Source organism: Streptomyces sp. CNH189, from assembly GCF_000527195.1.
The window spans coordinates 1-81,127 of sequence record NZ_AZUS01000021.1; the positions used below are offsets into that span (position 1 = coordinate 1).

General features: G+C 73.3%; 68 protein-coding genes and 1 riboswitch. Of the genes, 28 read left to right on the forward strand and 40 right to left on the reverse strand.

Annotated features, from left to right (window positions below):
- The first annotated feature begins 444 nt into the window (after nt 1–444).
- Both B100_RS0125685 and ptsP read left to right on the forward strand, forming a co-directional pair.
- On the forward strand, nt 445–894 hold the full coding sequence (locus tag B100_RS0125685) for a PTS glucose transporter subunit IIA (protein ID WP_024887284.1): 450 nt from the start codon (nt 445–447) through the stop codon (nt 892–894).
- A gap of 76 nt (nt 895–970) precedes the next feature.
- Nucleotides 971–2,641: a phosphoenolpyruvate--protein phosphotransferase gene (ptsP, locus tag B100_RS0125690; RefSeq protein WP_024887285.1), complete on the forward strand. Its 1,671-nt coding sequence runs from the start codon at nt 971–973 to the stop codon at nt 2,639–2,641.
- Between the two features lie 63 nt (nt 2,642–2,704).
- On the opposite strand, the gene B100_RS0125695 is transcribed toward ptsP, so the two are convergent.
- Nucleotides 2,705–3,595, reverse strand: coding sequence for a hypothetical protein (locus tag B100_RS0125695; RefSeq protein WP_024887286.1), 891 nt, complete (start codon nt 3,593–3,595; stop codon nt 2,705–2,707).
- A 99-nt stretch (nt 3,596–3,694) separates the two neighbouring features.
- Entirely contained in the window at nt 3,695–5,671 is a 1,977-nt protein-coding gene (locus tag B100_RS0125700; RefSeq protein WP_024887287.1) for an acetoacetate--CoA ligase, read from the reverse strand.
- A 213-nt stretch (nt 5,672–5,884) separates the two neighbouring features.
- Here B100_RS0125700 and B100_RS0125710 point away from each other — a divergent pair, with 213 nt between their 5' ends.
- Nucleotides 5,885–8,185, forward strand: coding sequence for a glycoside hydrolase family 31 protein (locus B100_RS0125710; RefSeq protein WP_024887288.1), 2,301 nt, complete (start codon nt 5,885–5,887; stop codon nt 8,183–8,185).
- On the opposite strand, the gene B100_RS0125715 is transcribed toward B100_RS0125710, so the two are convergent.
- Nucleotides 8,176–8,706 carry an NUDIX domain-containing protein gene (locus B100_RS0125715; RefSeq protein ID WP_024887289.1) on the reverse strand — a complete coding sequence of 177 codons (531 nt, stop codon included), beginning with the start codon at nt 8,704–8,706 and terminating at the stop codon, nt 8,176–8,178. The genes B100_RS0125710 and B100_RS0125715 overlap by 10 nt on opposite strands.
- A gap of 61 nt (nt 8,707–8,767) precedes the next feature.
- A complete protein-coding gene (locus B100_RS0125720) occupies nt 8,768–9,577 on the reverse strand; it encodes a M15 family metallopeptidase (protein WP_024887290.1) in 810 nt (269 codons plus the stop codon).
- 329 nt (nt 9,578–9,906) lie between these two features.
- On the opposite strand from B100_RS0125720, the gene B100_RS0125725 reads away from it, so the two are divergent.
- On the forward strand, nt 9,907–10,632 hold the full coding sequence (locus tag B100_RS0125725; protein WP_024887291.1) for an MIP/aquaporin family protein: 726 nt from the start codon (nt 9,907–9,909) through the stop codon (nt 10,630–10,632).
- 27 nt (nt 10,633–10,659) lie between these two features.
- Nucleotides 10,660–12,171, forward strand: coding sequence for a glycerol kinase GlpK (gene glpK, locus B100_RS0125730; protein ID WP_024887292.1), 1,512 nt, complete (start codon nt 10,660–10,662; stop codon nt 12,169–12,171).
- Between the two features lie 114 nt (nt 12,172–12,285).
- Here the strand turns inward: glpK and B100_RS0125735 are convergent, their stop codons facing one another.
- Genes B100_RS0125735 through B100_RS0125755 form a run of 5 tightly spaced genes read right to left on the reverse strand, consistent with a single transcriptional unit; the run spans nt 12,286 to nt 20,400 of the window.
- A complete protein-coding gene (locus B100_RS0125735; RefSeq protein WP_024887293.1) occupies nt 12,286–12,891 on the reverse strand; it encodes a GTP-binding protein in 606 nt (201 codons plus the stop codon).
- The gene (locus B100_RS0125740) at nt 12,872–16,540 is read right to left on the reverse strand and encodes a hydantoinase B/oxoprolinase family protein (protein ID WP_024887294.1); all 3,669 of its coding nucleotides are present in this window, start codon (nt 16,538–16,540) and stop codon (nt 12,872–12,874) included. The genes B100_RS0125735 and B100_RS0125740 overlap by 20 nt, the downstream gene beginning before the upstream one ends.
- A 24-nt stretch (nt 16,541–16,564) precedes the next feature.
- On the reverse strand, nt 16,565–16,960 hold the full coding sequence (locus B100_RS0125745; protein WP_024887295.1) for a DUF742 domain-containing protein: 396 nt from the start codon (nt 16,958–16,960) through the stop codon (nt 16,565–16,567).
- A gap of 9 nt (nt 16,961–16,969) precedes the next feature.
- A complete protein-coding gene (locus B100_RS0125750) occupies nt 16,970–17,404 on the reverse strand; it encodes a roadblock/LC7 domain-containing protein (RefSeq protein WP_024887296.1) in 435 nt (144 codons plus the stop codon).
- Nucleotides 17,401–20,400 (reverse strand): nitrate- and nitrite sensing domain-containing protein, encoded by a 3,000-nt coding sequence (locus B100_RS0125755; protein ID WP_024887297.1) that lies wholly within the window; start codon nt 20,398–20,400, stop codon nt 17,401–17,403. The genes B100_RS0125750 and B100_RS0125755 overlap by 4 nt, the downstream gene beginning before the upstream one ends.
- 419 nt (nt 20,401–20,819) lie before the next feature.
- Here B100_RS0125755 and B100_RS0125760 point away from each other — a divergent pair, with 419 nt between their 5' ends.
- Nucleotides 20,820–21,392: a hypothetical protein gene (locus B100_RS0125760; RefSeq protein WP_024887298.1), complete on the forward strand. Its 573-nt coding sequence runs from the start codon at nt 20,820–20,822 to the stop codon at nt 21,390–21,392.
- Between the two features lie 216 nt (nt 21,393–21,608).
- Entirely contained in the window at nt 21,609–22,403 is a 795-nt protein-coding gene (locus B100_RS0125765) for an IclR family transcriptional regulator (protein WP_024887299.1), read from the forward strand.
- Between the two features lie 80 nt (nt 22,404–22,483).
- Here B100_RS0125765 and B100_RS0125770 read toward each other — a convergent pair whose 3' ends face one another.
- From B100_RS0125770 to B100_RS0125790, 5 genes are all read right to left on the reverse strand, one after another.
- Nucleotides 22,484–27,112 (reverse strand): hypothetical protein, encoded by a 4,629-nt coding sequence (locus B100_RS0125770; protein ID WP_024887300.1) that lies wholly within the window; start codon nt 27,110–27,112, stop codon nt 22,484–22,486.
- A gap of 33 nt (nt 27,113–27,145) precedes the next feature.
- Nucleotides 27,146–28,027 carry a hypothetical protein gene (locus B100_RS0125775; RefSeq protein WP_024887301.1) on the reverse strand — a complete coding sequence of 294 codons (882 nt, stop codon included), beginning with the start codon at nt 28,025–28,027 and terminating at the stop codon, nt 27,146–27,148.
- On the reverse strand, nt 28,024–28,239 hold the full coding sequence (locus B100_RS0125780) for a hypothetical protein (protein WP_024887302.1): 216 nt from the start codon (nt 28,237–28,239) through the stop codon (nt 28,024–28,026). Before B100_RS0125780 ends, B100_RS0125775 begins: the two co-directional genes overlap by 4 nt.
- Nucleotides 28,236–29,762 (reverse strand): hypothetical protein, encoded by a 1,527-nt coding sequence (locus B100_RS0125785; protein ID WP_024887303.1) that lies wholly within the window; start codon nt 29,760–29,762, stop codon nt 28,236–28,238. Before B100_RS0125785 ends, B100_RS0125780 begins: the two co-directional genes overlap by 4 nt.
- A gap of 223 nt (nt 29,763–29,985) precedes the next feature.
- On the reverse strand, nt 29,986–30,678 hold the full coding sequence (locus B100_RS0125790; protein ID WP_024887304.1) for a GntR family transcriptional regulator: 693 nt from the start codon (nt 30,676–30,678) through the stop codon (nt 29,986–29,988).
- A gap of 135 nt (nt 30,679–30,813) precedes the next feature.
- Here B100_RS0125790 and B100_RS0125795 point away from each other — a divergent pair, with 135 nt between their 5' ends.
- From B100_RS0125795 to B100_RS0125815, 5 genes are read left to right on the forward strand one after another with little or no spacing between them, the layout of a single operon-like run.
- Nucleotides 30,814–32,133, forward strand: coding sequence for an MFS transporter (locus B100_RS0125795; protein ID WP_024887305.1), 1,320 nt, complete (start codon nt 30,814–30,816; stop codon nt 32,131–32,133).
- Nucleotides 32,130–32,993, forward strand: coding sequence for a putative hydro-lyase (locus B100_RS0125800; protein WP_024887306.1), 864 nt, complete (start codon nt 32,130–32,132; stop codon nt 32,991–32,993). The genes B100_RS0125795 and B100_RS0125800 overlap by 4 nt, the downstream gene beginning before the upstream one ends.
- Nucleotides 32,994–33,033: 40 nt before the next feature.
- A complete protein-coding gene (locus tag B100_RS0125805; protein WP_024887307.1) occupies nt 33,034–33,792 on the forward strand; it encodes a 5-oxoprolinase subunit PxpA in 759 nt (252 codons plus the stop codon).
- Nucleotides 33,789–34,418 carry a 5-oxoprolinase subunit B family protein gene (locus tag B100_RS0125810; RefSeq protein ID WP_024887308.1) on the forward strand — a complete coding sequence of 210 codons (630 nt, stop codon included), beginning with the start codon at nt 33,789–33,791 and terminating at the stop codon, nt 34,416–34,418. The genes B100_RS0125805 and B100_RS0125810 overlap by 4 nt, the downstream gene beginning before the upstream one ends.
- On the forward strand, nt 34,415–35,293 hold the full coding sequence (locus B100_RS0125815; protein ID WP_024887309.1) for a 5-oxoprolinase subunit C family protein: 879 nt from the start codon (nt 34,415–34,417) through the stop codon (nt 35,291–35,293). Before B100_RS0125810 ends, B100_RS0125815 begins: the two co-directional genes overlap by 4 nt.
- 141 nt (nt 35,294–35,434) lie before the next feature.
- Here B100_RS0125815 and B100_RS0125820 read toward each other — a convergent pair whose 3' ends face one another.
- Together B100_RS0125820 and B100_RS0125825 are read right to left on the reverse strand one after the other, a co-directional pair.
- Nucleotides 35,435–36,853, reverse strand: a complete 1,419-nt coding sequence (locus B100_RS0125820) for a hypothetical protein (RefSeq protein WP_024887310.1) — start codon at nt 36,851–36,853, stop codon at nt 35,435–35,437.
- Nucleotides 36,854–37,153: 300 nt separating this feature from the next.
- A complete protein-coding gene (locus B100_RS0125825) occupies nt 37,154–37,546 on the reverse strand; it encodes an ankyrin repeat domain-containing protein (RefSeq protein WP_024887311.1) in 393 nt (130 codons plus the stop codon).
- Nucleotides 37,547–37,811: 265 nt separating this feature from the next.
- Here B100_RS0125825 and B100_RS0125830 point away from each other — a divergent pair, with 265 nt between their 5' ends.
- Entirely contained in the window at nt 37,812–38,006 is a 195-nt protein-coding gene (locus B100_RS0125830) for a hypothetical protein (protein WP_024887312.1), read from the forward strand.
- A 49-nt stretch (nt 38,007–38,055) separates the two neighbouring features.
- Complete coding sequence (locus tag B100_RS0125835) at nt 38,056–39,765, forward strand: membrane protein (RefSeq protein ID WP_024887313.1); 1,710 nt, start codon at nt 38,056–38,058, stop codon at nt 39,763–39,765.
- Nucleotides 39,766–40,098: 333 nt separating this feature from the next.
- Here the strand turns inward: B100_RS0125835 and B100_RS0125840 are convergent, their stop codons facing one another.
- Complete coding sequence (locus B100_RS0125840) at nt 40,099–41,598, reverse strand: SCO1417 family PLP biosynthesis transcription factor (RefSeq protein ID WP_024887314.1); 1,500 nt, start codon at nt 41,596–41,598, stop codon at nt 40,099–40,101.
- A gap of 99 nt (nt 41,599–41,697) precedes the next feature.
- On the opposite strand from B100_RS0125840, the gene yczE reads away from it, so the two are divergent.
- The 4 genes from yczE (at nt 41,698) to B100_RS0125860 (ending at nt 45,179) form a co-directional block, all read left to right on the forward strand.
- Nucleotides 41,698–42,363 carry a membrane protein YczE gene (gene yczE / locus B100_RS0125845; protein WP_024887315.1) on the forward strand — a complete coding sequence of 222 codons (666 nt, stop codon included), beginning with the start codon at nt 41,698–41,700 and terminating at the stop codon, nt 42,361–42,363.
- Nucleotides 42,360–43,127 carry a glycerophosphodiester phosphodiesterase family protein gene (locus B100_RS0125850; RefSeq protein ID WP_024887316.1) on the forward strand — a complete coding sequence of 256 codons (768 nt, stop codon included), beginning with the start codon at nt 42,360–42,362 and terminating at the stop codon, nt 43,125–43,127. Before yczE ends, B100_RS0125850 begins: the two co-directional genes overlap by 4 nt.
- Nucleotides 43,128–43,178: 51 nt before the next feature.
- Nucleotides 43,179–44,525 (forward strand): MFS transporter, encoded by a 1,347-nt coding sequence (locus tag B100_RS0125855; protein ID WP_024887317.1) that lies wholly within the window; start codon nt 43,179–43,181, stop codon nt 44,523–44,525.
- A gap of 279 nt (nt 44,526–44,804) precedes the next feature.
- Nucleotides 44,805–45,179, forward strand: coding sequence for an RNA polymerase-binding protein RbpA (locus B100_RS0125860; protein ID WP_003977404.1), 375 nt, complete (start codon nt 44,805–44,807; stop codon nt 45,177–45,179).
- 172 nt (nt 45,180–45,351) lie between these two features.
- On the opposite strand, the gene fxsA is transcribed toward B100_RS0125860, so the two are convergent.
- The 4 genes from fxsA to B100_RS0125880 all read right to left on the reverse strand — a co-directional run bounded on the left by fxsA (nt 45,352) and on the right by B100_RS0125880 (nt 49,917).
- On the reverse strand, nt 45,352–45,942 hold the full coding sequence (fxsA, locus tag B100_RS0125865) for an FxsA family membrane protein (protein WP_024887318.1): 591 nt from the start codon (nt 45,940–45,942) through the stop codon (nt 45,352–45,354).
- Nucleotides 45,943–46,010: 68 nt separating this feature from the next.
- Complete coding sequence (locus B100_RS0125870) at nt 46,011–46,877, reverse strand: polyprenol monophosphomannose synthase (RefSeq protein WP_024887319.1); 867 nt, start codon at nt 46,875–46,877, stop codon at nt 46,011–46,013.
- A 539-nt stretch (nt 46,878–47,416) separates the two neighbouring features.
- Nucleotides 47,417–49,021, reverse strand: a complete 1,605-nt coding sequence (locus B100_RS0125875) for an amidohydrolase (protein WP_024887320.1) — start codon at nt 49,019–49,021, stop codon at nt 47,417–47,419.
- A 455-nt stretch (nt 49,022–49,476) separates the two neighbouring features.
- A complete protein-coding gene (locus B100_RS0125880; RefSeq protein ID WP_024887321.1) occupies nt 49,477–49,917 on the reverse strand; it encodes an Lrp/AsnC family transcriptional regulator in 441 nt (146 codons plus the stop codon).
- Nucleotides 49,918–50,131: 214 nt separating this feature from the next.
- On the opposite strand from B100_RS0125880, the gene B100_RS0125885 reads away from it, so the two are divergent.
- Together B100_RS0125885 and B100_RS0125890 are read left to right on the forward strand one after the other, a co-directional pair.
- Nucleotides 50,132–50,566: a hypothetical protein gene (locus B100_RS0125885; protein WP_024887322.1), complete on the forward strand. Its 435-nt coding sequence runs from the start codon at nt 50,132–50,134 to the stop codon at nt 50,564–50,566.
- A gap of 134 nt (nt 50,567–50,700) precedes the next feature.
- Nucleotides 50,701–50,952: a hypothetical protein gene (locus tag B100_RS0125890; protein WP_024887323.1), complete on the forward strand. Its 252-nt coding sequence runs from the start codon at nt 50,701–50,703 to the stop codon at nt 50,950–50,952.
- On the opposite strand, the gene B100_RS0125895 is transcribed toward B100_RS0125890, so the two are convergent.
- Nucleotides 50,915–52,087 (reverse strand): acyl-CoA dehydrogenase family protein, encoded by a 1,173-nt coding sequence (locus B100_RS0125895; RefSeq protein ID WP_024887324.1) that lies wholly within the window; start codon nt 52,085–52,087, stop codon nt 50,915–50,917. The two genes, B100_RS0125890 and B100_RS0125895, sit on opposite strands and share 38 nt — an antisense overlap.
- 353 nt (nt 52,088–52,440) lie before the next feature.
- Here B100_RS0125895 and B100_RS0125900 point away from each other — a divergent pair, with 353 nt between their 5' ends.
- On the forward strand, nt 52,441–53,679 hold the full coding sequence (locus tag B100_RS0125900; protein WP_024887325.1) for a glycoside hydrolase family 18 protein: 1,239 nt from the start codon (nt 52,441–52,443) through the stop codon (nt 53,677–53,679).
- Between the two features lie 124 nt (nt 53,680–53,803).
- Here the strand turns inward: B100_RS0125900 and B100_RS0125905 are convergent, their stop codons facing one another.
- The 3 genes from B100_RS0125905 to B100_RS0125915 form a co-directional block, all read right to left on the reverse strand.
- A complete protein-coding gene (locus tag B100_RS0125905; RefSeq protein WP_024887326.1) occupies nt 53,804–54,460 on the reverse strand; it encodes a TetR/AcrR family transcriptional regulator in 657 nt (218 codons plus the stop codon).
- A 93-nt stretch (nt 54,461–54,553) separates the two neighbouring features.
- The gene (locus B100_RS36610; RefSeq protein ID WP_106967095.1) at nt 54,554–54,694 is read right to left on the reverse strand and encodes an SCO1431 family membrane protein; all 141 of its coding nucleotides are present in this window, start codon (nt 54,692–54,694) and stop codon (nt 54,554–54,556) included.
- A 140-nt stretch (nt 54,695–54,834) separates the two neighbouring features.
- Entirely contained in the window at nt 54,835–56,208 is a 1,374-nt protein-coding gene (locus tag B100_RS0125915; protein WP_024887327.1) for a peptidase C39 family protein, read from the reverse strand.
- Nucleotides 56,209–56,534: 326 nt separating this feature from the next.
- Between B100_RS0125915 and B100_RS34270 the strand changes: the two genes are divergently transcribed.
- Entirely contained in the window at nt 56,535–57,077 is a 543-nt protein-coding gene (locus B100_RS34270; protein ID WP_037723507.1) for a hypothetical protein, read from the forward strand.
- Nucleotides 57,078–57,534: 457 nt separating this feature from the next.
- Nucleotides 57,535–59,397, forward strand: coding sequence for an AAA family ATPase (locus B100_RS0125925; protein WP_024887328.1), 1,863 nt, complete (start codon nt 57,535–57,537; stop codon nt 59,395–59,397).
- Nucleotides 59,398–59,452: 55 nt separating this feature from the next.
- On the opposite strand, the gene B100_RS0125930 is transcribed toward B100_RS0125925, so the two are convergent.
- From B100_RS0125930 to B100_RS0125970, 9 genes are all read right to left on the reverse strand, one after another.
- The gene (locus B100_RS0125930; protein ID WP_024887329.1) at nt 59,453–60,529 is read right to left on the reverse strand and encodes a hemolysin family protein; all 1,077 of its coding nucleotides are present in this window, start codon (nt 60,527–60,529) and stop codon (nt 59,453–59,455) included.
- A complete protein-coding gene (locus B100_RS0125935; RefSeq protein WP_024887330.1) occupies nt 60,526–61,857 on the reverse strand; it encodes a hemolysin family protein in 1,332 nt (443 codons plus the stop codon). Before B100_RS0125935 ends, B100_RS0125930 begins: the two co-directional genes overlap by 4 nt.
- Nucleotides 61,858–62,116: 259 nt before the next feature.
- Nucleotides 62,117–62,578 carry a PH domain-containing protein gene (locus B100_RS0125940; protein WP_024887331.1) on the reverse strand — a complete coding sequence of 154 codons (462 nt, stop codon included), beginning with the start codon at nt 62,576–62,578 and terminating at the stop codon, nt 62,117–62,119.
- 20 nt (nt 62,579–62,598) lie between these two features.
- Nucleotides 62,599–63,483, reverse strand: a complete 885-nt coding sequence (gene hisG, locus B100_RS0125945) for an ATP phosphoribosyltransferase (RefSeq protein WP_024887332.1) — start codon at nt 63,481–63,483, stop codon at nt 62,599–62,601.
- 52 nt (nt 63,484–63,535) lie between these two features.
- Entirely contained in the window at nt 63,536–63,808 is a 273-nt protein-coding gene (locus B100_RS0125950; RefSeq protein WP_004990764.1) for a phosphoribosyl-ATP diphosphatase, read from the reverse strand.
- Nucleotides 63,809–63,842: 34 nt separating this feature from the next.
- A complete protein-coding gene (ribH, locus tag B100_RS0125955) occupies nt 63,843–64,328 on the reverse strand; it encodes a 6,7-dimethyl-8-ribityllumazine synthase (protein WP_024887333.1) in 486 nt (161 codons plus the stop codon).
- Nucleotides 64,329–64,348: 20 nt separating this feature from the next.
- Nucleotides 64,349–65,689 carry a bifunctional 3,4-dihydroxy-2-butanone-4-phosphate synthase/GTP cyclohydrolase II gene (locus B100_RS0125960; RefSeq protein WP_024887334.1) on the reverse strand — a complete coding sequence of 447 codons (1,341 nt, stop codon included), beginning with the start codon at nt 65,687–65,689 and terminating at the stop codon, nt 64,349–64,351.
- A complete protein-coding gene (locus B100_RS0125965; RefSeq protein ID WP_024887335.1) occupies nt 65,686–66,327 on the reverse strand; it encodes a nicotinamide mononucleotide transporter family protein in 642 nt (213 codons plus the stop codon). The genes B100_RS0125960 and B100_RS0125965 overlap by 4 nt, the downstream gene beginning before the upstream one ends.
- Nucleotides 66,324–66,938, reverse strand: coding sequence for a riboflavin synthase (locus tag B100_RS0125970; protein WP_024887336.1), 615 nt, complete (start codon nt 66,936–66,938; stop codon nt 66,324–66,326). Before B100_RS0125970 ends, B100_RS0125965 begins: the two co-directional genes overlap by 4 nt.
- Nucleotides 66,939–67,084: 146 nt before the next feature.
- Nucleotides 67,085–67,215: riboswitch (FMN riboswitch) on the reverse strand.
- Nucleotides 67,216–67,700: 485 nt separating this feature from the next.
- Between B100_RS0125970 and B100_RS0125975 the strand changes: the two genes are divergently transcribed.
- A complete protein-coding gene (locus tag B100_RS0125975) occupies nt 67,701–68,459 on the forward strand; it encodes an NAD(P)H-binding protein (protein WP_024887337.1) in 759 nt (252 codons plus the stop codon).
- 303 nt (nt 68,460–68,762) lie between these two features.
- On the opposite strand, the gene B100_RS0125980 is transcribed toward B100_RS0125975, so the two are convergent.
- Entirely contained in the window at nt 68,763–69,953 is a 1,191-nt protein-coding gene (locus B100_RS0125980; RefSeq protein WP_024887338.1) for an ROK family transcriptional regulator, read from the reverse strand.
- A 132-nt stretch (nt 69,954–70,085) separates the two neighbouring features.
- On the opposite strand from B100_RS0125980, the gene B100_RS0125985 reads away from it, so the two are divergent.
- Nucleotides 70,086–71,291, forward strand: coding sequence for an MFS transporter (locus B100_RS0125985; protein WP_024887339.1), 1,206 nt, complete (start codon nt 70,086–70,088; stop codon nt 71,289–71,291).
- Here the strand turns inward: B100_RS0125985 and B100_RS0125990 are convergent.
- On the reverse strand, nt 71,251–71,709 hold the full coding sequence (locus tag B100_RS0125990) for an acyl-CoA thioesterase (protein WP_024887340.1): 459 nt from the start codon (nt 71,707–71,709) through the stop codon (nt 71,251–71,253). The two genes, B100_RS0125985 and B100_RS0125990, sit on opposite strands and share 41 nt — an antisense overlap.
- A 186-nt stretch (nt 71,710–71,895) precedes the next feature.
- Between B100_RS0125990 and B100_RS0125995 the strand changes: the two genes are divergently transcribed.
- Nucleotides 71,896–73,299, forward strand: coding sequence for a uracil-xanthine permease family protein (locus B100_RS0125995; RefSeq protein ID WP_024887341.1), 1,404 nt, complete (start codon nt 71,896–71,898; stop codon nt 73,297–73,299).
- Here B100_RS0125995 and B100_RS0126000 read toward each other — a convergent pair.
- Nucleotides 73,281–74,399 carry a glycoside hydrolase family 6 protein gene (locus tag B100_RS0126000; RefSeq protein WP_024887342.1) on the reverse strand — a complete coding sequence of 373 codons (1,119 nt, stop codon included), beginning with the start codon at nt 74,397–74,399 and terminating at the stop codon, nt 73,281–73,283. The two genes, B100_RS0125995 and B100_RS0126000, sit on opposite strands and share 19 nt — an antisense overlap.
- A 172-nt stretch (nt 74,400–74,571) precedes the next feature.
- Here B100_RS0126000 and B100_RS0126005 point away from each other — a divergent pair, with 172 nt between their 5' ends.
- A complete protein-coding gene (locus tag B100_RS0126005) occupies nt 74,572–75,258 on the forward strand; it encodes a DUF5995 family protein (RefSeq protein WP_024887343.1) in 687 nt (228 codons plus the stop codon).
- Between the two features lie 2 nt (nt 75,259–75,260).
- On the opposite strand, the gene B100_RS0126010 is transcribed toward B100_RS0126005, so the two are convergent.
- Together B100_RS0126010 and B100_RS0126015 are read right to left on the reverse strand one after the other, a co-directional pair.
- A complete protein-coding gene (locus tag B100_RS0126010) occupies nt 75,261–76,958 on the reverse strand; it encodes an FAD-dependent oxidoreductase (protein WP_024887344.1) in 1,698 nt (565 codons plus the stop codon).
- Nucleotides 76,959–76,998: 40 nt separating this feature from the next.
- Nucleotides 76,999–77,787, reverse strand: a complete 789-nt coding sequence (locus tag B100_RS0126015; RefSeq protein ID WP_024887345.1) for a carbon-nitrogen hydrolase family protein — start codon at nt 77,785–77,787, stop codon at nt 76,999–77,001.
- A gap of 698 nt (nt 77,788–78,485) precedes the next feature.
- On the opposite strand from B100_RS0126015, the gene B100_RS0126020 reads away from it, so the two are divergent.
- Nucleotides 78,486–80,135: a phospho-sugar mutase gene (locus tag B100_RS0126020; protein ID WP_024887346.1), complete on the forward strand. Its 1,650-nt coding sequence runs from the start codon at nt 78,486–78,488 to the stop codon at nt 80,133–80,135.
- An 87-nt stretch (nt 80,136–80,222) separates the two neighbouring features.
- On the opposite strand, the gene B100_RS0126025 is transcribed toward B100_RS0126020, so the two are convergent.
- Nucleotides 80,223–80,969, reverse strand: coding sequence for a PH domain-containing protein (locus B100_RS0126025; protein ID WP_024887347.1), 747 nt, complete (start codon nt 80,967–80,969; stop codon nt 80,223–80,225).
- Nucleotides 80,970–81,127 lie beyond the last annotated feature (158 nt).

Genomic DNA, 81,127 nt, shown 5'->3' on the forward strand with positions numbered 1-81,127 from the left:
ATCAACATATCTGGCGTTGACTTTTGGCACGCTGTTGAGTTCTCAAGGAACGGACGCTTCCTTTGTACTCACCCTCTCGGGCTTTCCTTCGGGCGCTTCCCTTCGGTGTTTCCAAACTCTATCAGGGTTTTTCCGGCCCTCTGACCACCGTCCCGCAGGCATGCAGAAGGCGATCCAAGGAGAGGATCTGACGAGTTGGATTGCTGCCCGGCGTCCAGGAAGCGTGTGCGCATCCCTCAGCCCCAGGCAGGTTTAAAACTGTACACGGGGTCGCAGGCGCCGTGCAAATCGATTAGGGTGGGTGGTCTAGACCTCTTGTCTGGACCACAGACCTGGACCTGTCCCCCGGAACCGGTACGTCATATGACATACCCTGCTGAACAGCACGCCGGAGACAGCCAGTGACGGCGCTCGTACAGATCTCCACTTCTTCGGAGGCTTCCCATGACCACCGTGACGTCCCCGCTCGCAGGCCGGGCCATCGGCCTGGCGGCCGTGCCCGACCCGGTCTTCTCCGGCGCCATGGTCGGCCCCGGCACCGCGATCGACCCCGTGCGGGAGCCTTCCGAGGCCGTCTCCCCCGTCGACGGCGTGATCGTCTCTCTTCACCCGCACGCGTTCGTCGTCGTCGACGAGAACGGGCACGGCGTCCTCACCCACCTCGGCATCGACACCGTTCAGCTCAACGGCGAGGGTTTTGAGCTGCTCGTCAACAAGGGCGACACCGTGCGGCGCGGTCAGGGCATCGTCCGCTGGGACCCGGCCGCCGTCGAAGCCGCCGGCAAGTCCCCGGTGTGCCCGGTCGTGGCCCTGGAGGCCACCGCGGACGCCCTCTTCGAGCTCCGTGAAGACGGTGACGTGAAGACGGGCGACGCGCTCTTCTCCTGGCAGTGACGCGGGGCCGTCCCGCGACGGCACAAGGACAACGAACGCTGCGGCGGGACCCGCCGCTTTATCGGAGACGGGTGAGATGGAGACAACGCTGCGAGGCGTCGGCGTGAGCCACGGTGTGGCGATCGGCGAGGTTCGGCACATGGGCACGGCGGTGCTGGAACCGCCGGCCAAGCAGATCCCGGCGGAAGAGGCGGAGCGTGAGCAGCAGCGCGCCCGGCAGGCCGTGGAGGCGGTCGCCGCCGATCTGACGGCGCGCGGCAACCTCGCCGGGGGCGAGGCGCAGGCGGTGCTCGAGGCGCAGGCCCTGATGGCCCAGGACCCCGAGCTGATCGCCGACGTGGAGCGGCGCATCGCCGTGGGCAGTTCCGCCGAGCGTGGCGTCTACGACGCGTTCGCCTCGTACCGGGAGCTGCTGGCGAACGCGGGCGAGTACCTGGCGGGCCGGGTGGCCGATCTCGACGACGTGCGCAACCGCATCGTGGCGCGGCTGCTCGGCGTCCCCATGCCGGGTGTGCCGGACAGCGACGAGCCGTACGTCCTGGTCGCCCGTGATCTGGCGCCGGCGGACACGGCGCTGCTGGATCCGACGCTGGTGCTGGGCTTCGTCACCGAGGAGGGCGGGCCCACCAGTCACAGCGCGATCCTGGCGCGCGCGCTGGGTGTGCCGGCGGTCGTGGCCCTTCCGGGTGCCGGTGAGATCGCCGAGGGCACGCTGATAGCGGTCGACGGCAGCTCGGGCGAGATCTTCGTGAACCCCACCGACGAGCGCAGGACCTCGCTGGAGGCGGCGGCCGCCGAGCGGAAGGCGGCGCTGGCCGCGTCGACCGGGCCGGGTGCGACGGCCGACGGGCACAAGGTGCCGCTGCTGGCCAACATCGGCGGGCCCGCGGACGTGCCGGCCGCGGTGGAGGCGGGCGCCGAGGGCGTCGGTCTGTTCCGTACCGAGTTCCTGTTCCTCGACGACAGCAAGAACGCTCCGTCCGAGGAGAAGCAGGTCGAGGCCTACCGGCAGGTGCTCGAGGCCTTCCCCGAGGGCCGGGTCGTGGTGCGGGTGCTCGACGCGGGGGCGGACAAGCCGCTGGACTTCCTCACCCCGGCCGACGAACCGAACCCGGCGCTGGGCGTGCGCGGTCTGCGGACCCTGCTCGACCACCCCGAGGTGCTGCGCACCCAGCTGACGGCGCTGGCCAAGGCCGCGGAGGGGCTGCCCGTCCACCTCGACGTGATGGCCCCGATGGTGGCGGACCGGGCCGACGCCAAGGCGTTCGCGGACGCGTGCCGGGAGGCCGGGCTGCGGGCGAAGTTCGGCGCGATGGTCGAGATTCCCTCGGCGGCGCTGCGGGCCCGCTCGGTGCTGCAGGAGGTGGAGTTCCTGTCGCTGGGGACGAACGACCTGGCGCAGTACACGTTCGCCGCGGACCGTCAGGTGGGCGCGGTGTCCAGGCTGCAGGACCCGTGGCAGCCGGCGCTGCTCGACCTGGTGGCGCTGTCCGCCGAGGCGGCGCGGGCCGAGGGCAAGAGCTGCGGTGTGTGCGGTGAGGCAGCGTCGGATCCGCTGCTGGCGTGTGTGCTGACGGGGCTGGGTGTCACCTCGCTCTCGATGGGTGCGGCGTCCATTCCTTACGTGCGTGCCTCGCTGGCGAAGTTCACGCTGGCGCAGTGCGAGCGGGCCGCCGCGGCCGCCCGGGCCGCGGACAGCGCGGACGACGCGCGGAACGCGGCGCAGGCGGTGCTGTCGGGCGAGTGACGTCCGCCGGTCTCTGTGCCCTGGGGCGCTCCACTGACGTGGGGCGCCCCGTGTGCTGTGCGCTCAGTGCCGGTGGTGCGGGCCGGTGTCGTCGGCGGTGAGGTCGGGTGACGCGCAGTAGTCGACGTTGGACTCGGGCGGGATGATCTCGCCCGTCTCGGCGTCGGTGCAGTAGGCGTCGAAGACCTCTCCGGCGGTGAGGGGGACGAGGACGTGGGAGCGCAGGCGCCAGCCGTGGACGCGGTCGGGGGTGCCCGGTGTGCTGGTGCGCATCACGAGGCCGCCGGGACCGGCGGTGGCGAGGCCGACGGCGAGGACGGTGGTGAACTCCAGGGCCTCGGTCTCGTCGATGCGTACGCCGTCGTCGGTGTCGTCCGCGTGCAGTACGGCGACGAGGGATTCGGGTGGTCCGGAGACGCTGCAGACGAGGTGGCGGTCGCCCGGTGGGGCGGTGTCGAGGATACGGGACACGAGGTGGGAGGCGCGGGCGAAGGCCGCGTGTCCGAGGTCCTCGCCGCAGGAGGCGCAAGGGCCGAGGCGGGCGAGGAGGGTGGTGGCGTACTCCCAGGTGGCGCAGCGGACGGCTTCGTCGACGAGGGTGGTCATGAGGTCGGTCAGCGGCCGGCCGTCGTAGGGGACGGCGGGGCCGGTGGCGGCGCGCTCGGCGGTGAAGCGGGTGCGGCTGAGGTGGCTGTCGGGGTCGAGGCCGCGCTGGGCGCAGTACTCGGCGTACTCCTCGGGGTCGAAGAGGGCCACCGTGGTGTGGCTGCCCTGGAGGGCGCGGCTCCGCAGGACCGCTTCCACATGTTTCAGGTAGGTCGCGTGGTCGTCGAAGACGAAGGTGTCGTAGCGCCGCATGGCGCGGAAGTCGTGTTCGTCGGTCAGCAGGCCGATGGTGCCGGCGATTTCGCGGCGCAGGACGCGTCGCAGGGTCCGGTGGTCGGTGTACGCCATGTCTCCCCCTCTGCACGGTCGATCAATGCTCACTGACAGTAATCGGCGGCACTGACAACGGGCGGGGGGAGACGACGGCGGGTCCGGTCCGGGGGCGGCTCAGGGGCGGGCGCGGGCCAGCTCCTGGTAGTGGGTGAGCAGGTCGAGGTTGTCGATGGAGCCGGGGTTGACGGCCTTCTCGAGCGGGGTGCCCTGGAGGAGTCGCTTGACCGGGACCTCGATGCGCTTGCCGGTGAGGGTGTGCGGGATGCCGGGCACCTCGATGATCTCGTCGGGGACGTGCCGCGGTGAGAGCTGGGTGCGGATGGTCTGCTTGATGCGTCCGAGCAGGTCGTCGTCCAGGGTGGCGCCGGGCGCGAGGTGGACGAAGAGCGGCATCCAGTAGCCGCCGTCGGGCTGTTCGATGCCGACGACGAGGGACTCCCTGATCTCGGGGAGCCGTTCCACCGCCTCGTAGATGTCGGCTGAGCCCATGCGGACGCCTTGGCGGTTGAGGGTGGAGTCGGAGCGGCCGTGGATGACGACGGAGCCTCGCGAGGTGAGGGTGATCCAGTCGCCGTGGCGCCAGACGCCGGGGTAGGTGTCGAAGTAGCTGTCGTGGTAGCGGCTGCCGTCGGGGTCGTTCCAGAAGTGGATGGGCATGGACGGCATGGGGTTGGTGACCACGAGTTCGCCGACCTCGTCGGTGAGGGGTTTGCCGCTGGGGTCCCAAGATTGCAGGTCGGTGCCGAGGCAGGGGGCCTGGAGTTCGCCGACGTGGACGGGGAGGGTGGGGACGGCTCCGGCGAAGCAGGAGCAGACGTCGGTGCCGCCGCTGACGGAGGCGATCCACAGGTCGGCCCCGCTCTCGGCGAACTCGTCGTGCAGCCAGCGGAAGCCGTCGGGCGGCAGCGGGGAGCCGGTGGTGGCCACGCACTTCACCGCGGACAGGTCGTGGTCGCGTGCGGGGTGGACGCCGGCCTTGCGGCACGCCATGACGTACGCGGCGGAGGTGCCGTAGAGGGTGGCGCCGGTGCGTTCGGCGATGCGCCACTGGGCCCCGGTGTCGGGGTACCCGGGGCTGCCGTCGTAGAGGACGATCGTGGTGCCGGTGAGGAGGCCGGAGACGAGGAAGTTCCACATCATCCAGCCGGTCGAGGTGTACCAGAAGAAGCGGTCCTCGGGGCCGAGGTCGCAGTGCAGGCCGAGCTGCTTGAGGTGCTCGACGAGGATGCCGCCCTGGGACTGGACGATGGCCTTGGGCAGGCCGGTGGTGCCGGAGGAGTAGAGCACCCACAGCGGGTGGTCGAAGGGCACCTGTGCGAAGACCGGCTCGGTGTCCGCGGCGGTGAGGGCGGACCACTCCAGCGCGCCGTCGGGGGCCTCGGTGCCGAGCAGCGGGATGTGCACGACGGCGCGCACGGTCGGCAGTTCACGGCGGAGTTCGGCGACGATGTCGCGGCGGTCGTGCTCCTTGCCGCCGTAGCGGTAGCCGTCCACGGTGAACAGGACGACCGGTTCGACCTGCTGGAAGCGGTCGAGGACGCTGCGCGCGCCGAAGTCGGGGGCGCAGGAGGTCCACACGCCGCCGACGGCCGCGGTGGCGAGGAAGGCGACGACGGCCTGCGGGATGTTCGGGAGGTAGCCGCTGACGCGGTCGCCGGGGCGCACGCCGAGGGCGCGGAGTTCGGCGGCGAGGGAGCCGACCTGGCGGCGCAGTTCGGCCCAGGTCACGGGGCGGGGTTCGTGGGTCTCGTCCACGTGGAGGAGCGCCGGCTCGTCGGCGCGGGACTCGACCGCGCGCAGGGCGTGTTCGGCGTAGTTGAGGGTGGCTCCGGGGAACCACCGGGCGCCGGGCATGGAGCGGTCGGCGAGGACGCGCTCCCAGGGCGTGGAGAAGCGGACGTCGAACCACTCCGTGACCGCTTCCCAGAAGGTCTCCAGCTCCTCGACGGACCACTGGTGGAGCGCCGCGTACCCGCCGTCGGCGGGGGCGCCGTGGTGCTGGGCTGCCCAGGCCTGGAACCGGGTGATGCGTGCCCGGTCGATGCGTTCCGGTGTCGGCTGCCAGAGCGGCTGGGGGTTCACGGTCGTCATGGGGCGGCTCCCGGACTGTGCGCGTCGTGTGCGTCCTCCGCGCACGGGCTGGGGTGTGCGCGTGACGCGGCTGACAGGGACGATGCCATGTGATCGACTTCTGCACCAGGGTGCCCCCCACATAGTCCCTGTCGTGAGGATGTGGTCCGATCACGGGTGAACGGCAGTTGAACGCCACGCTTGCGGGGCTCGGTCGATGGCAGGGTGAGCAGCATGAACGGTCGTGACCTGGTGCGTTCGTGGTTCTCGGTCGGTGTGGCGGGCGTGGCGAGGGGGGTGCGCACGGTACGAGCAGCGTGGCGCAGGCTGCGGGCCGACGCCACCGGGCCGGCGCCTCACGGGCCGGTGCGGGCGCGGGTGCCGGGGGTCGTGCGGGAGGTGGAGCCGGGGCCGGGCGGGGGTGTGATCAGGTTCGCCCGGTCGGAGCTGCGGATCCTCGTGGCGGTGAACGGTGCGGTGTTCTGGGGCTGGGACGGGGTGGGTCCGGAGCCGTCGTACGCGCTGGCCGGTGCCTGTCCCGAGCCGGATCCGCGGGCGGCGCTGGAGCCGGACACGGACGGCGGCTGGCGTGTGGTGGCCGAGCGCGTGACGGTCGCGGTGTCGCGGCACGGCGCGGTGCAGGTGCTCACGCCCGGCGGTGTGACCCTGCGGCGGGATCTGCCGCCGCGCTGGTGGGAGCCGGCGGACGGGGGCGCGGCGCGCTGGATGCAGCGTTCCGAGGTGCCGGCGGACGCGCGTTTCTTCGGCCTCGGGGGGCGGGCGGAGGGGCCCCGGCTGCGGGACGGGAAGCATCGTCTGTGGAACGCCGTGCCAGGGGACCGGGCCGGCGCGTCGCCGGTGACGATGCCGGTGCAGCTGGTGGTGGCCGACGCGGGCACGCATCTGGTGTTCCACGACAACCCGTGGGACGGCACGGTGACGCTGCGGGAGGGTGAGGAGGGTGCCGGTTCCGGGCACGACCGTGCGGGGACGAGCGAGCTGCGCATGGAGGGCGGTCCGGCGCGCGGCTGGGTGATGGTCGGCACGCCGGCGCGGGTCCTGCTGGCGTGGGCGTCGCTGACCGGGGCGCCGGCGCTGCCTCCGGCGTGGGCGTTCGGGCATCACCAGATGCGGGAGGGCTCGGGCGGTGAGGACGAGGTGCGGCGGGCGGTCGCGGACCACCGGGAGCACGGGCTGCCGCTGGACGCCGTGCACCTGGGGGCCGGCCATCTCGACGCCCGCCGGGCGTTCACGGTCGACCAGGAGCGTTTCCCGAAGCTGCCGGTCCTCGCGGACGAGCTGCGGAGGGAGGGGATCCGGCTGGTGTCGGTCGTGGCCCCGGCCGTCGCGGTGCTGCCCGGCGGCGGTGTGTACGAGGAGGGGACGCGCCGGGACGCCTTCGTTCGGGACGGGTCCGGGGAGGTGGTGCGCGCGGTGGGCCGGCGCGGCGAGGCGGTGCTCCCGGACCTCGCGGACGCGCGCGTGCGGACCTGGTGGGGCGGCTGGTACGCGGAGCGGACGGCGCGGGGCTTCGCGGGGGTGTGGCACACGCTGGACTCCCCCGCCGCGGTCGGGCGGGAGGCGCACAACGTGTACGGGCTGTGCCTGGCCGGGGCGGCGTACGAGGGGCTGGAGGGCGACGGGGCGTCCGGGGAGCGGCCGTTCGTGTTGTCCCGGTCCGGGTGGGCGGGACAGCAGCGTTACGGCGGGATCTGGTCGGACGAGGGGGCGGCGGGATGGCCCGGGCTGCGGGCGTCGCTGGCGCTGGTGCTCGGGCTGGGGCTGTGCGGGGTGCCCTTCTCGGGGGTGGATGTCGCCCGCACCGGCAACGAGCACTCGCCGGAACTGTACGTGCGGCGGCTCCAGTTGGCTGCCCATCTGCCGTTGCTGCGCACACGGGCCGGTACGCCGGCGGAGGGCGGGCCGTGGGAGTGCGGGGCCGAGGTGCTGGAGCACGCGCGTGTGGCGCTGCTGGAACGGCGGCGTCTGCTGCCGTACTTCATGACGCTGGCGCATGTGGCGCGGCGTACGGGTACGCCTGTCGTACGGCCGGTGTGGTGGGCGGCGCCGGAGGAGCGGGCGTTGCGGGACTGCGAGGACGCCTTCCTGCTGGGTGACGCGCTGCTGGTGGCGCCGGTGGTCGAGCCGGGCGCGGTCCGGCGGGAGGTGCGGCTGCCGCGCGGACGGTGGTACGACACGGCGACGGAGCGGGTGTACGAGGGGCCGGTGAGGGTGCCGGTCGACGCCCCGTTGGGGCGGATACCGGTGTTCGCGCGTGCTGGTGCGGTGATCGCGGTGCGTGGTGAGGACGGCGGGACGGAGCTGGAGGTGTGGGCGCCCGCCCCGGGCCGGAGCGGGGGCGGGCTGGTGGTGCCGGACATCGGCGACGGCGGGGTGGAGCCGGAGATCGAGCGGTACTCCGTGACCTGGTCGGGCTCGCGGGTCGTGGTGCGGCGGGAGGCCGAGGACGGCGCTCGTGAGCCGTCCTGGCCCGTGCGGGTCCGCGGGCTCGGCCGGCCCGCGGATCAGATGTAGCGGCCCTCGAAGAAGGCGCGTACCGCGAGGGTGTGCAGCGGGAAGGCGAGTTCCTCGGGGCGGCGCAGCAGATGCGTGCCCGTGGTCTCGTCGGTGGGCGCGGAGGCGGGCAGGCCGTCCGCCGGGCGCTCGGGCAGCAGTCCGAACAGCAGCAGGTGGCCGTCGGGGGCGCTCATGGCGTCGGCCAGGCGTACGTCGCGGCTCGCCGCGTCGATGCCGGTCTCCTCCTTGAGTTCGCGGACGACGGCGTGGCGCCAGTCCTCGCCGTGGTCGATGTAGCCGCCGGGCAGGGCCGTTCCGCCGTTCGCCGGCGGGATGGCCCGGGTGACGACGACCAGGGAGGTGCCCTGGGCGTCGTACACGGGCAGCAGGGCGACGGCGACGGGGAGCGGGTTGCGGTAGGCCACGGTGCCGCAGGCGGGGCACGTGCGCGGCCAGGCGGAGACGCCCTCTCCGTAGGGCGTGCCGCAGGACGAACAGTGGGAATTCGCCGCGGAGTTGGGAACATGATTATCGGACACGCGCGGGACTGTATCCGATGGCGGAAGGGGCGTCTCCGGGAGGGCGTCCAGGGAGGGCGGTTCAGCGGTGGCCGGCGACGGACCTGCGGGACACGGGGAAGTCGAAGTAGGTGTCGGGGTACGCCTCGGGCTTGAAGGTGTAGTGCCACCACTCCTCGGCGAGGTTCACGAAGCCGAGGTCCTCCAGGGTGTTCTTGAGCAGCATCCGGTTGGCGTGCTGGACGCCCGTCACGCGCGGGTCGAGGGTGTGGCTGAGGGTGTCGAAGCAGTCGTAACCGGTGCCCATGTCCACGGAGTTGTCGGGGAACCGCTGGTTCTTGGGCGCGAAGCAGGGGGTGAGCGGCTCGCCGGGGTGGTAGGGGNGGGTGGGGCGGGCCGGGAGCTTCACGAGGGTGAGGTCGACCGTGGAGCCGCGGCTGTGGCCGGACTTCTCCGCGATGTAACCGTCGGCGAACAGCCGGGTCTTGTCGACGTCGGGGTAGAACTCGGCCTTCATGGTCTGGTCGTCGAGGTCCTCGGCCCAGCGCACGAAGTGGTCCACGGCACGCTGGGGCCGGTAGCAGTCGTACACCTTGAGGGAGTAGCCCTGCGGAAGCAGCCGTCGCTGGGCGGTGCGCAGGGCCTCGGCGGCGGGGCGGGTGAGGATGCACAGGGGCTGACGGTAGCCGTCGACGGGTTCGCCGACGAAGTTGTGCGGCGTGACGTAGCGGATCTCGTGCAGGATCGTCGGGTCGACGCTGTGGAGGGCCACGAAGTCGCGGGGCGCCTTGGGTTCGGGGGTCGCCCGGGCGGGTGCGGCCGCCGCGGTCGCGGTGAGCAGGGCGGCGAGGGCGGTGACCAGGGCGCGTACCGCGCGGGGAGAACGTGTCATGTCCCCTGCATTTATCAGACGGGGGCCACCGTACGGAAGCAGGCGCTCCGACCCGTTCTGTCACCGACCTTGACGCTTTCTGAGCACCGGTGAACACTTCCGGTGTCAGTCGACATCGCCGTACATCTCGGCGCATTTTGGCGCGCCACAGCAGGCGTCCCCAGCGGCGCCAGGACTCCCCCACGGGCGGTGCGGCTGCGACGGCACGCTCGTCACGGACGCCGGGCGGGGCGCGGATCCTCCCCGCCTTCGGCTGAAGTCGCCACGGAAACGCACCCTGCACGTGAGGTCCGGGGCCGACCGTCCTGGGCCCCGGCCCAGGAGCCGCCATGAGCAACGGAGACATATTCGTCGGCGAGGTCATCGGCACCGCCATCCTCATCCTCTTCGGCGCCGGCGTGGTCGCCGCCGTCGTCCTCAACTACTCGAAGGCGAAGGACGCCGGCTGGGTGGTCATCGCGCTGGGCTGGGGCTTCGGCGTGATGGCCGGGGCGTACACCGCGGCCCCGCTGTCCGGGGGCCACCTCAACCCGGCGGTCACCCTCGGGATCGCCGTCGACACCGGCGAGTGGGACAAGGTCCCCGTCTACGTGGCCGGGCAGATGGTCGGTGCCATGCTCGGCGCCGTGCTGTGCTGGCTGGTCTACTACGCGCAGTTCGAGGCGAACGCCGAGGAGGACATCTCCCAGCCGACGCTCGGCGTCTTCTCCACCACCCCGGCGATCCGCCGCCCGGTCGCCAACCTCGTCACCGAGATCATCGCGACCATGGGTCTGGTGCTGCCGATCCTGGCGTTCGGTCTCACCAAGGGGCTCGGCGAGTCGGGCACCTCGATCCTCATCGTGTCGTTCCTGGTCGTGGGCATCGGCCTGTCGCTCGGCGGCCCCACCGGATACGCCATCAACCCGGCCCGTGACCTCGGCCCGCGCATCGTGCACGCGCTGCTCCCGATCCCCCGCAAGGGCACCTCGGACTGGGGGTACGCGTGGGTTCCCGTCGTGGGGCCGCTCATCGGCGGGGCGCTGTCCGGGCTCGTGTTCAACGCAGCCTTCTGACTCCGCAGAACCGACGAAGGGGACGTCATGACGGACAAGTTCGTCGCCGCGATCGACCAGGGCACCACGTCCAGCCGGTGCATCGTCTTCAACCAGCACGGCGCGATCGTCGCCGTCGACCAGCGCGAGCACCGCCAGATCTTCCCGAAGCCGGGCTGGGTGGAGCACGACGCCACGGAGATCTGGTCCAAGGTGCAGGCCGTGGTGGCCGGCGCGCTCGCCAAGGCGGGCCTGCGCGCGGACCAGCTCAGCGCCCTCGGCATCACCAACCAGCGTGAGACGACGGTCCTGTGGGACCGGGCCACGGGCAAGCCCGTGCACAACGCCATCGTGTGGCAGGACACCAGGACCGCCGGGCTCTGCGCCCGACTGGGCGGCCCGGACGGGCAGGACCGGTTCCGCGAGCGGACCGGACTGCCGCTCGCCAGCTACTTCTCCGGGCCCAAGGCCGCCTGGCTGCTGGACAACGTGCCCGGGCTGCGGGCCCGCGCGGAGAACGGCGAGATCGCGTTCGGCACCATCGACTCCTGGCTGATCTGGAACCTCACCGGCGGCACCGACGGCGGACGGCACGTCACCGACGTCACCAACGCCGGGCGCACCATGCTGATGAACCTGGAGACCCTCCAGTGGGACTCCTCCATCCTGTCCGCGATGAACGTGCCGGAGGCCGTCCTCCCGGAGATCAGGTCCTCGTCCGAGGTCTACGGCACCGCCGTGGGCCAGCTGGCCGGGGTGCCCGTGGCCTCCGCGCTGGGCGACCAGCAGGCCGCGGTCTTCGGGCAGGCCTGCTACGACGTCGGCACCGCCAAGAACACCTACGGCACCGGGAGTTTCCTGCTCCTCAACACCGGCAGCCGGCCCGTGCCGTCGAAGAACGGGCTGCTCACCACGATGGGCTACAAGATCGGCGTGGAGGCGCCCGTCTACTGCCTGGAAGGGTCGATCGCCATCACCGGCGCGCTGGTGCAGTGGTTCCGCGACCAGCTTGGCATCATCCGCACCGCGGACGAGATCGAACCGCTGGCGGCGAGCGTGGAGGACAACGGCGGCGCCTACATCGTGCCCGCCTTCTCCGGCCTGTTCGCGCCGTACTGGCGCTCCGACGCGCGCGGTGTGGTCACGGGCCTGACCCGTTACGTCACCAAGGCCCATCTCGCGCGCGCGGTGCTGGAGGCGACGAGCTGGCAGACGCGTGAGGTCGTCGACGCCATGTACCAGGACTCCGGGGTACGGATCACGACTCTCAAGGTCGACGGCGGCATGACGAAGAACGACCTGTTGATGCAGCACCAGGCGGACGTACTCGGGGTGCCGGTGATCAGACCCCGGGTCTCGGAGACGACCTGCCTGGGCGCCGCCTACGCGGCCGGACTGGCGACGGGGGTGTGGAACGGCCTGGACGAACTGAAGTCGCACTGGCAGAAGGACGCGGAGTGGACACCGGCCATGGCGGCGTCCGTACGGGACCGCGAGTACGGCAACTGGCGCAAGGCGGTGGAGAAGAGCCTCGGCTGGGTCGAGGAGGGCGAGGACTGAGGTCCACGCGCGCGTGGTGCTCCGCCGCTCATCCACGCGCGCGTGGTGCTCCGCTCGCGCGCGGCGGCCCGTGTCCCGGCCGGCGGGGACACGGGCCGCGTTCCGCGCCGGTCCTCAGGTGGTGACCGCGCTGCGCCGGCGCGCGGCCTCGGTCATGGCGTGCTGGACGACGCCGACGAGGACCTCCTTGACCGACTCGCGGTCGCGCGCGTCGCACATCACCAGGGGCACGTGGTCGTCCAGGTCGAGAGCCCGCCGGACGGCGTCGTCCGGATAACGGGCGGATCCCTCGAAACAGTTGACGCCGACGACGAACGGTATGGAGCGCCGCTCGAAGTAGTCGACGGCGGCGAAGCAGTCCTCGAGTCGTCGGGTGTCGGCGAGGACGACCGCTCCTAGGGCGCCCTCGGACAATTCGTCCCACATGAACCAGAAACGTTCCTGGCCTGGGGTGCCGAAGAGGTACAGCACCAGGTCCTCGCGCAGCGTGATGCGGCCGAAGTCCATGGCCACCGTGGTGGTGCTCTTCGCCTCGACACCGCTGGTGTCGTCGACGGGCCGCCCGGCCTCGGTGAGGAGTTCCTCGGTGCGCAGCGGCCGGATCTCGCTGACCGCGCCCACGAGCGTGGTCTTGCCCACGCCGAAGCCGCCGGCCACGAGGATCTTGAGCGTGACGGGCTCGACCGGGGGCTTGCCGCGCTCAGAACGCCCGAAGATCATCGATCTCTTCTCCTGCTTGATGGGGGTCGGGCGGCGGGCCGTATCCCCCGCCGCCGGGGGTTTCGATGACGAGTACGTCGTCGGCGCCGACGTCCGCCGTGTCGCTGCCGGCGAGCCGGGTGACGCTGCCGTCGGCCCGCTCGATCCGGTTGGCGCCCGCTGCTCCGGGGGCGCCTCCGGCCATGCCGTAGGGCGGCACCCGGCGGTGCTGGGACAGGGTGGAGACCGTCATGGGTTCCAGGAAGCGGATGCGCCGCACGGCTCCGTCCCCGCCGTGCCACCGCCCGGCGCCGCCGCTGCCCCGGCGTACGGCGAACTCCTCCAGGCGGACCGGCAGCCGCCACTCCAGGATCTCCGGGTCGGTGAGCCGGGAGTTGGTCATGTGGGTCTGGACGACGGGGGCACCCGGGTAGCCGTCGCCTGCGCCGGAGCCGGACGCCACGGTCTCGTAGTACTGGTGCCGGGCGTTGCCGAAGGTGACGTTGTTCATCGTGCCGGACCCCTCGGCCTGGACGCCGAGCGCCGCGTAGAGGGCACCGGTGACGGCCTGTGAGGTTTCGACGTTGCCGGCGACGACGGCGGCCGGGGGTTCGGGCGCCAGCAGCGAACCGGGCGGGACGACGATGTCGAGCGGGCGCAGGCAGCCGTCGTTGAGCGGGATGTCGTCGGCGACGAGGGTGCGGAAGACGTACAGGACGGCCGCGTTGACGACGGAGAAGGGTGCGTTGAAGTTGGTGGGCAGCTGGGCGGAGGTGCCGGTGAAGTCGATGGTCGCGGAGCGGGCGGCGTGGTCGACGCGGATCTGTACGCGGATGACGGCGCCCGAGTCGGTCTCATACGTGTACTCGCCGTCGTCGAGGGCGTCGACGACGCGGCGCACCGCTTCCTCGGCGTTGTCCTGCACGTGCCGCATGTAGGCCTGGACGACGTCGAGGCCGTAGGTGTCGATCATGCGGCCGACCTCTTCGACGCCCTTGTGGTTGGCGGCGATCTGGGCGCGCAGGTCGGCGAGGTTGGTCGAGGTGTTGCGGGAGGGGTGGGGCGCCTCGGTGAGCAGGCGGAGGGTCTCCTCCTCGCGGAACCGGCCGTTCTCGGTGAGCAGCCAGTTGTCGAAGAGGACGCCCTCCTCGTCGATGGTGCGGCTGTGGGCGGGCATGGAGCCCGGGGCGATGCCGCCGATCTCGGCGTGATGGCCGCGTGAGGCGACGTGGAAGAGGACCTCGGGGGCGTCACGCTCCGTGTCGCCCGCGGGCCCGGTGCCGAACACCGGGGTGATCACGGTGACGTCGGGCAGGTGGGTGCCGCCGTGGTACGGGTCGTTCACGGCATAGGTGTCGCCGGGGCGCATGGCGGCGCCGCGCCGCCGGATGACCTCCTTGACGCTGGTGCCCATCGAGCCCAGGTGGACGGGGATGTGCGGGGCGTTGGCCACCAGGTTCCCGTCGGGGTCGAAGAGGGCGCACGAGAAGTCCAGGCGCTCCTTGATGTTGACGGACTGGGCGGTGGACTCCAGGCGGGCGCCCATCTGTTCGGCGATGGACATGAAGAGGTTGTTGAAGACTTCGAGCAGGACGGGGTCGGCCTGCGTGTCGACGTCGGAACTCTCCGTGACCGTCGCGCGTTCCATGACCAGATGCCCGTCGTCGTTCGCCTCGGCCCGCCAGCCGTCGTCGACGACGGTCGTCGCTCCGGACTCGGTGATGACCGCCGGGCCGGTGACGGGGTGTCCGGGTGGAAGGTCCTCCCGGCGGTGCAGGGCGACGTCGCGCCAGGCGCCCTTGGTGTGGAGGCGGACGGTGCGCGGGACGGGGGCGCCGGAGCGGGGGGTGCCGCGGTGGGGGGCGAGGGCGGACAGGTCGGGGGGTTCGGTGACGCCGGTGGCTTCGACGGAGAGTGCCTCGACGACGATCGGACGGTCGAGGGTGAAGGAGTAGGTGGCGCGGTGGCGTTCCTCGAAGGCGCGGCGCATCGCGTCGGGTTCGGTGAGCTCGACGGTGAGGGCGGTGTCGGTGCCGTCGTAGCGGAGCTGGGCCCGACGGGTGACCTCGACGCGTTCCGCGGGGACGTCCTCGGCGAGGAGTTCGGCGCGTGCGGCCGCCTCCAGGTCGTCGGCGGTCCTGAGGACGCCGGGCATCGCGGCGGGTTCCAGGGGGGCCTCGACGGAGCGTTCCCGCATGGCGGTGGTGTCGGCGAGGCCGATGCCGAGCGCGGACAGCACTCCCGCCATGGGCGGGACGAGGACGGTGCGGATGCCGAGGGAGTCGGCGACCATGCAGGCGTGCTGTCCGCCCGCCCCGCCGAAGGTGGTGAGGGCGTACCGGGTGATGTCGTGGCCCTTCTGCACGGAGATCCGCTTCACGGCGCCGGCGATGTTGGCGACCGCGACCTGCAGATAGCCCTCGGCGACCTGTTCGGGGGTGCGGTCGTCGCCGGTGCGCTCGTGGATCTCGCGGGCGAGGGCGGTGAAGCGCTTGCGTACCACGTCCCGGTCGAGCGGCTGGTCGCCGTCGGGTCCGAACACGGCGGGGAAGTGGTCGGGCTGGATGCGGCCCAGCATGACGTTGGCGTCGGTGACGGCGAGCGGACCGCCACGCCGGTAACAGGCGGGGCCGGGGTCGGCGCCCGCGGAGTCGGGTCCGACGCGGTAGCGGGAGCCGTCGAAGTGGAGGACCGAGCCGCCGCCGGCGGCCACGGTGTGGATGTCGAGCATCGGCGCGCGCAGCCGGACCCCGGAGATCCGCGTGGTGAAGACGCGCTCGTACGCGCCGGCGAAGTGGGAGACGTCGGTGGAGGTGCCGCCCATGTCGAAGCCGATGACGCGGTCGAAGCCGGCGAGCTGCGACATGCGGGCCATGCCGACGATCCCGCCGGCCGGTCCGGACAGGATCGCGTCCTTGCCGCGGAACTGCCGGGCCTCGGTGAGGCCGCCGTTGGACTGCATGAACATCAGCCGTACGCCTTCAAGCGCGTCGGCGACCTGGCGCACATAGCGGCGCAGCACCGGTGAGAGGTAGGCGTCGACGACGGCGGTGTCCCCGCGCGGCACCAGCTTCATCAGCGGGCTGACCTCGCTGGACAGGGAGATCTGCGGGAAGCCGACGCGGGCGGCGAGTTCCCCGACGGACTGCTCGTGGGCGGGGTGGCGGTCGCTGTGCAGGCAGACCACGGCAACGGCCCGGATACCGTCCTCGTACGCCTGCCTCAGAGGCTCGGTGAGGGCATGGAGGTCGGGGGCCCGCAGGACGGTGCCGTCGGCGGCGACGCGTTCGTCCACCTCGACGACGCGTTCGTGGAGCAGCTCGGGCAGGTCGATGCGGCGCGCGAAGATGTGGGGGCGGTTCTGGTAGGCGATGCGCAGGGCGTCGCGGAAGCCGCGGGTGACGACCAGCAGCGTGCGCTCCCCCTTGCGTTCGAGCAGGGCGTTGGTGGCGACGGTGGTCCCCATGCGGACGACATCGACCGGGTCGTCGGAGCCGGCCAGCAGCGCACGGACGCCGGCGACCGCCGCGTCGGTCCCGGGCGGTGCCGAGCGATCCGGGGCGGGATTGTCGGACAGCACCTTGCGGGTGAGCAGCCGGCCGTCGGGGCGCCGCGCGACGATGTCGGTGAAGGTGCCGCCCCGATCGACCCAGAACTGCCAGCCTGTCACGTCACTACCCCGCTTCCGCGCCGGTCACAGCGCCCGGAGGCCGTTGATCACGTCGCGCAGAATACTCTCGTCCGGCAGCTCGGCCGGGGGTACCGGACGGTTCACATGGACGAGTTCCGCGTCCACGAGATCACCGACGAGTACCCGGACCACGCCGACCGGCACGTCGAGTCCGGCGGCGATCTCGGCGACCGTCTGCGGGGCGTCGCGGCACAGGCCGACGATGTCGACGTGCTCCGGGGAGAGGGTGGGGTCGTCCTCCGGGTCGTCGGCGTGCGGCTCCGCGACGACCACGGCGATCAGGTCGAGGCGGTGCTGGGCCGCACTGGTGGTGCGGCCCCGCGTCATGGCGTACGGACGGACGACCGGTCCGGCCTCGTCGTCGAACCAGTGGCTTCTACCCTGACCGTGAGCGCTCATGTCGTCCCACTACCCGCCCGAGGGCAGATCGGTGCGTGGCGCGGCGCCCAGATGCGCGCCGACCCGCTTCACCAGGAGGGTCATCTCGTAGGCCACCTGGCCGACGTCGGAGTCGGCGTCGGCGAGGACCGCGAGGCAGCTGCCGTCGCCGGCCGCGGTGACGAACAGGAACGCCTCGTCGAGTTCGACGACGGTCTGGCGGACCTCGCCGGCCTCGAAGTGGCGGCCCACGCCCTTGGCGAGACTGTGGAAGCCGGAGGCGACGGCGGCCAGGTGCTCGCTGTCCTCCCGGGTGAGGTCCTTGGACGCCCCCGTGGGCAGGCCGTCGCCGGAGAGCACGATCGCCTTGCGGATGCTGGCGACGCGGTCCACCAGGTCGTCGAGGAGCCAGTTCAGCTCCCCCTTGTCGGTCGTGGTGTGGCCGGTGGCGCTCGGTTCGGTCATCGACCGTCCCCCTTGTTCCCTCGTCGTGGTGCTGTGCCGCTGCCGGCGTCGTCGCCCGCGGCGTTCTCCTCCCGGCCGCGCTGCCAGCCTCGCTGGAGCGAGGCCATGCGGCTGCGCACGTCGTCCGCGTCCCGTTCGACGGGCCGGGCCCGGTCGGTTTTGCGGGTCGCGGCGTCGCGCTTGAGCTGCGGGGCCAGGCTGGCCTGCCGCACGCGCCGGGGCAGGGCCGCCTCGTCGGGCGGCGGTGTGCCGGTGTCCGTGTCGTCGGTGACCGGAGAGGAGTCGTCGGGGCCGCCGTCCGTGGTCGCGGGGCGGCCGGTGGGGCCGGGCGGTCCGGCCGAGGGCTGCGCCGGGGCGCCGCGGGCGGGGCCGGCGGTCGCGGGGGTGCCGTCGCGTTCGCCCACCGATCCGGCGTGCCGGGCGGGGGCGGTGGTCCGCCGGCGGGCGGGCAGCGGCGGCGGTGTCTCCGCGTCCGGCTGCTCCGGGTCCGGCGTCGGCGCACCGGTGCCGCCGCGGCCGGGGAGCGCGGCGACCGGCTCCTTGCCGGTGCGGCCGATGCCCCGGCCGCCCGCCGTGGTCTCGCCGCGGCGCCGGGCCGGCAGCGGAGGAGGCTCGTCCGCGTCGGGCCGGGTGTGCGGCGGCGCTGTCGTGTCGTCGTCCGTCCGTCCGCCCCGGGCGCGCTGGTCGCGGACCGGGCGGCCGTGGGAGCTGACCAGCTTGGGGGTCGTCCTGCGGGTGAGGGGCACGGGAGCGCTCCCCCGCTCACCGGATCCCGTGTCCCGTTCGTCCGGGCCCGTCGCACGGCCGTGGTCGGGGTCCTGCCGGTCGGCGTCACGGCCGGACCGTCCGTCGTCGGTGCGGGTGCTGCGGGGACGGAACAGACCGCCGCGTTCGCCGTCCTCGTCGTCCAGGCCGCCGGGGAAGCCGCCGAGAGCGTCCAGGTCGACGGGCGCCTCCAGTTCGACCGGCCCGTCCAGCACGGAGGCGGGCAGGCCGGGCAGCGCCACGGGCACCTGGGAGAGCGCGGCGCGGCGGCTCTCCGCCGGTTCCTTCTCCGCCGAGCGGCGCGGGCGGTCGAGACGGAATCCGACGCCGTTGGTGTCGGGGACGTCGTCGGTGAGCAGCGCGTCGGGGATGAGGACGACCGCCGTGGTGCCGCCGTACGGGGACGGCTGCAGGGACACCCGGACGTTCTGGCGCTGGGCGAGCCGGCTGACCACGAACAGGCCGAGCCGGTCGGTGTCGGAGAGCTCGAACTCCGGGGTCTCGGCAAGCCGGAGGTTCGCGTCGAGCAGGGTGTCGGCGGCCATGCCGAGGCCCCGGTCGTGGATCTCCAGGGTGAAGCCGTTGGCGACGCGTTCGCCGACGACCTGCACGGCGGTGTGCGGCGGGGAGAACACCGTGGCGTTCTCCAGCAGTTCGGCGACCAGGTGGGTGAGGTCGGCGACGGCCGGTCCGGTGACGGCGACCCTGGGCAGGCGGCGGACCTCGATGCGCTCGTAGTCCTCGACCTCGGCGACGGCGGCGCGCACCACGTCCATCAGCTGCACGGGCTTGCGCCACTGCCGGGAGGGGGCGGCGCCGGAGAGGATCACCAGGCCCTCGGCGTGCCGGCGCATACGGGTGGTCAGGTGGTCCAGCCGGAACAGGTCGGCGAGTTCCTCGGTGTCGTCCGTCCTGCGCTCCATGGCGTCGAGCAGGGTGAGCTGCTTGTGCAGCAGGACCTGGCTGCGGCGGGCGAGGTTGACGAACACCTCGGAGACGCCGGCCCGCAGTTCGGCCTGCTTGACGGCGGCCTCGACGGCGGCGCGCTGGAGGGTGTTGAGGGCCTGGCCGACCTCGCCTATCTCGTTCTTGTCGTACTCCAGGCGCGGGACCTCGGTCTCGATGTCGACCTGTTCACCGGCCGAGAGCCGGCGCATCACGCTGGGCAGCCGCACGCCGGAGGCTTCGTGGGCCTCCAGGCGCAGCTGCCTGAGGTCGCGGACGAGTTTCCGGCCCACCCGCACGGAGAGGAACAGGGAGACGAGCAGGGCGGCCAGGCCGAGCACACCGGCGGCGACGGCCTTGGCGATGACACCCATGGCGACGGGCCGCACCCGCTCCTGATAGCGGTCGCCGGCCTGGTCGTTGAGGGTGCCGAGCTCGGCGAGCACCTCTCCGGCGGCGGTGTCCCAGCTGGTGGCGGTGACCCCGCGGGGCGTTCCGTCCTCGGCGAAGACGGCGGCCTGCTCGCCCACCCGCAGCGGGGCGGTGGCGGCGTTGCTCCAGAACGTCTCGTACCGGTCGCGCTCGTCCGCGGGGAGCTGGGGCAGGGCGACGTCGTACAGCAGGGTGCGCTGGGCCGTCAGGTCGGAGACGTCGCGGACCTCGGTGGGGGACAGCTTGCCGACGATCAGGGCGGAGCCGAGCAGGGCGTCCTGGCGGGAGAGCAGTTCGCGGGCGCGGGCCAGGTTCACCAGGGCGCGGTACTGCTTGTCGAGTTCGACGTCCTCGACCACGTGCAGATCGGCCAGCAGCACGTAGCAGGGGTCGATCAGGCGGTTGTAGAGGTCGAGGGCCTGACGCCGGTCGAGGGTGCCGTCGTCGACGCTGCGGCGCAGGGACTGGAGGCCCTCGAAGGAGTCGAGGGCGGCGTCGAGTTTGCCGGAGTCTCCGTGCATGGCCTCGCGTACGTCACCGCCGGAGGCGTTCCTGCGGACGGCGGCCACGGCCCTGTCGGTGGCGGTGCGGCTGTGCTTGAGGGCGGTGAGGCCGTCGGAGGCGCGAGGGTCGGCGAGATGGACGAGGGTCTGGCGGCGTTCCTGCTGCAGGACACGGACGGTGTCCTCGACGGGGTAGCCGACCTCCTCCATCACGGACGAGACGTCGAACAGGTGGCTCGCCTCGCGGCTCGTGATCACGGTGGTGAAGGCCCAGAGCGTGGTCAGGGACACCAGCGGCACGAGGAGCAGCGCCACGATCTTCCGGCGGATGGACTTCCCGCGAAAGCGCATGGCCTCCCCCAGCTCGGCCCCCCGGGTGACCGGAGGCACACATGTGCGTCAACAAACGGCGCGAGCCTACTACCGCCCCGGGGGCAACTCGAAGACCCGGCCGGAGGGTTCGATTCCGGCAGGACGTCGGAACAGGTGGAGTTGTCCGGGCATTGCGGGAGATTGCCTCCCGCATTCCGGGACGTCGCCCCTGGCTCTTTCTCCCCCATTTTCGGGGGTGGTTGGCTGAAATCTTTCCCAGCCGGGAATCTTCACGGCGGTCCGCGCGTCCTTCTCTGTGGGACATGGGGGCGGAATCGGCCACAGGAGCCGTGTCCCGCACCTGGGCGGCGTAAAACAGCGCAAGCCGGGCAGCCAAAGGGGAGCCGGGTCTTCGGACTTCAGCAGTGGGCTGGCGGCGGTGGGGAGTGACAAGGGTGATGGGCACGGCGGAGCGGCGCGAGGCGTCCGAGGACGGCAGGGCGGTGGGCGGGACGACGACGCGGCCGGACGCCGCGGTGGTGGGGCGCGCCGCGCCCGCCTCCGGGCGGCGTGAGGCCGGCGGGCGCGGCGGTGGCGCGGCCGGGCAGAAGGCCCAGGAGGCCTCCGCGGACCGGACCGCGTACCGGCCGCTGTGGGTGGAGGAGCCGGCGCGGCGGCGCAGGCTGCCCGATCCGGTGAGGACGGCCGCCGTGCGCGCGGTGCTCGTCATCGCGGTGACCTTGATTCAGGCCATGGTGGCCCTGCTGTGCACGCTTGCCGAGTCCTGGCTGGCGTTCCCGATGGTCATCAGCAGCGTCGTGAGCACGATCGCGGCCACCTGGGCGGCGCTCGACGTCTGGGTGACCCGCCAGGTGTGGAACCAGCGGCACGGCGTGGTGTCCATGCCCAGCAGCACGGCGCGGGCGCTGCGCCGTGAGCGGCGCCAGGCCCGCCGTCAGGAGCGCTCCGCCCAGCGTGCGCAGGCCCGCATACGCCGGCGGGGCGGGACCGGGCAGTTGTCGCACCCGTAGCGCGACACAGCGGCGTCCTGTCTCGCGTTCCGGCGGAGAAGGCGTGATCGTCGCCGCCCCTCCCCAGCGTGCGCGGCCGGTATGGTGGCATGTCGTATGACGCACAGATGAGTACGGTGCGCGATCAGGCCCCGGCGGCAGGGCGGTCGTCCTGGCGGGGGCCGGAGGCCGCCGGTCACGGCGTGCACCGGGCGTTCGGATGGATGGGGGCCGGCCATGACCCGCGCGCGGCAGCCCGGCGAGCAGGAGAAGACCGCGAGCGGCGCCGTGCGGTCCGTGGACCGCGCCGTGAGTGTGCTGGAGATCCTCGCCCGGCGCGGCGAGGCGGGTGTCACGGAGATCGCCGACGAACTGGGCGTGCACCGGTCCACCGCCTTCCGGCTGCTCGGTGTGCTGGAGAACCGCGGTCTGGTGGCACAGGCCGGCGACCGCGGCAAGTACCACCTGGGGGCCGGCGTACTGCGTCTCGCGGGAGCAGCGGCCGTACGGCTGGACGTCTCGCAGGAGGGCGTCCCGGTCTGCCGGGACCTCGCCGACGAGCTGGGCGAGACGGTGAACACCGCGGTACTGGACGACTTCGCCGCCGTCAACATCATGCAGGCGCGCGGTACGGCCTCGGTGACGGCGCAGGACTGGCTGGGCCGGCGCACGCCGCTGCACGCGACGTCCAGCGGCAAGGTGTTTCTGGCCCACATGACGCCCGCGCTCCGCGAGGAGTATCTGAGCCGCCCGCTGCACCGGTTCACGGACCACACGCTCACCGAGGCGTCGCTGCTGCGTGGCGAGCTGGAGCGGGCGGCCGAGCAGGGGTACGCCTCCACCCGGGAGGAGCTGGAGCTCGGCCTCGTCGCCGTCGCGGCGCCGGTCCGCGCGCACGACGGTGCGGTGATCGCCGCGATCAGTGCCTCGGGGCCGGTGTACCGCCTGACCCCGGACCGGCTTCCCCGCCTGGGCGCCCGCACGGCCGCGGCGGCGGCCGAACTGTCACGGCGGATGGGGTACGGCTTCTGAGGGGTGGCCGTGGCCCGCCCCCGGCATCACTTGACCGTGCCCGGCGCCGGCCGCAGTTCGGCCGGGCGCCGGGCCGGCGTTCAGCCCGTCGCCGGGGCCGGGCGCTTGAACATGCGGGTCGCCGTGATCTCGCTGTGCGTCTCCTCGCCCGGGTCGGGCTGGGGAAGCCCGGGCCGCAGATGCTCCTCCACGCTGATGTACTTCAGGCCCGCCCTGAGGTCGGCGTCGTTGCGCAGCCGGATGACCAGCGGGAACTCCGCCAGCGCCGTGGTGTCGAACAGCCCGGTGGTGTACAGCAGCTGCACGCCGAGCGCGTCGGCGACGGCCCGCTGGAGCTCCAGCAGGTAGGTGGCGTTGGCCCGGCCGATGGGGTTGTCGAGGAACAGCGTGCCGGCGTGCCGGTGCTTGTCCCGGCCCCGGTCGTTGGAGCGCAGCGCCGCCATCGTGCAGTACAGGGCGATGGCGGCGGTGAGCAGCTGTCCGCCGGAGAACACGTCGCCCATCTGTCCGACCGGCACCCGCTCGGCACGCAGCACCGCGTCGGGCTTGAGGATCTCGACGGCGACGCCCTTCGGGCGCAGCGCGGCGGCGACCCCGCGCAGCAGCAGGGACATGCCGTCCCGCCGCAGGTCGGAGTTCTTCTTGACGGCCGCTCGGGTCGCCTCGTCGATGACCTCGCCGAGGCGCTCGGTCAGGGTGGCCTGGTCGGGCTCCTCGAAGCGGATGCGCAGGAACTCCTGCCCCGACCACTCCCCCAGTCCCTCGGGGAGCCGGGACAGCCGCTGGGCGGAGCGCAGGGTGGCGAGGGCGGACTCGACCAGCCCCCGCAGCCGGTCCACGATCGAGTCGCGGTTGCGTTCCAGCTGCTCCAGCTCGTCGGTGAGCACCCGGAGCCGGGGGGCGAAGGCGTCGGCCCACTTCTGGGCGTGCTCCGGCAGCGCGGACGCGGGCAGTTCCCGGATCTGCTGGCGCGCCGGGGTGCGGACCTGCTCGAATCGGGTGGCGTTGGCGTGCCGGACCAGTACGTCGCTCGCCTCGCGCACGGCGGCCTCTGCGGCCGACAGGTCGGCGGCGCAGCCGCGCAGCGAGCGGCGGGCCTCGGCGGCGGAGCGCCGGGCGTCGTCCAGACCGCCCGGATAGGGCTCGGGTTGCTCCTGCTCCTCCTCGACGGTGTGTTCGCGCAGTAGGTCGCGCAGCATGGCGGCGATCTCGTCGAAGCCGCCGACCGCGTCCTCGGCGGACCGGTGGGCCGCGAGCAGTTCGGCGTGCGCGTCCCGCGCCTGACTCAACTCCTCCTCACGGGTGGCGAGTTCGGTGGTGGCGGTACGCAGGAGGACCTGAGCGTGATCGGCGTCGCGCGGGACCAGTTCTTCGGGGAGGCCGGTGTGCGCCTCGCCGTCCGCGGGGGCGAGGCGCTCCGCCTCACCGCGGAGCCGGCCGAGCTGCTCGCTCGCGCCGGACATGCGGGTCTCCAGGAGCTGGACCAGTTCCTCCGCGCGGGCGGCCGCGGCCTGCCGGCTGGGGCCGTCGGACCCGTCGGGCGACCGGAGCAGCTGCTCGGCGCGGGTGCGGACCTTGTTGCTCAGCCGGTCGAGCTCGGCGCGCGCCGCGCTCTCGTCGCTCTCGGCGCGGGCCTGTTCGGCGCGCAGGTCGGCGCCGACGCCGACCTTCTCGTACAGCTGGGACGCGGCGCGGTAGGCCTCCCGCAGGGCGGGCAGGGACGCCTGCGGGGCGCCGTCGGACTCCTCGGGCAGGTCGTCGGGGGCGCCGGCGATCTCGGAGCGCTCCGCGCGCAGGGTGCGGGCGGTGCGCCGGGCGTCGTCGGCGGCGCGCTGGGCGGCGCGCCGGTCCTCGTCGGCGGCGCGGGCCCGCTCCAGGCAGGCCTGGGCGCGGGCCTCGGCCTCGGCGGCGTCGTCGGCCAGTTCGCGCAGCTTGGCCTGCCATCCGGCGCGCTCGCGCAGCCGGAAGGCGAGCCCGGCGAGGGCGTCGGCGGCGCGCCGGGCCTTCTGGGCGGCCTCCTGGCGTTCGTCGCGGACCCGGACCGCCTCGGCCGCCGCCTCCTCGGCCTCGGCCCGTACGCCGCGTGCCTCGGCCAGTTCGGCCTCGGCCTCCTCGGCGAACGCCCGTGCCTGCCGGGCCGTGACGGCCAGCTCGGTGAGCCGGCCGGCGGGGCAGCCGGTGCGCCAGGAGGCGAGCCGCGCGGCCAGCTCGCGGTCCTTGCCGAGCCGGGCGGCGAGCGCCCGGATCTCCTCGTCCCGCTCGGCGGCGCGGGCGCGCAACGCCTGCCGTTCCTCGTCGGCGGCGTGCTCGTCGTGCATGGCCGGGTTCGGCGGGACGAGGAAGACGTCACCGGCGTCGGACGCGGGCGTCGGGGCGAGCAGGGCGGCTGCCGTGCCGACGGCGACGGCGGACCGGGGCAGCAGGGCGGCGTCGCTCAGTGCCTCGCGGGCGCGGACGTGGGAGTCCGGGTCGGTGATGACGACGCCGTCGACCAGTTCGGGGCGGGCGGCCAGGACGCGCGCGTGGTCGGCGGGGTCGACGGCCTGGGCGAGGTAGCGCCAGCCGGGAAGGGCGGGGATGCCGTGCTCGCCGAGGAACTCGACGGTCGCCAGCACGTCCGGGCCGGGCGGCAGCAGACCGCCGTCGCCGAGCGCGCCGAGGATCCGGGAGTCGTCCGCGGCGGCGGTGCGCAGGTCGAACAGCTGCCGTTCGGCGGAGGAGACGGCGTCGTCGAGCAGCTCACGCAACTCGTCGGCGAACCGGTCGAGTTCCTCCCCGGTCAGGACGCCTTCCCGGGGTCCGTCCGCGGCGGTGTCGGTGTCCGTGCGCCGGCCCGGTACCACGGTCCGGCGGACGGCGGTGGCGCCCGGCAGGCTCAGCAGCTCGGCCAGCCGCTGTTCGGCGGCGAGGGACTCGGCGGTGCGGCGCTCGCTCTCGTGGGCGCGCCCGGCCGCCGTGGCCGCGTCGGCGGCGCGGGCCGCGGTGAGTTCCGCGCGACTCTCCGCGGCGGCCGCCTCGCGGGCGTGCTCGGTGGCCCGGCGGGCGGCCTCCCGCGCGGTGTCCCAGGCCGCGACGGCGGTCTTCTCGGCGTCGCTGGCCGCGAGGGCGGCACGGGCCGGGTCGGCGTCGGGCGCGCTGTCGTCGAGCCAGCCGGCCCGGACGGCCTCCGCGGTCTCCTGCTCGACCTCCGTGAGCCGCTGGCGCAGGTGCCCGATCTCACTGCGGGCGCGCTGCGCCTCGGTGGCGGCGGCGGTGGAGTCGCGGTGGGCGGCGTCACCGGCCTCCTGGAGCGCGGCCGACCGCTCCTCCTCCTCGTTGGCGTGGTTCTCGGCGTTCCGCGCGGCCGCGTGCAGGGCGCGGACCAGGTCGACGGCGGCCTTGGCACGGGCGGCCAGGGCCGGGGCGGCGTCCCGCTCGGCCTCCTGGATCGCGGCGGACACCCGCGTCACCCGGTCGGCGGCGGCGCGGTGGCGCAGCACGGACTCGGCGGCCTGCCAGGCGGAGTACAGCGTGCGGGCATCGGCCAGTTCGCGCTTCTGGGCGGCGGCGGACTTCTCGGCGGCGGCCAGTGCCAGGGAGGCATGGCGGTAGGCGAGTTCGGCGGAGACGAGCGCGCTGTGCCCGCGGGCGGTGTCGGCGTGGGTGACCGCGTGCGCGGCCGTGGTGACGCGCTGGGCGAGGTCGGCCGCGCGCTGCCGCTCCTGGGCGCCGCGCGCGGAGAGCCGGCGGGCCAGGGTACGGGTGCGGCGTTCGGCGGCGGTGTGGATGTCCCGTGCGCGGGTGCGGGCCTCGGCGGCCTCGACGATGCGGCCCAGCAGGTCGACGGACCCGGCGGTGAAGTCGCGTTCGGCGATGAGTTCGGCGCGCCGGCCCAGTTTGTTGCCGAATCCGCTGACGAGGTCGGCGAGTCCGTCCGTGTCGCGGGTGTCGGTGACGGCGCGCAGCAGCAGGTCGGTGAAGTCGGAGTCCTTCTTCACCGCGAAGAGGCCGGCCGCCTCTCCTTCGTCGGCGTTCATCTCCCGCTGGTAGCGGAAGAGTTCCGGGTCGAGCCCGAGGTCGCCGAGGTGCTCGGTCCAGCGCTCGTGGATCTCCTCCCAGTGCACCTCCAGGTGCGGGTAGGTCTTGCCGGCCTCGGTGAGTGCGTCGCGGAAGCCCTTCATGGTGCGGCGCCGGCCGCGCGCGCCGGACTGTCCCTCGACGGGCGGACGCACGGACGTGGCCTCGGCGACGGGGAGGCCGTCCAGGCTGAGTCCGGGCCCGGGGCGGAAGGAGTACCAGGCCTCGGCGAACTTGCGGGGGTCGTTGGAGACCTGACGGCCCCGCCACTCGCTGGCCTTGCCGACGACGACGCACTCGCCGGTCTGCACGTGCTGCCATTCGAGAGCGACGTGGCCGCAGTCGTCGGCGAGCAGGAACTTGCGCAGCACGCCGGAGCTGGCACCGCCGAGGGTGTTGCGGTGACCCGGGAGCATCACGGAGAAGATCAGCTTCAGCAGGACGGACTTGCCGCCGCCGTTCTCCAGGAAGAGCACGCCGGCGGGCGCGGGACGGCGCGGGGGGCCGACGGGGTCGTCCGCGAAGAACTCCGCCTGCGTCGGCGCCGGGTTCGGCACGGTGGCGCCGACGCCGCGCAGGTCGAGCACGGTGTCGGCGTAGCGTGCGCCCGCCGGTCCGATGGAGTAGAGGCGGACCCGGGACAGCTCGTACATGGCGGACTCTCGTGAGGCTTCGTGGGGTGGGGGTCAGGCGGAGTGGAAGGGCAGGCCGGCGTCGGCGACCAGGTCCAGGGCGTCGCCGTCCTCGGGGGGCAGCAGGGTGGGGGTGCCGTCGGTGACCGGGACGACGCCGAGGTCGAGCAGTTCGGCCATGGCGGCGCCGCCCGCCATGTCGCGGACCTGGAGCTGGTAGCGGGCGGTGGTGCGGTAGGTGCCGCCGTTGTCGTCGCCGGTGCGCTGGAGGAAGCCGGAGTCGGTGAGGAAGGAGACGGCCTTGGCGACGATGCCGGTGGTGGAACCGGCCAGGCGGCGGGCGTCCTTGGTGGCGCCGGTGGAGCTGCGCCGGGCCCAGATCCGCCAGGCGGCCTCGAGTCCGGGGGCCTCGCTGACCGGGTCGGTGTTCTCGCCCTGTTCGGCGGCCCGCTCCTCCAGACGGTGGCAGGCCTGGCGGACGAAGGCGTCGACGCCGTTGACCGTGACGCGCCCGATGTAGCCGTCGTCGGCCAGGTCCTCGGGGCGGGGGAAGGCCATGGCGGCGACGGCGAGGTGGGCGAGGCCGTGCAGGAAGCGGTCGCCGCCGTCGGCGGAGGTGCGGCGCGCGTAGTCGCCCATGCGGACGGCGAAGACGGAGTCCTCGGCTGCGGTGACGGCCATGCCGGCGCGCGGGGACACCTCCAGCACGATCAGTCCGAGTCCGGTGGCCACGGCGTCGGCGAGCCGCGCGAACGGCGGGTCCTCCCGGTAGCGGCGCAGCAGGTCGGCGTACTCCTGGTCGCGGGCGGGCTGCAGCTTGGGCTGGAGGCCGAAGGCGACGAGCCGGGCCGCGTCGGCGGCGTCGGCGGGCGTGACGGCGTTGCTCGCCGGCGCCGGCGCGGGCTCCGGCTCGCTCCAGTCGGCGTGCTCGGTCACGGTCGGTGCTCCTCGGTGCGGTAAGGGTCGATGCGAGGGGTGACGGTGGGCGGGGTGGGCGTGCGGGGTGCACCGGTGCCGGTACCGCGCACCGCGGTGAGGGAGCGGGGTTCTGTCGTCCCGGCGCGGCGCACCGCCGTGAGGGTGCGGGGCGCAGTGCTGTCGGCGCGGCGCGCCGCCGTGAGGGTGCGGGGTGCCGCGGTGGCGGTCATGCCGCCTCCGTACGGTCCGCGGCCATGCCGGCCGCGTCCAGCAGGGCCGTGCCCACGATGAGGTCGGCGCCGCCGAACTCGGGGTCGTCCAGGTCAGTGCCGTCGTCCACGGCGAACAGCAGCTTCCGCTCGCCCTGGCGGTAGGCGGTGCCGACCGGCGGGCTGGCGGCGTGGACGGCCAGCAGGGCGACCAGGTAGGGCAGCTCGGGGTCCTGGCGGCGGGCGTCGGCCAGCAGTCCGGACAGCCGGCGCGGCGCGTCGGACGGCAGGTCAAGGAGCTCGGTGGCGGCCGCCAACTGCTCCTCGCTGAAGCGGCTGTCGTCGGGGGTGGCGATCAGGTCCGGCTCGGGCATCTCGGCGCCGAGGTGCTCACGTTCCACGGGCGGGGTCAGCAGGATCTCGACGAGGTCGGCGACCCGGACGGACACGGGTGTGCGCAGTCCGGTGCCGCGGGCGAAGAACGCGTCGGTGACCCGGGACGCCTGCTCGACCGGGAGCGGCAGCAGGGGCGCGAGGAGCTGGCCGTAGAGGTCGGTGCCGGCGGTCGCGGCGGGCGTGGCGAAGGCCTGCCGGTCCTGTTCGGCGCGGAACAGCGGGCCGGCCTCCAGCAGCCGGGACTGCAGCTGGGTGTGGCGCCGGATGCAGTCCTTGACGATGTCGACCAGCTCGGCGGCGCGGCGCTTGTGCTCGGGGTCCTCGGACTCGTCCCGGGCCTTGCGGATGTTGGTGAGGATCGCGTTCTCGTGGCGGTAGCGGTCGGCGACGTGGTCGAGCGCTTCGGCGATCATGTCGGGCACGGCGCTGAGCCAGTCCACCGCGCGGACGTTGCGCCGGGTGGCCTCCAGGGCGCGGCGCAGGGTCTCGGAGTACTGCACGGTGCGGTAGCGGGCCTGTTCGGCGGCGAGCTGCGCGTCGGCGAGCCGGCCCCGGCTGATCAGCACCTCGAGCTTGACCTCGGCGGCGATCTGGGCGCTGGTGACGTCGGTGTCGAGGGCGCCGACCAGGACGTTGACCGCCTCGTCGGTGGTGCGCAGGTACACCGTGCCGCCGGGGCCCGGGACCTCTTCGATCAGCTTGAAGTCGTAGTCGCGGCGCACATACGTGCCGTCCGCGCCGAAGACGCCGTAGACGGCGCGGAAGCCGCGGTCCACGCTGCCGACGTTGATCAGGTTCTCCAGGACCCAGCGGGCCACCCGCTCGTGCTCGGCGGCGGGGCGGTCCGGGGCCTGGGCGGCGACGCGCGGGACGATCCGGGCGACGATCTGGTCGTGGTCCGCGCCGGTGTCGAAGTCCATGTTGAGTGTGACCAGGTCGATGGCGGCGAGGGCGATCTCCGCCATGCCGTACACCGAGTACTCGCCCGCGAGATTGGCCTTGCGGCTGTCGAGGTCGTGCAACGGCGCGGTGCACGCGAGCGCGCGCAGCCGCCGCGCCAGGCCTTCGTCGGCGGCCGGGCCCGGCGCGGGCCGCGGCCCCGCGCTGAGCTGGGGCGGAACGCTGTCCGTCGGTGCAGGCGAAGTCACGGTGCACAGACTAGGTCCTCGGTCCGACAACGACCCAAACGAGGCAGATGCCCTCGGCGCCTCACCGGCCGCCCACCCTCGGCGCCGCCCCGGCCGGACCGTCCTCGGCGCCACGCCGACGGGACCGTCTCCGAGACGCCGCCCCGATCGGACCGCCCTGCGCCCGGCGCCCGGAACCGCCGTCGCCGGTCGGCCGGCCGGTCGTGTGCGCGGCCGGTGCCCGCTACTCCTCGCCCACGCGGCGCCGGTAGACCTCCACCACCCGTTCCAGTGAGACGTCGAGGTAGGACGCCAGCAGTCGCTCGGCCGTGTCCCGGTCGCCCGCCTGAAGAGCCTGGAGGATCTCGACATTTCGCGCGATGTACGGTTCGTGCAGCCGTTGGGGCTCGTCCACCACGTGGAAGGCGAGCCGCAGTTCGGCGAAGACGCTGCGCATCAGCTCGGCGGTGCGCTCGCCGGAGGCCAGGGCGACCAGCTCCTGGTGGAAGTGGATGTTGGCGGTACCCACCGCTTTCCAGTCGCCTTCGCGCGCCGCCCGCTGCCCCTCCGCGACCGCCTCGGCGAGCCCGTCGAGGGCGTAGGGCGGTTCGCCGAGACCGCGTACGACGGCGCACTCGACGAGCCTGCGGGTGCGGTAGATGTCCTCGACGTCCTCGACGGTCAGGACCCGGACGAACACACCCCGGTTGAGCTCGTGGACGAGCAGCCGCTCGTGTGTGAGCAGCCGGAACGCCTCGCGCAGCGTGTTGCGGGAGACCCCGAGGGCGCCGCCGATGCTGTCCTCCGACAAGCGTGTCCCGGGCGGGAAGTACCCCTCGGCGATGCGGCTCCTGAGGATGTCCGCGACGCGCTCGGCGGTGCTGGTGCGGCCCAACAGGGCGCGGTCGTCGGCCAGTCCGCTCATCTGCTCTGCCATGCCGGAATTCAAGCGCACCCGGAAGGATGAAACAACAGGGGTATTGAAGGATCGTTCAACGATCCTCTACCTTGCTTGGGCAGTGGCACGGCTCACTCTTCCCCGCACCCTCCCGTCCCCCTCTGCGAGGTGCCCATGAGCACGACCCCTCCATCGCGCGCCCTGACCGACGCACCACGCCCCGTCAAGCCCGAACCTCCCTCCGAGGACGGGGCGTTCGGCTGGCTGCGGGCGCTGGGCCCGCGCGGCCGCCGCGCCTTCGGCGGCGCGTTCGGCGGCTATGCCCTGGATTCGTACGACTACTTCACGCTGCCGTTGACGATGGTCGCGCTGTCGGCGTACTTCGGTCTGAACAGCGGCCAGACCGGCCTGCTGACGACCGTGACCCTGCTCGTCTCCGCGGTCGGCGGGGCCGTCGCGGGCGTGCTGGCGGACCGCATCGGCCGGGTCAGGGCGCTGCTGCTGACGGTGATCACCTACGCCGTGTTCACCGTGGCCTGCGGATTCGCACCCAACTACGAGACGCTGCTGGTCTTCCGGGCGCTCCAGGGCCTCGGGTTCGGCGGCGAGTGGGCCGTCGGCGCGATCCTGGTCGCCGAGTACGCCGGCGCCCGGCACCGGGGCCGCACCCTCGGCGCGGTACAGAGCGCCTGGGCCGTCGGCTGGGCCCTGGCCGTGATCGTGTACACGGCCGTCTTCTCACTGGTCGACGGCGATCTGGCCTGGCGCGTGATGTTCTGGACCGGCGCGCTGCCCGCGCTGCTCGTGGTGTGGGTGCGGCGTAGCGTGCGCGACGCCCCGGAGGCGGCCGCCGCGCGGGAGCGGAGCCCCCGGACGGGTGCGTTCACGGCGATCTTCCAGCCGGCCCGTGAGGGTTCCCCCGGCCTGCTGCGCACCACGCTGTTCGCCGTTCTGCTCTCCACCGGCGTGCAGGGCGGCTACTACACCCTCGCCACCTGGGTGCCGACCTACCTGAAGTCCGAGCGTGACCTGTCGGTCGTCGGCACCGGCGGCTACCTCACCTTCCTGATCTCCGGTGCCTTCCTCGGCTACCTGACGGGCGGATACCTCACCGACCGGCTGGGCCGCCGACGCAACATCTGGCTGTTCGCCCTGCTGTCGGCGGTGTGCATCGTGGCGTACACGAACATCCCGAGCGGGGCCGACACCCTGGTCCTGGTGCTCGGTTTCCCGCTCGGGTTCTGCATGTCGGCCATCTTCAGCGGCTTCGGCTCGTACCTGAGCGAGCTGTACCCGACGGCGGTGCGCGGCACCGGACAGGGCTTCACCTACAACACCGGGCGCGCCGTGGGCGCCGTCTTCCCCACCACCGTCGGTTTCCTGGCCGACAGCTGGGGCGTGGGCGGGGCCCTGATCTTCGGCGCGATCGGGTACGGCCTGGCGGCGGTGGCGCTGCTGGGGCTGCCGGAGACGCGCGGGAAGGAGCTGGAGTGAATACCGCCGACGACAGCGTGGCCACCGCCGTCGGCGAACGCACCGCCGTGGACGACCGCCCCGTGGTCCTCGCCGACGACGCCACGCGCGCGTGGAGCCCGCGGACGGCCCGTGCCCGGTTCCGGGAGGGCCTGGCGATCCCCACGGCCGGCGTGGCCGCCGGGTACACCCAGGCCAACCTGGTCTCCGTGCCCGCCGACTGGGCCTACGACGTGCTGCTGTTCTGCCAGCGCAACCCCCGCCCGTGCCCGGTCCTCGACGTCACCGACGCCGGTTCCACCACCACTGTGCTCGCCGCCGACGCCGACCTGCGCACCGATCTGCCGCGCTACCGGGTGTGGGAGCACGGCCGGCTGGTGGACGAGCCGACGGACGTGCGGGCGTACTGGCGCGGCGACCTGGTGTCGTTCCTCATCGGCTGCAGCTTCACGTTCGAGTGGGCGCTGGCGGCGGCCGGTGTTCCGCTGCGGCACCTGGAGCAGGGCCGGAACGTTCCGATGTACGTGACGAGTTGGCAGTGCCGGCCGGCGGGGCGGATGAGTGGTCCGATGGTGGTGTCGATGCGGCCGGTGCCGCCCGCGCACCTGTCGGCGGCGATCCGGGAGAGCAGTCTGATGCCGGCGGTGCACGGCGGCCCGGTGCACTGCGGCGACCCGTTCGGGCTGGGCATCGACGATCTGGCCCGTCCCGACTTCGGCGACCCGGTGGACCTCGCCCCGGACGACATCCCGGTGTTCTGGGCGTGCGGGGTGACCCCGCAGGCGGCGGTCGTGGCGTCCCGTCCGCCGTTCGCGATCACCCACGCCCCGGGCCGGATGTTCCTCGGCGACGCCCGGGACGAGCAGTTCCGCGTGGTCTGACCGGCCCGCGCGGCACCAGCAGGAGAGAAACGAAGGATCCATGACCTCGATCGATCTGAACGCCGACCTCGGCGAGGGCTTCGGCCACTGGCGGCTCACCGACGACGAACAGCTGTTGTCGGTGGTGACCAGCGCCAACGTGGCCTGCGGTTTCCACGCCGGGGACGCGCCCACCATGCGCCGGGTGTGCGAGCTCGCCGCCGCGCGCGGGGTACGGATCGGCGCCCAGGTCTCCTACCGGGACCTGGCGGGGTTCGGGCGGCGCCCGATGGACGTGCCGCCCGCCGAGCTGACGGCCGAGGTGGCCTATCAGATCGGCGCGCTGGAGGTGTTCGCCCGCGCGGCCGGGAGCCACGTGGCGTACGTCAAGCCGCACGGCGCGCTCTACAACCGGGCGGTACGGGACGAGGAGCAGGCCCGCGCGGTGGTCGACGGGGTGGTCCTCGCCGACCCCACGCTGCCAGTTCTTGGCCTGCCCGGCTCACGGCTGCTGGAGCTGGCCGGGAAGGCGGGGCTCCCGGCGGTCGAGGAGGCGTTCGCCGACCGCGCGTACACCGACGAGGGGACGCTGGTGCCGCGCGGCGAGGAGGGCGCTCTGGTCACCGACCCCGGCGCCGTCCTCGCGCGGTCGGTGGACCTGGCCCGGCGCGGGGAGGTCGTCGCACGGTCGGGGCGGCGGATCGGGATGCGGGCCCGCTCCCTGTGCCTGCACGGCGACACCCCGGGCGCGGTGGACCTGGCACGGCGCGTACGGGACGCCCTGGAGACGTCCGGTGTGCGTGTGGAGGCCTTCGTATGAGGACGCTGCCCGTCGGTGAGGACGCGCTGCTCGTCGAGGTCGCCTCGGGCGAGGAGGCGCAGGCCCTCCTCGCCGAGCTGCTGCGCCGCCGCGCGGAGGGGTCGCTGACGGCCCGCGAGATCGTCCCGGCGGCCCGCACGGTCCTCCTCGACGGCCTGCCCGACCCCGCCGGACTGGCCGCCGAACTCACCTCACGGCCCGTGCCGCCCGCGCCGCCGCGCCCGGCGGAGACGGTCGCGATCCCGGTGCGCTACGACGGCCCGGACCTGGCGGACGTCGCGGCGCACTGGGGCGTCTCCGTCCCCGAGGTGGCCCGCATCCACGCGGCCACCGACTTCCGCGTCGCGTTCTGTGGGTTCGCCCCCGGTTTCGGCTACCTCACCGGGCTTCCCGCCCGCTACGAGGTGCCCCGCCGGGCGGCGCCGCGCACGTCCGTCCCGGCCGGCTCGGTCGCGCTGGCGGGCCCGTACACGGGCGTCTACCCGCGCTCCTCCCCCGGCGGCTGGCAGCTGATCGGCACGACCGGCCTCGTCCTGTGGGACCACACCCGGGCGCCCGCCGCGCTGCTCTCGCCCGGCACGCGCGTGCGTTTCGTCCCCGTGGGCGCGACGGAGCCGGTGACATGACGGACCGCGCGCTCTCCGTCGTACGGGCGGGAGCCCTGACCACCGTGCAGGACCGCGGCCGGCCCGGCCACGCCCACCTCGGTGTCCCCCGCTCCGGTGCGCTGGACGGTCCCGCGGCCGCGCTCGCCAACCGGCTGGCCGGCAACGGCCCGGACGCGGCCGTCCTGGAGACCACCCTCGACGGCTGTTCCGTGCGCCCGCGTTCGACCGTCACGGTCGCGGTCACCGGGGCGCCCTGCCGGGTGACGGTGGACGGGCGTCCGGCCGCGTGGGGTGCGCCGGTGCGGGTGCGCGCGGGGGCCGTCCTCGACGTCGGACCCGCGGATCACGGCGTGCGGTCGTACGTGGCCGTGTCCGGGGGCGTCGCCGTCGATCCGGTGCTCGGCAGCCGCTCCACGGACCTGCTCTCCGGCCTCGGCCCGACGCCGCTCACGGACGGCACGGTGCTGCCGCTCGGGACGCCGACGGGCCTCCACGCGCGCGTCGACGTGGCCCCGCAGCCGGCGCCGCCCGCCGAGCTCGTCCTCCGCGTGACGCCCGGTCCGCGCGACGACTGGTTCACGGCGGGGGCGCTGCGCCGGTTCACGTCCGGCACCTTCCGCGTCTCCCCGGCGAGCAACCGCATCGGGCTGCGGACCACGGGGCCGGTGCTGGAGCGGGCCTGGCACGAGGAGCTGCCCAGTGAGGGCGTGGTGCTGGGGGCGGTGCAGGTGCCGCCGGCGGGGACGCCGGTGATCTTTCTTGCCGATCATCCGACGACCGGGGGGTATCCGGTGATCGGCGTGGTGCACGCGGTGGATCTGCCGGCGGCGGCGCAGGCTCGGCCGAGGACGCCGGTGCGGTTCGTCGTCGCGAGGGGGCGCGGGGGTTTCTGAGTTCTCCCGCCCCCGCCGCCCCTTCCCGTCCCGACCCCGGGGGCCGCGCCCTCAGACCCTTTTGACGGTCTTGGCGGGCCTCGTCCTCAAACGCCGGACGGGCTGACATGCAGCCCGTCCGGCGTTTGTGGAGTCCCGGAGTCAGACAGCGGTCTCCTCGGGGCCGATCCTGCTGCGGACCGCGGTCTGGACCTCGGCCTCCTCCGCCGGGTCGGCGGCCAGACGGCGGAGGCGGTCGACGACGCGGGTGTCGCCGGTCTCGGCGTGCCGGGCGGCGATCTCGCGGGTGGTCTCCTCGCAGTCCCAGAGGCATTCGACGGCGAAGCCGGTGGCGAAGGAGGGATCGGTGGCGGCGAGGGCCCGGGCTGCCCGGCCGCGCAGATGGGAGGAGGCGGTCTCGCGGTAGATGTGGCGCAGCACGGGGGCCGCGCAGACGATGCCGAGGCGTCCGGCGCCGTCGACGAGGGTCCACAAGGTCGTCGCGTCGGGGCCCTCGCCCCGTACGGACTCGCGCAGTGCCGCGAGGACCAGGTCGCGGTCCCGGGCGCCTCCCCGGCAGGCGAGCACCCGCCCGGCGGCCTCGCCCAGCGCGTCGGGCCGGTGGGCCCAGCCCCGGGCGCGTTCCACGGCGGCCATGCTGCGCATGCGTTCGAAGGCGTCGACGGCGGCCTCCACAACGGCCGTCGTGCCGGTGGTCACGGCGGCCTCGATCAGGTCGAGGACGTCGGGATCGTTGCTGTCGGCGAGATAGCGCAGGGCCGTGCACCGGGCCCCGTCGGTGCCGTCCTGGGCGGCCAGCACGATCTCGGGCCGGTCCTCGGGCCCGGCCACGGCGGACAGGCAGCGGGCGGCCGGCACGTGCAGCGCGGCACCGCGGTCCATGCCCTGCTGGGCCCACTCGAACACGGCCTGGACGCTCCAGCCGGGGCGAGGCCCGGTGGGACGCATCTGCCGTTGCCAACGGTCGAAGGAGCCGGCCTCCTGGGCGGCGCGTACGCGCGCGGAGACGGTGGGGCGCGGGTCGTCGGCCCACAGCCGCCAGGGCCGTGGTTCGAAGGCGTCGCGCACGGTCGCGGCCAGTTCGGCCTCGCCCTCGGGGTCGGTGGCGAACCGCGCAAGCACCGGGGCGGCGAGGGCGCGCAGGCCCGCGTCGTCGTCCCGGAGGGCCAGTTCGTCCAGCGCCCAGGCCCAGTTGGTGCCCTGGGCGGCGTACCTGCGCAACAGGTGGAGCGCGTCCTGCCGCCCGTAGGAGGCGAGGTGGCCGAGGACGGCCAGGGCCAGTCCGGTGCGTGACTCGTCGGTGTCGAGAATGTCCTCGGGGTCGAAGAGGTGGGCCTCGATGGCGTCGAGTCCGCCGTGAAGGTCGAGGTAGAGGCGGGCGTAGTAGAGGGAGCGGTTCTCCACCTGCCAGTCGTGGCGCGGGTCGCGCAGCACGCAGTGGTTCAACGCCGCCAGCGCCTCGGAGCGGGGGGCGGTGAGCGCGTGCAGCGTGCCGTCGCCGCGGCCCCGCTGGAGCAGGCCGAGCAGCGTACCGCTGGGCGCTATGACCGGATCGAACATGGGAAACAGCCTCACATCAAGCGTCGACGCAACCGGGGACCTGCATTACCTGGCCGCGTGACAGCACGTCGGGGCGCCCGCCGTTTCCTGCTCGCTGTAGACCATCTCTCTCTGCCTCTCGTCGGTGGCCCATGCGGACCGCGTCACGGCCCGCGCGGTGCGGCAACACCTGCCCAGCCATCGCGTCCGTGAATCACGTCGTCATGATGACCCGGCGGTCACATCTACCGCGACCGAAATTTCGGCGGCCCTGTACCGCCTCCCCCGTTTTCGTTGTCGTCGCTGGTCGGAGCGCGTGTCTCAGCGATCTTCGAAGAGCTCGAGAAGCTCCGTGCGGGCGAACATCCGGGCCGTGTCGGCGGCCGACGGTGTCCCGGCGGAGGGGTCGGCGCCGGCCTCCAGCAGCGCCTTGGCGACGTCGGTCTCACCCTTGAAGACCGCTCCCGCGAGTGGCGTCTGGCCGCGGTCGTTGACGCGGTCGGCGTCGGCGCCGCGCGCCAGCAGGGCACGGACCGCCTCGGCGTGACCGTGGTAGGCGGCGAGCATCACGAGCGAGTCGCCGCGGTCGTTGGTGAGGTCGGCGGGGACGCCCGCGTCGACGTAGGCGATCAGCTCGTCGGTGCGGCCGCGCCGGGCCAGATCGAAGATCTTGGTCGCCAGCTCCACGACCTCCGGGTCGGGGGCTTCTGTCATCGCCGGACCGCCTCTCACTGCACGGGTTCACGCATCGGGAACAGGGCGTACGTCTGCGCGGGGCGCAGCCGTACGGGTGAATCGCCAGGGTACTGGCTCGGGTGGCACATGACCTGATCTGCCCGAGGTAAAGATCACGGTAGGTCCCCGCGAGGACGCGGGTGATGGATTTCCACCCAGTTGCACCTTTTATCGTATAGATACATTCTGTGATCAGGGAAGTACTCATGGTGACTGCTGTCCCCCGCGAACCAGGAGAACTCACATGATCATCTCGATCTCATGCGTGGTGCTGCTCGGCATCGTCGTCTTCGTCTTCTTCCGCAAGGACGGACTGAAGCTGTCGCACGCCCTGGTGGCGATGCTCTTCGGCTTCTATCTGGCCAGCACGGCCATCGCCCCGAGCATCAAGGCGGGCGGCGAGAGCCTCGCCGGTCTGCTGGGCGGGTTCAAGTTCTGACCCGCCCCACCACGCCCAGCCCGCCCGTACGCACCCTCTGGAGACAGTTGTGGCCCGGCGCCCCCTCCCCCGCATCCTCAGCAACGGCAGCGCCCAGCTCGCCCGGAGCCGGGAGCTGGCCAGGACGGCGGCCGACAGCGCCACGGACGTCCTCCACCCGCTGATCACCATCACGCGCGGGCTGCGCCGGCTGGCCTCGGCCGGACGGCGCAGGTGGGTCGAGACGCCCAAGGAGCGGCGCGGGGCGCTGCTCCTCTCCGTGGCAGCGGTGCTGCTGGGGGTGGCGCTCGCACCGTACGGTCCGCTGCTCGCCGTCGTCACCCTGATGGCGGCGGCGGCCTGGCACGGCCGGGACCGCACATCCGCGGCACCCGCCGGGCCCGCCCCGGGGCAGTTGCAGCGCCTGAAGTCGCTGTACGAGGCCCTGGTGCCCTACTTCTCGACGGCCGACGACCCCGAGCCGCTCTACTTCCACGGGGGCGACTGGGGGAAGGTCTTCTCCGAGTACGAGTTCGACGGCACCGGCCGTCTCGCGCACCTGGTGATCTCCTACCCCGCGTACTTCACGGACGCCGAAACGGCGTCCCGCGCGCGTATCGAGCATCTGCTCGGCGCCAAGTGCGGACGCGGCCGCGAGTACCACTTCGGATGGGACGAGGAAGCCAACCAGCTCACCGTCCGCGTCCTCGCTCCGCTGCCCACGGACATCGCAGCGCAGCCCTTCGTCACGGCCCCCGGCGAGACGGTCCTCGGCTTCACCGACCCCACGCGCGTGCAGCGGACGCTGCCGCTCACCCACGGCGCCCACGGCGAGGAGCAGCGCGACGTGCCGCCCGTGGTGTGGCGCACGGGCATCCGCTCCACGGAGCCGCACCTGCTGGCGGTCGGCCAGCCGGGCAGCGGCACCTCGACGCTGCTGCGCTCCATCGCCCTGCAGGCCCTGCACCACGGCGACGTGGTGATCGTGGACGGCGGCGGGACCGGCGAGTACGCCTGCCTCACCGGCCGGGACGGCGTGCTCGCCGTCGAATGCGGTCTGACGGGGGCGCTGACCAGCCTGGAATGGGCGGCCTCCGAGACCGAGCGCCGGATGGCCGCCGCCGACCGGGCGCACCAGGCGGGCGACCCGCCGCCCGAGGACACGCGGCGTCCCCTGTGGCTGCTGCTGGACCGGCCCGGTGTGTTCACCCACCTCGCCGCGGCGGACGACCGCACGGACCCGCAGTCCCTGCTCCAGGCGCCACTGCGGCACGGCCGCGCCGCGAACGTCACCGTGGTGGTCGCGGAGCAGTTCGACGGTCTGGAGGCCCTGGCGGGCCCGGTGCGGCAGCACACCCGCGCGCGCGTCGTCCTCGGGCCCGCGACGACGGAGCAGCTGGAGACCGTGCTCGGGGCGCCCCCGCACACCACCCCGGTCGACCAGATGCCGCCGGGGCGCGGCTACGCCCGTCTGGGCACGGGACCGGTCCACCGCCTGCAGGTCCCGGCGACCCCGGACCCGTACGACGACGCGACCAGCGACGCCCACCGCCAGGCGGTCCTGGACCTGCTGCCGCCCCGGACCACGCCGGCGGACGAGGAGCCGGAGCTGCTGGAGACCGCGGCGGCGGAGCAGGGGCCGGTGCCGGAGGCCGTACGTCTGGACAAGGCGGCGACGGAGAAGGTCGCGGCTGCGGCGCTGGTGGCGGAGACGGACGCGGAGACGGTGCCCGCGCGTCCGGCACCCGAGGGTACGGCGGTGGCGGAATCCTCCTCGTGACGCCGCCGGTCGCGCAGTCCCCCGCGCCCCTGAATGGATCGCCGGCACCGCCGCCGTCTGCGGGCTTCACGGCCAACGAGGTGCCGGGCACGGGCGGGCGCCGGGTGCGGCTCGATTCGTGGCTGGTCGCGCAGTTCCCCGCGCCCCTGGAGGGGCTGTCGGCACCGTCGCCGTCTGCGGGCAGGCGTGCCGCAGGGCGGCACGGGTGGGCGCAGACGGCACCCCCTCCGGCGGGCCTCACCGACAACGAGGTGCCGGGCAACGTCGGATGCCGGGTGCGGGCCGTCCGCGGCCGGTCGCGCAGTTCCCCGCGTCCCTGAGGGCGTTGCCGCGTTACGCGACGAACGTGCGGGGGGTTTCCGTGCCCGTCGTGCCGCCCGTTTCGACGATGCGGGCCGCCGCCGCCAGGCGGGTGGCCGCCTCGTCGGCGACCGCGCCTCCCACCGTGAACGGCAGCCGCACATACCCTTCGAACGCGCCGTCCACCCCGAAGCGCGGCCCCGACGGCACGCGCACGCCGACCCGCTCCCCCGCCTCCGCCAGCCGCGAGCCGGACAGGCCCCCGGTGCGTACCCAGAGGGTGAGGCCGCCGCCGGGCACCTCGAACTCCCAGTCGGGCAGTTCCCGGCGTACGGCGGCCACCAGTTCGTCGCGGTTCTGCCGCGCCTGGGTGCGCCGCACTTCCACCGCCTGCTCCCAGCCACCGGTGCCGAACAGCCAGTTCACGGCGAGCTGCTCCAGGACGGGCGTGCCGAGGTCGGCGTAGGCGCGGGCGGCGACGAGGCTGCGGATCACGTCCGGCGCGGCGCGCACCCAGCCGATGCGCATCCCGGCCCAGAACGCCTTGCTCGCCGAGCCGACCGTGATCACGGTGGACCCCGCCGGGTCGAACGCGCACACCGGACGCGGCATCTCCACGTCCTCGTCCAGCCACAGCTCGCTCATCGTCTCGTCGGCGACCAGCACCGTGCCGGCCGAGCGGGCCGCATCCACCAGCCCGCGCCGCTGGTCCTCGCCGGCGAGCGCCCCGGTCGGGTTGTGGAAGTCGGCGACGACGTAGGCGATGCGCGGGGCCGCCTCGCGCAGCACCTGGCGCCAGCGGTCCAGGTCCCAGCCGGACAGGCCCTCGGCCATCGCGACGGGGACGAGCCGGGCGCCGGCCTCGCGCATCAGCTGGAGGATGTTCGCGTAGGAGGGCGACTCGACGGCGATCCGTTCGCCGCGTCCGCCGAAGAGGTGGCAGATGGCGTCGATGGCGCCCATCGCGCCGGTCGTGACCATGATCTGCTCGGGCATGGTGGCGATGCCCCGCGCGGTGTAGCGGTCCGCGATCATCGCGCGCAGCGCGGGCAGCCCGGCCGGATAGTCGCCGTGGGTGTGCGCGTACGGCGGGAGCTCCTCCAGCGCGCCCTGGACGGCCCGGGTGAGCCAGGGCTCGGGGGCGGGCAGCGCGGCGCAGCCGAGGTCGATCATGGAGCCCAGGGCCTCGGGCGGCAGCGGCTCCAGCCCCCGTGCCGGGACCGGGTTGCCGGCCGGGACGGCGGTCCAGCTGCCGGCGCCGCGCCGTGACTCGAGGAAGCCCTCACCGCGCAGCGCCTCGTATGCCGCGGCCACGGTGGTGCGGCTCACGGAGAGGGCGAGGGCCAGTTCCCGTTCGGCGGGCAGCCGCGCGGCGACCGGCACCCGGCCTTCGAGAACCAGCAGCCGGATGCCGTCGGCGAGGGCACGGTAGGCGGGCGGCCGCCGGGTCCCGGAGCCCGCCGGACGGTCCTGCTGGGAGTTGAGCAGCCGGGCCAGCTGGGCCGCACCCACTGCGGAAGTCCACTGCGCCATTCGAATCAGTCCACCTTCCCCGGATTGGCCATGGATGACATGACCAGTCAGGCTCCAGGGTGGCATGCATCGGTCCACTTCCACCACAGGGGGCACCTCTTGGCCAGAAACTCGCTCCGTGAGCGGCATCTCGTGCGGCGGCTGTTCCAGCTGTACGGGGGACTGGCCCTGTACGGGGCCAGCTCGGCGCTCCTCGTGCGGTCGGGGCTCGGTCTGGAACCATGGAACGTCCTGCACCAGGGCCTGTCCGAGCGCACCGGGCTGTCGATGGGCGTGGTGCTGACCGCCCTGGGCGCGGCGGTGCTGCTGCTGTGGATACCGCTGCGGCAGCGACCGGGGCTCGGCACGGTCTCCAACGTGCTGGTGATCGGCGCGGCGATGGACGCGACGCTGGCCCTGGTGCCGGACGCGCACGGCATGGCCGTACGCGTGGTGATGATGGCGGCCGGGATCGTGCTGAACGGCGCGGCGACCGGGCTGTACATCGCGGCGCGGTTCGGTCCGGGGCCGCGCGACGGGCTGATGACGGGGCTGAACCGGCGCACGGGGGTGTCGGTGCGTCTGGTCCGCACGCTCATCGAGATCACGGTCGTGGTCACCGGCTTCCTCCTCGGCGGCACGGTCGGCGTGGGCACGCTGCTGTACGCGGTGGCGATCGGCCCGCTCGCCCAGGTGTTCCTGCGGGTCTTCGAGGTCCCGGGGCGGGCCGACGGCACCACGGTCGTTGCCGGCGGGCAGCCCCAGCAGGCCATACTGCGGTCGTGACCCCGCCGATACGCCACCCCTACCTCGACCATCCCGGCCCGCTCGCCTTCGCCCACCGGGGCGGGGCGGCCGACGGGCTGGAGAACACCGTCCGGCAGTTCCGGTGCGCCGTCGAGGCGGGTTACCGGTACATCGAGACCGACGTCCACGCCACGCGCGACGGCCGGCTCGTCGCCTTTCACGACGCCACCCTGGACCGGGTGACGGACGGCGCCGGCCGGATCGCCGACCTGCCCTGGTCCGAGGTGGCGGGGGCGCGGGTGGCCGGTGCCGAGCCGGTGCCCCTGTTCGAGGAGCTGCTGGAAACCTTCCCCGAGGTCCGCTGGAACGTGGACGTGAAGGCCGAACCGGCGCTGCGGCCCCTGCTGGATTTGATCGAGCGCACCGGGTGCTGGGACCGGATCTGCGTCGGCTCGTTCTCCGAGGCGCGGGTGGTGCGCGCCCAGCGGCTGGCCGGGCCGCGGCTGGCCACCTCCTTCGGCACCCGGGGGGTGCTGAACCTGCGGCTGCGGTCCTGGGGGCTGCCGGTCCCGCCGCGCCGGTCGGCGGTCGCCGCGCAGGTGCCCGAGGAGCAGTCGGGCGTCCGGGTCGTCGACGAGCGTTTCGTGCGGGCCGCCCACGCGCGGGGCGTGCAGGTCCACGTGTGGACCGTGAACGAACCGCAACGCATGCACCGGCTTCTCGACCTCGGAGTGGATGGCATCATGACCGATCACATCGACACACTGCGCAAGGTCATGGAGGACCGCGGCACCTGGGTCTGAGACCCCCGCGCCCCGTCGCCTCGGCGCGCACACGGGGAAGCGAGGGCACGGGTGGACACCGACACCGTGCGGTCACCGGCGGCGGACGAGGGCGCCGCGCGGCGGCGCGAACAGCGCGGCTGGTACTTCTACGACTGGGCCTGCTCCGTGTACTCCACGAGCGTGGTCACCGTCTTCCTCGGCCCGTATCTGACCTCGGTCGCCGAGGCGGCGGCGGACGCCGACGGGTTCGTGCACCCCCTGGGCATACCCGTGCGCGCGGGGTCCTTCTTCGCGTACGCGGTGTCCCTCTCGGTGGTCGTGGCCGTGCTGGTGATGCCGCTGGTGGGCGCCGCCGCCGACCGCACCGGACGCAAGAAGCCGCTGCTCGCGGCGGCCGCGTACACCGGTGCCGCCGCGACCGCCGGGATGTTCTTCCTGGACGGCGACCGTTATCTGCTGGGCGGCCTGCTCCTGGTGGTGGCCAACGCCGCGCAGTCGGTCGCGATGATGCTCTACAACTCCTACCTGCCGCAGATCGCTCCGCCGGAGGAGCGCGACGCCGTCTCCTCGCGCGGCTGGGCCTTCGGCTACGCGGCCGGCGCGCTGGTGCTCGTCGCGAACCTCGTCCTCTACACCGGCCATGACAGCTTCGGTGTGTCCGAGAGCATGGCGGTGCGTATCTGCCTGGCCTCGGCGGGTCTGTGGTGGGGCGCGTTCGCCCTGATACCGCTGCGCCGGCTGCGGGACCGCCGCGCGCCCGCCCGGGAGGCGTCCCTGCCCGGCTTCCGGCAGCTCGCGGCGACGGTCCGCGACATGCGCCGGCATCCGCTGACGCTCGCCTTCCTGCTGGCCTATCTGATCTACAACGACGGCATCCAGACGGTGATCTCGCAGGCCTCGGTGTACGGCTCGAAGGAGCTGGGCCTCGGGCAGGCGACGCTGATCGTGGCCGTGCTGCTGGTGCAGGTGCTGGCGGTGGCGGGCGCCCTGATGCTGGGCAGACTGGCCCGGCGGTACGGGGCGAAGCGCACGATCCTCGGCTCGCTGGTCGCCTGGACGCTGACCCTCGCGGCCGGATATTTCCTGCCGGCCGGCGCGCCCACGTGGTTCTTCGTGCTGGCCGCCGGGATCGGTCTGGTCCTCGGCGGCAGCCAGGCCCTGTCCCGGTCCCTGTTCTCCCACCTGGTGCCGCCCGGCAAGGAGGCGGAGTACTTCTCCGCGTACGAGATCAGCGACCGGGGGCTGAGCTGGCTCGGGCCGCTGCTGTTCGGCCTGACCTACCAGCTCACCGGCAGCTACCGGGACGCGATCGTCTCCCTTGTGGGCTTCTTCGTACTGGGATTCGTCCTGCTGGCGCGGGTACCCGTTCGGCGGGCGATCGCCGACGCGGGCAATCCGGTGCCCGAGCGGATTTAGCGTTGGGCGCGAAAGGGCGGTAGTGTACGCGTTTGGCCTGCCAGGCGTACCGTTACTGCGCGTCAAAGATGCCGAACCGCTGTGTGACATCTGTGAATGGATGTGACAAACCGGGCGTCGGTGGGTACTGCACTGGTTGACAAAGGCTGCGGCCACGACGGTGACACATGACCCGGAACGGAACTCCGATCGGGAATCTTTACCGCCGACCGGACGTTGACCGGATGACGACGACAGCGACACCTGTCCTGTGGGCGACAAGCCCGGGAGGCACGATTCATGAGTGAGCGAGCTCTTCGCGGCACGCGCCTCGTGGTGACCAGCTACGAGACGGACCGCGGCATCGACCTGGCCCCGCGCCAGGCCGTGGAGTACGCATGCGAGAAGGGGCACCGCTTCGAGATGCCCTTCTCGGTCGAGGCGGAGATCCCGCCGGAGTGGGAGTGCAAGGTCTGCGGTGCCCAGGCACTCCTGGTGGACGGTGACGGTCCGGAGGAGAAGAAGGCCAAGCCGGCTCGTACGCACTGGGACATGCTGATGGAGCGGCGCACCCGCGAGGAACTCGAAGAGGTCCTCGAGGAGCGTCTCGCCGTTCTGCGGTCCGGTGCGATGAACATCGCGGTGCATCCGCGGGACAGCCGCAAGTCGGCCTGATCCCGGGGTCTGCCCCGCCCGGACGCACAGCGACACAGGACCGCGGGCGCCGTACGTGTACGGCGCCCGCGGTCCTGTGTGCGTGCATGGAATCTTTGTGCTCCACGAACGAACGAACGCCCCGGTCACCCGGGGCGTTCGTTCTTTCTCTTTCGTCGAGCGCGGGGCGCTCTCAGCGCGTCAGCGGCGGGGGCGGGCCCTGCGGGGTGTCCCCCTGGGCGCTGCCCGGCTCGTCCCTGATGACCTCGCCCTGGACGACCTTGCCGTCGGGGCGGTGCATGCGGGCCTGCTGGAAGGCGTCCCCCAGCGAGCCCTGCGACGCGGCGGCCTCACGGAGCTTGCGTTCGAAGGTGCGCTCGGCGTAGCGGCTCACGGCCTTCTGGACCGGCGGCACCAGCAGGAGCAGGCCCAGCGCGTCGGAGATCAGGCCGGGGATGATCAGCAGCAGGCCACCCAGCATCATCAGGCCGTTGCCCTCGCTGTTCGGCCGGGACCCGGCGGCCACGGTGCCGCTCTGCTGCTGTTGCAGCGTCTCGGTGAGGTTCTTGAAGGCCCGGCGGCCGGCCCGCTTGATGACGACCGAGCCCAGGACGACGCCGGCCACCAGGACCAGGAAGACCACCAGGCCGTTGGACGCCCCGGCGACCAGGGTCAGCAGCCAGATCTCCAGCACCAGCCAGACGGCGACACCCAGCGGCAGCAGCGTGCGCAGCCGGGAACGCCGGGGCCGGACGGGGTACGGGGTCTGCGCGCCAGTCGTCATACTCCCAGTGTGCCTGGGTCCGGCTCAGCGCGGGATAAGCGGCCCCGGTGGCCGCGGGACCGCGGCGGCTACGACGTGGGGCGGTCGCCGCCCGGGGTGGTCTCCTTGACCGGGGCGGCCTTGCCGGCCCGGGCCTGGCGGGGCTTGTCTTCGGCGTGGCCGAGGACCTTGCCGACCCTCTCCCCCACGCCCCACGCGGTGACCCGCCACAGCGCCTCGACGAGGATGTCCCGGCTCATCTTCGAGTCACCGAGCTCGCGCTCGACGAAGGTGATGGGCACCTCGACGACGTGGTAGCCGGCCTTCACCGCGCGCCGGGCCAGGTCGACCTGGAAGCAGTACCCCTGGGAGGCCACCTCTTCGAGGCCGAGACCCTCCAGGGTCTCGCGGCGGAACGCGCGGAAGCCGCCGGTGATGTCACGCAGCGGCAGGTCGAGCGCCAGACGCGAGTAGAGGCTGCCGCCGCGCGAGATGACCTCCCGCGACTTCGGCCAGTTGACCACCCGGCCGCCCGGCACCCAGCGCGAGCCGAGCACCAGGTCGGCGCCCTTGAGGGCGGTCAGCAGGCGGGGCAGCTCCTCGGGCTGGTGGGAGCCGTCGGCGTCCATTTCGACGAGGACGCCGTAGCCGTGCTCCAGGCCCCAGCGGAAGCCCGCGAGGTAGGCCGCGCCGAGGCCTTCCTTGCCCTTGCGGTGCAGCACCTGGACGTTTCCGTCCTCGGCCGCCAGCTCGTCGGCGAGCTTGCCGGTACCGTCGGGGCTGTTGTCGTCGGCCACGAGGACGTGCGCGTCCGGAACGGCCTTGCGCACGCGGCCGACGATCGCCTTGATGTTCTCCGCCTCGTTGTAGGTCGGGATGATCACCAGAGCCGTACCGAGCGGGCCGAAGTTCCGCCCCTGGGATCCTGCCGCGAGGGTCCCGCCGCCGTCGTTCACTGCTGCCCCTTCATGTCCTGTGCGCAGGGTCCCACCTTAGTGGGCGCGTACTGCGTCGGCGTGACAGGACGTTCATATGGTGGTGTCGTTTCCCGAAGATCGGGTAGGCACACCTGTTTCCCGCCGGTGGACGGGGACAGCGGATGGGGGCCCGGCGCCCTTCGGGCCGGCCTGGGATCCGCCGGCTGCGGATCGACCTGAAGCCGTTGTCTACTGAGCGCCCGGGCCCCACCCGGGGTCGCACCTCCCCGGCCGGCGGACACGTCCCTCGGCTCCGCGCCGCGCTGAGCCTGGCTCCCAGTGGCGGTGCCCCGGTGCGGCACACCGCCCCTGACCCAGCGGCGCTGACACGAGTGGCCGGACGTTCTCCGGTCGGGCGTCCGGTGGTGGACCCGGCCGAACCTACCGGCCCCCTGCGGCCGCCTGTCAACAGCCGTTCGACCTGCGCAGTGTGGTTCAAACGCCTGGTCAGAGGCGAGGATGCGCAGGTCGCGCGACGGGGGCACGGCGCATGATCGCCGCCGCGCCGCCCATGCAGATCACTCGCCCGGCCGTACGAAGACCGTCCGGCCGCCGACCACCGTGCGGAGGCAAACGGGCAGGTCACGGCCGGGGGTGAGGTCGGGCAGGCCGGGGGTGCCGGACCTGGGGTCGGTGGACCAGCGGGCCACGCGGTCGTCGGGTGCCTGGACGACGAGTGCGCCGGTACGCCAGACGGCGTAGTCGGCGGGGGCACCCGGCACGAGGACGCCCGCGTCGTCCCGTCCGGTCGCCCGCCAGCCGCCGCGGGTGTGGGCGGTGAAGGCGGCGCGCACGGAGACGCGGTGCTCGGGGGTGTGGTGGAAGGCCGCCGCGCGGACCGTGCCCCACGGGTCCAGCGGGGTGACGGGGCTGTCGGAGCCGAAGGCGAGCGGGACGCCGGCCCGCAGCAGCGCCGCGAACGGGTTGAGCGTGCGGGCCCGGTCGGCGCCCAGGCGCTGCGCGTACATGCCGCCCTCGCCGCCCCACAGGGCGTCGAAGGCGGGCTGCACCGAGGCGGTGAGGCCGAGTTCGGCGAACGCGGCGATCGTCTCCGGGGTGACCATCTCGGCATGCTCGACACGGTGCCGGGCGGCACGTACACGGGCGAGGCCGAGCCTCTCGGCCGCCGCGCGGACGCCGACGACCACTGTGGTCACTGCGGCGTCTCCGATGGCGTGGAAGCCCGCCTGGAGGCCCGCCTCGGTGCAGGCGATCACGTGGGCGGCCACCGCGTCGGCGTCGAGGTGCGCGGTGCCGGTGTGGGCGGCGTCGGCGTACGGCTCGTGCAGGCAGGCCGTGTGGGAGCCCAGGGCGCCGTCGGCGAACAGGTCGCCCGCCGCACCGAGCGCCCCCAGCTCACGCGCCTTGGCGACGTCCTGCTCGGCCCAGTAGCCGACGACGCGGGGGCCTGCCTCCTCGCGGGCGAGGCGCAGCAGACCGGTGAAGTCGTCCTCGGAGGAGATCTCCGGTCCGCCGCACTCGTGCACCGTGCCGATGCCGAGGGAGGCGGCGTGCGCGAGGGCGGCGCGCTGGGCGGCGGTGCGCTGGGCCGGGGTGACGGCGGCCAGCGCGGTGGCGCGTACGGCGTGGTGGTCGTCCCCGGTGAGCGGCCGGTCCTCGCGCGTCACGCCGCCCGCGACGAGGTCGAGCAGGGCGGTGGAGACGACGGCGGAGTGCACGTCGATGCGGCTGAGGTAGAGGGGGCGGGCGCCGGTGGCCTCGTCCAGTTCCGCGCGCGTCGGGGGACGGCCGCCGGGCCAGCGGGCGGCGTCCCAGCCGTGGCCGAGCAGCACCCGGTCCTGCGGACGGTCGGCGGCGAACTCCCGGACCCGGGCGAGGGCGTCCTCGAGGGAGGCGGCGGTGGACAGGTCCAGGCCGGTGAGGGCGAGGCCGGTGGCCGTGGTGTGGACGTGCGCGTCCGTGAACGCCGGGGTGACCAGCGCCCCGTCGAGGTCGATCACCTCGTCGACCCCGTCCGCGAAGGCGTCGGCGGCGCCCTCGGAGCCGACCCAGGCGACCTGGCCGCGCTCGACGACCATCGCGGTGGCGAAGGGGTCGGCGGGGCTGTGTACCTCGCCGCGGCGGAGCAGGACGGTGGGCGATGGGGCGGTGCGTTCACTCATGCCCACAGTCTCGCGCGCCCCGGCTCCCACCCCACACGCAGGTCCCCTCCCACCCGCGGGCACACGCGTGGGGGCGTGGGCGCGCCCGCACGCGTGCGGTCAGGGGTGACCGGCCCGCCTTGCGGCAGCGCCCGGCACGATCCGGTGGCGCGCCGCGCGCACGCCGACCCCACGCACGGAGCGCCCCGCGCATGCCGGCCCCGTGGCACGGCACCGGCCGTAGAGGTCGGCGCCGGACTGCCGGCAGAGGTCCCTGCGACCAACAGATGAGCGGCGCCCGTCGCCCCCGACCGGCGACGTGCGAGCGGCGTCCACCGCGCGCGCCGACGCGGGCCGGGCGCACCGGGCGGGGCCGCCCGGCGCCGCCGCCGGCGGACGCACGCGCGGCGCCGCCCGTCGGCCGGCCCGCCGCCGGCACGGAAAGCGCTGTCACCGGAGCGTGTCCGTCGGGTGGGTCAGATGCGTGGTGGGCGGGCCTCGTACGGGGTGGAGAGGACGACCGTCGTGCGGGTCGACACGCCCGCCAAGGAGCGCAGCCGGGCGAGGAGTTCCTCGAGTTCGTGCGGGGTGGAGACGCGCACCTTGAGGATGTAGTTCTCGTCGCCCGCCACGCTGTGGCACGCCTCGATCTCGGGGACGCCGGCCAGCCGGTCCGCGATGTCGTCGGGGGCGCTGGGGTCGAACGGTTTGACCGAGATGAAGGCGGTCATCGGCAGGCCGACGGCCTCCGGGTCGACCACCGCGGCGTAGCCGCGGATGACACCGCGCTGCTCCAGCCGCCGCACCCGCTGGTGCACGGCCGACGTGGACAGGCCCGTGGCCTTGCCCAGGTCCGTGTAGCTCATCCGCCCGTCCTTGACGAGCAGCTGCACGATCTGTCGATCCAGCTCCTCCATGGCGCCGAACCTACAGTGCCCTTGATCGCCCCGGATACCGGAACGGCGCCGCGGGAGCGCCGGGGACGGCACCTGCGAGCGGCATGTGACGAACGCCACAGCCTTTGCGCCGTCTCCGTGATGTTCTCGTGATTACCCCCCAGGGGTGGCGGGAAGTGCTTGCTGTGGTCGAGGCCGCAGTGCCTGAACGGCCCAGCTCGAGGGGGAGTACCCAATGCAGAGTCTTAAGCGCCCTGGCCGTACCACGTCCAAGCGGCAGCAGCCGGTCGTCGTGCCCGAGCCGGAGTACGTCGAACCCGGCACCCCAGACGACGAATCCGACGCGTACGACACGTTCGAGATGTTCCGGGTGGTGTGCCCGGACTGCTCGCAGCCCATCGCCCTCCTGGCGGACGAGGAGGTCCTGCCGGAGCACGCGCTGTGCGCCTCGCCGTGGAACCCGTTCGGGCTCACGGTCTGCGCCGGCACCGGCCGCCGCGCGTCCGAGGCCCGGCCGGCGGACGAGTCGGTCACGCCCCAGGAGCAGGACACGGCCCTGTTGCTGACGCTCCCTCAGGGGCTCGACTGGCGCACCCAGCCCTTCTCGCACGTCGGCGGACCGGGCTCCCGCCCGATCCGGTTCCCGGCGATGCGGCGCGACGCCGCCTGAGCGCGGACCGGCCCGAGGGTGGCGCGCTCCGTCACCCTCGTTCCTGACGATCGTCCTCCGCACGGGACACCCGTGAACGCACGCCCTATTCGGGGGGTCGGTGACCCACCCGCCCGCTTCCGCGTTGGCCGGGCATGACGACCCCCACGTACTCGACGACCGGGCGTCAGCGCCACGTCTTCGTGCCGCCGCCCGTCGAGGCGGCCGCCGCCCCGCCGCCACAGCTCCCGGACCCGCCCATCTACCGCGAACTGATGCGGACCTGGGCGGACCGGGGCCGCACGCTGCCGGGACGGCACGATCCGGAGTGGACCCGGCTCGCCGAGCCCTGGCGGGGCTTCGGCCGGTTCAGCGCGTCTCCGGCCCCGCGAGGTGGCGGGCGATGACCATGCGCTGGATCTGGTTGGTGCCCTCGACGATCTGCAGGACCTTCGCCTCGCGCATGTAACGCTCGGCGGGGAAGTCGGCGGTGTAGCCGTAGCCGCCGAGGATCTGCACGGCGTCGGTGGCGACCCGCATCGCGGTGTCGGTGCAGTGCAGCTTGGCCATGGCGGCCTGCCGGGCGAACGGCCGGCCCGCGTCGCGCAGCCGGGCCGCCGCCAGGTACAGCGCCCGTCCGGCCTCGATCTGCGTGGCCATGTCGGCGAGCATGAAGCGCAGCCCCTGGAAGTCCGCGATGGGCCGGCCGAACTGGCGCCGTTCGGTCGCGTAGCCGAGCGCCTCGTCGAGCGCCGCCTGTGCGACGCCGATGGCGCACGCGGCGATGCCGAGCCGGCCGCCGTCCAGGGCCGACAGGGCGATGGCGAAGCCTTGCCCCTCGTCGCCGATGCGGCGCGTGTCCGGGACCCGGACGCCGTCGAAGTGGACCTGGGCGGTGGGCGAGCCCTTCATGCCCATCTTCTTCTCGGGTGCGGCCGCGCCGACGCCCTCGGTCCCGGCGGGCACCAGGAAGGCGCTGATGCCGCGCGGGCCCTCGACGCCGGTGCGGGCCATGACGGTGTAGAAGTCGGCGACCCCGCCGTGCGTGATCCATGCCTTGGTGCCGTCGATCACCCAGTCGTCCCCGTCGCGGACCGCGCGGGTGCGCAGGGAGGCCGCGTCGGAGCCGGAGGAGGGCTCGGAGAGGCAGTAGGCGCCGAGCAGACCGCCGCCGAGCATCGCGGGCAGGTGCTCGGCCCGCTGCTCCTTGGTCCCGAACGCGGCGAGCGGGTAGGAGGCCAGGGTGTGCACGCTGACACCGAGTGCCACGGTGAGGCGGGCCCGGGCGAGCTCCTCGAGGACCTGGAGGTAGACCTCGTACGGCTGGTCGCCGCCGCCGTACTCGGAGTCGTAGGGCAGGCCGAGCAGGCCGGACTCGGACAGCAGGGTGAACAGCTCGCGCGGGAAGCGGCCCGCTTCCTCCTCCTCGGCGGCCCTGGGGGCGACCTCGCGTTGGGCGATGTCGCGGACGAGCGAGATCAAATCCCGGGCCTCGTCCGTGGGCAGTTGCCGGTCCACCGGCTGCGGGGCGCGGTCGGGCATGGCGTCGCTCTCCTCCCTGTCGGGCACCTACGGCGTGCGCCTGGGGTGGAGGCCGCATCGCCGGGTCGTGTCAGTGCCTCGCCGATGCTCGCACTCCCGGGTCTCGGAAGCTGCTGACCAGCGGCTGTGCGCTGTGAGTATGCCCGATCGGCGGCACCGCGTCACCAGTTAACGACCGCTTACTTCGCGACACCTTCGCGTCACCTTCCACGCACAGCCCGGGACCCCCTTGCCGATCACATTGGTCCGCACCATTGACCAACTGGTCTAGTCCTTCTAGGGTTTCGCCCCAAACCGAGTCACCGCGTTCATGCCAAGCAACGCGGCTCCCCTCCCCCACGAGGAGACACCGGATGCCATCCCCCCACCGCCCCCGCACCCTGCGGGCGCTCGTGTCCGCCGCCTGCGCCGCCGTGCTCGGCGCCGGACTGCTCGCCGGCGCGGGCACCTCGACCGCCACCGCGGCGACCTCGGCTCAGGAGGCCGCCGCCGGGTCCAAGGTCGTCGGCTACTTCACCGAATGGGGCACGTACGACCGGAAGTACTACGTCAAGAACATCGAGACGTCCGGTTCCGCGGACCGGCTCACCCACATCAACTACGCCTTCGGCAACGTCACCGGCGGCAAGTGCGCCATCGGCGACTCCTACGCGGCCACCGAGCGCGCCTACACCGCCGAGGAGTCCGTCGACGGGGTCGCCGACACCTGGGACCAGCCCCTGCGCGGCACCTTCAACCAGCTGCGCGAGCTGAAGGCCGAGCACCCGGACCTCAAGGTGATCTGGTCGTTCGGCGGCTGGACCTGGTCCGGCGGCTTCGGCGAGGCCGCGAAGGACCCGGCCGCGTTCGCGCGGTCCTGCCTCGACCTGGTCGAGGACCCGCGCTGGGCCGACGTCTTCGACGGCATCGACATCGACTGGGAGTACCCGAACGCCTGCGGCGCCACCTGCGACACCAGCGGCCGGGACGCCTACCGCAGGCTGATGTCGGCGCTGCGCACCACCTTCGGCCCGGACAGCCTGGTCACCGCCGCGATCCCGGCGGACGCCACCGAGGGCGGCAAGATCGACGCGGCCGACTACGCGGGCGCGGCACAGTACGTCGACTGGTACAACCCGATGACGTACGACTTCTTCGGCGCCTGGGACACCGCGGGGCCGACCGCCCCGCACTCGCCGCTGACCTCGTACGACGGCATCCCGAAGGCGGAGTACCACAGCGCCGCCACCCTCACGAAGCTGACCGGGCTGGGTGTCCCCGCGGACAAGCTGCTGCTCGGCATCGGCTTCTACGGCCGCGGCTGGACCGGCGTCACCCGGGCGGAGCCCGGCGGTACCGCGACCGGGCCCGCGCCCGGCACGTACGAGGCGGGGATCGACGACTACAAGGTCCTCAAGGACAGGTGCCCGGCGACCGGCACGGTCGGCGGCACCGCCTACGCCAAGTGCGGCGACCAGTGGTGGAGCTACGACACCCCGGCGACCGTCGCCTCCAAGACGGACTGGAAGAACCAGCAGGGTCTGGGCGGCACGTTCTTCTGGGAGCTCAGCGGCGACACCGCGGACGGCGAGCTGATCAAGGCCATCCGGTAGCGGCCTGAGCCGGGAGGCGCGCGGGGCGGGGTTCCACGGGGGGACTCCCGCCCCGCGTCTCCCCCGGCGGCCGGCCGCCGGTCCTCCGTCAGCCGCCGGTCCTGGGTCAGCCGTCGGTCCTCCGTCACCCGTCGCGGCGCGCGGCCTCCGGGGCCGGGTGGGCGGGGTCCAGTTCCTCGACGGCGCGCATGGCGCCGCCGAGCGTCTTCACCAGCAGCTCGCACATGGTCGCGCGGGGCAGTTCGGCGCGGTCGATCCAGGCCAGCACCGCGCCCTCCACGCTGCACACCCAGGCCAGCAGAGCCATGCGGGCCACCGGGGCGACGTCGGAGCGTCCGTAGGCGCCCTCGGCGATGGTGGCGACGATCGCCTCGCGCACGCCGTCCCGGATGGCGTGCACCTCGGCGTCGAAGCCGACGCCGCCGCTCACGATCGCGCGGTACGCGGCCTGGTTGTGCTCGGCGTAGCGCAGATAGCTGTCGATGGTGCGATGCACCCGCTCCACGGGCGGCAGTTCGTCACCGCTCGACGCCAGGGTCACCAGCCCGGCCACCGAGTCCTCGATGATCGCCAGGTAGTAGCCCCGCTTGGACTGGAAGTAGTAGTAGATCAGGCCCTTGGCGACCTGTGCCTGGCGCGCGATGTCGTCCATCGAGAGCGCGTCGTAGGACCGGTCGGCGAACAAGCGGCGCCCGATGGCGATGAGTTCGGCACGGCGGGCCGACGCCCGCCGGCCGGCGCGGACCGAAGGGCGCACGACGGACTGCTGACTGGTGTTCACTGTCGACCCAGGTCTCCTGCGGGGGGCGGGACGGTCCCGCAGGAGTATGGCAGGTCGGCCCGTGCCACGGCACGGTCGGACCGCGAAGCGGGACTACAGCAGTCCCAGCTGGGTGACGAGGATCGCGAGGACCACGACGAGGGTCCAGCCGAGCACATGCTCGAGGATCTTCGAGCCGTCCTCGCGGGGTCCGCCGGTACGGGCACGGGTGACGGTGGCTGCGTTCGCGGTCATGACTTCTACCTGGTCTCGGTGGTCGCCGGTTCCCCCCAGGGACGTCGTCCACCTTGCCACCGGAAACGGCCGGTGCCGCCGAGAGCTTGCTCACACGCGGCGGGCCCCGGACGCACCGGGGGCCCGCCGCGGGCGCCGGATCAGCGCACGCCCACCGCCGCGAGCGCCTTGCGCTGGCGCGGGATCGGCCGCGCCGGGAAGTACAGGTAGCAGATGCCGCCGGTGCCGGAGACGACCTTGCCGGAGGCGTTGTAACGCTTGGTCCTCAGCCAGATGTTCTCCCACTCGCGCCGCTGGTAGACCCGGCGCACGGCCTCGTTGTCGTCCGAGGCGGGGTCGTTGGCGATCACGTCGCCGTCGGCCGTGAAGCCGATCACGGTCATCAGGTGCCCGGAGGTGCCGTAGCCCGCACCCGTCAGCTCCTCCTCGAGGAACGACTGCGAGGTGATGGCCGGGATGCCCGCCGCGATCAGCGTCTCCAGGTCGGTGAGGGACCTCAGCCGGGTGACGACGCCCTGCAGGCCGGGGAAGGTCGCCGCGTACGCAGCGTTGAACGGCCAGTTGCCGCAGCCCGCGTACTGGTGGTCGTAGGTGTGGCGGGCCGCGTGGCAGACCTGCGGGTCGGCGTAGGAGGGGTCGACCCAGGAGAGCTGCTCCCCGGAGAGCCGGCCACCCCAGTACTCGATGATCATTTGCGACGAGGTGGGGCTGCACCAGGCCTCGCCGCCGTTGTCGTACTCCGGGTACTGGCCCTTGTGGATCTCCTGCGAGTAGCGCGGGACGACCAGCTCCCGCGCGAGGCCGGGCTTCGAGGCCGGGACGGTGAACCGGTCGGGGACGTCGGAGCCCATCAGGCCGGCCCGCCACACGGTCGGGGTGAGGAGGGTGCCGGGGCGGCGGTACAGGGTGAGGCGCAGCCGGGCGGAGGCGATGCGCAGCCCTGAGGCCGCGTCGTCGACGGCGAGGGTGTCCGTCCAGACGCTGCTCCTCCCGTCGCTCTGGTCGTCCACCGAGGTGCGCAGGATGTCCCCGTCGCCGGCCGCCCAGCGGCCCATCACGTACCAGGGGGTGTCCGTGCCGTCGGAGTAGGTGCCCTTCAGCTCGATCTGGAGCCAGGTGCCCTCGGGGGTGTGCGCGTTCCAGGAGGCGATCGCCTCGGTGGCCGGGACCGCGAGGCGGTGGACGGGCGAGGTCCAGGTCGCGTACTCCCAGGCGGCCGTGCGGCCGGTGTGCGGGTCGGTGTGGTCCGTGGTGCCGGCCGCCTCGGCGATCACCAGGCCTGGGCGGAGACCGGCGACGGCCCGCGTGCCGGCGCCGGTGCCGCCGCGCCAGTCGCTGTAGGTGGTCCAGGCCCGGTTGTCGACGGTGCGGGCGGCGGCGCGCCCGGATCCGGTGGGCCGGGTGGCGGCGGTGGCCGGGGCGGCAGCGGACGCCGGCCCCGCGCCTCCGGCGACGGCCGCGACGACCGCCGCGGCCAGGAGGGTTCTGCGGGACGGCAGTTCGGTACTGCTCATGGGTGGGGGACCCCCAGGTGTCGGAGTCGGGGACAAGGCCAGTGCACGGCCGCCGGACGGTGTGCGTCCGCCGGGTGGAGCGGGTGTGGGCCCCACTATGAACGCAGCCGGGCGGGTCCTGCCAGCACCCTGGCCGTACGGTGCGGACCAACATGGGACTCGACCAATGACGGAAGCACCGCAGGTGGGCGGTGGCCGCCGCCCCGGGGCCGGGCCGAGAGCGCGGGCCCTAGAGTGCTTCCGTCCGCACTCCCCCACAGCCCCGGGAACCCGCCATTCACACGCTCGCCTCCCGCATCCTGCGGCTCCCGCCCTCGTGCGGTCCGGTGCGGCTCGTCGCCGTCGACGGACACGCCGGGTCCGGGAAGTCGACCTTCGCCGGACTGCTCGCCGGCGCGCTCGGCGGTGCCCCGGTGCTGCACCTCGACGACATCGCCCGCCACGACGAACTGTTCGACTGGACCGGACGGCTGCTCGGCGAGGTGATCGGCCCGCTCGCCCGGGGCGAGTCGGCCCACTACGCCCCCTACGACTGGCGCGCCCGCCACCCCGGCCCGCCGCGCGCGCTGCCGGCCGCCCCCGTGGTCGTGGTGGAGGGCGTGGGCGCGGGGCGGCGGGCGCTGCGCCCGCATCTGGCGCTGCTGCTCTGGATGGACCTGCCCCGTGAGGAGTCCTGGGCGCGCGGACGGGCCCGGGACGGTGAGGAGCAGCGGGAGTTCTGGGACGGCTGGACGGGGGCGGAGCGCGAGCACTTCGCCGATGACCCTTCGCGCCCCTTCGCGCATCTGCTGGTGCGGCAGCGACAGGAGGGATACGAGCTGGCCGCTGGGCCTGCCGGGAGCGGTGAGACGCCCTGTCTCCTCACGTAGAGTGACGGGTCATCCGCAATGTGGTGAACCTGTGAAGAGTGGTCCCGGACAAGTTGCCGCGGTACCCCAACTCCGCTTGACCGAGGGCCCGTACAGGTCTTACGTTCTCAATGTGCGGCCCTTCGGGTGCCGCCCGCAGACACGAAGCCCCCGGTTGTTCCCCCGTGATCGGGGGCTTCGTTCTGCCCTTTTCACACTTTCCGGGCGCACAGTGGCATATGACGATCACCCTCGGTGAAGGAGTGTGTGCCGCGCCCCTCCCACGTGCCCCGTGTTCCCCCTGCACGGCACCCTACGGACGTGACGCCACCGCAGGTACGATGCCCTCGGTGCGACCGGTGGACGATGCCTCACGCACCTTGCAACTCCGGTCCGCGGCACAGCGGTTCGACCACAGGGCGCCGACGGCCGAGGGCCGGCCGGCACACCGACGGGGGCACGGTTTGTGGGGGACGTGATGGACTTCGGCACGCAGGGCCCGCAGGCCCCGGCCGACCTCGCCTGGCTGCGAGGCGTGGACGCCTACACCATGGGCGCCTATCCGCAGGCGGAGGAGGAGTTCCGGACCGCGGTGCGGATCGATCCCGGGATGGCCGACGGCTGGCTCGGACTGCACGCGCTGCGCGTGGACACGACGACCGCGCTGCTGAGGATGTACCGCCACCGCGACCGCTTCGGCGAACAGCGCACCCGGCACCGGCGCACCCTCAACTCCTGGTACTGGCTGGGCTGGTGGGTGCAGCCCGTGCTGGAGAGCCCCCGGGACCTGCTGCTCGCCCACGCCTCCCACTGGCTGGACGGCCGCCACGTCCCCGAGCTGGACCAGGCGCTGGCCGGACTGCCCCCGGTGGACACCGACCCGCAGGTCCGCTTCCTGCACGCGTGCCGCGCCTACCTGGTCAAGGACTGGGAGCAGCTGGTCCGGCACACCGACCCGCTCGTCGACGACCCGGTGCTGGGCATCGAGGCCGGCCTGTTCGGCGGCATGGCCCGGGTGCGCCTGGAGATGTACGGACAGGCGGAACCGCTGCTGTCGGCGGCTCTGATGCGCTGCCGCAGCGAGCAGCCGCAGCGCAAGGAGCTGCGCTACTGGCTGGCCCGCGCCCACGAGGGCACCGGCCGCAGCGCAGCCGCCCTGCCCCTGTACCGGGCCGTGCACCGGGTCGACCCCGCCTTCATGGACACCTCGGCCCGGCTCGCCGCGATCGCCGAGGGCGACGGCTACGACGACCCCGCCGACCTCGCCGCGATCACCCTCGCCGGCGCCGGGCAGGACATGATCGACGGCCCGGACACGCTGGACCCGCTGTTCGGCACCGAGGGGCGTGACCTGCGGCTGTCCGACCCCGAACCGCCGCCCTCGCCCCTGCCCTCGCTCGGCGGTCCGGGGGCGCGCGAGCGGGCGGGCAGCCCGGGGTCACCGCTGCCGCCCGGTCCCACCGACCCGGCGTTATTGGAGGAGGCGCTCGCGGAGCTGGAGCGCATGGTCGGACTGGAGCCGGTGAAACGCCAGGTCAAGGCGTTGTCGGCGCAGTTGAACATGGCGCGGCTGCGGGCCGGTCAGGGACTGCCGGTGCAGCCCCCCAAGCGGCACTTCGTCTTCTCCGGGCCGTCCGGCACCGGCAAGACCACGGTCGCCCGGATCCTCGGCCGGGTCTTCTACGCCCTCGGGCTGCTCGGCGGCGACCACCTGGTGGAGGCCCAGCGGGCGGACCTGGTCGGCGAGTACCTGGGGCAGACCGCGGTGAAGGCCAACGAGCTGATCGACTCGGCGCTCGGCGGGGTGCTCTTCGTCGACGAGGCGTACTCGCTCTCCAACTCCGGTTACGGCAAGGGCGACGCGTACGGCGACGAGGCGCTGCAGGTGCTGCTGAAGCGGGCGGAGGACAACCGGGACCACCTGGTGGTGATCCTCGCCGGCTACCCGGAGGGCATGGACCGGCTGCTGGCCGCCAACCCGGGGCTGTCGTCCCGGTTCACCACCCGGGTGGACTTCCCCTCGTACCGGCCGCTGGAGCTGACCGCGATCGGCGAGGTACTGGCCGCGGAGAACGGCGACGTGTGGGACGAGGAGGCCGTGGACGAGCTGCGGTCGATCGCCGGGCACGTGGTGGACCAGGGCTGGATCGACGAACTGGGCAACGGGCGGTTCCTGCGCACCCTGTACGAGAAGAGCTGCGCCTACCGGGACCTCAGGCTGTCGGGATACCCGGGCCCGCTGTCCCGGGAGGACCTGGCGACGCTGCGGCTGCCGGACCTGATGCAGGCGTACGGGGAGGTGCTGTCCGGGCGGGGCCCGTCGGACCCGTCGGGGCCGTGAGACCCCGACGGGCGTGTCACCGGCGGGGCAAGACGGACCGCGGCGTCGCCCGAGGTCAGGTGGCCATCGCCTCCTCGGGGGTCCCGCTCGCCCGCTGCGGGGTGAGCGTCACCTCGCGGTGGGCGGGGTCGCGCACCTCGCCCACCAGCAGCTCCAGGACGTCCTCCAGGGCCACCAGGCCCAGCACCTTCCCGGACGCGTCCGACACCTGGGCCAGGTGGGTGGCCGCGCGGCGCATCACCGTCAGGGCGTCGTCCAGCGGCAGTTCGGGGCGCAGGGTCGTCATGGGCCGCCACAGGTGCTGCGGAACCGCACGGTCGGTGTCCTCCAGGTCCAGTACGTCCTTGACGTGCAGGTAGCCCATGAAGGCACCGCCCTCCGCGGCCACGGGGAAGCGTGAGTACCCGGTGCGGGCGGTCAGCTCCACGATCTGCCCCGGGGTGACCGCGGGGGTGACCGTCACGAGGGACTCGCGGCGCAGCAGGACGTCCGTCACCGGGCGCGAGCCCAGCTCGAGCGCGTCCTCCAGGCGCTCGGCCTCCTCGGGGTCGAGCAGGCCCGCCTGCCCGGCGTCCTCGACCAGCCGGTTGAGCTGTTCGCTGGTGAAGACGGCCTCGACCTCGTCCTTGGGCTCCACCCTGAAGAGCCGCAGGATGCCCTGGGCCAAGGCGCCGAGGGCGACGGTGACCGGCTTGCACAGGCGGGCGAACCAGACCAGGCCGGGGCTCAGCCACAGGGCCGCCTTCTCGGGGGCCGCCATCGCCAGGTTCTTGGGCACCATCTCGCCGATGACCAGGTGGAAGAAGATCACGGCGGCGAGCGCGATGACGTAGCCGAGCGGGTGGATCACGCCGTGCGGCAGGTGCATCCATGTGAACACCGGCTCCAGCAGCCGGGCGACGGTCGGTTCCGCGACCGCGCCCAGGGTGAGCGAGCAGACGGTGATGCCGAACTGGGCCGCCGCCATCATCTGCGGCAGATGCTCCAGGCCGTACAGCACCTGGCGGGCGCGGGTGGTGCCGAGCGGTTCGATCTGGCTGCGGCGGACCGACACCAGGGCGAACTCGGCGCCGACGAAGAAGCCGTTGGCCAGCACCAGGAGGGCGGCGAACAGCAGTTGCAGGACGCTCATCGGGCCGCCTCCATCAGGGGGAGCCGCGCGGTGCGGACCAGACGGACCCGTTCCGCGCGGTAGTGGCCCACGCGGCGCACGGAAAGCCGCCAGCCGGCCAGTTCGGCGCGGTCCCCGACGGCGGGGATCCGGCCGAGCAGATCGGCGACCAGCCCGGCGACCGTCTCGTACGGGCCCTCGGGGACCTCCAGCCCTATGCGGCGCAGGATGTCGACCCGGGCACCGCCGTCGACGTCCCAGGCCGGGTTGCCGTCCTCCGGCGGGGCCGGGGCGAGTTCGGGGACGTCCTGCCCGTCGTGCTCGTCGCGCACCTCGCCGACGATCTCCTCGACGATGTCCTCGAGGGTGACCACGCCGGCGGTGCCGCCGTACTCGTCGACGACGACCGCGATGGGCTGCTCGCTGCGCAGCCGGGCGAGCAGCGGGCGCACCGGCAGCGTCTCGGGGACCAGCAGCGCCGGGCGGGCGATGCGGCCCACCGGGGTGCGCAGCCGTTCGTGCGCGGGGACCGCGAGGGCGTCCTTGAGGTGGACCATGCCGACGATCTCGTCGATCCGCTCCCGGTAGACGGGGAAGCGGGACAGGCCGGTGGCGCGGGTCAGGTTGACCACGTCCTCGGCGGTCGCGGACGCCTGGAGGGCGCTGACCCGCACGCGGGGGGTCATGACGTGCTGGGCGGTCAGCTCGCCCAGGGACAGGGTGCGGACGAAGAGGTCCGCCGTGTCCTGCTCCAGGGCGCCCGCACGGGCCGAGTGCCGGGCCAGGGACACCAGTTCGCCCGGGGTGCGGGCGGAGGCGAGCTCCTCGGCGGGCTCGATGCCCAGGGCCCGTACGAGACGGTTGGCCACGGCGTTCAGCCCGGCGATGACCGGGTGGAACAGGCGGGCGAAGGCGTGCTGCGGGCCGGCGACGAAGCGCGCGACCTGCATCGGCCGGGACACCGCCCAGTTCTTCGGCACGAGTTCGCCGATCACCATCTGCACGGCGGACGCGAGCAGCATGCCGATCACCACGGACACGCCGGGGACCGCGCCCCGGGGTGTGCCGAGGCCGGTGAGCGGGCCGTGCAGCAGTTCCGCCAGCGCCGGTTCGGCGAGCATGCCGACGACGAGGGAGGTGATGGTGATGCCGAGCTGGGTGCCGGAGAGCTGGAACGACAGCTCGCGCAGGGACGCGACGACGCGGCGGGCGCGCCGGTCGCCGCCCGCGGCGGCCTGTTCGGCGTCCGCCCGCTCGACGGTGACCAGGCCGAACTCGGCGGCCACGAAGAAGCCGTTGGCCAGGATCAGCAGGAAGGCGGCTGCGAGAAGCAGCGCAGGGGTGCTCATGATGCCGCCGCCTCCGCATGCGCGCGCACCCGGGAACCCGGATGAGCGCTATGTCGGCAGGGGGCGGCGCAGGTACTACAGGACGATCCGTCCATCGCCGGAGGGGGTCACTCCTCGGATAGCTGGGGCCCCTGGGCACCGGGCGGGGCGACAGGGGCGGAGGCGTTGTCGGCGCGCCTCCGACCAACAGATTAATCAAGACAGGGGCGACTGCGGCAGGTGCGCGTTGGCCGGACGGGCCACGGCCGGTGGCGCCGGGTCAGTCCCGGGCGGCGCCGGCCTCGGGCGCGGAGTGCGCCTCGGCGAGGGCCCGCAGGGCCCGTGCGTCGGCGACGGCCCGCTGCCGGGCCATGCCGGGCTGGATGCCGAGCACGGGCATGCTGGTGCCGTCGCTGAGGTCGAGGAAGACCCAGGGATCACCCGAGCGGAGGTTCACCTGAAGGATCTCCGGCCACGCCAGGCGGCGCCGGTTCACGATGTTGACGACCGTGACGCCCGTCTCGTCGGCGACGACCTTCGGCCGGGCCAGCAGGAACAGCACACCGGCCAGCAGCGCGGCGGTGAACACGAAGCTGATCCGCTCCCCCGGGCCGAGCCCGGACAGCAGCAGCCCGATCAGACCGACGACGACGAACAGCACGACGCCCGCGGTGAGCAGCACCGCGCGGGTGACGCCCGGCCGGAAGGTGACGGGCAGTTCGGGCAACCGTGTGTCGGACATGGCGCTCCTCCCCGGCCCGGTCAGAGCCGGCAGGCGTGGATGGCCGTGGTGAGGATGGCGCGCGCCCCGATGTCGTACAGGTCGTCCATGATCCGCTGCGCCTCCTTGGAGGGGACCATCGCCCGGACGGCGACCCAGCCCTCGTTGTGCAGGGGCGACACGGTCGGGGACTCCAGGCCGGGGGTCAGCGCGACGGCCTTCTCCAGCTGCTCGACCCGGCAGTCGTAGTCCATCATCACGTACGTGCGGGCGACCAGGACGCCCTGCAGGCGGCGCAGGAACTGCTGCACCTTGGGCTCCTCGCCGTCGGCGCCAGTGGTGGGGGTCCCCCCGGGCGAGTGTGTTCGAGCCCGGGGGAGGATGACGACGGCCTCGGACCGCATGATCGGCTCGCCGACGACCTCGAGGCCGGCGTTGCGCAGCGAGGTGCCGGTCTCGACGACGTCCGCGATGACCTGGGCGACGCCGAGCTGGATGGCGGTCTCGACCGCGCCGTCGAGGTGGACGACGGACGCGTCGATGCCGTGCTCGGCGAGGTGCGCGGCGACGATGCCCTCGTATGAGGTGGCGACGGTCGTGCCGGCCAGGTCCGCGGCGGTGGTGACGGTGCCGGGCTTGGCGGCGTAGCGGAAGGTGGAGCGGGCGAAGCCCAGCGGGAGGATCTCCTCGGCGTCGGCTCCGGAGTCGATCAGCAGGTCACGGCCGGTGATGCCGATGTCCAGCCGGCCGGAGGCAACGTAGATCGCGATGTCGCGGGGGCGGAGGTAGAAGAACTCCACCTCGTTGATCGGGTCGACGATCCGCAGTTCCTTGGATTCCCGCCGCTGCTGGTAGCCGGCCTCATGCAGCATCTCCGCCGCAGGTCCTGACAGGGAACCCTTGTTGGGGACGGCGATGCGCAGCATGAGGTCGGCTTCCTTCGCGTGAAAAAGGGGGTGGGGCTGGAACGGGGATGTCTTACAGGTGGGCGTAGACGTCGTCGAGGGAGATGCCGCGGGCGACCATCATCACCTGGACGTGGTAGAGCAGCTGCGAGATCTCCTCGGCGGCCGCCTCCTTGCCCTCGTACTCGGCGGCCATCCAGACCTCGGCGGCCTCTTCGACGACCTTCTTGCCGATGGCATGGACGCCCTTGTCCACCAGCTCGGCGGTGCGGGAGGTGGCGGGGTCCCCGTGGGCGGCCTTGTGCTGGAGCTCGGTGAAGAGCTCCTCGAACGTCTTCTTGGACATGGTGGTCCTTACCCTACGCGGTGACGGGGACTGCTCACCGCCAGGGTTCGGACACCGAGCGCAGGCAGGCGGCGGTGGCGACGGCCGCGGTGACCGCCTCGTGCCCCTTGTCCTCGCGGGAGCCGGGCAGTCCCGCCCGGTCCAGGGCCTGCTGCTCGTCGTCGCACGTGAGCAGGCCGAAGCCGACGGGGACGCCGGTCTCGACGGACACCTGGGTGAGCCCCTGGGTGACGCCCTGGCACACGTACTCGAAGTGCGGTGTGCCGCCCCGGATGACGACGCCAAGGGCGACGATCGCGTCGTAGCCCCGGCCGGCCAGCACCTTGGCGACGACGGGCAGTTCCCAGCTGCCGGGGACCCGGAGCAGGGTCGGCTCGTCGATGCCCAGGTCGTGCAGGGCGCGCAGCGCGCCGTCGACCAGTCCGTCCATCACCTTCTCGTGCCACTGTGCCGCGACGACGGCGACCCGCAGGTCACCCACATTGCGTACGGTCAGCTCCGGTGCACCCTTGCCGCTCACGTCTCTCCTCGTGGTTCTTGTTACTGGTTGCCGCAGGCGGGCACGGTCGGCGTGTCCAGCCAGGGCAGGTCGTGGCCCATCCGGTCCCGCTTGGTGCGCAGGTAGCGGAGGTTGTGCTCGCTCGCGGTGACGGGCATCGGCTCACGCCGGACGACGTCGATGCCGTGGCGGGCGAGCGCGTCGGACTTGTCGGGGTTGTTGGTCAGCAGCCGGACGCTGCGGACGCCGAGGTCGGCGAGGATCTGCGCGCCGGCGCCGTAGTCGCGGGCGTCGGCGGGCAGGCCGAGTTCCAGGTTGGCGTCGAGGGTGTCCCGGCCGCGCTCCTGGAGTTCGTAGGCGCGCAGTTTGGACATCAGGCCGATGCCGCGCCCTTCGTGGCCGCGCAGGTAGACGACCACGCCCCGGCCCTCCTCCTGGATGCGGTCCAGGGAGGCGTCGAGCTGGGGGCCGCAGTCGCAGCGCTGGGAGCCGAAGACGTCACCGGTGAGGCACTCGGAGTGCATGCGGACGAGGACGTCCTCGCCGTCGCCGATGTCGCCGTGCACCAGGGCGACGTGCTCGACGCCGTCGACGGTGGAGCGGAAGCCGAACGCGGTGAAGGTGCCGTGGGAGGTGGGCAGCCGGACCTCGGCCTCGCGGCGCACCGTCGGCTCGGCGGAGCGGCGGTAGGCGATCAAATCCTCGATGGAGATGATCGACAGGCCGTGCTTGCGGGCGAAGGGGACCAGTTCGGGCAGACGCAGCATGCGGCCGTCCTCGCCGGCGATCTCCACGATGGCGCCGGCCGGGCGCAGTCCCGCGAGGCGGGCGAGGTCGACGGCGGCCTCGGTGTGGCCGTCGCGTTCGAGCACGCCGCCGGGGCGGGCGCGCAACGGGAAGATGTGGCCGGGGCGGACGAAGTCGTCCGGTGCGGCGGTGCCGCCGGCCAGCAGCCGGAGCGTGGTGGCGCGGTCGGAGGCGGAGATGCCGGTGGTCACGCCGTGGGCGGCGGAGGCGTCGACGGTCACGGTGAACGCGGTCCGCATCGACTCGGTGTTCTGCGCCACCATCTGCGGGATCCGCAGCCGGTCGAGTTCCTCGCCGTCCATGGGTGCGCAGATCATGCCGCGGCACTCGGTCATCATGAAGGCGACGATCTCCTCCGTCACCATCTCGGCGGCGACGATCAGGTCGCCCTCGTTCTCGCGGTTCTCGTCGTCGACGACCACCACGGGCCGGCCGGCGGCGATGTCGGCGATCGCCCGCTCGACGGGGTCGAGCGCCAGGTCGAGGTCCTCGGTGCTGTACAGGATCGGTGGGACCGAGGGGGTGGCGCGCGGCCCCTCGGTCGGGGTGGTGGCGGATGACGGTTGGGCGCTCATGCCGGCGCTCCTTCCAGTGCGGGCCGCGCGTCGCGGGAGCGCAGCCACCAGTCGCGCATGCCCCACAGGACCAGCGCGCCGTAGATGACGTAGACGAAGCCGGAGAAGGCGAAGCCGTTGGCGAAGTTCAGCGGGACGCCGACGAGGTCGACCAGCAGCCAGGCGAACCAGAACTCGACCATGCCGCGGGCCTGGGCGTACATGGCGACGACGGTGCCGACGAAGATGTACGCGTCCGGCCAGGGGTCCCAGGACAGGGACGGGTAGGCGGTGAAGAGTCCGCCGACGGCGAGGGTGCCGACGGCTGCCCCGGCGAGCAGCACGCCCCGCTCCCGCCAGGTCGCGAACCGTACGGCGACGCTGCCGTCCTGCGCCTGCCGCCGGCCGCGGTTCCACTGCCAGAAGCCCCAGGCGGCGACGAGCATGACGACGACCTGTTTGCCGGCGCTGCCGGAGAGGTGGGCGGTGGCGAACGCCGTGAACAGGATGAGGCCGGAGAGGAACTGGGCGGGCCAGGTCCACAGGGAGCGGCGCCAGCCGAGGGCGAGGGCGATCAGACCGATCACGTTGCCGATCATGTCCGACCACTTGATGTGCTGGTCGAACAGGGTGAAGGCCTCGGAGTTGAGCCAGTTCACCGGGAGACCCCCTCACCGGCGACGCGGTCGCCGAGCATCCGCTCGACGTACTTGGCGATGACGTCCACCTCGAGGTTGACCGGGTCGCCGGGCTTCTTGATGCCGAGGGTGGTCAGGGCGAGGGTGGTGGGGATGAGGCTGACCGTGAAGTGGTCGCGTCCGGCGTCGACGACGGTGAGGCTGATGCCGTCGACGGTGATGGAGCCCTTCTCCACGACGTAGCGGCTGAGGTCCGCGGGAAGGGAGATCTTCACGATCTCCCAGTGCTCGGACGGGGTGCGGTCGAGGATCTCGCCGGTGCCGTCGACGTGGCCCTGCACGATGTGGCCGCCGAGGCGGTCGCCGACGGCCGTGGGCCGTTCCAGGTTGACGCGGGACCCGACGGCGAGGGCGCCGAGGCTGGAGCGCCGGAGGGTTTCCGCCATGACGTCGGCGGTGAACTCGTCGCCCTCGTGCTCCACGACCGTGAGGCAGACGCCGTTCACTGCGATGGAGTCTCCGTGCCGGGCGCCGTCGGTGACGACGGGGCCTCGCAGCCGGAAGCGACACGCCTCGTCGAGGGTCTCGACGGCGGTGACCTCGCCCAGCTCTTCGACGATTCCGGTGAACACTTCCCGGGTCCTCCTGCCTCTTCGGGCACGGACTCCGGGGCTGTCGATGACGACAGAATCACGGGCGAGGACACCGGGAGCGACGCCGGACGGAGTCCGCCCGACAAAGGCGAACCGGTACGGCGGCGCGCATGGATGCCCGCCCGCCGCGCACTGCCTCCCATCCGGACTTTAACCGTCGGTCCAGGAATTTCACCTGGTCAACCGGCCGCTGGAGGCGACCGGGTCGCGGACTGTAACCGCCGGTTCGGACTTTCACCGACCCCGGAGTGCGCTGCTACTGGTACAGGGCCAGTGTGCCACGGCCGGGAGTCGGCCACGCGGGTGAGTGGTGTGGAGTGGGTCACAGGGGGCGACAAGAGGGCGACTGAGGGTCGCGGGGGGCTCAAGTGCCGCTAGAGTGCGCCCCCTTGGCTCCCCGCGCTCTCGCGCGAGTGGTCCATACCTATTGACCGTGGTGGTCTAGTCCTCTTAGGGTCCGAGCCACCTTCCGTGGAGAGCAGGGGGACCGGGGACCCCGCCGGCGCTCCTCCCCAGAACCGGTCCGGCGGCGGTGACGACGGCCCTTGCCCGCCGCCGGGCCTCACCACCGCGGATGCGCCCGGTGGCGGACCCGGCGAAGCTGGATGCCGGTACGGCGCCGCCGCTCGGACGGCGTCGGCACCGGCCCGGGCGACGTCACATCCGGCGGCGGCCGGTACGTCCAGGCCGGCGAGAGGCGCCCTGTCGGAGGGCGCCGGACGTCCGAAGGGGCTGAACAGCATGAACTCGATCCTGGTGACCGGCGGAAGCGGAACCCTCGGCCGGCATGTCACCGAGCGGCTGCGGACGAACGGCCACGAGGTGCGGGTGCTCAGCCGGCACACGCAGCCCTACGCGGTCGACCTGCGCGAGGGCGGAAGCGGTCTGGACCGGGCCGTGGACGGGGCGGACACGGTCGTGCACTGCGCGACCTCGGCGCGCGGCGGCGACGAGAAGGCCGCGCGGAACCTGATCGCCGCGGCGCGGCGGGCCGGGGTGGGGCACCTCGTCTACATCTCGATCGTCGGCGTCGACCGGGTGCCGTATCCCTACTACCGGACCAAGCTGGCGGTGGAGCGGCTGGTCGAGGACTCCGGGACCGGCTTCACGGTGCTGCGTGCCACCCAGTTCCACGACCTGGTGTTCCGGGTGCTGCAGGGCCTCGCGAAGTCGCCGGTCGTGCCGCTGCCGGCCCGGGTGAAGGACCAGCCGGTGGAGGTCACGGAGGTCGCCGAGCGCCTGGCCGAGCTGGCCCAGGGCGCGCCGGTGGGCCGCGCGGAGGACATGGGCGGGCCCGAGGTGCGCACCTTCGACTCCCTGGCGCGCGCCTATCTCCGGGCGGCGGGGCGTCGCCGCGCGGTGGTGAAGGTCCCGTTGCGCGGCGCGGCGTACGACGCGTTCCGGGCCGGCGGCCACCTCGCCCCGGACCACGCGGTGGGCACCCGCACCTTCGACGAGTACCTCACCGCCCGCTTCGACGGAGGCGGCGCGCGCCGGTAGACGCGGTGGGGGCTGACCGTCGGTGGTCAGCCCATGGGTTTCCCGGAACTCACCACTTCGGCGTGGGCGCCACGCGCCCGGTAGCCGCACCGCCGGGCCCCGATCAGCGCACGAGGTGCCGGAACCCTCCGCATCGCCGGGAGCCACCCGCCGAGGAACACGCCCCCGAGCCCGTACCGGCGCCCGAGGTCCCGCAGCCGGCCGCTTCGGCGAGGGCACGGCCCCCGGTGGACGCGTCCCGGACCCCGGACCGGGTCAGCGCCCGGAGAGCCACATCGTCTCCCGCCGGCACCGCCGGCACCGTCAGTGCCCGGGTGTCCCGAAGAGTTCGTCCTGGGCCCGGTCGCGGGCGGTGAGCAGGGCTCCCCGGAGCACCGCTCCCCCGCCCAGGGTGCTGGGCCGTACGTCGACCGGGAGCGGGGACATCGCGGCCAGGCGGTCGTGCACCCGCGCGGCCAGCGCCTCGCCGCCGGCCTGCCCGACCTCGCCCCCCAGGACCACGCACCCGGGGTCCAGGAGCGCCACCACCGAGGCGACGCCCACCGCGGTCCGGTCGGCCAGGACGTCGAGGAAGCCCTCCTCCGCCGCGCCGGGGCGCGCCGCCGCGACGGCCGCCCGCACCGCGCCGGCCGCCTCCGACTCGGCCCCGGGCTCGGCGGTGACGCCGTGCTCGCTCGCGAGGCGCGCGACCGCCTCGGCGCCGACCAGGGAGTGGAAGCCGCCCGCGCAGTCGGTCGCGGAGGGCAGCCCCCGGGTGCCCGGGACCGGGAGGAAGCCGATCTCGCCGGTTCCGCCGGAGGCGCCCCGGCGCAGGGTGCCGTCGAGGATCACGGCCGCGCCGGTGCCGTGGCCCAGCCACAGCAGGACGAAGGTGTCCCGGTCGCGGGCGGCACCGTCGCGCTGCTCGGCGAGGGCGGCGAGGTTGGTCTCGTTCTCCACGCTGACCTGGGCCTCGGGCAGCCGTTCCTGGAGGGCGGCGACCAGGCGCCGGTGCCACTCGGGCAGGCTCGTGGAGTCGCGCAGTTCGCCGCTGGCGGGGTCGATCAGGCCGGGCGCGCCGATCCCCACGGTGTGCAGCCGGTCGGCGCCCGCCTCCTTCGCCGTCCGCTCGACCAGAGCGACCGCCTGCTCGACGGCCGGGCCGGTGCCGGCGTCGTCGGTGATGGGCAGCGAAGCCTCGGCCAGGACCCCGCCGACCAGGTCGGAGACGACTACGGCGACGCCCTCCATGCGGACGTCGAGGGCGGCCAGATGGGCGCGGCCGGCGACGATGCCGTACAGCTTGGCGTTGGGGCCGCGGCGCTGGGCGCGGGCCTCTCCTGCGACCTCGATCAGACCGGCCGCGGTGAGACGTTCGACGAGGTCGGCGACGGAGGGCCGGGACAGTCCGGTGAGCTGTTTCAGCTGCCCGGCGGTGAGCGGGCCCTCCTGCTGGAGCAGGCGCAGGGCGAGCCGGTCGTTGATGGCTCGGGCGGTGCTCGGGGATGCGGCCATGCCGGGATCCTTCCAGATCGGCGGGCCCGGCCGACGGGTGCCGGGCCCGCGGATGCCCCGTTTCTTTCAGGCAGGGTTCCTGATAGTTTACGGCGGCGCAGACGCCAGCGGAGAACCGGGAGGGGCGGGTCGATGAGTGCAGTGATCCACACACGGCATGAGGTGAGACGGGCGCGGTACGCCGTCGCGGCCGTGTTCGCGGTGCACGGCGCCGTCACCGGTTCCTTCGCCACCCGCGTCCCCTGGATCCAGGACCACGCCGGAGTCGGTGCCGGGCAGTTGGGCCTGGCGCTGGCCTTCCCCGCGCTCGGCGCGTCCCTGGCGATGCCGCTCGCGGGCGGCATCACCCACCGCTTCGGCGCCCGCAACGCCCTGCGCGGCCTGCTCGCGCTGTGGACGCTCGCGCTCGTCCTGCCGTCGGTCGCCCCGAACATGCTCACGCTGTGCCTGGCCCTGTTCGTCTACGGCGCCACGGCGGGCATGTCGGACGTGGCGATGAACGCCCTCGGCGTCGAGGTGGAGAACCGGCTCGACAAGTCGATCATGTCGGGCCTGCACGGCATGTGGAGCGTCGGCGCCGTCGTCGGCTCGGCGGCCGGCACGCTCGCCGCGCACATCGGCGCGGACGCCCGGCTGCACCACGCGCTGGCGGCCGCCGTCCTGACGGTCGCCGGCTTCGCGGCCTGCGCCTGGGTGCTGGACCTGCAGCCGGCCGAGGACGAGGACCCGCCGCCCCGGTTCGCCCTGCCGCCCCGCTCCGCGCTGCTCATCGGCGCGATCGGCTTCTGCGCGGTGTTCGCCGAGGGGGCGAGCCTGGACTGGTCCGCGGTCTACCTGCGCGACCAGCTGGAGACCTCGGCGGGTCTCGCGGCCGCCTGCACCACCGGGTTCACCCTCACCATGGCGGTCGCCCGCATCGCGGGCGACCGGGTGGTGGACCGCTACGGCGCGGTGCGCACCGTCCGCGCCGGCGGCGTGGTCGCCCTGATCGGCGGCCTGCTGATCGTGTTCGCCGGGCACCCGGCCGTGGCGATGGGCGGGTTCGCGCTGATGGGGCTCGGCATCGCGGTGGTCGTGCCGCTGTGCTTCGCCGCCGCCGGGCGCAGCGGCTCCAACCCGAGCCTGGCCATCGCGGGCGTGGCGACCATCACCTACACCTCGGGGCTGATCGCCCCGAGCGCGATCGGGATGCTGGCCCAGGCGACCAGCCTGGTGGTGTCGTTCGTGCTGGTGACGGTGCTGACGTGCGGCATCGCGGGCTTCGCCGGGGTGCTGCGCGCGGGTGACCGGGTGAAGGTCACGCGTCCGGACGCAGCAGTTCCCGAGCCGCGTTCCTGAAGCCCTCGGTCCAGGGCGCCGGGCGCAGGGTCGTGGCGTCGAGCCGCACCAGCACCCGGCTGCCCCGGGCGTAGGTCACCGAGCCGTCCGCCGAGCAGAACCGGAAGGCATAGGTGAGCCCGGTGGTGCCGAGCCGGTCCAGCCACAGGTGGACGGCGTAGGAACCGGGCCGGGTCACCGGGGCCTCGTAGGTGAGGCGCAGTTCCTTGACCGCGTTGCAGGCGTCGCCGGCGGCGGCCCAGTCACCGTCGAAGGCGACACCGACCGCCTGCATCCACTCGGCCCAGGCGCGCTCGACGAGCAGCGGGTAGCGGGCGTTGTGCAGCAGCCCCAGCGCGTCGAGGTCGTCGAAGTGGACGGTCACGGGCATCAGCCGGCCGTGGGACAGGGCGGGCGCGGACGGGGCTTCGGCGGTCACGTGGAGTGCTCCTGGGACGTACGGGATGGGTGCCGTCTACATCGAACAACGGCGTGCCCTCATCCTAAGCGGCACCCTAAGCGGACGCTCAGAGGTGCCCGGGTGCCCGTCCACCTGTGCGAACCACCCCCGTCCTGGCCTCACAATGGTCCGGACACGCTGGCCTCACGACGAAAGCGACACCCCATGGATCTCGGCGTCCGCTGGAAACTGCACGGTGACGGACGCACACCGGCGCCCGGAGCGGTGGTCCGCCCCGACGAGCGGCTCTCCTGGCCCCGCACCGCGGGCCTGGGCGCCCAGCACGTGGTCGCGATGTTCGGCGCGTCGTTCGTGGCGCCCGTACTCATGGGCCTCGACCCCAACCTGGCGATCATGATGTCGGGCGTCGCGACCGTCATCTTCCTGCTCGCCACCCGCGGCCGGGTGCCCAGCTACCTGGGCTGCTCGCTCTCCTTCGTCGGCGTCGCCGCGGTCATCCGGGCCGACGGCGGCTCCAGCGCCACGGTGACGGGCGCGGTGCTCGTGGTGGGGGCCGCGCTGTTCCTGGTGGGCCTCGCGGTGCGGTACTTCGGCGCGCGGATCATCCACGCGGCGATGCCTCCCGTGGTGACCGGCGCGGTGGTCATGCTGATCGGCTTCAACCTGGCACCGGTGACCGCCTCGACGTACTGGCCGCAGGACCAGTGGACCGCGCTGTTCGTGATGCTGTTCACCGGCCTGGCCGTGGTCTGCCTGCGGGGCTTCTGGTCCCGCATCGCGATCTTCCTCGGGCTGGTCTTCGGCTACGTACTGTCCTGGGGTCTGGACCGGGTCTTCGGGCGGATCCACTCGGCGGACGCGAGCGGCAAGGTCACCGACCACTGGCGGCTGGACCTGTCGGGCGTGGGCCGGGCGGACTGGATCGGCCTGCCGGACTTTCACGGGCCGTCCTTCGAGTGGTCGGCGATCCTGGTCGCGCTGCCCGTCGTCATCGCACTGATCGCGGAGAACGCGGGGCACGTCAAGGCGGTCGGCGAGATGACCGGCGACAACCTGGACGACAAGCTCGGTACGGCCATCTCCGCCGACGGGGTCGGCTCCATGCTGTCCACCGCGGTCGGCGGCCCGCCCAACACGACCTACTCCGAGAACATCGGCGTGATGGCCGCGACCCGCGTCTACTCCACCGCCGCCTACTGGGCCGCCGCCGGCTTCGCCCTGCTGTTCGGCCTGTGCCCCAAGTTCGGCGCGGTCGTGGCGGCCGTCCCCGGCGGTGTGCTGGGCGGCATCACCGTCATCCTGTACGGCATGATCGGTCTGCTCGGTGCCCAGATCTGGCTCAACGCCAAGGTGGACCTGCGCAATCCGCTGAACCTCGTGCCGGCCGCGGCGGGCATCATCATCGGCGTCGGCAACGTCTCGATGGAGTTCAGCGACACCTTCTCGCTGAGCGGCATCGCCCTGGGCACGCTGGTCGTCATCACCGGCTACCACGCGCTGCGCGCCTTCGCTCCCGCCCACCTCAAGACCCAGCAGCCGCTGTTCGACGAGGGCGTGTCCTCCTACGACAAGGGCGGCACGCAGGACGGTCAGCGGGCCAAGTCGTAGGCGTACGACGGGCTGAAGCTTCCCGGCTCACCCTGGCAGCCGTCCGACTCGCCGGGGAGCTTCACCCACAGGTAGGCGTCGATCCGGGCCTCGCCGGTACTGAGCGTCGGGGCCCGGCCCAGTGTGCGGCCCGCGGGGTCGCACCACTCGCCGTCGGGCGGGGCGCCGTTGCCGTTGCGGCTGGTGTCGATCACCGCGCCGAGGCCCGACGGCCCGCCCAGGGCTTCCAGCACGGCACGGTCGTAGGCGATCTCGCCGGCGGTGCCGTGGAAGTTGGAAACGTTGCTGAAGATCCCGTCCGACGAGGCGGACGAGGCGGCTCCCGCCTGCCGCAGCAGGTCCGCCTGCTTGGCGGGCGTGTGCCAGCCGGAGTGCCCCGCGTCGAAGTAGACCCGGGCCCGGGGGTTGGCCTCCTTGAGCACCCGTCCGGCGCGGGCCAGCGAGGCGAAGCGGTCCGCCCGCTGCCCTGCGGACAGACAGTCGGCCTGGGCGACGGAGTCGGGCTCCAGGATCACCACGACCTCGCCGCTGCCCAGCCCGGCGGCGAACCGGTCGATCCAGTCGTCGTAGGCGGCCAGGCTCGGGGCTCCGCCCTCGCTGTGGCCGCCGCAGTCCCGGTCGGGGATCGTGTACGCCACCACGACGGGCACCCGGCCCTGTGCCGCGCCCCCGGACGTCACCGCCTTCACCCGGGCCGTGACCGTGTCCGGCGACCAGTCCGCGAACCAGACGGCCGCGGGCCGGCCGGCTATCCGGGACTCGATCACCGGACGGCGCGGATCGCCGGGGTGCGCACGCACCCAGTCCAGGACCCGTGACGCGGGGTGCCGGTAGAGCGCCGTGGAGACGGAGGCCGTCTGCTGCTTCCTCTTCGCACGCGGGGTCGGCGAAGGGGACGGACTCGTGCGCCGGGGGCGGGCCGACGGCGAGGCGGACACCGTGGGCGAGGGGGAGGCCGAGGGCACGGCGGGCAGCGGCACCAGTCGCGGCGACGCGGACGTGTCCGGGCGGGCCTCGTCGCCACCCCGCCCCTCCCCGGACGCCGAGATCAGCCCGGAGACGGTGCCGACCGCGACGACGACGGAGGCCGCCGCGAGCATCGTGGTCCGCCGTGCGGCGCGCCTGCGCTGCGCACGGCGCTCGGACTGTCTGCGGGCACGCGAGCCTGTCACCTCTTGCTTCCCCTCCCCCACGGCGGTCGCGTTCCCCCGTTCCGGGGAAGCGCCGGGCCCGCCGCCACTGACGCCACCCTAAAGGTGCGACTCTGCGCTCATGGCGCAATGCGAACAAGTCCTCACCCCGGTCGACGGGGTCGTCGCCCGTATGCGCGCCCTCGACGCGGCCCTGCCCGCGCGGGACGGGGTCGCGGTCTTCAACCGCGTCTACCTCGCCGTGACACGGGCCGTGGACCGGCGCGTCGACGCCGGGCTGTTCCCCGACTCCCGGGCGGTGATCGCGCTGGACGTGCGGTTCGCCGAACGCTACCTGGCCGCCGTGGACGCGGCGGCGGAGGGACGCCGTCCGCCCGCCTGCTGGCGTCCGCTGTTCCAGTTCCGCCGCCACCCGGAGGTACGTCCGGTGCAGTTCGCGCTGGCGGGCATCAACGCGCACATCGGGCACGACCTCGCGCTGGCGGTCGTGGACACCTGTCGTACGCTCGGCTGCGAACCGGCCGACCTGGAGGACGAGTTCGAGGCCGTGGGCGAACTGCTCCTGTCGCTGGAGGAGCGTATCCGCGAGGAACTGGTCCCGGGCCCCGAGCTGCTGCGGATCGCCGATCCGCTGACCCATCTGCTCGGCGCCTGGAGCCTGGAGCGCGCCCGGGACGCGGCCTGGACGGCGGCGCGCGCCCTGTGGGCGCTGCGCCGGCTGCCCGACGTGGCGGCGGAGTTCACCGAGCGGCTCGACACCGCGGTGGGTTTCTCGGGCCGCATGCTGCTCACCCCGCTGCCGGACTGACCTCAGTCCTCCGGGAGTTCGACCGGCGCGATCTCGTCGTACAGGTCGCCCGGGCCCGGGTTGGTCGCGTCCGTCGCGCCCCCGAGGTGGTGCATCACGCCCCAGACCGCGTTGAGCGCGGTCTGCACGGCACCCTCGGCCCAGCCCGCCGTCCAGGAGATGTCGTCACCGGCGAGGAACAGGCCCCGCTTGCCCTCCGGCAGCCGGTCCTGCATGAAGTGGGTGAACAGCCGCCGCTGGTAGCGGTAGTGTCCCGGCAGGTTCGCCTTGAACGCGCCCATGAAGTAGGGCTCGTTCTCCCAGGAGACGGTCACCGGGTTGCCGATGACGTGCTTGCGGATGTCGACCTTGGGGTAGATCTCGCCGAGCGACTTCAGCATGACCTCCATCCGCTCGTTGGCGGACAGCGGCAGCCACTTCAGGCTGTCGTCGCACCAGGTGTACGACAGGCAGATGACCGCCGGCTTGTCCGGGCCGTTGTCCAGCAGATACGTGCCACGGGTCATCCGGTCGGTGAGCGTCATCGACATGACGTCCCGCCCGGTCTGCTCGTCCTTGTCCAGCCAGAACGGCCGGTCCACCGGCACGAAAAGCTTGGAGCTCTCCATGTAGTGGGTGCGCTCGATGGCGGTCCAGTGGTCGATGGGGAAGAGCGAGTCGTCGCAGTCGATCTTCGAGAGCAGCATCCACGACTGCGCGGTGAAGACGGCGGCCCGGTACGTACGGATGTCACCGCGCGCGTCGGTCACGGTGATCCGGTTGCCGGCGGTCCGTCCGAGCCGCGTGACGGCGGGCCGCGGCTCCCCGTCCACGTGCAGGGACTTCAGCGAGGTGCCGTACGGCCAGTGGACGATCTTCTGCGGCTCCCGCTCCCACAACCGCAGCGGCAGCTGCTGCGACCCGCCGACGATGCCCCGGTGATGGTCGTCGGCCTCCGTGTAGACGACCCGCAGGATCTCCAGGATCGAATTCGGGAAGTCGGTGTCCCACCCCCCGGTGCCGAACCCGACCTGCCCGAAGATCTCCCGGTGCCGGAAGGACTTGAAGGCCTCGGACTCACACAGGAACCCGTAGAACGTCTGGTTGTCGAGCTTCTCCACCAGCCGCGACCAGATCTCCCGGATGCGCGGCACGTCCCGCTCGCGCAGGGCCCGGTTCATGTCGGAGAAGTCGGCACCCTCCTCCAGGCACCGCGCCCAGGCGTCGGCCACGTCCCGGTAGACCTGCGGCAGGTCCGCCATGGTCTCCGCGTAGTGCGACTCCCCCTTGAGGTCCACGACCGTCGAAGGGGTGGCCTCCGACAGCGGGTTGGGGAAGGGCCGGGTCTCCAGCCCCACCAGGTCGATGTAGTGCTGCAACGCCGTGGAGGACGGCGGGAAGCGCATCGCGCCCATCTCGGCGGTCAGCGACTCGTCGCACCCCTCGAAGCCGACGGTGCGCAGCCGCCCGCCGATCCGGTCGGCCTCGTACACGACCGGCTTGAGCCCCATCTTCATCAGCTCGTACGCGGCGACGATGCCGGACAGACCGCCGCCGATCACCGCGACCTCGGTGCCGTGCTCGGTCGCCGGGACCTGCCCGATGCCCGCGGGATGGGCCAGGTAGTCGTCGTACGCGTACGGGAAGTCCGGGCCGAACATGGTGATCGGCGGCTGCTGCTCGTCGGCGTGCTCGACGGCGTTGGGCACCGTGGACGTCATGGGGTACGGACTCCTTGCGGGGGTGGAACTCGGGACGATGTCAGGCGAGGGACCCGTAGAGACCGGGACGGCGGTCCAGCAGGTACGGGTTGTCCTCACGGGACGCGGCGAGGAACAGCGGATCGACGTCGGCGAGGAGCAGTTCCTCACCGCGGCCGGCGCGGGCGCGGGCGACGCCGTCGGGGCCGGCCAGGGTGGACAGGCCGACGAACTCGAAGTCACCCTCCGGGCCGACCCGGTTGACGTACGCGATGTACATCTGGTTCTCGAAGGCCCGCACCGGCACCACGGACTCGGCGACGAACTGGAACGGGTACAGCTGGGCCGTGGGGACCAGGAGCAGGTCGGTACCGGCGAGCGCGTGGGCGCGGACGTTCTCCGGGAACTCGACGTCGTAGCAGATCATCAGGCCGACGGTGAGGCCGTCGAGCTCCGCCTGCGCGACGGGCCGGTCGCCGGGGGTGAAGTGGTCGCGCTCGAAGCAGCCGTAGAGGTGGGTCTTGCGGTAGTTCGCGAGGCGGGTGCCGTCGGGGGCGACGAGCTGGACGGAGTTGTACACCGTGTCGCCGGCGCGCTCGGGGTAGCCGTAGGCGACGGCGAGACCGTGGCGGGCGGCGGTTTCCGCGACCGCGTCCGCCGCGTCGCCGTCGGCGGGCTCGGCGAGGCGGCCGAGGTCGTCGCCGATGGCGTATCCCGTGAGGAACAGCTCGGAGGTGACGAGCAGCCGTGCGCCTGCCTCCGCGGCACGGCCGGCGGCGGCGTCGAGAGCCTTGAGGTTCTCGGCGACGGAGCCGGGGCGGCCGGAGCTTTGAAGCAGGGCGGTGCGCATGCGTGATCCTCACCGGGAGGCGGGGGTTTGGGGGTCACCCATGAAGGTACGGTCGCGTGCCCGCGCCGGACAAGAACAAGCCGTTGCGCACCGGCGCGGTGGTTGTTGCGTCCGGGACGCGGTTTCCGGCGATTTGTTGCGCGGGAGTGCGGGAGTGGGCCGGGGGGCGTTTGCGCACCTGGCGCTGACAGGTTGCCGCCGCGCCCACCCTCCCCCACTCTCGGCTCCGCTCGAGCGGGGGACCCCCATCGCCCCAGGCGGCACGACTGCCCGCAGTCAGCGGCAACTCGCGGCCGCCGCCCGGCCGCGCGCCCGCGGTCGGCGGCAGCCGCGCCGCCTACGGCGGAGGGCGATGGCTGCCACGCTGTTGGTGTGGCCGCCGACGGCGGGGAGGGGACGGGGTGGGGGTGGGCGCCCGCAGCGGCTGGCGCGTCCGCACCCTGCACCACTCGAGACGCACTCTCGCGCCAGACCGAGGACGACCGCCCCCACCGCGGCCCCGCACCACCCACCGCCCGTAGGCGCTACGCCCGCCCCCACCACACCGCAACCCTGCGCCGCAGGCATGCCACCTCAGCCTCCACCGGGCCGCAGGCACGCGACCTCTGCCCCACCGGGCAGCACCCCGTGCCGCAGGCACGCGCCCCCCGCCCCCATGCGAACCTGACACCACAACGACCGAGAGAGGCCGACCGACCGTGGAACACGACGCGCTCATCGCACAGGCCCAGGCATGGCTCGCCGAGGACCCCGACCCGGACACCCGCGAGGAACTCGCCCGCCTCATCGACTCCGGCGACCTCCCCGAACTCGCCGCCCGCTTCGCCGGCACCCTCCAGTTCGGCACCGCCGGCCTCCGCGGCGAACTCGGCGCCGGCCCCCTGCGCATGAACCGCTCCGTGGTCATCCGCGCCGCCGCCGGCCTCGCCGCGTACCTCAAGAAGCAGGGAACCCCGCACGGGGACGACACGGCCGGCCTCGTCGTCATCGGCTACGACGCCCGCCACAAGTCCGCCGCCTTCGCCGAGGACACGGCGGCCGTCATGACCGGCGCCGGCCTCCGCGCCGCCGTCCTCCCCCGCCCCCTCCCCACCCCTGTCCTCGCCTTCGCCATAAGGCACCTCGGCGCGGTCGCCGGCGTGGAGGTCACCGCCAGCCACAACCCGCCCCGCGACAACGGCTACAAGGTGTACCTGGGCGACGGCTCCCAGATCGTCCCCCCGGCCGACGCGGAGATCGCCGCCGAGATCGAGGCGATCACCTCCCTCACCACCGTCCCCCGCCCCACCACCGGCTGGGAGACCCTCGACGACACCGTCCTGGACGCCTACCTCGCCCGCACGGACGCGGTCCTGTCCAAGGACTCCCCCCGCACCGCCCGCACCGTCTACACGGCGATGCACGGCGTCGGCAAGGACGTCCTCCTCGCCGCGTTCGCCCGCGCGGGCTTCCCCACCCCCGACCTGGTCACCGAGCAGGCCGACCCGGACCCGGATTTCCCGACCGTCGCGTTCCCCAACCCGGAGGAGCCCGGCGCGATGGACCTCGCCTTCGCGAAGGCCCGCGAGACGGACCCGGACCTGGTCATCGCCAACGACCCGGACGCCGACCGCTGCGCCGCCGCCGTGAAGGACGGCGGCGACTGGCGCATGCTCCGCGGCGACGAGGTCGGCGCGCTCCTCGCCGCCCACCTGGTCCGCCGCGGAGCGACCGGCACCTTCGCGGAGTCGATCGTCTCGTCGTCCCTCCTCGGCCGCATCGCCGAGAAGGCAGGCCTCCCCTACGAGGAGACCCTGACCGGCTTCAAGTGGATCGCCCGCGTCGACGGCCTGCGCTACGGCTACGAGGAGGCCCTCGGCTACTGCGTGGACCCGGACGGCGTCCGCGACAAGGACGGCATCACGGCGGCCCTGCTCCTCACGGAACTGGCGTCCGAACTCAAGTCGGACCACCGCACGCTCCTCGACCTCCTCGACGACCTCGCCGTGGAGCACGGCCTGCACGCGACGGACCAGCTCAGCGTCCGAGTGAAGGACCTGGGCCTGATCGCCGCGGCGATGCGCCGCCTGCGCGAGCAGCCGCCCACCGAGCTGGCGGGCCTGCGCATCACCAAGGCCGAGGACCTCAACGAGGGCACGGCGACGCTCCCGCCCACGGACGGCCTCCGCTACACCCTGGACGGCGCGCGGGTCGTCGTCCGCCCCAGCGGCACGGAGCCCAAGCTGAAGTGCTACCTGGAGGTGGTGGTCCCGGTCGCCACGAAGCAGGCACTTCCGGAGGCCCGCGCCAAGGCGACGTCCCTCCTCACCACGCTCAAGCGGGACCTGTCCGCAGCAGCAGGCATCTGACAAAAAAAAGGGGCGGGCCACAGGCCCGCCCCTTCCCAACGTCACGCCACCTCAGCCCAACGCCACCTCAGCCAGCCCAAGGCCGGCTCAGCCCAACGCCGCCAGCACAGCCAGCAGCACGGCCCCCGCCACGGCGGGCGCCATGATCTCGTAGGCCCACCGCACGGTGACCTCCCCCTGCGCGCTCTCCTCGCCCTGCCGCCGCTCGTGCAGCTCACGCATCTCGGCCATGGCCTGGTCGGTCTCGGACCTCCGGGGCTCGTCGGCCACGGCACCCGCGCCGACCCCGCCGAAGCCGCCCAGGCCGCCGGCGCCACCCAGGTCACCGGTGGCACCCGATCCGCCCCGGCGCCCGCGCCGCCCGGTGTCACCGCGTGTGGCCTTCGCCGCCGCCCGCGCCTCCTGCCGGTTCGCCTTGCTGCGGGCCCGCAGTGAGACGGGCAGCGCCCACAGCTGGTACTTCGCGCCCGAGTCGTCGACGACCTCGTTGGAGTACCCGGACCGCAGCGAGACGACCCGCCCCCACGGCAGCACGATCACGCGCAGCGGGTTGCGGACGCGCAGCCGGTCGTCGTTCACGTAGACGGCGGGACGCAGCGTGTAGGCGACGACCAGGGGGACGAGGAACAGCATCGCGGCGAGGGCGAGCCACGGGGTGCGCCCCTCGCCGACGACCACCCCGTCGATGCCGAGCCAGCCGATGAGGGCGAGCACGAGCACACCGCCGGCGATGCCCGCCGGCGAGCGGTAGATGCGGTCCTTGTACGGGGTCGTCGCGGGCCCGGACGGCTTCGTGGGCTCCGGCTCGCGCGACTGGTCGTCGGGGGTCGTCATGCCCCCGATTCTGCACGACCCGCCCCGGAACCCGGACCCCACGCCCTTCCCACACCCTTCCCCACCCCGCGCCCTCGTCCCCACCGCCCCCGCCCCACACCCGCCCACGCCTGCCTGACCACGCGCCCGGCCGCTCCGCGGGAATCCACCACACACCC

Excerpts from the sequence above, each read along its gene's own strand:
- B100_RS0125685 (WP_024887284.1), top strand. The coding sequence starts at position 445 with ATGACCACCGTGACGTCCCCGCTCGCAGGCCGGGCCATCGGCCTGGCG.
- ptsP (WP_024887285.1), top strand. The coding sequence starts at position 971 with ATGGAGACAACGCTGCGAGGCGTCGGCGTGAGCCACGGTGTGGCGATC.
- B100_RS0125695 (WP_024887286.1), bottom strand. The coding sequence starts at position 3,595 with ATGGCGTACACCGACCACCGGACCCTGCGACGCGTCCTGCGCCGCGAA.
- B100_RS0125700 (WP_024887287.1), bottom strand. The coding sequence starts at position 5,671 with ATGACGACCGTGAACCCCCAGCCGCTCTGGCAGCCGACACCGGAACGC.
- B100_RS0125710 (WP_024887288.1), top strand. The coding sequence starts at position 5,885 with ATGAACGGTCGTGACCTGGTGCGTTCGTGGTTCTCGGTCGGTGTGGCG.
- B100_RS0125725 (WP_024887291.1), top strand. The coding sequence starts at position 9,907 with ATGAGCAACGGAGACATATTCGTCGGCGAGGTCATCGGCACCGCCATC.
- glpK (WP_024887292.1), top strand. The coding sequence starts at position 10,660 with ATGACGGACAAGTTCGTCGCCGCGATCGACCAGGGCACCACGTCCAGC.
- B100_RS0125735 (WP_024887293.1), bottom strand. The coding sequence starts at position 12,891 with ATGATCTTCGGGCGTTCTGAGCGCGGCAAGCCCCCGGTCGAGCCCGTC.
- B100_RS0125745 (WP_024887295.1), bottom strand. The coding sequence starts at position 16,960 with ATGAGCGCTCACGGTCAGGGTAGAAGCCACTGGTTCGACGACGAGGCC.
- B100_RS0125750 (WP_024887296.1), bottom strand. The coding sequence starts at position 17,404 with ATGACCGAACCGAGCGCCACCGGCCACACCACGACCGACAAGGGGGAG.
- B100_RS0125755 (WP_024887297.1), bottom strand. The coding sequence starts at position 20,400 with ATGCGCTTTCGCGGGAAGTCCATCCGCCGGAAGATCGTGGCGCTGCTC.
- B100_RS0125760 (WP_024887298.1), top strand. The coding sequence starts at position 20,820 with ATGGGCACGGCGGAGCGGCGCGAGGCGTCCGAGGACGGCAGGGCGGTG.
- B100_RS0125765 (WP_024887299.1), top strand. The coding sequence starts at position 21,609 with ATGACCCGCGCGCGGCAGCCCGGCGAGCAGGAGAAGACCGCGAGCGGC.
- B100_RS0125770 (WP_024887300.1), bottom strand. The coding sequence starts at position 27,112 with ATGTACGAGCTGTCCCGGGTCCGCCTCTACTCCATCGGACCGGCGGGC.
- B100_RS0125780 (WP_024887302.1), bottom strand. The coding sequence starts at position 28,239 with ATGACCGCCACCGCGGCACCCCGCACCCTCACGGCGGCGCGCCGCGCC.
- B100_RS0125790 (WP_024887304.1), bottom strand. The coding sequence starts at position 30,678 with ATGGCAGAGCAGATGAGCGGACTGGCCGACGACCGCGCCCTGTTGGGC.
- B100_RS0125795 (WP_024887305.1), top strand. The coding sequence starts at position 30,814 with ATGAGCACGACCCCTCCATCGCGCGCCCTGACCGACGCACCACGCCCC.
- B100_RS0125805 (WP_024887307.1), top strand. The coding sequence starts at position 33,034 with ATGACCTCGATCGATCTGAACGCCGACCTCGGCGAGGGCTTCGGCCAC.
- B100_RS0125810 (WP_024887308.1), top strand. The coding sequence starts at position 33,789 with ATGAGGACGCTGCCCGTCGGTGAGGACGCGCTGCTCGTCGAGGTCGCC.
- B100_RS0125815 (WP_024887309.1), top strand. The coding sequence starts at position 34,415 with ATGACGGACCGCGCGCTCTCCGTCGTACGGGCGGGAGCCCTGACCACC.
- B100_RS0125820 (WP_024887310.1), bottom strand. The coding sequence starts at position 36,853 with ATGTTCGATCCGGTCATAGCGCCCAGCGGTACGCTGCTCGGCCTGCTC.
- B100_RS0125825 (WP_024887311.1), bottom strand. The coding sequence starts at position 37,546 with ATGACAGAAGCCCCCGACCCGGAGGTCGTGGAGCTGGCGACCAAGATC.
- B100_RS0125830 (WP_024887312.1), top strand. The coding sequence starts at position 37,812 with ATGATCATCTCGATCTCATGCGTGGTGCTGCTCGGCATCGTCGTCTTC.
- B100_RS0125840 (WP_024887314.1), bottom strand. The coding sequence starts at position 41,598 with ATGGCGCAGTGGACTTCCGCAGTGGGTGCGGCCCAGCTGGCCCGGCTG.
- B100_RS0125860 (WP_003977404.1), top strand. The coding sequence starts at position 44,805 with ATGAGTGAGCGAGCTCTTCGCGGCACGCGCCTCGTGGTGACCAGCTAC.
- fxsA (WP_024887318.1), bottom strand. The coding sequence starts at position 45,942 with ATGACGACTGGCGCGCAGACCCCGTACCCCGTCCGGCCCCGGCGTTCC.
- B100_RS0125875 (WP_024887320.1), bottom strand. The coding sequence starts at position 49,021 with ATGAGTGAACGCACCGCCCCATCGCCCACCGTCCTGCTCCGCCGCGGC.
- B100_RS0125880 (WP_024887321.1), bottom strand. The coding sequence starts at position 49,917 with ATGGAGGAGCTGGATCGACAGATCGTGCAGCTGCTCGTCAAGGACGGG.
- B100_RS0125885 (WP_024887322.1), top strand. The coding sequence starts at position 50,132 with ATGCAGAGTCTTAAGCGCCCTGGCCGTACCACGTCCAAGCGGCAGCAG.
- B100_RS0125890 (WP_024887323.1), top strand. The coding sequence starts at position 50,701 with ATGACGACCCCCACGTACTCGACGACCGGGCGTCAGCGCCACGTCTTC.
- B100_RS0125895 (WP_024887324.1), bottom strand. The coding sequence starts at position 52,087 with ATGCCCGACCGCGCCCCGCAGCCGGTGGACCGGCAACTGCCCACGGAC.
- B100_RS0125900 (WP_024887325.1), top strand. The coding sequence starts at position 52,441 with ATGCCATCCCCCCACCGCCCCCGCACCCTGCGGGCGCTCGTGTCCGCC.
- B100_RS36610 (WP_106967095.1), bottom strand. The coding sequence starts at position 54,694 with ATGACCGCGAACGCAGCCACCGTCACCCGTGCCCGTACCGGCGGACCC.
- B100_RS0125915 (WP_024887327.1), bottom strand. The coding sequence starts at position 56,208 with ATGAGCAGTACCGAACTGCCGTCCCGCAGAACCCTCCTGGCCGCGGCG.
- B100_RS0125925 (WP_024887328.1), top strand. The coding sequence starts at position 57,535 with ATGGACTTCGGCACGCAGGGCCCGCAGGCCCCGGCCGACCTCGCCTGG.
- B100_RS0125930 (WP_024887329.1), bottom strand. The coding sequence starts at position 60,529 with ATGAGCGTCCTGCAACTGCTGTTCGCCGCCCTCCTGGTGCTGGCCAAC.
- B100_RS0125935 (WP_024887330.1), bottom strand. The coding sequence starts at position 61,857 with ATGAGCACCCCTGCGCTGCTTCTCGCAGCCGCCTTCCTGCTGATCCTG.
- B100_RS0125940 (WP_024887331.1), bottom strand. The coding sequence starts at position 62,578 with ATGTCCGACACACGGTTGCCCGAACTGCCCGTCACCTTCCGGCCGGGC.
- hisG (WP_024887332.1), bottom strand. The coding sequence starts at position 63,483 with ATGCTGCGCATCGCCGTCCCCAACAAGGGTTCCCTGTCAGGACCTGCG.
- B100_RS0125950 (WP_004990764.1), bottom strand. The coding sequence starts at position 63,808 with ATGTCCAAGAAGACGTTCGAGGAGCTCTTCACCGAGCTCCAGCACAAG.
- B100_RS0125960 (WP_024887334.1), bottom strand. The coding sequence starts at position 65,689 with ATGAGCGCCCAACCGTCATCCGCCACCACCCCGACCGAGGGGCCGCGC.
- B100_RS0125975 (WP_024887337.1), top strand. The coding sequence starts at position 67,701 with ATGAACTCGATCCTGGTGACCGGCGGAAGCGGAACCCTCGGCCGGCAT.
- B100_RS0125980 (WP_024887338.1), bottom strand. The coding sequence starts at position 69,953 with ATGGCCGCATCCCCGAGCACCGCCCGAGCCATCAACGACCGGCTCGCC.
- B100_RS0125985 (WP_024887339.1), top strand. The coding sequence starts at position 70,086 with ATGAGTGCAGTGATCCACACACGGCATGAGGTGAGACGGGCGCGGTAC.
- B100_RS0125995 (WP_024887341.1), top strand. The coding sequence starts at position 71,896 with ATGGATCTCGGCGTCCGCTGGAAACTGCACGGTGACGGACGCACACCG.
- B100_RS0126000 (WP_024887342.1), bottom strand. The coding sequence starts at position 74,399 with ATGCTCGCGGCGGCCTCCGTCGTCGTCGCGGTCGGCACCGTCTCCGGG.
- B100_RS0126005 (WP_024887343.1), top strand. The coding sequence starts at position 74,572 with ATGGCGCAATGCGAACAAGTCCTCACCCCGGTCGACGGGGTCGTCGCC.
- B100_RS0126010 (WP_024887344.1), bottom strand. The coding sequence starts at position 76,958 with ATGACGTCCACGGTGCCCAACGCCGTCGAGCACGCCGACGAGCAGCAG.
- B100_RS0126015 (WP_024887345.1), bottom strand. The coding sequence starts at position 77,787 with ATGCGCACCGCCCTGCTTCAAAGCTCCGGCCGCCCCGGCTCCGTCGCC.
- B100_RS0126025 (WP_024887347.1), bottom strand. The coding sequence starts at position 80,969 with ATGACGACCCCCGACGACCAGTCGCGCGAGCCGGAGCCCACGAAGCCG.